80 protein-coding genes and 2 pseudogenes (1 of these 82 only partly in view) are annotated in these 91214 nt (G+C 63.9%); 51 read left to right on the top strand and 31 right to left on the bottom strand.

Going from position 1 to position 91214, the window contains the following annotated elements; all coding sequences use genetic code 11:
* From NCS00_RS23115 to NCS00_RS23105, 3 genes are all read left to right on the top strand, one after another.
* On the top strand, window positions 1-206 hold a 206-nt coding region (locus NCS00_RS23115), incomplete at its 5' end, for a glycine zipper family protein (protein WP_250441071.1).
* Window positions 207-244: 38 nt separating this feature from the next.
* Window positions 245-844: a hypothetical protein gene (locus tag NCS00_RS23110; protein ID WP_008348505.1), complete on the top strand. Its 600-nt coding sequence runs from the start codon at window positions 245-247 to the stop codon at window positions 842-844.
* A gap of 35 nt (window positions 845-879) precedes the next feature.
* Window positions 880-1392, top strand: a complete 513-nt coding sequence (locus tag NCS00_RS23105) for a hypothetical protein (RefSeq protein ID WP_008348503.1) — start codon at window positions 880-882, stop codon at window positions 1390-1392.
* A gap of 10 nt (window positions 1393-1402) precedes the next feature.
* Here the strand turns inward: NCS00_RS23105 and NCS00_RS23100 are convergent, their stop codons facing one another.
* Window positions 1403-2329 carry a hypothetical protein gene (locus NCS00_RS23100; protein WP_008348502.1) on the bottom strand — a complete coding sequence of 309 codons (927 nt, stop codon included), beginning with the start codon at window positions 2327-2329 and terminating at the stop codon, window positions 1403-1405.
* 232 nt (window positions 2330-2561) lie between these two features.
* Between NCS00_RS23100 and NCS00_RS23095 the strand changes: the two genes are divergently transcribed.
* The 9 genes from NCS00_RS23095 to NCS00_RS23055 all read left to right on the top strand — a co-directional run bounded on the left by NCS00_RS23095 (window position 2562) and on the right by NCS00_RS23055 (window position 12152).
* Window positions 2562-2774 (top strand): DUF2964 family protein, encoded by a 213-nt coding sequence (locus NCS00_RS23095; protein ID WP_033536232.1) that lies wholly within the window; start codon window positions 2562-2564, stop codon window positions 2772-2774.
* 58 nt (window positions 2775-2832) lie between these two features.
* Window positions 2833-3090: an RNA recognition motif domain-containing protein gene (locus tag NCS00_RS23090; protein ID WP_008348497.1), complete on the top strand. Its 258-nt coding sequence runs from the start codon at window positions 2833-2835 to the stop codon at window positions 3088-3090.
* 101 nt (window positions 3091-3191) lie between these two features.
* Window positions 3192-4025, top strand: coding sequence for a polyphosphate kinase 2 (ppk2, locus tag NCS00_RS23085; RefSeq protein ID WP_008348496.1), 834 nt, complete (start codon window positions 3192-3194; stop codon window positions 4023-4025).
* A gap of 25 nt (window positions 4026-4050) precedes the next feature.
* On the top strand, window positions 4051-5745 hold the full coding sequence (locus tag NCS00_RS23080) for a SulP family inorganic anion transporter (RefSeq protein WP_250441070.1): 1695 nt from the start codon (window positions 4051-4053) through the stop codon (window positions 5743-5745).
* Window positions 5746-5892: 147 nt separating this feature from the next.
* Entirely contained in the window at window positions 5893-8184 is a 2292-nt protein-coding gene (locus NCS00_RS23075; protein ID WP_250436782.1) for a DUF3141 domain-containing protein, read from the top strand.
* Between the two features lie 39 nt (window positions 8185-8223).
* Window positions 8224-9162 (top strand): phosphate acetyltransferase, encoded by a 939-nt coding sequence (locus tag NCS00_RS23070; protein WP_008348487.1) that lies wholly within the window; start codon window positions 8224-8226, stop codon window positions 9160-9162.
* Between the two features lie 4 nt (window positions 9163-9166).
* Window positions 9167-10369, top strand: a complete 1203-nt coding sequence (locus NCS00_RS23065; protein WP_008348486.1) for an acetate/propionate family kinase — start codon at window positions 9167-9169, stop codon at window positions 10367-10369.
* Window positions 10366-11148 (top strand): enoyl-ACP reductase FabI, encoded by a 783-nt coding sequence (gene fabI / locus NCS00_RS23060; protein WP_175981176.1) that lies wholly within the window; start codon window positions 10366-10368, stop codon window positions 11146-11148. The genes NCS00_RS23065 and fabI overlap by 4 nt, the downstream gene beginning before the upstream one ends.
* A gap of 2 nt (window positions 11149-11150) precedes the next feature.
* Window positions 11151-12152, top strand: a complete 1002-nt coding sequence (locus NCS00_RS23055; RefSeq protein ID WP_250441069.1) for a hypothetical protein — start codon at window positions 11151-11153, stop codon at window positions 12150-12152.
* Window positions 12153-12161: 9 nt separating this feature from the next.
* On the opposite strand, the gene NCS00_RS23050 is transcribed toward NCS00_RS23055, so the two are convergent.
* The 7 genes from NCS00_RS23050 to NCS00_RS23020 form a co-directional block, all read right to left on the bottom strand.
* Window positions 12162-12746 carry a PqiC family protein gene (locus NCS00_RS23050; protein WP_250441081.1) on the bottom strand — a complete coding sequence of 195 codons (585 nt, stop codon included), beginning with the start codon at window positions 12744-12746 and terminating at the stop codon, window positions 12162-12164.
* The gene (locus tag NCS00_RS23045; protein ID WP_175981172.1) at window positions 12746-14335 is read right to left on the bottom strand and encodes a PqiB family protein; all 1590 of its coding nucleotides are present in this window, start codon (window positions 14333-14335) and stop codon (window positions 12746-12748) included. Before NCS00_RS23045 ends, NCS00_RS23050 begins: the two co-directional genes overlap by 1 nt.
* The gene (locus tag NCS00_RS23040) at window positions 14332-15618 is read right to left on the bottom strand and encodes a paraquat-inducible protein A (protein WP_008348479.1); all 1287 of its coding nucleotides are present in this window, start codon (window positions 15616-15618) and stop codon (window positions 14332-14334) included. The genes NCS00_RS23045 and NCS00_RS23040 overlap by 4 nt, the downstream gene beginning before the upstream one ends.
* Window positions 15615-17105 carry an efflux transporter outer membrane subunit gene (locus NCS00_RS23035; RefSeq protein ID WP_008348477.1) on the bottom strand — a complete coding sequence of 497 codons (1491 nt, stop codon included), beginning with the start codon at window positions 17103-17105 and terminating at the stop codon, window positions 15615-15617. Before NCS00_RS23035 ends, NCS00_RS23040 begins: the two co-directional genes overlap by 4 nt.
* A 1-nt stretch (window position 17106) precedes the next feature.
* Window positions 17107-20319, bottom strand: coding sequence for an efflux RND transporter permease subunit (locus NCS00_RS23030; RefSeq protein ID WP_175981170.1), 3213 nt, complete (start codon window positions 20317-20319; stop codon window positions 17107-17109).
* Window positions 20320-20362: 43 nt separating this feature from the next.
* Window positions 20363-21625: an efflux RND transporter periplasmic adaptor subunit gene (locus NCS00_RS23025; RefSeq protein WP_008348475.1), complete on the bottom strand. Its 1263-nt coding sequence runs from the start codon at window positions 21623-21625 to the stop codon at window positions 20363-20365.
* Window positions 21626-22161: 536 nt separating this feature from the next.
* Window positions 22162-23571 (bottom strand): aminotransferase-like domain-containing protein, encoded by a 1410-nt coding sequence (locus NCS00_RS23020; protein ID WP_250441068.1) that lies wholly within the window; start codon window positions 23569-23571, stop codon window positions 22162-22164.
* 280 nt (window positions 23572-23851) lie between these two features.
* Between NCS00_RS23020 and NCS00_RS23015 the strand changes: the two genes are divergently transcribed.
* From NCS00_RS23015 to NCS00_RS22980, 8 genes are all read left to right on the top strand, one after another.
* Window positions 23852-25279 carry an amino acid permease gene (locus tag NCS00_RS23015; protein WP_008348471.1) on the top strand — a complete coding sequence of 476 codons (1428 nt, stop codon included), beginning with the start codon at window positions 23852-23854 and terminating at the stop codon, window positions 25277-25279.
* Window positions 25279-26511 carry an NAD(P)/FAD-dependent oxidoreductase gene (locus NCS00_RS23010; protein WP_250441080.1) on the top strand — a complete coding sequence of 411 codons (1233 nt, stop codon included), beginning with the start codon at window positions 25279-25281 and terminating at the stop codon, window positions 26509-26511. The genes NCS00_RS23015 and NCS00_RS23010 overlap by 1 nt, the downstream gene beginning before the upstream one ends.
* An 11-nt stretch (window positions 26512-26522) precedes the next feature.
* Window positions 26523-27674 carry a branched-chain amino acid ABC transporter substrate-binding protein gene (locus NCS00_RS23005; protein ID WP_250441067.1) on the top strand — a complete coding sequence of 384 codons (1152 nt, stop codon included), beginning with the start codon at window positions 26523-26525 and terminating at the stop codon, window positions 27672-27674.
* Complete coding sequence (locus NCS00_RS23000; protein WP_250441066.1) at window positions 27671-29050, top strand: ethanolamine ammonia-lyase subunit EutB; 1380 nt, start codon at window positions 27671-27673, stop codon at window positions 29048-29050. The genes NCS00_RS23005 and NCS00_RS23000 overlap by 4 nt, the downstream gene beginning before the upstream one ends.
* Window positions 29050-29817 (top strand): ethanolamine ammonia-lyase subunit EutC, encoded by a 768-nt coding sequence (gene eutC / locus NCS00_RS22995; protein WP_250441065.1) that lies wholly within the window; start codon window positions 29050-29052, stop codon window positions 29815-29817. The genes NCS00_RS23000 and eutC overlap by 1 nt, the downstream gene beginning before the upstream one ends.
* Window positions 29818-29944: 127 nt before the next feature.
* Window positions 29945-30250 carry a DUF485 domain-containing protein gene (locus tag NCS00_RS22990; protein ID WP_008348462.1) on the top strand — a complete coding sequence of 102 codons (306 nt, stop codon included), beginning with the start codon at window positions 29945-29947 and terminating at the stop codon, window positions 30248-30250.
* A complete protein-coding gene (locus NCS00_RS22985) occupies window positions 30247-31908 on the top strand; it encodes a cation acetate symporter (RefSeq protein WP_250441064.1) in 1662 nt (553 codons plus the stop codon). The genes NCS00_RS22990 and NCS00_RS22985 overlap by 4 nt, the downstream gene beginning before the upstream one ends.
* A gap of 131 nt (window positions 31909-32039) precedes the next feature.
* A complete protein-coding gene (locus tag NCS00_RS22980; protein WP_250441063.1) occupies window positions 32040-33497 on the top strand; it encodes an NAD-dependent succinate-semialdehyde dehydrogenase in 1458 nt (485 codons plus the stop codon).
* Window positions 33498-33510: 13 nt separating this feature from the next.
* Here NCS00_RS22980 and NCS00_RS22975 read toward each other — a convergent pair whose 3' ends face one another.
* From NCS00_RS22975 to NCS00_RS22965, 3 genes and pseudogenes are all read right to left on the bottom strand, one after another.
* Window positions 33511-33957: a universal stress protein gene (locus tag NCS00_RS22975; protein WP_008348456.1), complete on the bottom strand. Its 447-nt coding sequence runs from the start codon at window positions 33955-33957 to the stop codon at window positions 33511-33513.
* Between the two features lie 245 nt (window positions 33958-34202).
* Complete coding sequence (locus tag NCS00_RS22970) at window positions 34203-36944, bottom strand: MGH1-like glycoside hydrolase domain-containing protein (RefSeq protein ID WP_250441062.1); 2742 nt, start codon at window positions 36942-36944, stop codon at window positions 34203-34205.
* Between the two features lie 99 nt (window positions 36945-37043).
* Window positions 37044-37880 (bottom strand): annotated as a pseudogene (locus NCS00_RS22965) (cation:dicarboxylate symporter family transporter); the annotation flags it as partial.
* 4 nt (window positions 37881-37884) lie between these two features.
* On the opposite strand from NCS00_RS22965, the gene NCS00_RS22960 reads away from it, so the two are divergent.
* Window positions 37885-38325, top strand: a complete 441-nt coding sequence (locus NCS00_RS22960; protein ID WP_250441061.1) for a GntR family transcriptional regulator — start codon at window positions 37885-37887, stop codon at window positions 38323-38325.
* A gap of 305 nt (window positions 38326-38630) precedes the next feature.
* A complete protein-coding gene (locus NCS00_RS22955; RefSeq protein ID WP_250441060.1) occupies window positions 38631-39566 on the top strand; it encodes a LysR substrate-binding domain-containing protein in 936 nt (311 codons plus the stop codon).
* Here NCS00_RS22955 and NCS00_RS22950 read toward each other — a convergent pair.
* From NCS00_RS22950 to NCS00_RS22940, 3 genes are read right to left on the bottom strand one after another with little or no spacing between them, the layout of a single operon-like run.
* The gene (locus NCS00_RS22950; RefSeq protein WP_250441059.1) at window positions 39563-40741 is read right to left on the bottom strand and encodes a CaiB/BaiF CoA transferase family protein; all 1179 of its coding nucleotides are present in this window, start codon (window positions 40739-40741) and stop codon (window positions 39563-39565) included. The two genes, NCS00_RS22955 and NCS00_RS22950, sit on opposite strands and share 4 nt — an antisense overlap.
* A gap of 12 nt (window positions 40742-40753) precedes the next feature.
* Entirely contained in the window at window positions 40754-41917 is a 1164-nt protein-coding gene (locus NCS00_RS22945; protein WP_250441058.1) for an acyl-CoA dehydrogenase family protein, read from the bottom strand.
* Window positions 41918-41944: 27 nt separating this feature from the next.
* Entirely contained in the window at window positions 41945-42760 is an 816-nt protein-coding gene (locus NCS00_RS22940; RefSeq protein ID WP_175981154.1) for an HTD2 family dehydratase, read from the bottom strand.
* A 213-nt stretch (window positions 42761-42973) separates the two neighbouring features.
* Here NCS00_RS22940 and NCS00_RS22935 point away from each other — a divergent pair, with 213 nt between their 5' ends.
* Window positions 42974-43840, top strand: coding sequence for an NmrA family NAD(P)-binding protein (locus NCS00_RS22935; protein ID WP_250441057.1), 867 nt, complete (start codon window positions 42974-42976; stop codon window positions 43838-43840).
* On the opposite strand, the gene NCS00_RS22930 is transcribed toward NCS00_RS22935, so the two are convergent.
* The gene (locus tag NCS00_RS22930; RefSeq protein WP_250441056.1) at window positions 43831-44952 is read right to left on the bottom strand and encodes an MBL fold metallo-hydrolase; all 1122 of its coding nucleotides are present in this window, start codon (window positions 44950-44952) and stop codon (window positions 43831-43833) included. The two genes, NCS00_RS22935 and NCS00_RS22930, sit on opposite strands and share 10 nt — an antisense overlap.
* A 95-nt stretch (window positions 44953-45047) precedes the next feature.
* On the opposite strand from NCS00_RS22930, the gene NCS00_RS22925 reads away from it, so the two are divergent.
* The 3 genes from NCS00_RS22925 (at window position 45048) to NCS00_RS22915 (ending at window position 46795) form a co-directional block, all read left to right on the top strand.
* On the top strand, window positions 45048-45692 hold the full coding sequence (locus tag NCS00_RS22925) for a TetR/AcrR family transcriptional regulator (protein ID WP_008348435.1): 645 nt from the start codon (window positions 45048-45050) through the stop codon (window positions 45690-45692).
* A gap of 164 nt (window positions 45693-45856) precedes the next feature.
* The gene (locus NCS00_RS22920; protein ID WP_250436735.1) at window positions 45857-46123 is read left to right on the top strand and encodes a hypothetical protein; all 267 of its coding nucleotides are present in this window, start codon (window positions 45857-45859) and stop codon (window positions 46121-46123) included.
* Window positions 46124-46240: 117 nt separating this feature from the next.
* Window positions 46241-46795: a ProQ/FinO family protein gene (locus tag NCS00_RS22915; protein ID WP_250441055.1), complete on the top strand. Its 555-nt coding sequence runs from the start codon at window positions 46241-46243 to the stop codon at window positions 46793-46795.
* 171 nt (window positions 46796-46966) lie between these two features.
* Here the strand turns inward: NCS00_RS22915 and NCS00_RS22910 are convergent, their stop codons facing one another.
* A complete protein-coding gene (locus NCS00_RS22910; protein ID WP_250441079.1) occupies window positions 46967-48121 on the bottom strand; it encodes a porin in 1155 nt (384 codons plus the stop codon).
* Between the two features lie 484 nt (window positions 48122-48605).
* Between NCS00_RS22910 and NCS00_RS22905 the strand changes: the two genes are divergently transcribed.
* The 4 genes and pseudogenes from NCS00_RS22905 (at window position 48606) to NCS00_RS22890 (ending at window position 51056) form a co-directional block, all read left to right on the top strand.
* Window positions 48606-49223, top strand: coding sequence for a hypothetical protein (locus NCS00_RS22905; RefSeq protein ID WP_250441054.1), 618 nt, complete (start codon window positions 48606-48608; stop codon window positions 49221-49223).
* Between the two features lie 38 nt (window positions 49224-49261).
* Complete coding sequence (locus NCS00_RS22900; protein ID WP_250441053.1) at window positions 49262-49543, top strand: hypothetical protein; 282 nt, start codon at window positions 49262-49264, stop codon at window positions 49541-49543.
* Between the two features lie 87 nt (window positions 49544-49630).
* A pseudogene (locus NCS00_RS22895) lies at window positions 49631-50490 on the top strand (oxidoreductase).
* A 95-nt stretch (window positions 50491-50585) separates the two neighbouring features.
* Entirely contained in the window at window positions 50586-51056 is a 471-nt protein-coding gene (locus tag NCS00_RS22890; RefSeq protein WP_250441078.1) for a M48 family metalloprotease, read from the top strand.
* 255 nt (window positions 51057-51311) lie between these two features.
* On the opposite strand, the gene NCS00_RS22885 is transcribed toward NCS00_RS22890, so the two are convergent.
* Window positions 51312-51491: a hypothetical protein gene (locus NCS00_RS22885; RefSeq protein ID WP_033536228.1), complete on the bottom strand. Its 180-nt coding sequence runs from the start codon at window positions 51489-51491 to the stop codon at window positions 51312-51314.
* A gap of 281 nt (window positions 51492-51772) precedes the next feature.
* Here NCS00_RS22885 and NCS00_RS22880 point away from each other — a divergent pair, with 281 nt between their 5' ends.
* Genes NCS00_RS22880 through NCS00_RS22865 form a run of 4 tightly spaced genes read left to right on the top strand, consistent with a single transcriptional unit; the run spans window position 51773 to window position 55068 of the window.
* Window positions 51773-52552, top strand: coding sequence for an acetoacetate decarboxylase (locus tag NCS00_RS22880; protein ID WP_034473154.1), 780 nt, complete (start codon window positions 51773-51775; stop codon window positions 52550-52552).
* Between the two features lie 21 nt (window positions 52553-52573).
* The gene (locus NCS00_RS22875; RefSeq protein WP_175981140.1) at window positions 52574-53356 is read left to right on the top strand and encodes a 3-hydroxybutyrate dehydrogenase; all 783 of its coding nucleotides are present in this window, start codon (window positions 52574-52576) and stop codon (window positions 53354-53356) included.
* A 15-nt stretch (window positions 53357-53371) separates the two neighbouring features.
* Complete coding sequence (locus tag NCS00_RS22870; RefSeq protein WP_008348413.1) at window positions 53372-54628, top strand: DUF3734 domain-containing protein; 1257 nt, start codon at window positions 53372-53374, stop codon at window positions 54626-54628.
* Window positions 54629-54687: 59 nt separating this feature from the next.
* Entirely contained in the window at window positions 54688-55068 is a 381-nt protein-coding gene (locus NCS00_RS22865; protein WP_008348411.1) for a VOC family protein, read from the top strand.
* Window positions 55069-55072: 4 nt separating this feature from the next.
* Here the strand turns inward: NCS00_RS22865 and NCS00_RS22860 are convergent, their stop codons facing one another.
* Window positions 55073-56008: a LysR family transcriptional regulator gene (locus NCS00_RS22860; RefSeq protein ID WP_034473156.1), complete on the bottom strand. Its 936-nt coding sequence runs from the start codon at window positions 56006-56008 to the stop codon at window positions 55073-55075.
* 169 nt (window positions 56009-56177) lie between these two features.
* Between NCS00_RS22860 and NCS00_RS22855 the strand changes: the two genes are divergently transcribed.
* From NCS00_RS22855 to NCS00_RS22830, 6 genes are all read left to right on the top strand, one after another.
* Entirely contained in the window at window positions 56178-57545 is a 1368-nt protein-coding gene (locus NCS00_RS22855; protein WP_284508166.1) for a M20 family metallopeptidase, read from the top strand.
* Between the two features lie 26 nt (window positions 57546-57571).
* Window positions 57572-58849, top strand: coding sequence for an MFS transporter (locus tag NCS00_RS22850; protein WP_250441077.1), 1278 nt, complete (start codon window positions 57572-57574; stop codon window positions 58847-58849).
* Between the two features lie 234 nt (window positions 58850-59083).
* The gene (locus NCS00_RS22845; protein ID WP_008348405.1) at window positions 59084-59392 is read left to right on the top strand and encodes a DUF4148 domain-containing protein; all 309 of its coding nucleotides are present in this window, start codon (window positions 59084-59086) and stop codon (window positions 59390-59392) included.
* Between the two features lie 270 nt (window positions 59393-59662).
* Window positions 59663-61447 (top strand): DNA-binding protein, encoded by a 1785-nt coding sequence (locus tag NCS00_RS22840; protein ID WP_250441051.1) that lies wholly within the window; start codon window positions 59663-59665, stop codon window positions 61445-61447.
* Between the two features lie 13 nt (window positions 61448-61460).
* Window positions 61461-61856, top strand: a complete 396-nt coding sequence (locus tag NCS00_RS22835) for an SRPBCC family protein (protein ID WP_250441050.1) — start codon at window positions 61461-61463, stop codon at window positions 61854-61856.
* 80 nt (window positions 61857-61936) lie between these two features.
* Window positions 61937-63172, top strand: coding sequence for an NYN domain-containing protein (locus NCS00_RS22830; protein WP_035473587.1), 1236 nt, complete (start codon window positions 61937-61939; stop codon window positions 63170-63172).
* A gap of 12 nt (window positions 63173-63184) precedes the next feature.
* Here NCS00_RS22830 and NCS00_RS22825 read toward each other — a convergent pair whose 3' ends face one another.
* The 3 genes from NCS00_RS22825 to NCS00_RS22815 form a co-directional block, all read right to left on the bottom strand.
* A complete protein-coding gene (locus NCS00_RS22825; protein ID WP_033536287.1) occupies window positions 63185-64597 on the bottom strand; it encodes an HdeD family acid-resistance protein in 1413 nt (470 codons plus the stop codon).
* A 151-nt stretch (window positions 64598-64748) separates the two neighbouring features.
* Window positions 64749-65531 carry an alpha/beta hydrolase gene (locus NCS00_RS22820; RefSeq protein WP_175981129.1) on the bottom strand — a complete coding sequence of 261 codons (783 nt, stop codon included), beginning with the start codon at window positions 65529-65531 and terminating at the stop codon, window positions 64749-64751.
* 28 nt (window positions 65532-65559) lie between these two features.
* Window positions 65560-65907 (bottom strand): DUF4148 domain-containing protein, encoded by a 348-nt coding sequence (locus tag NCS00_RS22815; protein ID WP_008348393.1) that lies wholly within the window; start codon window positions 65905-65907, stop codon window positions 65560-65562.
* 398 nt (window positions 65908-66305) lie between these two features.
* Between NCS00_RS22815 and NCS00_RS22810 the strand changes: the two genes are divergently transcribed.
* The gene (locus NCS00_RS22810) at window positions 66306-66683 is read left to right on the top strand and encodes a DUF3331 domain-containing protein (RefSeq protein WP_008348391.1); all 378 of its coding nucleotides are present in this window, start codon (window positions 66306-66308) and stop codon (window positions 66681-66683) included.
* Between the two features lie 15 nt (window positions 66684-66698).
* Here the strand turns inward: NCS00_RS22810 and NCS00_RS22805 are convergent, their stop codons facing one another.
* On the bottom strand, window positions 66699-68324 hold the full coding sequence (locus NCS00_RS22805) for an ABC transporter substrate-binding protein (RefSeq protein WP_250441049.1): 1626 nt from the start codon (window positions 68322-68324) through the stop codon (window positions 66699-66701).
* A gap of 144 nt (window positions 68325-68468) precedes the next feature.
* Here NCS00_RS22805 and NCS00_RS22800 point away from each other — a divergent pair, with 144 nt between their 5' ends.
* The 4 genes from NCS00_RS22800 to NCS00_RS22785 all read left to right on the top strand — a co-directional run bounded on the left by NCS00_RS22800 (window position 68469) and on the right by NCS00_RS22785 (window position 74976).
* Window positions 68469-69479: a LuxR C-terminal-related transcriptional regulator gene (locus NCS00_RS22800; RefSeq protein ID WP_250441048.1), complete on the top strand. Its 1011-nt coding sequence runs from the start codon at window positions 68469-68471 to the stop codon at window positions 69477-69479.
* Between the two features lie 256 nt (window positions 69480-69735).
* Entirely contained in the window at window positions 69736-71535 is a 1800-nt protein-coding gene (locus tag NCS00_RS22795) for an adenylate/guanylate cyclase domain-containing protein (protein WP_250436710.1), read from the top strand.
* 37 nt (window positions 71536-71572) lie between these two features.
* Window positions 71573-72886, top strand: coding sequence for a phosphatase PAP2 family protein (locus NCS00_RS22790; protein ID WP_250441047.1), 1314 nt, complete (start codon window positions 71573-71575; stop codon window positions 72884-72886).
* Entirely contained in the window at window positions 72883-74976 is a 2094-nt protein-coding gene (locus tag NCS00_RS22785) for a S8/S53 family peptidase (protein ID WP_250441046.1), read from the top strand. Before NCS00_RS22790 ends, NCS00_RS22785 begins: the two co-directional genes overlap by 4 nt.
* A 7-nt stretch (window positions 74977-74983) precedes the next feature.
* Here the strand turns inward: NCS00_RS22785 and NCS00_RS22780 are convergent, their stop codons facing one another.
* Window positions 74984-75754 carry a hypothetical protein gene (locus NCS00_RS22780; RefSeq protein ID WP_250441045.1) on the bottom strand — a complete coding sequence of 257 codons (771 nt, stop codon included), beginning with the start codon at window positions 75752-75754 and terminating at the stop codon, window positions 74984-74986.
* A gap of 332 nt (window positions 75755-76086) precedes the next feature.
* Here NCS00_RS22780 and NCS00_RS22775 point away from each other — a divergent pair, with 332 nt between their 5' ends.
* Window positions 76087-78186, top strand: coding sequence for a putative bifunctional diguanylate cyclase/phosphodiesterase (locus tag NCS00_RS22775; protein WP_175981115.1), 2100 nt, complete (start codon window positions 76087-76089; stop codon window positions 78184-78186).
* On the opposite strand, the gene NCS00_RS22770 is transcribed toward NCS00_RS22775, so the two are convergent.
* The 7 genes from NCS00_RS22770 to NCS00_RS22740 all read right to left on the bottom strand — a co-directional run bounded on the left by NCS00_RS22770 (window position 78176) and on the right by NCS00_RS22740 (window position 84925).
* The gene (locus NCS00_RS22770) at window positions 78176-78898 is read right to left on the bottom strand and encodes a PP2C family protein-serine/threonine phosphatase (protein ID WP_008348376.1); all 723 of its coding nucleotides are present in this window, start codon (window positions 78896-78898) and stop codon (window positions 78176-78178) included. The genes NCS00_RS22775 and NCS00_RS22770 overlap by 11 nt on opposite strands.
* Window positions 78899-79006: 108 nt before the next feature.
* A complete protein-coding gene (locus NCS00_RS22765; RefSeq protein WP_175981113.1) occupies window positions 79007-79609 on the bottom strand; it encodes a phosphatase PAP2 family protein in 603 nt (200 codons plus the stop codon).
* 81 nt (window positions 79610-79690) lie between these two features.
* Complete coding sequence (locus tag NCS00_RS22760; RefSeq protein ID WP_502801596.1) at window positions 79691-81136, bottom strand: efflux transporter outer membrane subunit; 1446 nt, start codon at window positions 81134-81136, stop codon at window positions 79691-79693.
* Between the two features lie 14 nt (window positions 81137-81150).
* A complete protein-coding gene (locus tag NCS00_RS22755) occupies window positions 81151-82104 on the bottom strand; it encodes an efflux RND transporter periplasmic adaptor subunit (protein ID WP_008348371.1) in 954 nt (317 codons plus the stop codon).
* Window positions 82101-82310, bottom strand: a complete 210-nt coding sequence (locus NCS00_RS22750) for a DUF1656 domain-containing protein (RefSeq protein WP_008348368.1) — start codon at window positions 82308-82310, stop codon at window positions 82101-82103. The genes NCS00_RS22755 and NCS00_RS22750 overlap by 4 nt, the downstream gene beginning before the upstream one ends.
* A 34-nt stretch (window positions 82311-82344) precedes the next feature.
* Window positions 82345-84411, bottom strand: a complete 2067-nt coding sequence (locus tag NCS00_RS22745; protein WP_250441043.1) for an FUSC family protein — start codon at window positions 84409-84411, stop codon at window positions 82345-82347.
* A 4-nt stretch (window positions 84412-84415) separates the two neighbouring features.
* Window positions 84416-84925: a MarR family winged helix-turn-helix transcriptional regulator gene (locus NCS00_RS22740; protein WP_175981107.1), complete on the bottom strand. Its 510-nt coding sequence runs from the start codon at window positions 84923-84925 to the stop codon at window positions 84416-84418.
* A 140-nt stretch (window positions 84926-85065) separates the two neighbouring features.
* Here NCS00_RS22740 and NCS00_RS22735 point away from each other — a divergent pair, with 140 nt between their 5' ends.
* Complete coding sequence (locus NCS00_RS22735) at window positions 85066-85827, top strand: YoaK family protein (RefSeq protein ID WP_008348363.1); 762 nt, start codon at window positions 85066-85068, stop codon at window positions 85825-85827.
* Here NCS00_RS22735 and NCS00_RS22730 read toward each other — a convergent pair.
* Window positions 85824-86705: a LysR family transcriptional regulator gene (locus NCS00_RS22730; RefSeq protein ID WP_284508159.1), complete on the bottom strand. Its 882-nt coding sequence runs from the start codon at window positions 86703-86705 to the stop codon at window positions 85824-85826. The two genes, NCS00_RS22735 and NCS00_RS22730, sit on opposite strands and share 4 nt — an antisense overlap.
* A gap of 108 nt (window positions 86706-86813) precedes the next feature.
* On the opposite strand from NCS00_RS22730, the gene ampC reads away from it, so the two are divergent.
* The 4 genes from ampC to NCS00_RS22710 form a co-directional block, all read left to right on the top strand.
* The gene (gene ampC / locus NCS00_RS22725; protein ID WP_250441041.1) at window positions 86814-87977 is read left to right on the top strand and encodes a class C beta-lactamase; all 1164 of its coding nucleotides are present in this window, start codon (window positions 86814-86816) and stop codon (window positions 87975-87977) included.
* Between the two features lie 11 nt (window positions 87978-87988).
* Window positions 87989-88879 (top strand): LysR family transcriptional regulator, encoded by an 891-nt coding sequence (locus NCS00_RS22720; protein ID WP_250436694.1) that lies wholly within the window; start codon window positions 87989-87991, stop codon window positions 88877-88879.
* Between the two features lie 92 nt (window positions 88880-88971).
* Window positions 88972-90933, top strand: coding sequence for an aconitase family protein (locus NCS00_RS22715; protein ID WP_250441040.1), 1962 nt, complete (start codon window positions 88972-88974; stop codon window positions 90931-90933).
* Between the two features lie 60 nt (window positions 90934-90993).
* Window positions 90994-91214, top strand: partial view of an MFS transporter gene (locus NCS00_RS22710; RefSeq protein WP_250441039.1) — the beginning only. It continues 1222 nt past the right edge of the window; the window shows 221 of its 1443 coding nt (coding positions 1-221); the start codon lies at window positions 90994-90996; its stop codon lies beyond the right edge, outside the window.

The following is a 91214-nucleotide window of genomic DNA, read 5'->3' as shown; positions in this document are numbered from 1 at the left end:
GCGCGGTGATCGGTGCGATCGCGGGCGATGCGGGCAAGGGCGCGGCCATCGGCGCGGCGACGGGCACGATGGCCGGCGGCATGCGCGCACGGCAGAACAAGCGGGCGCAGGAATCCAACGCGCAGGCGCAGAGCCAGGGCGCGATGCAGACGTACTATCGCGCGTGGTCGGCGTGCATGCAGGGACGCGGTTACACGATCCAGTAACGTCATCGCGGTATCGATAGAACAAAAGGAGCGCGAACATGAAACGCGTCAGCCTCGTTGTCTTGTCATGCCTTGCGCTATCCGCAAGCGCCTTTGCAGCCGATCCCACCGCCGATCCTCAGGCCGACGTCAGCGTCGTGCGAAACCCGGACGGCGCGACGGTGCAGGGCGTCGCGAAGGTGACGGCGACGATCGTCGGCATCGATCCGGCGACGCGCACCGTCACGCTGAAAACGAACGCCGGCAAGGTAATGGAACTGGAAGTCACGAACGAAGCGCGCAACTTCGATCAGCTCGCAGTCGGCGATGTCGTCACCGCGCAGTACCGCGAGTCGTTGACGCTGAGCCTGCTCGACAAGAAGACGCAGCCGTCGCGTTCCGAGAGCGACTCGGCCGAGCGCGCGGCGCCGGGCGCGAAGCCGGGCGGCGAGGTCGGGCGCGAAGTGACGATCATCGCCGATGTGATCGCCGTCGATCGTCATGCGAAAACCGTGACGCTGCGCGGGCCGCGCGGCGAGACGGTCGATCTGCACGTTCAGGATCCCGAGCGCCTGAAGCGCGTCAAGAAGGGCGATCAGGTGAAGGCCGTTTATACGGAAGCGTTCGCCATATCCGTGGAACCCGCCATGACAAAATAAGGCGCCACCAACCGTGGCGGACGCGGGAGAGACCCATGAAAAAACGCTTTGCATTCGCGCTGACGCACGGCGCGTGCGCCGTCGCGCTCGCGCTCGCCGGTTGCGCGCAGCCGGAACAGCGCGTGCAGCCCGGCATGGATCAGCAGGCGATCGTCGCCAGGCTCGGGCCGCCGAAGGAAACCTACGACCTGCCGAACGGCGGCAAGCGTCTGATGTGGCCCACGCAGCCGATGGGATCGACGACCACGGCCGTCGATCTCGATGCGTCGGGCAATACGGTCAGTGTTCGGCAAGTGCTTCAGGAAAACGAGTTCTACCGCGCCGAGGTCAACAAGTGGACGCGCAACGACGTGATGATCGCGTTCGGACGCCCGTTCGAGACGGCCTATTTCAAGCGGATGGATCGCGAGGTGTGGACGTATCGATACCTGGAGAACAACATCGACCACATGCTGTTCCATTTCTATTTCGACGCTCAGGGCGTGCTCCGGCAGACGCAGAAGCAGCCCGATCCGAAATACGATCCGAGCCAGCGCAACGTGCTTTGAACGGCGCGCGCTAGAAGCTGACGGCGAGACCGAACGACACGCCGTGCACGTTGTGGCCGAACACGTAGCGCACCATCGCGCGCGTGCGCGTGATGACGACAGGATATTTGCTGCTGTCCAGTTCGAGCCCGACGCCGAGCGATGTCAGATCGTTGAAGCCGAGCACGCCCGCGCTGTCGCCGAAGTAATGCGAGTACGCGGTTTCGAGCACGTAGCGCACCGGCCTGTCGAGCGCGGCGAAGCCTGTGGGCGCACGCCAGCGCGCCCACAGGCTGAACTGCTGCGCGGTCGCGGAGCCTTGCACCGCTTCCGAGGAACTGCCGAAGCTGCGTAGATAAATATCGGTTGCGCGCAGTTCGACATCGACCTCGTAGTGCTCGCGATAATGCTCCAGATCGAGCATCAGCGAGCCGCCGACGCCGTACGCATTGAGCGCGCCGTCCTCGAGGAACTGCAGATTGGTGTTGGCGACGTGATTGAACACCGTCTGCGCGATGCGCGCATCGCTCGCGACGCGGCCGATCATGCCGTTGATGATCGGGCGAAATTTCAGCTCGCTCGTGATCGGGAAGTCCCAGCCGACGCCAACCGTCGTGCTGAACGTGTTCCATTTCGCAGGCACCGCGCGCTGCTGGTCGCCGTCGGTCGCGATGAAGGTCGGATCGTAGCGGCTGTACGCGAGCGTGCCTTCGAGGTAGAGCGGAAACGAATTGCTGAGGGTAAAGCCGCCGCCGAGTTGCGTCTGACCGAAGCCCGGATTGCCGGTCGTGCCGCTATTGATCGACAGTGAACTTGTCGTGACATCCGGCACCGCGGTGTACGACATGATCGCGAGCACGGAATTCGCATACTGCTTGACGTTTGCGCCGACGACCGCGCGGTCCGGCGCGCCCTGCGCCAGCGCGGCGCAGGGCGCGGCAGCGAGGACGAAGAGCATCACGAAATTTCGCAACCTGGTCGGGAAAGGGGTTGGCTTTTGCATCTGCGGGGCGCGTCAGAACGTTGATTGGTTTAGTTGGTCATGCGTTGCATTTGCTGCTCCGCCATACGCGGGAAATGTAGCCTAACGATCGCGGCGCGCCAAGGTCATTGCACACGAGTGTGTTCACAGGACGACGGAAGTTTTCCTAAACTGAAGCTATCTCGCGCACCGCTTCCAGGAGACATCGATGAGACTGAACGAGCCGCGCATGGTGGTTGCCTCGATTGGCGTGTTCATCTGGCTCGCCGGGCTGTATTTCACGATCCACGGCCTTCTGTACGACATGAAACTCGAATTCCGTTACGGCATGTGGGCGCTCGGCATCGGGATCGTGACTTTCGTCGTCGCGCTGAATCCGCTCGCGCAGCGCAAATCGGCCAAGCGAGATGGGTCGACCTGAGCCGTCCGTTGGTGTATTAGTCGAAGAAACGTCGCACAACTCAACGGAGAATCTTGCAATGGGCGATCTCTGGATAGGCAACGTGGAAGAGTCCACGACCGACGACGAAATCAGGGAATTTCTCTGCCGCTACGGCTTTCCACCCTACGATTCGATTCAGCGCGTGACGGGTACCGGCGAGCATCCGGCCGCGGTCGTCACCTTCGATTCGATCGAGCCGCACGTGCTGCGCACCTTTCAGCCGCGCATCCACAACATGTTCTGGAAGAACCGCACGCTCGTGGTGCAGGTCGTGCCCGAGCGCAACGAAACCTGACGGCGTCATGACGGGTCCGCGACCATGTGCCGCGCGCATCGTCGCGACGGCGGACTCGGTTCGTCCGCGCGGATGGCATCCAAAAATATCGGGAGACAGCAATGAACGAAGAGAGGGCTGTCGGCGAATCGAGAGGCGTGCGTGAAGGCGCGGGCGTGCATGAGCGCCTGAACAGGAAACAGTACGAAAAAGAGCTTGCGCGCCTGCATGTGGAACTCGTGAAGCTGCAGGAATGGGCCGTCTACACGGGCGCGAAAGTCTGCGTCGTGTTCGAGGGACGCGACGGCGCGGGCAAGGGCGGCACGATCAAGGCGATTACCGAGCGGGTGAGCCCGCGCATCTTCCGCGTGGTTGCGCTGCCCGCGCCCACCGAGCGCGAAAAGACGCAGATGTACGTGCAGCGCTATCTGCCGCATCTGCCCGCCGCGGGCGAGATCACGCTTTTCGACCGAAGCTGGTACAACCGCGCGGGCGTCGAACGCGTGATGGGCTTCTGTACCGAGGACCAGGCGAAAACCTTTCTGAAAGGCGTGCCGCTCGTGGAGCGCGCGATCATCGATTCGGGCGTGATTCTGCTCAAGTACTGGCTCGAGGTCGGTCAGGAAGAGCAGACGCGGCGTCTCGAGGAACGCATCCACGACGAACGCAAGATCTGGAAGCTCTCGCCGATGGACCTGCGTTCCTACAGCCGCTGGTACGACTACTCGCGCGCTCGCGACGACATGTTCGAGGCCACCGACACGGAACAGGCGCCGTGGTACGTCGTGCGTTCCGACGACAAGCGCCGCGCGCGCCTGAATCTCATCAGCCATCTGCTCGCGAATATCCCGTACAAGGCCGTGCCGCGCGAAAAGGTGAAGTTGCCGAAGCGCCAGAAGGCGGAGGGTTATCGCGAAAGCGATCGGCCGCTGCGCTACGTGCCCGAGCGTTTTTAGCGCGACTTCGGAACGCGGGATCGTCATGCCGCATCGCGCGTCCATCGCGCCCGAATGGCTGTTTCGTTACGAGAAGCCGTGGGCGCGCGCCGATATCGTCGCGGGCCTGACGGCGGGGGCGGTCGTCATACCGAAGGCGCTCGCGTACGCGACCATCGCGGGCCTGCCGGTTCAGGTCGGCCTCTACACGGCCTGCGTGCCGATGATCGTGTACGCGTTCGTCGGCACGTCGCGCGCGCTGTCCGTCAGCACGACGACCACGCTCGCGATTCTCGCGGCGAACGCGCTCGGCGCGACCGTCGCGAATGGCGATCCGCACGCGCTCGCCGTCGCCAACGCGACGCTGACGATGCTCGTCGGCATCATGCTCGTCGCGGGGGCGTGCCTGCGTCTCGGGTTCGTCGCGAACTTCATTTCCGAGCCGGTGCTCGTCGGTTTCAAGGCGGGCGTGGCGATCGTCATCGTCGTGGATCAGTTGCCGAAGCTCTTCGGCATTCACTATCCGAAGGGATCGTTCTTTCACAACGTCGGCGCGTTCGTCGCGGGCTTGCCGCATCTGTCGGCGAGCACGCTCGCGCTCGCGTTGGCGACGCTCGCCGCGCTCATCGCGCTCGAACGCTTCGCACCGCGCGCGCCCGCGCCGTTGTTCGTCGTCGCGGCGGCGATCGTCGCGGTGGCCGCGTTCGGTCTGCGCGCGCACGGCGTCGAAACGGTCGGCGCGGTGCCGGCGGGATTGCCGTCGTGGACACGGCCGGATCTGTCGCTTGCATTGAAGCTGTGGCCGGACGCGCTCGGCATCGCGTTGATGAGCTTCACCGAAAGCATCGCGGCGGCGCGGGCGTTCGCACGCAACGACGAACCCGCGCCCGATGCGAACCGCGAACTGCTCGCGACCGGCCTCGCGAACGCGGCCGGCGCGCTTTTCGGCGCGATGGTCTCAGGCGGCGGAACGAGCCAGACGGCCGTCAACCGGCAGGCGGGCGCGCGCACGCAACTCGCGGGACTCGTGACCGCGGCGCTCGCGCTCGCCGTCATGCTGCTGTTCGCGCCGCTCATGGCGCTGATGCCGCACGCGACGCTCGCGGCCGTCGTCGTGTTCTATTCGATCGGGCTTTTCAGCCCCGCCGAATTCCGCGCGATCCTGAAGATTCGCCGCACCGAATTCCTGTGGGCGCTCACGGCATGCGCGGGCGTCGTGTTGTTCGGAACGCTGGAAGGCATCGTGGTGGCGATCGTCGTGTCGCTCTTCGCGCTCGCGCATCAGGTGTCCAATCCGCCTGTGTACGCATTGAAGCGGATACCGGGAACCAACGTGTTCCGGCGCGCTTCGTCGCGGCATCCGGACGACGAAGCGTTTCCCGGCTTATTGCTGCTGCGTCCCGAAGGGCGCATATTCTTCGCGAATGCGCAACGTGTCGCCGAAAAGATCCGCCCGCTCGTGCGCGATTCCGACGCGAAGATCGTCGTGCTGGATCTGAGCCGCGTCTTCGATGTCGAATACACCGCGCTCAAGATGATGATCGAAGCCGAAGCGCGCCTCGCCGCGAACGGCACCACGCTCTGGCTCGCGGGCCTGAATCCGGGCGTGCTCGCGGCGGTGCGGCGCTCGCCGCTCGGCGCGCGGCTCGGCGAAGCGCGCATGTTCTATAACCTCGAACATGTCGTCGCGAAGTATCAGGAGATTGTTTCGCGCAATGGCGATGAAGTCGCGCGTCGTTGAGTCGCGAATTTTTGCCACCTGCTTGTCGCACATTGCGCATATATTTTGATGATGGTATCCAAGTCATCGGACCATGCGTTCATCATGGCCGCCGATGCATCTGCTTCCTGCGTTGTCCCTTGCACGTTCCCTCGCGGAGATCACGTCATGACGTATGCAGATCAACTGGCGCGCAGCCAGAAAATCGCGGAAAAGGTCACACGCGTTTATCAGAAGCGCGCGGAGCTTGCGCAGCATCAATTCAGCGAGCGCGCGCGCGAAGCAGGCGTGCGTGTCCTCGGCAACGGCGAGGCTGATCGTTTCAACGGCTTCGACTATGCGGTCGATGTCATGCAGCGCACGGTGCTCTTCTGGGACACGCTGCGTCAGCGCGGCAACAACTTCATCGAGCAGGCGAAGCGCGGTCTCGAACCGGTGCTGCATTTCGCGCATGAAATGCTGCTCGACGGACGCACGTTCGCGCGGCCGGTGAACTATGCGCTGTTGCGTATCGTGCCGCCCGAAGGCGTAGTCATCGATCCGCTGAAGCGGCCGTATCTCATCATCGATCCGCGTGCGGGGCATGGTCCGGGCATCGGCGGATTCAAGGACGATTCGCAAGTCGGCGTCGCGTTGCGCGCGGGTCATCCGGTGTACTTCGTCACGTTCTTTCGCGACCCGCAGCCCGGCCAGACGCTGCTCGACGTATGCGCGGCCGAGCAGCAGTTCGTGAAGCATGTGCGCGAGATGCATCCGGACAGCCCGAAGCCCGCTATCGTCGGCAATTGCCAGGGCGGCTGGGCCGCGATGATGCTCGCGAGCTCGCAGCCCGACGATACCGGTCCGCTCGTCATCAACGGCGCGCCGATGTCGTACTGGAGCGGCGCGTGGAGCGAAGGCGAGGGCGACAACCCGATGCGCTACTCGGGCGGCATGCTCGGCGGGACGTGGCTCGCTTCGCTGACGGCCGATCTCGGCAACGGCAAGTTCGACGGCGCGTATCTCGTCGAGAACTTCGAGAACCTGAATCCGGCGAACAGTTTCTGGGACAAGTACTACACGCTGTTCGACAAGATCGACACCGAACCGCCGCGCTTTCTCGACTTCGAGCGCTGGTGGGGCGGCTATTACCTGATGAACCGCGAAGAGATCGAATGGATCACGCGCAATCTTTTCGTCGGCAACAAGCTGTGGTCGGGCGAAGTGCGCGGCGCGTCGGGCGCATCGTTCGATCTGCGCGCGATCAAATCGCCGATCATTCTCTTCGCTTCGATGGGCGACAACATCACGCCGCCGCAACAGGCCTTCAACTGGGTCGCGGATATCTACGGCAGCACCGACGAGATCAAGGCACGCGGGCAGGTGATCGTCGGACTGATGCACAAGAGCATCGGGCATCTCGGCATCTTCGTGAGCGGCAAGGTCGCGAAGAAGGAATACACGCAGATCGCATCGGTGCTGGAAGCGATCGAATCGTTTCCGCCGGGGCTGTACGGCATGGAGATCGCCGAACGCAAGAACGCGAACGGCAAGACCGAATACGACGTGAGCTTTCACGAGCGACGTCTCGAAGACGTGACCGCGCGCTTCAACCGTTTCGAGCGTATCGACGAACTGCCGTTCGAAGCGGTGAAACAGGTATCGGATTTCAATCAGCGTGCGTACGAACTGTTCGCGCAACCCTTCGTTCAGGCAATGGCCAACGACGCGACCGCGACGATGCTGCGCGCGTTCCATCCGTTGCGCGCGCAGCGCTGGATGTTCTCCGATCTGAACCCGTGGCTTGCATGGCTCGGCCCGGCGGCGGAAGCGGTGAAGGCCACGCGCAAGCCCGACACCGAACGCGACGCGTTGCGCCGTGCGGAGCATTGCGGCTCCGACATGATCAGCGCGAGCCTCGACTTCTATCGTGCGATGCGCGACGCCACGACCGAAGCGATGTTCTTCTCCGTGTACGGCAACCTGCTGCCGGCACAGCGCGTGCAGGAACGCGAGACGCAAGAAAATCGGACCGATCCGCGCGATCTGCCGTTCGTTCAGGAAGCGCTCGCGTCGGTTGCGCACGGCGGATACGCGGAAGCCGTCGCGCGCGTCGCGTGCCTGCTCATGCGTCACGACGAGCCGTTGCCGCTCACGCGCATGGTGCTGCGTCAGGAACTCGCGGCCGACTATGCGGAGTATTTGCCGCAGATGCCGCGCGACGAATGGCGGCGCATTCGCGGCGAACAGGAAATCATCGTGCGCTACGAGCCCGAGCAGGCGCTCGCGTCGTTGCCCGGTCTGCTCGACGACAGCGACGACCGCAAGAAGCTCCTCACGCTCTTCGACAAGCTGCACGACGACAGCCGCATGCAGGGCTTCGAGCCGACGGCCGCGCAGCACGACATGCTCGCGCGCATCCGCGCGGCGCTGCCGGTCAAGGCTGCACGCGCGCCAAGACGTTCCGCGCCCGCGCACTGATGTTCGGGCGTTGCATCACACGTAACTACGGAGGGTGAAATGAATCAGCCGCGCGAAAAATATGTACGGCTCATCGAGGTTTGCCAGGCGTTGCCGCCGCTCGCGGTGGCGGTCGTGCATCCCTGCGACCGGACATCGCTCGAAAGCGCGGTGAAGGCGCACGAGATGGGTCTGATCGCGCCGCAACTCGTCGGGCCACGCGATCGCATTCGCGAGGTGGCGGAAGAATGCGGCCTCAACATCGCGGGCTTTCCGATCGTCGATGCGCCGCACAGCCACGCCGCTGCCGAAAAGGCGGTGGAACTCGTGCGCGAGGCGAAGGCCGAAGCGCTCATGAAAGGCAGCCTGCACACCGACGAAGTCATGGCCGCGGTCGTGAAGCGCGAAGGCGGACTGCGCACGTCGCGGCGCGTGTCGCATTGCTTCATCATGGATGTGCCGGGGCACGACGACGTGCTCATCATCAGCGACGCGGCCATCAACATCGCGCCGACGCTCGCCGATAAAGTCGACATCCTGCAAAACGCGATCGATCTCGGCCACGCGCTGCGTTTCGCGGAAGTGCGCGTCGCGATTCTCTCGGCGATGGAAACGGTGAACCCGAAGGTGCCGTCGACGCTGGAGGCCGCCGCGCTCTGCAAGATGGTCGATCGTCATCAGATCACGGGCGCGCTCGTCGACGGGCCGCTCGCGCTCGACAATGCCATCGACCTCGAAGCGGCGCATACGAAGAAGATCGATTCGCCCGTCGCGGGGCGCGCGAACGTGCTGATCGTGCCGGACCTCGAAGCGGGCAACATGCTCGCGAAGAGTCTGTCTTTTCTCGCGAATGCGGATGCGGCCGGCATCGTGCTCGGCGCGCGCGTGCCGATCATTCTGACGAGCCGCGCCGATTCGCTGCAATCGCGGCTCGCATCGTGCGCGATCGCATCGCTCGTGGCGTCGAAGCGCCGCGAAGAAGCGCAAGTAGTGGGGTGATTTCATGGCCGATGTGATTCTGGTTCTCAATGCGGGCTCGTCGAGCATCAAGTTCAGCGCGTTCGATGTCGAAGGCGACGCGCTCGAACTCGTCACGCACGGACAGGTTGAAGCGCTGTTCAGCGCGCCGCATTTCGTCGCTTACGACAGGCGAGGCGAGAAGTCCGCGGAGCATTCATGGGGCGAGGGCGCGAAGCTGCAACATGCCGAAGCGATCGCGCATCTGGGCGCGTATCTGCGCGGGCATGGCGCGGGGCATCGTCTGGTCGGCGTGGGGCATCGCGTGGTGCACGGCGGCGCGCGTTTCACGAAGCCCGTACTGACGAGCCCCGAAGTGCTCGACGAACTCGACAAGCTCACGCCGCTCGCGCCGCTGCATCAGCCGCATAACTTGAGGCCGATACGCATCGTCGCCGAGCGCAATCCGGGCCTGCCGCAGGTCGCGTGCTTCGACACGGCCTTTCATTCGACGCAGGCGCCGCTCGCGCAGGCGTTCGCGCTGCCCGAATCGATCACGAAGAACGGCGTGCGGCGCTACGGCTTTCATGGTCTCTCGTACGAATACATCGCGAGTGCCCTGCCGGATGTTGCACCCGATGCCGCGCGCGGGCGCACGGTCGTCGCGCATCTGGGCAACGGCGCGAGCCTGTGCGCGATGCACGCGGGCAAGAGCGTCGCCAGCACGATGGGCTTCACCGCCGTCGACGGTCTCATGATGGGCACGCGCTGCGGCAATCTCGATCCGGGCGTGGTTCTTTACATGCTCGACGAGCTCGGCATGAACGCGCGCGAGATCGAAGACATGCTGTATCGCCAGTCGGGATTGCTCGGCGTGTCGGGCGTGTCGGGCGACATGCGCGCGCTGCTCGCGAGCAGCGACGAACGCGCGCGCTTCGCGATCGATCTTTACGTGCATCGCATCGGCCGGGAGCTCGGCTCGATGAGCGCGGCGCTGCACGGGCTCGACGCGATCGTGTTCACGGCGGGCATCGGCGAGCATTCGAAGGAGATACGACAACGCGTGTGCGAAGAAGCGGCGTGGTGGGGCATCGAACTCGATACAGAAGCCAATGCGAGCGGCGGCCCGCGCATCAGCACGGCGTCGAGCAAGGTGAGCGCATGGGTGATTCCGACCAACGAAGAACTCATGATCGCGCGCCACACGCTCGCGCTGATCGATGACAAACGCGAAGGAGCATCCGCATGACATTGAATGTCCCGCAGCCCGTGCTGAAGGGCGCGAAGGCGCTCGTCACCGGCATCGCCAACGAGCATTCGATCGCCTATGGTTGCGCGAAAGCGTTCCGCGAACTGGGCGCCGATCTCGCCATCACGTATGCCGACGAGAAAGCGCGGCCTTACGTCGAGCCGCACGCGCAAGCCCTCGAAGCGCCGATCTTCATGCCGCTGAACGCGTCGAGCCAGGAGGAACTGGAAGCGGTGTTCGAGCGTATCGCGAGCGAGTGGGGCAAGCTCGATATTCTCGTGCACTCGATCGCGTGGGCGCCGAAGGACGATCTGCAGGGCGGCCTGCTGAACTGTTCCGCCGAAGGCTTCGCGAAGGCGATGGACATTTCCTGCCATTCGTTCGTCCGCATGGCGCGGCTCGCGGCGCCGCTGATGAAAGACGGCGGCGCGATGTTCACGATGAGCTATCACGGCGCGAACAAGGTCGTCGCGAACTACAACGTAATGGGCCCGGTGAAGGCCGCGCTCGAAGCGTGCGCGCGCTATCTCGCCTACGAGCTCGGTCCGCAGGGCATTCGCGTGCATGCTATTTCGCCGGGGCCGCTCAAGACGCGCGCGGCATCGGGACTCAAGGACTTCGACCTGCTCCTGACCGAAGCCGCACAGCGTGCGCCGCTCGGCGAGCTGGTCGACATCATGGACGTCGGCTTTACCTGCGCATTCCTCGCGACGCCTTTCGCCCGGCGCATGTCCGGCGAGACGCTGTACGTGGACGGCGGCGTGCATATCATGGGATAAGCATGTTCAACTGGCTGTTCCGGCGCGATAACGCGAGCTCGCGCGAGGATGTCAAGGAAGCGCTCGGCCGCATCGTCGCGGTCGCGCCTCAGGTGCGCCTCGCGAGCCGTTACGAGTCGCGGCTCGCGCCGGCCGTCGGCAAGACGCTGGATCACGCGCGGGAACTCGTCGCGGCGCTGCCCGCGCCGCGCGACGCGACACCGGCGGCATGGGCGGACGACCCGTATCTGCGCGCGAAGTTCGCGACGCCGGACGACGTCGCGCGCGTGATCGGCGAATCGCACGATGTGCGCGGCTGGTTCGACGGCAACATCGCCGCCGATCATGGGTTCGCGGTGCTGGGCGCGACGCTCGTCGAGCGGAAGGTGCTCGTCGCGGCGGTGGAGGGCGGCGCGTTGCGTTCGGACGTCGCGCGCACGGCGGTCAGCTTCGACGACAAGCGCATGCGCTTTTGCAACGGAACGGACGAAGCGCTCAGACGCGATCTCGTGCAGCGGATCGTCGAGCAGTTCGTGCTGGAAGCGATGTCGCGCGTCGCGCAAAACGACGCGCGGCGCGACGCGCTGCAGGAACATCGCGCGTTGCTGACCGCGCGCATGCAGATGCTCGGCCGGCGCGGCGCGGGCATGAGCGGCCTGATTGCATCGACGGATCTGGCCGGCGACGCCACGCGGCTGCAGCGCGATTTCGAGGAGAACGAAGCCGCGCTCTCGGCACTCGGCTCGCTCGCCGATTCCATCGAGATGCAGCTTCAGACCATCGTCGAATTGCTCGCCGAGCCGGCGGCGCTGATTTCCGTCACGCACCGCGAGCTGTGTCTGAATCAGATGAACCTGCTGATGGAAACGCGCTGCGACGAGCCGCACGCCGACATCGCGATTGAGCTTGCGCACTTGCCGACGCAGCCGCCGCAGACGCGCGCGGTGGAGATCGTGCGGATCGCGCGGCGCGATGTGCCGCCCGCGGGCGCGGCGTTCGATGAGGCGGCGAAGCTGGTGCTGTGAGGGGCGCTTCTACTTGAGCCCACTACCCCCGATCGCCCCCGCGATATCCCTGCTCACGCTCGCGAGCGCGCGGCTGTGCGCGGCCACGAGCGCATCCCAGCCGCTTCCGCTGACCGGCTCGCGCACGAGCGAACGGCCGGTCAGCGCGTTGTCGTCGCCGAAGCGGCGCACGGACCAGTGCGCGTCGATCGCGACGGCATCGCCGGGAACGGATTCGAACTGCTGGATATCGACGCGCACGCGCCACGCGTTCGCATCCGCGATGGCGCGCGATGCAGGCGCGACCTGATCCGATGCGAGCAGCAGCGCGAGATCGCCCGCGATGGCATCCGCGATGCTGCTCTTGAGCGGCTCGCCCCAGCGCGCGTATTCGTTCAACGTGACTTCGTTGTCGGTGCTGCGCGTGACGATCTGCGGCCGGTCGACGAGATCGGGCACCGTCACCGGTCCGACGATCACCGGACTCGATGCGGCGCGCGCGGTCGCCGCGGTCAGCGACGGATCGGCGCTCAAGCGATAAAAGCTCGCGCTGGGCGAGGCGCATCCGGCGAGCATCGCCATCGAAAGAACGAGAGAGACGAGTACGGGCCGCATCACTTCTTGTCCTCCGGCTTGCCGCGCAGCAACGCTTCCGGATGCTGCTGCAGATAATCCGCGAGACTGCGGAACGAGACTGCCGTGCGCGTCAGTTCGCGGATCGCTTCGGCCGTGTCCTGCTGCAGCCCGGAATCCGGCATCAGCGTGGAATGCGCGGCATCGAGCGCGGCGCGCGCCGCGGCGAGCGTCGTCGCGGCCTGCGGCACGACTTCCGTGTTGAGGCCCTGCATCAGCCGCGTAGTGCTGTCGAGCGTCTGCCGCGCGCTCGCGGTCAGCTCCTCGATCGGCAGCTTGTCGATGCGCGTCATGATGCGGTTGACCGAATCCTGCAACGAGTCGAGGCCGCTTGGCGTCGTCGGCATTTCGGGCGGCGTGCGGCTCCAGTCGATGCTCGCTTTCTTCGCAGCCGGGAAGAAGTCGATCGACACATATAACTGGCCCGTCAGCAGGCTCCCGGTGCGCAACTGCCCGCGCATGCCGCGCGCGACGAGCAGGTCCGCGAGTTCCTTGCGGTCGTTCGTGAGGCGGCCGCCCTTCGGCACGTTGGCGAAGCGCGACGTGAAACGCTCCGGATACAGATTCACCTCGACCGGTATGCTGATGCGCTTCGTCACCGGATCGAAGCGCGTATAAATCGCCGACACCTCGCCGATCTGAATGCCGCGGAATTCGACCGGCGCGCCGACCGCGAGGCCGCGCACGGAACCATCGAACGCGAAGACATATTTATCGACGATGCTTTCGCGCACGCGCAGCGCATCGGCGCGTGTCGGATGCAGCGTGAACACGGTGTCGCGCGGCGCTTCCGCCCAACTGAGCGACACGGCGGGCGTCTCGAACGCGAGTCCGCCGATGAGGATCGACACGAGCGACTGCGTGTTGACCTTGAGCCCGTCGGTGCCGAGCGTCACGTCGATGCCGCCCGCCTGCCAGAAGCGCGAATCGGCGTTCACGTAACGGTCATAGGGCGCGTTGACGAATACGTGCAGCGTGACGCCGCTGCCGTCCTTGTCGAGTTCGAACGCCGTCACCTGGCCCACTTGCAGACGGCGAAAATAAATCGGCGTGCCGACATCGACCGAGCCGAGATCGGTCGCCTTCAGGATGAACTGCCGCCCCGGCACGTCGCTCGCGAAGATCGGCGGCGTTTCGAGGCCGGTGTAATCGCGCCGGTCCTGCTTCGAGCGGCCGATGTCCATGCCGATATACGCGCCCGACAGCAGCGTACTGATGCCCGACACCGAGCCGCCCGCCACGCGCGGCCGCACGACCCAGAAGCGCGTGTCGTCGACGAGCATGTTGGTCGCGTCGCGCGTCAGCTCGGCCGTCGCGATCACGCGCGTGTAATCCTTCGACAGCGCGACCGTCTTGACGAGGCCGATGTCGACGTTCTTGAACTTGATCTTCGTCTTGCCGGCTTCGAGGCCTTCGCCGGTCTTGAAGCTGATGGTGACGGTCGGCCCTTTCTCCAGCACGGCCTGCGCCGCGAGCCAGATGCCGATCGCCACCGCGACCAGCGGCACGATCCAGACCCACGGAATGCGCCAGCGCCTCTTCGGCACGACTTCGGCATCGGGCGTGTTCATCGCGTACCTTCCCGAGTCGGCGAGAAATCCCAGATCAGGCGCGGATCGAACGACATCGCCGCGAACATCGTCAGCACGACGACCGCGCCGAACGCGATCGCCGCCGGCCCGGCCTCGATCGTCGCCATCGCGCTGAACTGCACGAGCGCGACGAGCACGGCGATCACGTAGATATCGAGCATCGACCAGCGTCCCACGAATTCGACGATACGGTAGACGCGCGCGCGAAACGCGCTCTGCTGCGTCATGCGCAGATTCGCGCTCGTGGCGAGATAACCGATGGCGAGAATCTTCAGCATCGGCACGGCGATGCTCGCGATGAACACGAGCACCGCGAGCGGCGGCGAGCCGGACGTCCACAGATACGCGACGCCGCTCATGATCGTGTCTTTCTGCGCGCCGAAGAGCGAGCTCGTGTTCATCACCGGCAGGATGTTCGCCGGGATATACAGGATCGCCGCCGAAATCAGATACGCCCAGGTTCGCGAAAGGCTCGCGGGCTTGCGCAGATGCAAATGCGCGCCGCAGCGCGGACAGCACAGATGGCCGCGGTGCTGCATGCCGCGCGTGGAAAGGCCGCAATCGTGACATACGCAGATGCCGCTTTCCGCCGCCGTGCGCCCTTTGAGCGGCGTGTCGGCGGGCATGCCGGGCGGCGCGCCTTCGACGCGCTGCCACATGGCGCGTTCATCGAACGACGATGACGCCGCGACGAGCAGCAGCATCAGCGCGGCGAGCGACCACAGCGCCGGCCCCGTCACCACCGATGCGATATGCGCGAGCTTCACGACCGCGACGAGCAAGCCGAGCATCAGCACTTCGGTCATGCCCCAGTTGCGCGCGACGCGCAGCAGGCGATACACGGTGTCGGCGCGCCACGGCCGGCGCTCCAGATAAAGCGGCAGCAGCAGCCACACCATGCCGAGCGCCTGCACGGCGGGCATCAGGATCGTCGTGAAGAAGATGAGGGCGGCGAGCGGCCACATGCCGTCGCGATAGAGCACGCGCACGGCGCCGAAGAGCGTCGTCTCGACGAGATCGCCGTTCACCGCGAGACCGACGATCGGAAACGCGTTCGAGATCAGCCACAGCACGCAGGCGGCGAGCGCGTACGCGAGCGCGCGATCGAAGCCGCGCCCGCGGCGCCGGTACAGCACGGCGCGGCAGCGGCAGCAGCGCAGCGTGCCGCCGGGCGGCACGTCGCACTCGCGCTGCATCAGATCGCATTCGTGACACGCGATCAGCGGCCGCGCGTCGCGATCCTCCGATGTGACCGTGTTCATTGCACCGTCTGCGAAGCGGGCTGGCCCGGTTTGGGCGAATCGGCGGAAGGCGTGGCCGACTGCTGTTGCGTCGTCATCTTGTCGGCTGCGACGACCCAGCCGCCGCCCATCACCTTGTAGAGCGTGACGAACGACACGAGCGCGGCGGCCTGCGTCTGCGTCGCCGACAACTGCGCGTTGAAGAGGCTGCGCTCGGCGTCGAGCACTTCGATGTAACTCGTATAACCGCCTTCGTAGCGCGCCCGCGCAAGGCGCGAGTAGGTCGCGAGCGCCGTGACCTGGCGGCCCTGCACTTCGAGCTGTTCGTGCAGTTTCTGCGAGGCGATGAGCGCGTCGTCGACTTCCTGGAACGCGACCTGGATCGCCTTCTGATACGTGAGCAGCGCCGCCTGCTGCTGCGCTTCGGCGGACTGCACCTGACCCGAGATGTTGCCCGCCGTGAAGATCGGCTGCGTGACCTGTCCCGCGAACGACCAGATGCGCGACGGCCCCGTGAACAGCGACGAGAACTGGCCGCTCGCGGTGCCGAGCAGGCCCGTCAGCGAAATCTGCGGGAAATAGAGCGCGCGCGCCGCGCCGATCAGCGCGTTCGCCGCGATCAAATCCTGTTCCGCCTGCAGCAGATCGGGCCGGCGCTCCAGCAAGTCCGAAGGCAGGCCGGCGGGGATGACGGGCGTCGCCATCTCGCCGAGCGTTCGGCCGCGCACGATCGGCCCGGGATTCGCGCCGAGCAGGATAGACAGCGCGTCTTCCTGCTGCGCGATCTGCGTTTCGAGCTGCGGAATCGTCGCGAGCGAGGCTTCGTATTCGGACTGGCTTTGCGCGAGTTCCATCTGCGAGACTTCGCCGCCTTCGAAGCGCAGCGTGAACACATGCACCGATTCGGCGCGGCTTTGCGTCGTCGCCTTCGCGATTTCGAGCTGCTTGTCGAGACTGCGCAAATTCAGATACGACGACGCCACCGACGCCACCAGCGACAGGATCGTCGCGCGCCGTCCTTCTTCGCTCGACAGCAGATTCGCACGCGCGGCTTCGGTCAGACGCCGGGTGCGGCCGAAGAGATCGAGTTCCCACGACGCGGCGATCGACGCCTGGAAGTCGTTGTAGACCGGCCCGAAGCCGTTGAGCGGTTGCGGTCCCGCCGCCGACGCGCGCTGCCGCGAGGCCGTCGCGCCCGCCGATATCTGCGGGAACAGCAAGGAACGCGTCGTGACGAACTGGCCCATGAACTGATCGACGCGCGCCGCCGCGATCTTGACGTCCTTGTTGTTCGCGAGCGCCGTCGAGATCAGCTCGTCGAGAACCGGATCCTGAAACTGACGCCACCATTCCGAGTTCGCGGCGTCGGCGACTTCGGGCGCGGCGAAGCGGTACGTCGCCGGGGTTTCGACCGGCTGACGCGAGTAGTTCGGGCCGAGCAGGCAGCCGGACAGCGACAGCGCCGCGGCGATGCCCGAAAACGAGTGAACGAGGCTGGCGCGCCGCATGTCAGTCTCCCTTGTCCGGAGCGGACGGCGACGCGTTCTGGCCGCTTCCGCCGTGCGTCTGCTTGGCATCCGGCGCGCTCGCTTCGGCGCCTTTCTTCTTCTTCGAGCGGGAGGACATCGTTTCGAGTCCCCAGAAGAACATCGGGATGAAGAACACGGCGATGACCGTCGCGCCGAGCATCCCGCCGATCACGCCCGTGCCGATCGAGTGCCGGCTGTTCGCCGATGCGCCCGTCGCGATCGCGAGCGGCACGCAGCCGAGAATGAACGCGAGCGAAGTCATCACGATCGGGCGCAGGCGCTCTTCGGCGGCGGTCATCGCGGCGTCGTAGACCGACGCGCCCGCCTCGCGATTCAGCACGGCGAACTCGAAGATGAGAATCGCGTTTTTCGCGGCGAGTGCGACGAGCATCGTCAAACCGATCTGGAAGTACACGTCGTTGTTCAGGCCGCGCAAGAGGATCGCGAGCAGCGCGCCGAAGATCGCGAACGGCACCGCCATCAGCACGCCGAACGGCAGGCTCCACTTTTCGTACTGCGCGGCGAGAATCAGGAAGACCATGATGAGGCCGAATATGAACACGAGCGCCGACGAACTGCCCGACTGTTTCGCCTCGTAAGCCTCGCCGCTCCAGCCGATGCCGTAATCGCTCGGCAAGTCCTTCGCGATGTCTTCCAGCGCCGCGATCACTTGCCCCGACGCGTAGCCCGGCGCGGCGTTCGCCGTGATCTTCACCGCGGGGAAGTTGTTGAAGCGCGTGATGAGATCGGGACCGGTCACGTACTTCGTATTGACCACGGACTTGAGCGGCACCATCTCGCCGCTCTTGCTCTTCACGAAAATCTGCGTGAGATCGTCGGGCTTCAGCCGATACTGCGGCTCCGCTTGCAGAATCACCTGCCACAGGCGGCTCGATCGATTGAACTGCGACACGTACAGCGAGCCGAACATCGTCTGCATCGCGCTGTAGACGTCCTCGACGGGCACGCCGAGCGTTTCGGCCTTGTCGCGGTCGACGTTGGCGAGCAGTTGCTGCGACGACGCGTTGAACGTGCTCGTCACGCCCGTCAGCTCCGGCCGCGCTTTCGCCTTCGCGACGAAATCGTCGACGATTCCGGCGAACTGCGCGATGGTCGCGTCGCCCTTGCTCTGAATCCACATTTCGGTGCCGCCCGTCGTGCCGAGGCCCGGAATCGACGGCGGATTCAGCGGCACGACGATGCCCTCCCGAATCTGCGAGAGATGCTTGTAAGCATCGACGAGCACGGCGCGCGCGTTCTGCGTGCGGATATTCGCCGACGTATAGCGATCCTCGAAACTCTTGAAGCCGACGAAGAACGTCGACGAATTGTTCTTGTTCTGGCTGTCGAGAATGGAGAAGCCATCGACCGTCGTGATGCTGCCGACCGCCGGCTGTTTCATGAAGTATTCGGTCACGCGGTCGGACACGGCGCCGGTGCGGTCGAGCGACGCGGCATCGGGCATGATGACGGCGCCGAGCAGATAGCCCTGATCCTCGGGCGGCAGGAACGCCGTCGGAATGTCGCGCATCATCATGACGGCGAGCGCGATCATGCCGACAAAGAGCAGCAGCGCGATCGCGAAACGCTTGATGACGAGCCGCACGAGGTGCGTGTAGCCCCGCGTCATGCGCGCGAATTGATTGTCGAACCAGCGGAAAAAGCCCTTTTTCTCGTGATGTCCCGGCTTGAGCAGCAAGGAGGCGAGGGCGGGCGACAAGGTCAGCGCGACGAGGCCCGATATCACCACCGATATCGCGATCGTGATGGCGAACTGCTTGTACATCTGCCCCGTGATGCCGGAGAGGAACGCCACCGGCACGAACACCGCGCACAGCACGAGCACGATGGCGACGACCGGCCCGGCCACTTCGTCCATCGCCTTCTTCGCGGCGGTCTTCGGATCGAGCTTGTGCACCGTCATGTTGCGCTCGACGTTCTCGATCACGACGATCGCATCGTCCACGACAATGCCGATGGCAAGCACCATGCCGAACAGCGTCAACATGTTGATGGAGAAGCCGAGCGCTTCCATGCCCATGAACGTGCCGACAATCGACACCGGCACCGCGAGCACCGGAATGAGCGTCGCGCGCAGGCTTTGCAGGAACACGAACACGACGATCACGACCAGCACGACCGCTTCGAAGAACGTATGCACCACATCGGAGATGGACGCGCGCGTGAACTCCGTCGTGTCCATCGCGATTTCGTAGTCGATGCCCTGCGGGAACGTCTTCTTCATTTCCGCGAGCGACGCGCGCACCTGCTTGGACACATCGAGCGCGTTCGCGCCAGGCTGCTGATACACCGCGAGCACCGTCGCCGATTTGCCCTGAAAGCGGCTGCGGATCGAATAGTCTTTTTGTCCGAGCTCCGCGCGTCCCACGTCTTTCAGACGCACGATCGCCGCGCCGCCCGATTGCGCGCGGATGATGATGTTCTCGAACTCGGCAGGCTCGGTGAGGCGGCCCGTCGTCGTCACCGCGAAGGACTGTTCGACGGGCGCGCCAGTCGGCGATTGCCCGAGACGGCCGACCGCGAACTGCTGGTTCTGATTGGCGACGGCGCGTTGCACGTCGGCGGCGGTGATGCCGAGCTGCGCCATGCGGTCGGGCTTGAGCCAGATGCGCATCGCGTAATCGGGCGTGCCGAAGATCGCGCTCTGGTTCGCGCCCGGAATGCGCTTCAACGCGTCGAGGACGTACACGTTCGCGTAGTTCGCGATATACGTCGCGTCATAGCGCTCGTCGGGCGAATAGATGGCGATGACCATCATGAACGCCTGCGACTTCTTCTGCACCTGCACGCCCTGCGCCGTCACCGACTGCGGCAGCTGCGGCAGCGCGAGGTTCACGCGGTTCTGCACGTCGACCTGTGCGAGTTCCGGATTCGTGCCGATCTGGAAGTACGCGTTGATCGTGAGATTGCCCGTCGACGAGCTGGACGAGCTCATGTAGATCATGTTGTCCGCGCCGTTGACCTGCTGCTCGATCGGCGCGGCGACGTTGTTCGCGACCACATCCGCGCTCGCGCCCGGATAAGTCGCGGAGATCGTGATCTGCGGCGGCGTGATGTCTGGATACTGCGCGGTGGGCAGCGCGAGCATGGTCAGCGCGCCGCCCAGCGTGATGATGATCGAAATGACCGACGCGAAAATCGGACGGTCAATGCAGAAATGTGAAATGTTCATTGGCCTCTTCCGCGCGACGTGCTTGTCGTCAGATCAAATCACTTCACTTTTCGGTCCCGCCGCTTGCGTTCTTCGCGTCTCCGAGCGACGCCTCCTGCGCGCCCGATGCCGCCGCGCCGCCCGCGGCCGGTGCGGCGACGACGCGAACCTGCGTATCCGCGCCGACGCGTATCGCGCCATCGACGATGACGCGTTCGCCCGCCTTCAGGCCGTTCGTGATGAACCAGTCGTCGCCGTGCCATTCGCCGACTTCGACGACGCGCTGATGCGGCTTCGACTGTTCGTCGAGCACCCACACGAAGTGACTCTTCGCGCCCTGCAGCACGGCGCGTTGCGGCACGAGAATCGCGTTGGGTCGCACCGCGCCCGCCACGCGCGCCTTGACGAACTGTCCCGGTCGCAACGTGCCTTGCGGATTCGCGAACACCGCGCGCACGAGGAACGTGCCCGTCTCCGTGCTGAACGCCGGATTCGTGAAGTCGATGCGACCGGTTTGCGGAAAGACGGAGCCGTCGGCCTGGATGACGGTCACATCGAACTTGTTGTCGGGCGGAAAGCGCAGTTCGCCTTTCTTGATCTGCTCGCGATAGCCCAGCAGTTCGTTCTCCGAGATGCTGAAGTTCACCCACATCGGATCGAGCTGGTAGACGTAGGTGAGCAGGCCGCCCTGCGTCGGCGTCACGTAACTGCCTTCCTGGATGCGCGCGAAACTGGACAGGCCCTTGAGCGGCGAGCGGATCGTCGTGTAGCTGAGATTCAGTTCGGCGGTCTGCACTTCGCCTTTCGCGGCGATGACGGCGGCCTCGGCGCTCTTTTCGTTGCCGATGGCGTCATCGAGATCCTTCTTGCTCAATGCGTTCATCGCGGCGAGCGGCTTCACGCGCGCGAGATTCTGCTGCGTGACGAGCAGCCGCGCCTGCTGTTGCGCGAGCGAGCCTTTGGCCGTCTGCAGCGCGGCCTCGAACGGCCGTTTGTCCATGAGGAACATGACCTGATTGGCCGAGACGAGCGCGCCTTCGGTGTACATGCGCTTTTCGAGGAAGCCGTCGACGCGCGCGCGGATTTCGACCTCGCGCGAGCTTTGCGTCTGCGCGGTGAATTCGAAGTCGACGGGCGTCGATTGCGCCGTGACAGTCACGGCGGTGACATCGACGGCGGGCTTCTGCGCTGGCGGCGCCGGCTTCTTGCACGCCGCGAGCGAGAGCGACGCGAGCGCGGCGATCGCGCCCACGCGCAGCGCGCGCATGGAGCGCGAAGGTGGAGCGAACGAGCAGCAGTCCAGTACGTGTTCCGACACGAACGCCATGGGCGCCTCCCCCGTTGGGATGGCCGATCGTTGATGAGCGAACGCGCCAACAGAGCGCCTCGCCACGACAATGCTCGCGGTGTGCGTTTAGGCGGATGCGCCCGGAAAGCGTGCGCATTTCCGGTGCGCCTGCGCCATGCGATGAAATCGCGCGGGACAGGACTTAGGGCGACGTCAGCGAGCGCGAGCCTGATGCTTGTAATGTGGCGTAGCTGCCTCCGGTTTTGACGGTCGAGTTATAGCCAGAGAGATGCTCTTGGTTCGCCACCGAGTGGCGTGACGTGCGTGACGAGTCTACTAATAGCTGAACTCGGATGAAAACGCCATAGCGTTTATCGGCATTTTGACTGAATGGTGTGGATCGGGATGCGCAGCAATTACTGAACTGGCGTGCTGAATCGGCGGGGAAGGTATGGATGGCTTAGCGAGCCGTCGGATTCATCGTGACGATAAATGCAACGCCGAACCGAAATGTCGATGTCCTGACTTGGGCGCCGTGACGTCGCCGCCGTGCGCTTTCCGGCGGCGAGTCGGAATCACAAATGCCCGAACAGCGCCCGCGGCCGGTCCCTCAACGTTCCCGCCAGCATCCGCAATCCGCTGACGAGCTGATCGCGGCTTTCCGCGCACGCGAGATTCACGCGCACCCCATGCTCGATTTCCGACCGGTCGACCGCGAACGCCGACGAGGGCATCACCACGACGCCGCGCGCCTTCGCATTCGCGGCGAAATCGTCCGCGCGCCACGGCAGCGGCAGCTTCAACCACACGAACATGCACGCCGGATCCGATTGCAGGAATTCCTGCGGCAGCAACTCGCGCGCGAGATCATGCCGCGCGCGGATTTCCGCGAGCTGCGCATTCATGATGTGCTGCGCGGTGCCGTCCTCGATCCAGACGGTCGCGATCAGCATCGACAGCGGCGCGGGCATCCACGCCGTCGTACGCACCGCCTCCGCGCATAGCGCGGCGTTGTCCTGCGGGCTCAGCAGATAACCGAGCCGCAAGCCGGGCGCGAGGATCTTCGACGTCGCCGAGATGTGATACGTCAGTTCGGGGCACAGACTCGCGAGCGTCGGCAGACGCTGCGCGACGAGCGGCCCGTACACGTCGTCCTCGATGATCGCGACGCCATGCCGCCGCGCGACATCGACGAGCGCCATGCGCCGTTCCAGGCTCATCGTCGTGACCGTGGGATTCTGCAGATTCGGCACCGTGAAAATCGCCTTCGCCGGCACGCGCCTGCACACGCGCTCGACCTCGTCGATCAGCAAGCCGTCGCGGTCGCTCGGAATGCCCACGATCTCGAACTGGAAGACGGGCGCGAGCGCCTTCAGCCCGTAATACGTGAGTTGATCCGCGAGAATCACGCCGTCCGTGCCGATCAGACTGTTGAGGACCGCATACAGCCCGTGCTGCGCGCCGCTCGTCACGACGACCTGATCCGCCGTCGGCGCGAAACCCGGCGCGCTCATCCAGCGCGCACCGGCCGCGCGCGCCCATGACGGCCCCTGCGGCGGCTGATATTCCTGCAATTGCGCAAAGCGCGGATCGCGCGGCAGTTCGCCCATCGTGCGCGCGAGGCACGCGAGGAATTCCCCGGTCGCGGGCCGGTTCACCGTCAGATCGATGACCGAGCTGCCCGTGCTCGCGGGCGGCATCTCGACGCTCGGCATCGCGCCTCCCGTGACGAGCGAGCCGCGCCGCTTGCTGCCGATCACAAGGCCGCGCAGCTGCAACTCCTTGTACGCGCGCGACACCGTCGACACGTTGATGCCCAGTTCGCTCGCCAGTTGCCGTTGCGGCGGCAGACGGCTGCCCGGCGGATACATGCCGCTGCGGATTTCCTTCTCGATGGAGCTCGACACCTCGATATAGGTCGATCGCCTCGTCGTGCCGTCGGCTTCGCCGTTTGCGCTCAGCGTCTGATCCTTGTCGGAAGCCATGAATCTGTGTCTCCATACAAACATTGCTTTGTCCGCGATTTGTGCGGAAGTCTGCCGATTCTAACCCAGCGCATGGCCGACGCAGTGGCCGTATAAGGACTGAAACGCCTCTGCAAGAGCCGCTCCATCCTCCCCTCAGGGAAAATACCGGCACCACACAACCGCGCTTTTAATTGCACACAAAAAAATATTGTGTGATTCTAGGATCAGAGTTTGTCTGGTGCGTGTCTCATCCCGCGCTTCCCGATTCATCCGATCTTTGTCCGCAGGAGATTCCCCGATGTCCTTGCCTGAAACCTCGCAACCCAAGCTAGGCTCCGCGCTGCGTCAGCGGCACGTCACGATGATCGCGCTCGGCGGCATCATCGGCGCGGGGCTGTTCGTCGGCAGCAGCGCGACGCTCGCGACCGTCGGTCCGGCGGCGTGCGTGTCGTATCTCGTCGCCGGCATCGTGGTGCTGATGGTCATGCGCATGCTCGGCGAAATGGCGCTCGCCGTGCCCGGCGTCGGCTCGTTCACCGAATATGCGCGCATCGGCCTCGGCAACTGGGCCGGCTTCACGAGCGGCTGGCTGTACTGGTATTTCTGGGTGATCGTCGTCGCGGTCGAAGCGGTCGCCGGCGCGGCGATATTGCAGCGCTGGATACCCGCGCCGGTTTGGGTCATCGGCCTCGTGCTGCTGTCCGTGATGACCGTCATCAATCTGCTTTCGGTCAAGTCGTACGGCGAATTCGAGTTCTGGTTCGCGTCGATCAAGGTCGCGGCGATCATCGTGTTCCTCGCCATCGGCGCGGGCTATCTGCTCGGCTTCGGGCACGCGGGCAGCGCCGTGGCGCATCTCACCGGCAATCGCGGCTTCCTGCCGTTCGGCGCGATGTCCGTGTTCGCCGCCGTGCCGACCGTCATCTTCGCGGTCGGCGGCGCGGAAATCGCGACCATCGCAGCGGCCGAATCCGACGATCCCGCGAAAAGCGTCGCCGCGATGACGCGCTCGGTCATCCTGCGCGTCATCACGTTCTATGTCGGCTCGCTGTTCCTGATCGCGTGCATCGTGCCGTGGGGCAGCATCGTGACGGGCCACTCGCCGTTCGTCGCCGCGCTGGAGACGATGCGCATTCCCTACGCCGCCGACATCATGAACGCGATCGTGCTCGTCGCCGTGCTGTCCGCGCTGAACTCGGGCCTGTACGTGTCGTCGCGCATTCTGTTCCGTCTCGCCGAACGCGGCGATGCGCCGAAGTCGCTGCTCGAGCTCACGCCGAACAAGGTGCCGCGTCTCGCGGTGGTGCTGTCGAGCGTCGTCGGTTATGTGGCGATCGTCGCCGCGATCGTGTCGCCGCAGGGCGTGTTCCTGTTTCTCGTGAACGCATCGGGCGCGGTGATGCTGTTCGTCTATCTCGCGACGGCGCTGGCGCAAATCCGCATTCGCCGACGCATTCAACGCGAAGCGCCCGAGCGTCTCACGCTGAAGATGTGGCTCTTCCCGTGGCTGTCGTATGCCGTCGTGATCGCGATCGTCGGTGTGCTTGCGGCCATGGGCGCGGACCACGAACTGCGTCCGCAACTGATGGCGAGTCTCGCGAGCCTCGCGGCCGCATCGGCGGCGTACTTCTTCGCCGCGAAGCATCATCATCGTCATGAAGAGAGCGAATCGGCGACGGGCTTCCTGTCGCAAGACAATCGGCTCGCATGGAAGGGGCAGGACTGATGTCGAACGTGGCGATCATCGGCGCGGGGTTCATCGGCATGGCGAGCGCGGCCTGGCTTACGCGCGACGGTCACAGCGTGACGCTGTTCGATCCGTCGGGCGTGGCGCAGGGCGCGTCGTTCGGCAACGCGGGCACGTTCGCGCCATACGGATTCGTGCCGGTGAACAATCCGTCCGTATTCCGCGATATTCCGCGCTTTCTCTTCTCGAACGATAGTCCGTTCAGATTGCGCTGGCGTTATCTGCCGCAACTCGCGCCGTGGCTCGCGCGCTTTCTGATGAGCTCGCGACAAAAGAATTTCGAAGCGAGCGCACAGGCGCTGGCCGCGTTGTTGTCGCGTGCGCAGGAAGGCTATGCACCCTTGCTCGACGACGATGCCTTGAAGCGCTTCGTCAAGCCGCGCGAATGCCTTTATCTGTATTCGAGCGCGGCTTCGTTCGACGCGTCGCGCGATTCGCTGGCATTGCGCGAGAGGCTTGGCGTTGGCTTCGATGTGCTCGACAGCGGCGCGATCCGCGAACTCGAACCGCACCTCGCGCCGATTTTCGCGCGCGGCGTGCTGTTTCGCGATAGCTGGCATTTCAGCGATCCGGCGGGCTTTCTTCAGGCCTTGCACGAGCGGCTCGCCGCCCGTGGCGCGCAACTCGAACGCAAGAAGGTCGACGCGGTCGAGCCGGGCGTGCAGGACGTCGCGTTGCGCGTCGAGGGCGATGCGCGCCGCTTCGATCATGTCGTCGTCGCGACGGGCGCGCGTTCGCGCGAATTCGCGCAGCAATGTGGCGATCGCGTGCCGCTCGATACCGAGCGCGGCTACCACATCCGTTATGCGTCGGCATCGAACCTCATATCGCGGCCGTGCGGCTGGGCGGAGCGCGGCTTCTACATGACGCCGATGAGCGATGGCATTCGCGTCGCGGGCACCGTCGAACTCGCCGGTTTCATCGAGGAGCGCAATCGCGCGCTGCTCGATCTCGTCACCGTATCGTCGAAGCGCGCGTTGCCCGCGCTCGGCACGCCCGATCGCGAATGGCTGGGCTTTCGTCCGACGCTGCCGGACGGCGTGCCGGTCATCGGCGCATCGAAGGCGAGCGAGCGCGTCGTGTATGCGTTCGGGCATCAGCATCTTGGCTTGACGCTCGCGGGCGTGAGCGGACGCATCGTCGCCGATCTCATCGCGCGACGTTCGCCGCCACTCGATCTCGCGAGTTATCGCGCGTCGCGTTTTCACTGAGGAGCATGAACATGAATCGCCGTATCTTTCTTTCGGGCGTGACCGCGGGCGTGCTTGCCGCGTACATGCCGATGTCGTGGGCCGCCGATCCCGAGGTCGTGAAGATCGCGTTCGTCGGACCGTTGACCGGGCCGGTTGCGCGCGTCGGCAAGGACTTGCAGTACGGCGCGCAACTCGCGATCGACGAAGAGAACGCGAAGCATCCCATCGTCGGCGGCAAGCCCGTCAAGTTCGAACTGGAGGTGTACGACGATCAGGCCGATCCGCGCGTCGCGATTCAGGTCGCGCAGAAAGCGGTGGATAGCGGCATCGTCGGCGTGATCGGGCATTACAACTCGGGATGCAGCATTCCGGCATCGACCGTCTATCACCAGGCGAATGTCGCGATGATCACGCCCGGCTCGACGAATCCGCAACTCACGAAACAGGGCTTCAAGAACGTGTTCCGCACGATGGGCCACGATGGCGTGGGCGGCGTGGTGGCGGGGCGCTTCGTCGTCGAGCAGATGAAGCCGAAGCGCATCGGCATCATCGACGATCGCACGGCGTTCGGGCAAGGTCTCGCCGATGCCTTCGAGAAGGGCGTGAAGGAAGCCAACGGCAAGGTCGTCGCGCGCGAATACACGAACGACAAGGCCGTCGATTTCCGCGCGATTCTCACGACGATGAAGAGCCAGAACGTCGATCTGATCTTCTTCGGCGGACTCGATGAACAAGGCGCGATGCTCGTCAAGCAGATGCGCTCGCTCGGCATGACGACGCAGCTCTTCGGCGCGGGCGCACTGAAGAGCAACGCGTTCCTGCAGATCGCGGGCACATCGGGCAACGGCACGCAGGACCTCGAGCCCGGTCCCGCGCTCGACAAGCTGCCTTCCGCGCAGGAGTTCGGCAAGCGCTACAAGGCACGCTTCAATCAGGATGTCGAACTATATGCGCCATTCGCCTACGATGCCGCGCTCGCGATGATCAAGGCCATTCACGATGCGAACTCGCTCGATCGCGGCAAGATCGTGGAAGCGCTCGCGAAGGTCAACGTCACCGGCGTGACCGGCAAGATTTCGTTCGATCCATATGGCGATCTCATCAAGCCTCCATACACGCTTTTTCAGGTCGAGCAAGGGCAATGGAAGAGTTTGAAGACGGTCGGCGGAAGCGGCGTATGAGCTTCAGCGAAACCGTAGGCGTTCGGACGTATCGTTTCGACGATCTCAAGACGCTATTGGCGAAAGCGAGTTCGCGACGTTCCGGCGACGAACTCGCGGGCATCGCCGCCGCGACGGAAGAAGAACGCGCGGCGGCGAAGTTGGCATTGGCGAGGGTGCCGTTGCGGGCGTTCATCGAAGAAGCGTTGATTCCGTATGAGGACGATGAAGTGACGCGCCTCATCATCGATGAACATTCGCGGGAGGCGTTCGCCGTCGTGTCGCATCTGACGGTCGGCGAGTTCCGCGAATGGCTGCTCGCCGATACGACCGATACCGCCGCGCTCGTCGCCGTATCGCAAGGATTGACGCCCGAGATGGTCGCGGCCGTATCGAAGCTGATGCGCAATCAGGATCTCATTCTCGCGGCGAAGAAACGTCCGGTCGTCACGCGTTTCAGGAATACCGTGGGATTGCCGGGGCACATGTCGGTGCGCCTGCAGCCGAATCATCCGACCGACGATGTGCAAGGCATCGCCGCTTCGATGATCGATGGCCTCATGTACGGCTGCGGCGACGCGATGATCGGCATCAATCCCGCATCCGACTCGCCGCAGGCCATCGGCAAATTGCTCGCGATGATGGATGCGTTCCGCGAACGCTACGACGTGCCGACGCAAACCTGCGTGCTGACACACGTGACCAACACGCTTGCGGCGATCGAACACGGCGCACCGGTCGATCTCGTGTTCCAGTCGATCGCGGGCACCCAAAAGGCGAATGCGTCGTTCGGCATCTCGCTCGCGTTGTTGCAGGAAGCGTATGAAGCGGGTTTGTCGCTGAAGCGCGGGACGGTCGGCGAGAACCTGATGTACTTCGAGACGGGACAGGGCAGCGCGTTGTCGGCGAACGCGCATCATGGCGTCGATCAGCAGACTTGCGAAGCGCGTGCCTATGCGGTCGCGCGCAAGTTCGATCCGTTTCTCGTGAATACCGTGGTCGGCTTCATCGGTCCGGAATACCTGTACGACGGCAAGCAGATCACTCGCGCCGGACTCGAAGATCATTTCTGCGCGAAGCTGCTCGGCGTGCCGATGGGTTGCGACATCTGCTACACGAATCACGCCGAAGCCGATCAGGACGACATGGACAATCTGCTCACGCTGCTCGGCGCGGCCAACGTGAACTTCATCATGGGCGTGCCCGGCGCAGACGATGTCATGCTGAACTATCAGAGCACGTCGTTTCATGACGCGCTGTATGTGCGCGACGTGCTCGGTCTGAAACGCGCGCCAGAGTTCGAAGCGTGGCTGCGCGCGATTCAGATCACGAATGCGCGCGGCGTGCTTCAGACGCGCGCCGAGTGGCCCGCGCTGAACGACTGGATGAGGGCGTGATGAGCGTCAGCCAGAATCCGTGGAAAGCGCTGCGCCGTTTCACCGATGCGCGCATCGCGCTGGGACGCGCGGGCAACAGCGTGCCGACCGCGCCGCTGCTCGCGTTCAATCTCGCGCATGCGCAGGCGCGCGATGCGGTGCATCGGCCGCTCGATGTCTCGTCGTTGCTGGAAGAACTGGCTTCGAAGCGATTCGCATGTGCTTCGGTATGCAGCGCCGCTTCGGCACGCGATGTTTATCTCCGTCGTCCGGATCTTGGCCGCATGCTGAGCGACGACAGCGCCGCGAGTCTCGCGACCCACGCGACGGACGCGGATGTCGTGTTCGTCATCGCCGATGGACTGTCGTCGAAAGCAGCGGCGACGCACGCGATACCGCTCATCGAAAGAACGATCGCGCGGCTCGACGGATGGCGCATCGGTCCGGTCGTCGTCGCGACTCAGGCGCGCGTCGCGCTCGGCGATTGCATCGGCGCGATATTGAGGGCGCGCATCGTCGCGGTGCTGATCGGTGAGAGGCCGGGGCTCAGTTCGCCCGCGAGCCTCGGCGTGTATGTGACTTACGATCCCGTGCAGGGCCGCAGCGATGCGGAGCGCAACTGCATATCGAACGTGCGTCCTGAAGGACTTGCTTACGACGCGGCCGCGTTCAAGCTCGCGTGGCTGCTGAACGAAGCGCGCACGCGCAAGCTGACGGGCGTGAGCCTCAAAGACGACAGCGCGACGACGCTGCCCGGGCGAACGATGGATCGCCTATCGGGTGCATAGCAATGGACGATGCTTCGCGTAAACCCCGTCGAAAGAAAACGCTTCACGTAAGAAACGGGTAAGCGGACGCTTTTACCTTAGTCTCCAGCGCATCGTAAACGAGGCATTCATGCAGGAGACGACGGAAATGGATCTGAAGATCGTAGAGAAAATAAAGTCGAGCGCCGCTTACGGCGAACTGGTGCGAAAGCGCTCGAAGCTCGGCTGGACGCTGACGGCACTCGTGCTGGTCGTCTATTACGGCTATGTGCTGCTCATCGCATTCAACAAGGATCTGCTCGCCGCGAAGATGGGCGCGGGCGTCATGACATGGGGCATGCCGATCGGCCTGTTCGTGATCGTGTTCACGGTCGTCATCACGGGGCTGTATGTGCGCCACGCCAACAGCACGTACGACGAACTCACCGACAAGATCAAGCGGGAGGCCGCATGAAACCGCAACGCATCGTCACGGCGGTCGCGCTTTTCGCGGCGTCCGCGAGTTCATTTGCAGCAGGCGGCGATCTCGGTCAGGCAGTCAAGCAGGCGACCAACTGGACCGCGATCTGCATGTTCATCGCGTTCGTGATCGCGACGCTCTTCATCACCAAATGGGCCGCGAAGAAGACGCGTTCCGCGGCCGAGTTCTACACGGCGGGCGGCGGCATCACGGGCTTTCAAAACGGTCTTGCGATCGCGGGCGACTTCATGTCGGCGGCGTCGTTTCTCGGCATTTCGGCGGCGGTTTATAGCAATGGCTATGACGGGCTGATCTATTCGATCGGCTTTCTCGTCGGCTGGCCGATCATCACGTTCCTGATGGCGGAGCGTCTGCGCAATCTCGGCCGCTTCACATTCGCCGATGTCGCCGCGTACCGCTTCAAGCAGACGCCGATTCGCGCGTTCGCTGCATCGGGCACGCTCGTCGTCGTCGCGTTCTATCTGATCGCGCAGATGGTCGGCGCGGGACAGCTCATCAAGCTGCTGTTCGGGCTCGAATACTGGATCGCGGTCGTGATCGTCGGCGCGCTGATGATGGTGTACGTGCTCTTCGGCGGCATGACCGCGACGACGTGGGTGCAGATCATCAAGGCGTGTTTGCTGCTTGCGGGTGCATCGTTCATGGCGTTCATGGTGCTGTGGCAATTCCACTTCAGCCCCGAGGCGCTCTTCGCGAAGGCCGTCGACGTGCACGAGAAGAAGGCGTCGATCATGGGTCCGGGCAACTTCATCAAGGATCCGATTTCGGCGATCTCGTTCGGCATCGCGCTCATGTTCGGTACGGCCGGTCTGCCGCATATCTTGATGCGTTTCTTCACCGTGCCCAACGCGAAGGAAGCGCGCAAGTCGGTGTTCTGGGCGACGACGTGGATCGGCTACTTCTACATACTCACGTTCATCATCGGCTTCGGCGCGATCGTGCTGGTGAGCACCAATCCGATGTTCAAGGATGCGGGCGGCAAGCTGCTCGGCGGCACGAATATGGCGGCGGTGCATCTCGCGAGCGCGGTCGGCGGCAACGTGTTTCTCGGCTTCATCTCGGCAGTTGCGTTTGCAACTATCCTCGCAGTGGTGGCGGGCCTGACGCTCGCGGGTGCATCGGCGGTGTCGCACGATCTCTATGCGACCGTGTTCAAGAAGGGCAAGGCGTCCAGCAAGAGCGAACTGAAGGTGTCGCGCATCACGACGATCGTGCTCGGCATCGTCGCGGTCGTGCTCGGCATCGTGTTCGAGAAGCAGAACATCGCGTTCATGGTGTCGCTCGCGTTCGCGGTCGCGGCGTCCGCCAACTTTCCGGTGCTCTTCATGTCGGTCCTGTGGCGCGGCTGCACGACGCGCGGCGCGGCAATCGGCGGCTTTCTCGGCCTGCTTTCGGCGGTCGTGATGACGGTCCTGTCCAAAGCCGTATGGGTCGATGTGTTCCACTACGCGGATGCGCCGTTCCCGTATGCATCGCCTGCGCTGTTCTCGATGGCGATCGGTTTCATCGGCATCTGGCTCTTCTCCGTAACCGATCAATCGGCGCGTGCGCGTGTCGATAAAGCAGGCTTCGAAGCGCAGACCGTGCGCTCCGAAACGGGCATCGGCGCGGTGGAGGGCGCGAGCCATTGATGTGATGTTGAGTGAGCGGCGCGCGCAGTATTCGTATACCCGGGATGCCGCGCGCGTCCGAATGGCGAGTGGAAAATGCGTTAAGCTCGATGCACCTGATTGCACGAAGCGCCAACGCATTGGAGCGAGCCATGGAACTGCAGTGCCCCAGTCTTTTCGAACAATCGGCGTATATCGGCGGCGCGTGGATCGACAATACTTCGCTGCCGCGCGTGTCTGTCATCAATCCATCCACTAAAGAAATTATCGGCTCGGTGCCGCAGGTCACGGACGAGCAGGTGACGGAGGCCATCCAGTGCGCGCACGCGGCGCTGCAGGACTGGCGCAGCTGGAGCAGTCGCGAGCGCGCGTCGGTGCTGAGAGAGTGGGCGCGCCTCGTCGAACATCATCGCGACGATCTCGCCATCATCCTCTGCCGCGAACAAGGCAAGCCGCTGCACGAAGCGCGCTCCGAAATCACGCAGGCCGCGAATTATCTCGACTGGTTCGCCGAGGAAGCGCGCCGCATTTACGGCGACAACATTCCCGCGCCGCGACGCAATCAACGCATACGTGTGCTGCATCAGCCGATTGGCGTGTGCGGCGCGATCACGTCATGGACCTTTCCTTCGTCGATGGTTGCGCGACGCGTCGGCGCTGCGCTCGCGGCGGGCTGCACGGTCATCCATCACCCCGATCCGCAGACGCCATTCTCCGCGCTCGCGCTGTGCGTGCTCGGCGAGAACGCGGGCTTGCCGCGCGGCGTGCTCTCCGTGTTGACGGGCGAGGGCGAACCGGTTCGCAGCACGCTGCTTGCGAGCCCCGACGTGAGGAAAGTATCGTTCACCGGTTCCATCGAGGAAGGCAAGCGGCTGATGACTTTATGCGCGCCTACCGTGAAGAAGATGTCGCTCGAACTGGGGGCGAACTGTCCTTTCATCGTGTTCGACGACGCGGACATCGACCTCGCCGTGAAGGGCGCGCTCGATGCGCGGTTTCGTCATTCGGGGCAGGCGGCGATGTGCGCGAACCGCTTCTTCGTGCATGAGGACGTGTACGAGACTTTCGTCGCCAAGCTCGTGTCCAAGGTCGCGTTGCTGAAAGTGAGCGACGGGCTGGACGAGGGCGCGCACATCGGCCCGCTTATCGGCGATGCGGCGGTGACGCGCATCGAAAGTCTCGTCGACGAAGCGGTCAGGCTCGGCGCGAAGATCGCAGCGGGCGGCTCGCGCGTCGCGCCGGGATCGAACTTCTTCAGGCCGACGGTGCTGACGAACGTCGATCCGTCGATGAGCGTATGCGGCGACGAAGTGCTCGGCCCGATTGCGAGCGTGCTGCCGTTCAGGGACGAGGACGACGTCGTCACGCTCGCGAACGATACGCGCACGGGGCTCGCGGCGTACTTCTATACCGCCGATATCAGCCGCGCATTCCGCGTCATGGAAGCGCTCGAATGCGGCGTCGTCGGCGTGAATGACAGCCTCGTGTTCAACGAAGTTGCGCCCTTCGGCGGGATCAAGGAATCAGGCATGGGGCGCGAAGGGGCATCGTCGGGAGTCGAGGAGTATCTCGAAGCGAAGTATGTCTGTTTCGGGAATCTGGAGCGGTAGGACGGCGGACGCATCACTCCGGCGGCCTCACCACCAGAATCGGCAAATGACTATGTGTAAGCACTTTCTGCGTTTCACTCCCGAGCAATAGCCCGCGAATTCCGCCGTGCCCATGCGACGCCATCACGATGAGATCGCAGTGCCGCGCTTTCGCCGTATCGAGAATCGCCTCATACGGATGCGCTCCCGTCGGCGCTTCCGTATCGCAAGCGACGCCGGCCTGGGCGGCGATACTTCGCAGATTCTCGAGATATTGCCGCGCGCGGGCCTGATCTGCGGCGTGCGCCTCATCCTGACTCGCGCCGACCATCTCGGCGCTATAAACGGTCATATGAAATGGCCGCACCATATAAAGACCGGTGATGCGCGCACTGTTCTCTTTGGCGAGCGAGACCGCCATGCGGACAGCCGCTTCGGAGAGCGCGGACCCGTCAGTGGGAACCAGCAGATGGTTGAACATGATGACGTCCTCCGGTTCTCTGGGGACATGAAAGAAGCACGCGAACCGACGATTCAAGTATAGGCGAGCGCCAGGTTTTCCAGCGCGAAAATCAGATCCACGAGAATGTTTTCATCGTCCGCATCCGCATGGTACAAACGTTCCGGCGGTACCCCGCGCATCAGAAAAATGTGTCGTCGAAAGCGACGGACAGGCGGCTTCTGTTTCGGCAGCTACGCATTCGAAGTCGATTGCGTCATGACGCGCTAGCGTCCCATCTCGGCGCTCGCTTCTTCATGCAGACGCACGGCCATGACGGGCGCTTCCGGCCCCACGTGCGATAACTTCATCAGACGCGGTTGCAGCAGCAGCGCAACGAGCCCGCTCCATCCAGTCTGATGCGACGCACCGACACCGCGCCCGTTGTCGCCATGAAAGTACTCGTGAAAGAGAATGAGATCCTGCGAGCGCGGATCGGCTTGCAGCATCGGATACGCGGCCATCACAGGACGCTTGCCTTCTTCGTCTTTCAAAAAGAGCATGCTGATGCGCCGTGAGAGATCGTCGGCGATTTCGCTCAGCGAATGAAACTTGCCCGATCCCGTCGGATGCTCGACGCGAAAATCATCGCCGTAGTAGCGATGAAACTCGTGCAGCGATTCGATCAACAAGTAATTGACCGGCATCCAGATCGGCCCGCGCCAGTTCGAATTGCCGCCGAATACGCGCGAATCCGATTCCGCGGGCAAGTACCGGATGCAGACGTTCACGCCATCATGATCGAACACATAAGGCTTGTCGCAATGCACGCGGGATAACGCGCGTACGCCATAGTCCGACAGGAACTCCGCTTGATCGAGCGTGCGGCGCAACAGCGCTTTCATGCGATGTCCGCGCAAGAGCGAAAGCAAAGTCGTGTTGCCTTTGCCAGGCTCGGTCCAGCGCGATACGAGCTTCGCAAGGTTCGGCCGATGATCGAGAAACCATACGAGGCGTTCACGCAGTCGGGGCAAGTCGCCGTACACGCTTTCCTCGAGCACATGAACGGCGAAGAGCGGAATCAGTCCGACGATCGATCGAATGCGCATGGGCACGCGCGCGCCGTTCGGCAGATGCAGTACGTCGTAGAAGAATTCGTCGCTGCCGTCCCATAGGCCGGTATTGCAGACTTCGCCGCAGCTCACGGCTTCCGCGATATACAGGAAGTGCTCGAAGAACTTCACCGCGATCTCGACATATGATTCGTTCGTCATCGCGAGTTCGAGGCCGATCTGCATGAGGTCGAGCGCGTAGGATGCCATCCATGCGGTGCCGTCGGCCTGATCGATACGTCCGCCGGTCGGCAGCGGCTGCGAGCGATCGAAGATGCCGATGTTGTCGAGGCCGAGAAATCCGCCCTGAAAGATATTGCGGTCGTCGGCGTCCTTGCGGTTGACCCACCACGCGAAGTTGAGCAGCAGCTTGTGGAACATGACCTCGAGGAACGCGTGATCGCCGATGCCGGTCATCTCGCGATCGAGCTCGAACACGCGCCATGTCGCCCATGCGTGAACGGGTGGGTTCGCATCGCCGAATGCCCATTCATAAGCGGGCAATTGCCCGTTCGGATGCATGTAGCGTTCTTTCACGAGCAACAGCAATTGCTTCTTCGCGAAGTCGGGATCGATCGTCGCGAACGCGACCGCATGGAACGCAAGGTCCCACGATGCGTACCACGGATACTCCCACTTGTCCGGCATCGATACGATGTCGCCGTTGCACATGTGCCGCCAGTCAGCATTGCGGCCATGCCGCCGTTCTTTCGGCGGCGTGGGCTGGCCCGGATCGCCGTCGTGCCAGCGCGTGACGTCGAACTGATAATACTGCTTCGTCCATAGCATGCCGGCGAGCGCCTGGCGTTGCACGAGACGCGCGTCGGCATCGTCGATATCGTGTTGCAGCGTCGCATAGAACTCGTCGGCTTCCGCTTCGCGACGCGCGAAAAGCTGGGCCAGGTCGAGCGGCGGATCGTTCGAAACCGATGCCGGACGCCAGCGCAAGTACATCACGGAACTTTCATGCGGTGAGAGTTGCAGATGCACATGCGCGGCGCAACGCGTGCCGCGATCGCGGCGTATCGCCTGTTCGTCGCCTTCGACGAGATAGTCGTTGAAGCCATCCTTGAACGGCCCCGCGCCTTCGATGCCGTATATGCGACGAACGTTCGTCTCGTTCTCGCAGAAAATCCATTCGACCGGCGCCTGCGCAGAAGCCGTGACATCCATCTCGCCATGCGACGGATTGTGCGCGATGACGCGGGCACCTTCGCGCGCATCGTGTTCGAGCTTCAGCGACGGCTTGCCCCATTTGCTCGACCACGCCCACCGGTTGCGCGCCCAGAATTGCGGCAAGAGATGAAGCGTCGCGGCTTCGTCCGCGCGATTCTCGACGGTCACGCGCATCACGATGTCATCGGGCGCGTGCTTCGCGTATTCGACATAGACATCGAAGTAACGGTCGCAATCGAATACGCCCGTGTCGGGCAGTTCGTATTCGGGCTGATCGGGACCGCGCCGTTTGTTCTCGTCGATGAGTTGCTGATACGGATACGCATCGTGCGGATACTTGTACAGCATCTTCATGTACGAATGCGTCGGCGTGCCGTCGAGATAGAAGTACAGTTCCTTTACGTCTTCGCCGTGATTGCCTTGCTCGTTCGTGAGACCGAAAAGCCGCTCCTTGATGATCGGATCGCGGTCGTTCCACAACGCGAGCGACACGCACCAGTCGAGCGGGTCGTTGCCGAATCCCGCGATACCGTCCTCGCCCCATCGATACATGCGGCTGCGCGCATGGTCGTGCGGAAAGTAGTCCCACGCCGTGCCGTATTCGCTGTAATCCTCGCGAACGGTGCCCCATTGACGCTCGCTCAGATACGGGCCCCAGCGGCGCCACCGGTCGAGCCCGGCGCCATGCAGACGGGAGCCTTCCTTCGTTTGCAGCAGATGGATTGCGCGTAGCGGTGGCATGCGACCTCCGTTGCGGTTGCTCATCCAGCACGTTCGATGCGCGGTTTTCCGATGATAAGCGAAGTGAAAAAAAGCGCGGCGATTGCCGCGCTGCGAGAATCATCGCGCCGTTTTTAGCGGGATACCGTCCGGATGAGGATTCGCGTCGTTCATGTCTTCGGGGAGAAGATTGCCGTCCGCGAGCCGCCGGTCTGCTTCGGCGATCTCCGGATAGCGCTCCGGATAAAGATGCCGTTCGCTGACGGCCGCATCGAACGTGCGCGACCACTTCGCGATGACGACCGTCGCAAGGCTGTTGCCGATGGTGTTGCACGTCGCGATTGCCATCGACATGAAGCGGTACACGCCAAAGATCAACGCGAGTCCTTCGACGGGAAGGATGCCCGTCGACGTGACGGTCGCTGCGAACACGACGAACGATCCGCCGGAAACCGTGGCTGCGCCTTTGGACGTCAGCAGCATCAGCAGCAGAATGCCGATCTGATGTTCCAGCGTGATCTGCACGCCATAAGCATGCGCGATGAACATGACGCCCATCGACATGAAGATCGACGTGCCATCGAGATTGAACGCATAGCCTGCGGGCAGCACGAGTCCGACCGTCTGCTTCGCGCAGCCGAGCCGTTCGAGCTTGATCAGAAGACGCGGCAGTGCGCTTTCCGACGACGCAGTACCGAGCACGATGAAGATCTCGTCCTTGATGTAGCGCAGAAAGCGCCACAGGCTGAAGCCCGCGAGCTTCGCGATGACGCTCATGACCACGACGATGAAGAGAACGACCACCGCATAGAAACTCACCACGAGCTGCGCCAGCGCGATCAGCACTGCCGTGCCGTTGCTGCCCACCGAATACGCGACCGCGCCGAACGTGCCGAGCGGCGCGAGCTTCATCACGAGGTTGATGAACGAGAACAGCACTTCCGAAACGAGATCGAGCGTCGTGCAGTCGACGCAGCACATCGAAACCTCCGCGAAGCTCGCGAAGACGCTGCGCTGCGCACAGGGCACACCGTGGCTGCGCATATCGAGCGTGCGTATCGACGGCGACAAGGACAGTCCGCCCGTTGGCTGGATCGATGTGTATATCGATCCGGAATACAAGGACGTCGCGCAAGCCGCGAAGGAGAACCCGGATACGCTCATCAGCGCGCTGATCGAAGCGCGTTACGGACGCTGCATCGACGAGATTCAGCAGGACGTGCGTGCCATTGCCGTATCGGCGGAGATGGCGAGACGCCTGCGCGTCGAGGCGGGAACGGCGGCGCTGGAAATCGTGCGCCGCTATCTCGACGCGAGCGGCGCGACGTTCGAGATATCGGTGACGGTGCATCCCGCAGAGCGCTTTTCGGTGTCGATGCGTCTCAAGCGATCGCCGGGCTAAAATCGTCGCGGGCGTGCTATCGAAGTTATCCGGCGTGCGTTTTCGAATAACGCAGAAGGAGGACGCCATGGGCAAGAACAGGGCGGCTACGCAAGCCATGAGATTTAATCGGCTTGCGCGATAGCGGGCATCGGAAGCCGGCACAAACAGCACGCTCGTGTCGAGCTGCATCGAACCGAGCGGATTGGGGCATTGATGCGCCCTGAGCGAAGCGAATCGATTCGTATGACGATGCGAGCTATAGAATAGGCGACCGGCGCCAGACGCTCACGAGCGCGCCCTGACTTCGATCCTCGCACCCTCATATGGATGTTCGCCAGCTTCGCTACTTCGTCAGCATCGTCGATTACGGCAGTCTCGGCAAAGCAGCGGAAAAGCTCTACGTGGCACAGCCTTCGCTCAGCCAACAAATGGCGCGGCTCGAAGAGGAACTCGGCGTCACGCTCCTTCTGCGCAGCAATCATGGCGTCACCCCCACGGCCGAGGGCGACGCGCTCTATCGGCATGCACGCGTCGTGCTGCGGCAAATGGAGCAGCTCAAGCAGGAAGTGACGAAGGGCGCGGGCGCGGAATCCGGCACCGTGGCGGTCGGCCTGCCGACGACGATGGCATCCGTTCTCGCCGTGCCCCTGTTCGAGCGCATTCAGGACCGGTATCCCGGCATACGCCTGCAGTTCTTCGAAAGCATGAGCGGCTATCTGAACGAGTTGCTTGCCAATGGCCGGCTCGATCTCGCGATTCTGTTTCGTGAATCGGATACACCTGGCATCACCGCGTTGCCCGTGCTCGACGAAACGCTTTATCTTGCGGGCGAGCCGGGCGGCGGCATCTCGCCGCGCGCATCGACATGTCCGCTTGTGAAGCTCGCGGGCGTGAAACTCGTCGCGCCCGGCGTATCGAATGGCTTGCGCTTGCTGATCGAGCGCACGTTCGCGAGCGAGAAAGTCGAGCTGAACATCGTTGCGGATATCGACTCGTTGCCATCGCTTTTGCTTATCGCGCATTCGGGCAGAGCCTGCACGATTCTGCCTTCGTCCGCGATCGTGCAATGGAACGAGGCGTTGCTGCCGAAAATGCGCAGAATCGTCGATCCGATCATCAGGCGCCCGGCCAGCATTTGCTGGCCCAACGATGCGCCGATGAACTCAGCGACCGTCGCCGTGCGCGAGACGTTGATCGAGTTGATCGCCGAGCACATTGACCGCGATCGCTGGCAAGGCGTGACGATGCGACGAACCTAGATCGCCTTCGCCGCGCGCAAGCGTTCGATGGCTTCGCTGTTCAGCCCCAGTTCGCGCAACACGGATTCCGTGTGCTCGCCGAGCGCGGGCACGGCGTCCATGCGCGGTTCATCGGCGCTGAAGCGTCCCGGCGGATAGAGCGCGGGAATCTTGCCGGCGGGCGTATCGACCTGTGTCCAACGATTGCGCGCTTCGAGCTGTTCATGCTTCCAGACATCGTGCATGTCGTTCATCCGCGCATTCGCGATGCCCGCTTCTTCAAGCCGTTCGATGACCTGTGCGGCCGTCAATGAGGCGAATGCATCGACGATGAGGCGCATCAACTCGTCGCGATGCTGCGCGCGAAGGCTGTTTGCACAGAAGCGCTCGTCGCGCTGAAGCTCGGGCATACGAAGAACGATTTCGCAAAACTTCTTCCACTCGCGCTCGTTTTGCAGGCCAAGCATGACGGTCTTGCCATCGCCTGCGGGGAAAGGGCCGTAAGGGAAGATCGTCGCGTGCGATGCGCCCGCCTTGCGCGGCGGCGTCTGACCGTCGATCGCGTAATAGAGCGGATAGCCCATCCATTCGACCATGCTTTCGAGCATCGAAATGTCGATGCGTTTGCCGCGCCCGGTGCGTCCGCGTTCGATGAGCGCCGCGAGTATGTTCGTGTAGCCATACATGCCGGCGGCGATATCTGCGATCGAGCAGCCTGCTTTCGCCGGTGCGCCTTCCGAACCCGTGATGCTCAGAAAACCCGCTTCGCTTTGAATCAGCAAGTCATACGCTTTCTTGTCGCGCATCGGGCCATCGGAACCATAGCCGGAGATATCGCACACGATGAGCCGCGAATAGCGCTCCTTCAACGCGTCGTAATCGAGGCCGAGCCGTTGCGTCGCGCCGGGCGCGAGATTCTGCACGAATACATCGGCATCGGCGAGCAGCTTGTGCACGACATCGAGTGCTTCAGGATGCTTGACGTCGAGCGTCACGCTTTCTTTCGAGCGGTTCGTCCACACGAAATGCGATGCGAGTCCCGACACACGTTCGTCATAGTTGCGAGCGAAATCACCTGTGCCTGGACGCTCGATCTTGATGACGCGCGCGCCGAGATCGGCGAGCTGACGCGTGCAGAAGGGCGCTGCAATTGCATGCTCGAACGTGACGACCTTGATGCCTTGCAGCGGGCGCATGACCGGCCTCCTTCAGAACGAACGCGGCAGGCCGAGGATATGCTCGGCGACGTAAGAGAGAATCAGGTTGGTCGAAATCGGCGCGACCTGATACAGACGCGTCTCGCGGAATTTGCGTTCGACATCGTATTCCGCCGCGAAGCCAAAGCCGCCGTGAAATTGCAGACAGGCGTTGGCCGCTTCCCATGATGCATCGGCGGCGAGCAGCTTCGCCATGTTCGCCTGCGCGCCGCAAGGCTTGTGCGCGTCGAAGCGTTCGCATGCCTTGAAGCGCATCAGGTTCGCGGCTTCGACATTGACGTACGCGCGCGCAATCGGAAACTGCACGCCCTGATTCTGCCCGATGGGACGCCCGAACACGATTCGATCGTTCACATACTGCGTGACCTTGTCGATGAACCAGTAGCCATCGCCGATGCATTCCGCCGCGATCAGCGTGCGTTCGGCGTTGAGGCCATCGAGTATGTACTTGAAACCCATGCCTTCTTCGCCGATGAGATTCTCGGCAGGAATCTCCAGATTGTCGAAGAAGAGCTCGTTGGTTTCGTGATTCACCATGTTGAGGATCGGCTGCACCGTGAGGCCATTGCCGATTGCTTCACGCAAATCGACGATGAAGATCGACATGCCTTCGCTCTTCTTCTTCACGTCTGCGATCGGCGTCGTGCGCGCGAGCAGAATCATCAGATCCGAATGCTGCACGCGCGAGATCCACACCTTCTGGCCGTTTATCGCATAACGATCGCCCTTTCTTTCCGCGGTCGTTTTGATCTTTGTCGTGTCGGTGCCGGTGGTCGGTTCGGTCACGCCCATCGATTGCAGACGTAACTCGCCCGATGCGATCTTCGGCAAGTAGCGCTTCTTCTGTTCCGTCGAGCCGTGACGCAACAACGTGCCCATGTTGTACATCTGCCCATGACACGCGCCCGAATTGCCGCCCGAGCGATTGATCTCTTCCATGATGACGGACGCTTCGGTAAGCCCCAGACCCGAGCCGCCGTATTCCTGCGGAATCAATGCGGCGAGCCAGCCCGCTTTCGTGAGGGCATCGACGAATGCTTCGGGATAACCGCGTGCTTCGTCGATTTTGCGAAAGTATTCGCCGGTGAACTGGCCGCAGAGATCGCGCACGGCCTCACGAATGTCCTGATAAGCGTCGGATGTCGATTCGATCATGATGTGCCTGCGGATGTGTGGAGATCGTCAGCCGAGCGTGGCGCGCGCCGTCATGCCGAGCCAGCCTTCGTGATCCTTCGACCAGAGTTCGACAGTCCTGCCATCCGCCGATGGCTGCCCGCACAGATGCAGCGTATTGCCCGCGAAACACGGGCGCTGCGCCTTGAATGCGAAGTCGATGACGGTCGCGTCGGGCAACTCGCGGCGCAGCAGGTCCATCAATAAGGTGGCAATGAGCGGCCCATGCACGACAAGTCCCGGATAACCTTCGACTTGCGTCACATAAGGCTTGTCGTAGTGAATGCGATGCGCGTTGAAGGTGAGCGCCGAATAGCGCAGCAGCAATGTCTCGTCGGGAACGAGGTCGCGTTGCCATTGCGCATCGCGAGGCGCGGCGACCGGAGCGGGCGCGGGCGCACCGGGCGCTGCCGGCTCGCGATACACGATGTCGTGCTCTTCCTCGATCGCGGTCGCATCGCCGCGGTAAATGCGATGCCTGACTGTCACGAAGCCGAGCTTGCCGGTGCGTCCTTGCTTCTCGCTGACATTGAGAATCGTCGATTCGCGCGTAATGCGTTCACCGACGATCACCGGCGCGGGGAAGCGCAGGCGTCCGCCGGCCCACATGCGGCGCGGCAAACCGAGATCGGGCAGAAAGCCGCCTTTCTTCGGATGACCGTCTTCCGCGATGAGCGACTGTTTTGCAATGGGCCGGAAGAAGATCCAGTGCCACAACGGCGGAAGGGCATCGCCTTCATGCGGGGCGGCATCATGATCGAGTGTGGCCGCGAGGGCCGCGACGGATGTGGGCGCAACGATATCGACGGCGCGCTCTGTTTTCATTGTGTCGTCTCCATTGCCGGGCGGGGCCGGTGAATTACGACTTTAGAGAAATATCGCGCGGGGCGGAAATATCGCTTTCATGTGCCGGGCATAGGTTCAACCTATGACGTGGTGTCATCAATCTCATGACGCGCGGGCCATTTTTCTTCGCGACGCAGCGCCATAACATTCGATCCGTCGAAGTCAAACGCATCACGAGAAAGGAGCCGGATCATGTATGTCGTCACGGGAATCACAGGACAAGTCGGCGGTGCGCTCGCAAACGCGCTGCTGAAAGCGGGCAAGCCCGTACGCGCCGTCGTGCGCGATGAGAGGAAGGGCGCGCTTTGGTCGGCGCGCGGCTGCGAACTCGCACACGCCACGATGACCGATGCCGATGCGCTCGCTCGCGCCTTCGAAGGCGCGCAAGCCGTGTTCATTCTGCCGCCGCCGGAATTCGATCCCGCGCCGGGTTTTCCGGAAGCGCGCGAAGTCATCGATGCGATCGTCGCGGCCATCGCGCGTGCCAGGCCGCGCCGGATCGTGTGCCTGTCGACGATCGGCGCGCAGGCCGCTCAAATCAATCTTCTTACGCAGCGCACGCTGCTCGAAGAAGCGCTTCGCAAGCAGCCTGTTCCCGTCACGTTTCTGCGGCCGGGCTGGTTCATGGAGAACTGCGCATGGGATGTCGATTCGGCGCGCAACGAAGGCATCGTGCATTCGTTTCTGCATCCGCTCGATCGCGCGATTCCGATGACCGCCACCGACGACATCGGCGAACTCGCCGCGAAGCTCATGCAGGAAACATGGACGGGCATGCGCGTCGTCGAACTGGAAGGACCGCAACGCACGAGCCCGAACGATATCGCGGCTGCGTTTTCATCCGTGCTCGGCAAGCCGGTGCGCGCGCAGGCAGTGCGACGCGAGACGTGGGAAGGACTGTTCGCGAGTCAAGGCATGAAGCATCCGATGCCGCGCATTCAGATGCTCGATGGCTTCAACGACGGATGGATCGACTTCGAAGGGCGTAGCGAAGATATCGTCAAAGGCAAGACGCCCATCGTCGATGTGATCCGCAAGCTCGCCGGACGTCAATCGTGAACGCCCTCGGCCCGCGACGCGCACATCCGCCACGATGACGCCGGCTTCGGCGCATCGACGGTATCACTCCACCAGCGCTCGCCGCGATGCGGCGCTTCGAGATCGAGCCGCTCGCCCATGCGCGGTGTCGCCACGGCGACGCCTCGCGCGAGCGCCAGGCCCGTCACGCGCTCGAAAGGTTCTTGCCACGGATGCATCGCGAGATCGAACGTGCCGTTGTGAATCGGCACGAGCCAGCGTCCGCGCAAGTCGATGTGCGCCTGCACCGTCTCCTCGGGCTGCATGTGCACGTACGGCCATTGCGGATCGTATGCGCCGGTCTCGATCAGCGTGACGTCGAACGGGCCGAGGCGCTCGCCGATGGTCCCGAAGCCGTCGAAATAGCCGGTGTCGCCGCTGAAGAACACGCGCACGTCATCGTCGACGATGACCCACGACGCCCACAGCGTGCTGTTGCCATCGAAGAGACTGCGGCCGGAGAAGTGCTGCGCGGGCGTGGCGGTGAACGTCAGGCCGTCGATCTGCGCGCTTTGCCACCAGTCGATCTGACGCACTTTTGCGGCATCGATGCCCCATTCGATCAAACGATCGCCGACGCCCAGCGGCGTGAGAAAGATCGCTGTCGTCGAGGCAAGCGCAAGCACAGTTTCGCGATCGAGATGATCGTAGTGATCGTGCGACAGGACCACGCCGCGCAACGGCGGCAGATCGCCAAGCGCGATGGGCGGCGCGTGAAAGCGCTTCGGCCCGACGTTCTTGAACGGCGACGCGCGCTCGCCGAACACCGGGTCCGTCAGCCAATATTCGCCGCGCAGCTTGAAGAGCATCGTCGAATGGCCGAGGCGGAAAAGGCTGCGGTCGGGCGCGGCATCCAGATCGGCGCGGGTGAGGGTATCGACGGTCGGCGCTTGCGTCGGCACCGTGTTGCGCGGTTTGTGAAGAAGCATGTTCCACATGATGCGCAGCGTCTTGCCGAAGCCTTCGACAGGACGCGGCTTCACATTGCGAAAGCGCTCGCCGTCATGTTGCGGCGATGCGCTCGACAACGCGCGTCCGCGCTTTGCTGCGGCGAAACCCAGGGCACGGCTGATGCGATCGGCGAACGAAGTCATGAACGTGAAGGGACGTGAGCCCGAAGCGGAAAGTAGACTGCACAGTGTAGTTTAATTTTGAGAGAAAAGTAAACCGATCGGTGTAAAATGTGGGGATGGATTCAAGCGACATCAACGACATTCCCCAGCGTCTGACTGACCGGAAGCGCGCCGCGATCGTGAACGCGGCCGTTGCGGAGTTCATCGCCGCGGGCTACGACGCCACCAGCATGGACCGCATCGCCGCGCGCGCGGGCGTTTCCAAACGCACGGTCTATAACCACTTCGAGAGCAAGGAGGCGCTGTTCGCCGCGATCCTGCATCGGCTATGGGATACGAGCGAGACCGGCGATGCGGTGGCTTATAGCGCGAGCGAACCGTTGCGCGCGCAATTGCTCGCGATGCTCACGCGCAAGCTGCGCCTCATGAACGATGAGGCGTTTCTGTCGCTCGCACGCGTGGCGATCGCGGCGGGCATTCACTCGCCCGAGCGCGCGCGGGATATGGTGGCGCGCATCGGCGAACGCGAGGAAGACGTGACGGCCTGGATTCGCAAAGCCGCCGCCGATGGCCGGCTCGCAGTCACCGACCCTGTTTTCGCAGGGCAGCAACTGCATGGCATCGTCAAGGGTTTCGCGTTCTGGCCGCAAGTGACGATGGGCCAGCCGCCGTTATCGAAGAGCGAGCAAAAGAAAGTGGCCGAAGCCGCCGCCGACATGTTTCTCGCACGCTACGAACGCGCTGCGCCCAAACACGGGTGACGCAGCATCCGCGAAGAAGCCGAACGTTCATGCGCGAACCCGAATAAGCAGATTTCGCCGCGATTAAGGTATAGGGTCTAAGACTGCGCGGATTCTTGCGCACGGCGTTCACCTGGCGGTTTTTATCGTCGGGCAGCGGTAAGCCTTCGTCGAAGGAGAAAGTCATGAAGACCGTCCTCGTTACGACCACGCTCGTGGCCGCGTTTTCCCTCGTCACCCTCACTCAGGCGCAAGAGCCGAGCGATACCCTGCAGTCCATCCCCGCACCCGTTCAGCAGAACGCGCAGGGCGCCGCGTCGTCCGGCGACACGGCCTATGGCGGCGTGGCACCGGGGCAGAGCAGGAGCGGGAGAACAGCGAACTGGACCGGCGGCACGCAGAGCAATTGCAGTCCGCGACCGTTCTGCAACGTCTATTCGGGCGGACAGTAAGCGCGACGCTGAGATGGCGGTTTTTTCGGACCGATGCTCGCCCGAAAAAGCCGCCCGCAACGAGGCCGTCACCGGAGGCTGTTAAAATCGCGATACGTTTTCTACGGGCACGATGTGATGGGCTTCGAACAACTCGCCGGACTGAAAGAGCAACTCGCAAAACAGGCTGCTGCCAGCAACGCAGCGAAGAAGAAGGCGCCGCGCGTGCGGCGTCCCGCGCCGGCGGGCGCGAAGGCGGCGGCTCCGTCCAAACCCGCGGCGGCCGCGTCCAGGCCTGCCGCGGCGCCATCGAAGCCGGTTGATCCTGTCGTGCATACCATCGGTAAGCTGCAGAAGCGTTTTCCGCTCGCATTTCCGAAGAATCCCGCGCCTAAGGTTCCGCTGAAGGTCGGCATTTTCGAAGATCTGACGAAACACGCGGAAGAACTCGGACTCAACGAGAAAGAACTGCGTGCGGCGATCAAGGTCTGGTGCCGCGGCAACCGTTACTGGACCGCGCTCGTGCAAGGTGCGCCGCGAGTCGATCTGACTGGCGCGCAAGCGGGCGAAGTATCGTCGGCGGATGCGGAACGCGCCGTTTATCTGGAAACGAATCGACTGGCGCGCTCGGCGTCGGCTTCGGCCACCGCTTCCGCTCCGAAAGCCGCAGAGTCCGCGGAATCCGCCAAGTAACGCGAGACGCGACACCGCGCGCAGTTCGCATCGCGCGCGGGTTTCCCTTTTCCTTTCGCGCTAGTCCAAAAGTTCGTTATAGCGTGGCCCGAATGCTTCGCTATCCGAATCTTAAAGGGCGCAAAAAACGCGACGCCTTTCAGCGTCGCGTTTCTTCGAATCAACCTTCGATCAGAACCGGTGACGCAGACCGACGCGCGTCACGAACTGCGTGTTCGCGCCCGCACTGCCGATGAACGACGCCGACGAGCCGATCTCCGCTTGCACCGGCGTGCCGTTGTTGCTGCCCGACGCCTTCTGATACGCGCCGCTCGCATAAACATCGGTGCGCTTCGACAGCGCGTAGTCGACCACGGCGTTGATCTGATGCCACTTGCCTTCGAGGTTGCCGCCGAGATCGGAGAACGTGTAGCCGAGGCCCGCGTTCAGCGCCGGCGTGAACGCGTACTTGCCGCCGATTTCATAGTTGTTCAGGTTCGACGATGCAGCCGTGATCGGCTCGAAGCGCGTATGCGTCCAATTCGCCCAGATCGTCGCGGCGGCGATCGTGTAACGCGCGCCGATACCGTACGTTTCCAGATCGCGCAGCCCTTGCGTGTTCACGTTCGCGATGCTCACGCTGAACGCCGGCGTCGCCCCATTCGGATAGCGGATGTTCGTGTACGCCGCGCCGATGCCGAACGGGCCTTGCGCATAGTTCAAACCGAAGCTGTACGCGCTGGAGGCGCCTTGCACGGCAGACGTGCCCGTTCCCGTCGTGGGCGAACCCGCGAAGTTCGTCGAGTTCGAGAAGCCATACATCGCGCCGAACGTCACGCCGTGGAAACTGGCGCTGCTGAACTTGACCGCGTTGTTGATGCGGCTCGACGTCAGCTGATCCAGATCGTTGATGTGATACGCGTAATTTCCGGCGGCCGTCTGGCTGCCCATCGTGTAGTTGCTGCCGAGATAGTCGGTCGAGAACGAGTATTGACGGCCGAAGGTCAGCGAGCCGAAATCGGTCTTCGCCAGACCGACATACGCCTGACGGCCGAACAACGCGCCGCCCTGGCCGAGTGTGCCGTCGCCGCTGTTGAAGCCGCTTTCGAGCACGAAGATCGCCTTGAGGCCGCCGCCCAGATCTTCCGTGCCGCGCAGGCCCCAGCGGCTACCCGACGCGACGCCGTCGCCGTACTTCACGAGGCTGTCGTGGCCGCTCGCGGTCGCGACCTTATTCGCATAGGTGATGCCCGCATCGATGATCCCGTATAGCGTGACGCTGCTTTGCGCGTGTGCCGCGATGCCGAACATGCCGAGAACGGCCGCCGCTACGATGTGCTTCTTCATTCTTCTTTCTTCCTTGGTGTTGTCCGCGTGAAGCGGATGCCGCTCGACGCGGCCCGGTTCAGGAATCGCCGCCACGCATTCGTTGAGCGCGAGCGCGGCCATCCCGGCTTCGCGAAGGAATTTCGCAAAGGTCGAGTGCTTCGTGATGGGTAGGGCACTTCGTCAGACGAAACGAGCGATGTCCCGTTGCAAGAACGCAGGCAAGTCGCGTTGCCTCGGCACCTTCGGCCGGCGACTTACGCTATAGCCGATGGAATATAACGCGTCGTCAGGTATCGGTAAATTCCGCGAAGCGCCTTGTAGCGTTTCTTCCACAGCAGCGTCACGAGCGGCACCCGATTCTCCATGCACCGTCTGCAACTAACGGTCCATCCCGCCGCACCACGGCCTGCGAACAGGCGCGCGCATTGCAACGCAGGGCAGGCGATCATGCAAGCAACGCGGGTGTGTCTTTAGATCGAACTCAAAAAACAAGGGAGACGGTATGACCGAGCAAAAACACCATGACGCCTGCCGAGCGGGCGTCGCGTTCATCGACGCGCAATTGACCGCGCTCCATGCCTACGCAAGCCTGCTGGCCGACTGGATCGAGCGCGGCGCGCCGCCGCCGGACTTCGCGAAGGCGCAGCCCCTACTTGCGCGCAAGCGCTCGCATCCGGAAGCGCACGCGCACAGCGAGGACGGCACGCCCACCAAAAGCCCGCCGCCGGAAGACGCGCGGTCGTGGCCATCGTTCGATACGGCCGATGCGCGCATCGCGTTCGCGCTGACCGTGCCTTGCTCGAATGCGATCCTCGCGGTCGCCGAATACTTCGATATCCATCGCTTATCGGCGTCGCGCGCGCCCGAAGTGCAGTTCCTGATGCGTCTGCGCGATGCGGCCGTGAACGGCAATACGTTCAGCCTCGCCGGCGACGACTACATGCCGCACGCTGCTTACGCCGGCTTGATCGTCGATCACTCGCTCGACGGAACGTTGCTCTTCAGCGATGGTGTGAAGCCGGGTTTCATCGAATTCGGCGATACGGTCGGCCTATTGCGCTATCTGACGAAGCTGTTGAGGAGCATGCAAACCGCGATCAGCGCGGGCGATGCGGGATGAAGCATCCACGAACATGATCGGGCGCGAAGTTTGCGCGTATGACGGCGACATCAACCGGTCATACGAACATGGACGAATCGCTGAAACGCCTGCGGGAAAGAATCGCGAAGCAGATCGCCGAGCGCGAGGCCACGCTCGTCTCGATGCGTGAAAGCGCGACGCTCGCGCGCACGAATCACGATCGTGAACGCATTCTTCTGACGCTTGCCGTGCTCGACGAAGAGCTCGCCGGATGGAAAAAGATCGCGGCGCGTGTCGAGCAGGCGGTTCTGTTCGAGCCGCGGAATCATCGCGCCATTCGCATGCCGGCAATGCGATAAGTCACTGCCGTTCGACGAGGAGCCCGCAAGCACGCGCGTTGAAATTGCTTCAACATGTAGCGAGATCCGCTTACATGGAGAACCGCAATGACAGCTTCGAAAGGCAGCCACGATACGCCCGTCTGGTTCATCACCGGATGTTCGACCGGCTTCGGCCGCGAACTCGCTTCCGCCGTGATCGACAAGGGCTGGCGCGCTGTCGTGGCCGCGCGTAATCCGGATAGCGTCGGCGATCTCGTCGAGCGTGGCGAAGGACGAGCGATCGCCGTGCGTCTCGACGTCACGCGTGCCGATGAAATCAAGTCCGCAATCGCCGATGCCTACGCCGCCTTCGATCATATCGACGTGCTCGTGAACAACGCGGGCTTCGGCTATCTCTCGGCTGTCGAAGAGGGCGAGGAAGACGAAGTGCGCGCGATGTTCGAAGCGAACTTCTTCGGCGCGGCCGCGATGATCCGAGCCGTATTGCCGCGTATGCGCGAGCGCCGCTCGGGACATGTCGTCAATATCACATCCGTGGGCGGGCTGGTCGGCAATCCGGGCAGCGGGTATTACGCCGCGACGAAGTTCGCGCTCGAAGGTCTCGGCGAAGCGCTCGCACGCGAAACGGAAGGGCTCGGCATCAAGGTGACGGCGGTCGAGCCCGGCCCGTTTCGCACGGACTGGGCGGGCCGCTCGCTGAAGCAGACGCGCAATCCGATCGACGATTACGCGCAGACTTCGGGCACGCGGCGCGCGGCGATCGCGGAGCGAAGCGGCAAGCAGCCGGGCGATCCGGCGCGCGCGGCGCAGGTCATCATCGAAGCGGTCACGTCGCCGGAGCCGCCGGGACATCTCGTGCTCGGCGGCCCGGACTCGAACTCGTGCGCAACAAGCTCGCGAAGCTCAACGCCGATATCGACGCATGGCAGGCGCGCAGCCAGTGGGCCGATAACCCGGTGCAGTGATCATGAAGCGGCTCGCCGCGCAGGAACAGCGCATCCTCTCGCTCGTCGCCGACGATGCCGCTCTTCTGCACGTTGCAACGCCGCGCGTGCGCTTCGTGAATACGTCGAACGGACCGTGCTACGAAGCCTTGTTCAATCGCATCGAACTTGATCGCGCCACGCTCGCGTTGCCGGAGCCGTTGCTTCGTATCGTCGTGGCGCACGAAGTCGGGCACGCGACGCAACGCAAGACGATGCTGCTCGATTTCGCATGGACCGTGCTTTCAGTGATGATGCTGTTATCGGTACCGTGCATCGTCTTCGCGATTTCATCGGAAGATGATCTCTGGCGCATCACCTTTCCCGGTATCGGCTTCGCGTTCACTTTGTTCGTCTGTCTGAAGATTTGGAGCGTGCGTGCCGCAAAACGCGCCGCCGCCTTCGAACTCGATGCGGATGCGAAAGCCGCCGCGCTTTGCGGCCCTGAATCGGCCCTGGCTGCGCTCGAAGCAATGGCGGCGCGCGGACATGTCGATGCAGCGCGCCTCGATGCGATGCGTGCGCGCCTCGTATCGACGTCGCAATAGTTGCCGCGCGTAATGCCTCGATGGCTAGCGTCGGGCTGGCGCTCGCGAAGCATCTCGTCGAATTGCATGGCGGCGCGATTTCCGTCGAAAGCGAAGGTCCGGGATCATCTCGTGAAGCCGGTCGATGGCGATGTGCTGGAACGCGTGCTGAATCTCGTGGCGCAACGAATCGAAGCGGCCTGACAAGACGCGTCATCCAATGAAAAGGCACGGGCGTCCTTAACGGACGCCCGTGCCTTTATGAGCCGTGCCGTCTTATTGCGTCTGCGAAGCGGGCGGTGTCGCCGACTTCTTGTGATGATGCTTCTGGCCTTTCTTTTTATAGGCGGGCCGCGGCTTGTTGTCGGGATACTCCGCGGCCGCGAACGACAGCGTCGGCGCGGCAAACGCCGCCAGCACCAGAAGCACGAGAGATTTCTTCAAGGACGTTTTCATCGGGGACTCGCTTGGAGGAGATGGCCTTAGAAAGATGAATCGACATGCGCTTGAGAGACGCGCGGCATCGCCCGGTTCCTCGTCGTGTCGACGCCGCTGAGGCAACAGTATATTGCACAAAAAAAGGCAATTCATCAGTGGGCGGGCATAAGGCGTTGAAGCAGCGGGATTTTTGTCGATTCGCACTGCTTTCATAAACGCCGATCCGCTGCCTGCCGTCCGCGACAAATGTCATCAACTGCATCTACTATCGTGCCTGTTCTCAACTCAGGGACGATCCAGTGAAAGAAGACGACATCCGCAGGAATGCGTTCGCCATGCCTGTGCTCAATCCCGCTTATCCGCGTCCGCCGTTCCGCTTTCTCAATCGCGAGTACTTCATCATTTCCTACGAGACCGATCCCGACGCGCTGCGCGCCGTGGTTCCGGAGCCGCTCGAAGTGGATAACGGTCTCGTACATTACGAATTCATTCGCATGCCGGATTCATCCGGTTTCGGCGATTACACCGAAAGCGGCCAGGTGATTTCCGTCATCGATCCGGATGGCAAGAAGGGCAGCTATACGCATGCGATGTATCTCGACGACGAAGGTCCGATCGCGGGCGGCCGCGAAATCTGGGGCTTTCCGAAGAAGCTCGCGTCGCCGCGTCTTGGCGTCGATGGCAAGGACACGCTGCTCGGCACGCTCGACTACGGCACGCAACGCATCGCGACGGGCACGATGGGCTACAAGTATCGTCCGCTCGATCTCGAAGCCGAACGCAGGAAGCTCGCGGATACGCCGAACTATCTGCTGAAAGTGCTGCCGCATGTCGACGGCACTGCGCGCGTGTGCGAACTCGTGCGCTTCTTTCTGCGCGACGTGAGCGTGATCGGTGCATGGGAAGGTCCGGCCGCGCTCGAACTGCACGCTCATGCGCTCGCGCCGGTCGCTGATTTGCCGGTGCGCAAGGTCGTCGGCGCGCGGCATGTCATCGCGAATCTCACGCTCGATATCGGCGAAGTCGCATACGACTATCTCGCGCCGCCCGATGAACTCAAGCTCGCGGTCAACCAATAACAACGGCAAAGGAGTATTCACATGGCACTGCAAGGAAAAGTCGCGCTCGTGACGGGCGCTGCGAGCGGCATCGGCGAACAGACGGCGCGCAAGCTCGCGACCGATGGCGCGGCGGTCGTCATCGCCGATCTGAATCTCGCGAATGCGCAGAAGGTTGCGGACAGCATCGTCGAAGCGGGCGGCAAGGCGATCGCCGTGTCGATGGACGTGACGAGCGAAGATGCCGTGAACGCGGGCATCGAAGAAACGGTGGCGAAGCTCGGCGGTATCGACGTGCTGGTATCGAACGCGGGCATTCAGATCGTCGCGCCGATCGAAGAGTATGCATACGCCGACTGGAAGAAGATGCTCGCGATCCATCTCGACGGCGCGTTTCTCACGACGAAGGCCGCGATCAAACATATGTACGCGTCGGGCAAGGGCGGCTCGATCATCTACATGGGATCGGTGCATTCGCATGAAGCGTCCAAGCTGAAGTCGGCCTATGTGACGGCCAAGCATGGTTTGCTCGGGCTCGCGCGCGTCGTCGCGAAGGAAGGCGGTCCGCGCGGCGTGCGCGCGAATGTCGTGTGTCCCGGTTTCGTGCGCACGCCGCTCGTCGAAAAGCAGATTCCCGAGCAGGCGAAGGCGCTCGGCATTTCGGAAGAAGAAGTCGTGAAGAACGTGATGCTGAAGGAAACGGTCGATGGCGAATTCACCACGGTCGCCGATGTCGCGAACACCGTCGCGTTCCTCGCGGGCTTCGAATCGAATGCGCTGACCGGGCAATCGGTCGTCGTGAGTCACGGCTGGTTCATGCAATAACGACAAGGAGAATCCATGCGCCGCAGTCAACGCAACACACTCACGCAGGCGAATCACGTCGCGCTGCCCGACTACGATGACGTTTGCCTCGTGCTGCAAGGCGGCGGCGCGCTGGGTTCGTATCAGGCCGGCGTGTTCGAAGGGCTCGCCGAAGTGGGCGTGGATCCGACATGGACTTCGGGCATTTCGATCGGCGCGTTGAATACCGCGATCATCGCGGGCAACGCGCCCGAGAATCGCGTGGCCGCGCTGCGTGGGTTCTGGAACACGATCTGCCAGCCCGCGGATCTCGTCGGGCATGTGGGCGCGTTCATGCCCGCTGCGTTCGGCTTCGCGAATATCGGCCGCAAGTTTTCGAGCATGTGGGCCGCGGCGCGCGCGCTCACCGAAGGGCAGAAGGGCTTCTTCTCGCCGCGCGTGCATTTGCCTTTGACGCATGCGAAGAGCAGGCGCCCAAGCGACGTGAGCTTTTACGATACGTCCGCGTTGCGCGCGACGCTGCTGCAGTTCGCCGATTTCGACCGCATCAACGATGGCGCGATGCGTGTATCGGTGGGCGCGGTGAACGTACGCACGGGCAATCTCGTCTACTTCGACAACACGAAGATGCGGCTCGAGCCCGAGCACTTCATGGCATCGGGTGCGTTGCCGCCGGGCTTTCCGGCTGTGGAGATCGACGGCGAGTTCTACTGGGACGGCGGGCTCGTATCGAATACGCCGTTGACGGAGATCATCCGCGAAAGTCAGCACAAGGACACGCTCGTGTTTCAGGTGGACCTGTGGAGCGCGCGCGGCACGTTGCCCGGCGATTTTCTCGATGTCAGCGAGCGCACGAAAGACATTCAGTATTCGAGCAGAACGCGCGCCATCACCGATTTCGTTTCGCATAACCAGAAGCATGCGCGGCTCATCAAGGAGCTGCTGGAGCATGTTCCGGAAAAGACGCGCCGCTCGCATCCGCTGCTGCGCGAGGCGCAGAAGGTCGCGGATGGCGGCGCGGTGAACGTCGTGCATCTCATCTACAAGAACAAGTTTTTCGAAGGGCACTACAAGGATTACGAGTTCAGCAACGATACGATGGACGAGCACTGGGCGAGCGGTCTGGAAGACATTCGCCGTTCGTTCGGACATCCGGAGTGGTTCGAGGTGCCGAGTCACGATCTCGGCTTCGTGACGCATGACGTGCATCGTTACGAACCCGCGCCGCAGGCGACCGCTGACATGCCGAAGGCGGCGGCGAACAAACTGGATGACGTGGTCGAAGGCGTTTGAAGCGTTGCGGCGTTTGAATTACTCTGGTTAGCCTCGTCACAACGCCTGCGAGGCAAGCCATGCCCGACTGGAAACCCGCGACTTACGCGTCCGTCAGTCCCTATCTCGTCTGCGCAAACGCGCCGGCGATCATCGCATTCCTCGAACGTGTCTTCGATGCACAACTGCTGCGCCGCTTCGATCGTCCCGATGGCTCGCTGATGCACGCCGAATTGCGTATCGACGATAGCGTCGTGATGATCGGCGGCGGCGCGACCGATCAGCAATCGCAGGGTCCGCACATCCACGTCTACGTGCGCGATGCGCAAGCCGTCTACGATCGCGCGCTCCGGCACGGCGCGCAAAGCGTGCAGGCGCCCGCGCGCAAACGCGACGACGACGACTTTCGCGGCGGCTTTCGCGATGCCGCCGGAACGACGTGGTGGGTCGCGACGCAATGACGGGTCAGCGCTTTTTTCGCTTCGCGCGCGCGGCCGGCGCACCGAGACTTTCGCGCAACGCATCGGTCAGCGTCTTGAGAAACTGATCGACGGCAGGCGGCAGACGCCGCTCGCGCATCACCGTGACCTGCAGCAGGCGCTCGTTGAGCAAAGGCTCGTCGATGGGCGTCGCGACGAGCGTCGGCGGGCCCGGATCGCCTTCGAGCGCGACCGCGCTGCCGAGCGTGATCGCGCCGGTGAGCGCGGCGAAATGATGCATCGCGCTCGAGTTGTTGCTCGTCAGAACCGGCTCGAGATGCACGCCGCGCGCCGAGCAGCACCAGTCGATCAGCTGGCGCACCGTCGTGCCGCGATCGAGCACGGCGGTCGGGTACTGAAGCACGTCATCGAGCGTGATGCTCGCCTTGCCCGCCAGCGGATGCGTCGGTGGCAGCAGCGCGCAGACCGGCGCCTTCACGCTGTATTCGACGCTCAGCGCGGTAGATGTCGATGTCGAGAACGCAAGGCCTACATCGACTTCGCCGCTCGCCACCCAATGCTCGACCTGTCCCGGCGTACCCGAACGCATCACGAAACGCGTGCCCGGATGCGCGCGATAGTGCGACGCCATCACGCTCGGCAAAAAGCAGCGCGTGAAACCCTCCGTGCAGCCGATACGCACGATCCCGAGCCCGAGCGCATGCATCTCCGATATCTCCGCGAGCACCGCGTCGCCGTCCATGAGCGCGCGGCGCGCGTGCTGCACGAGCAATTCGCCCGCTTCCGTCAGGATCATGCCGCGCGGCATGCGCTCGAATAGCGGCGTGCCCGCCTGTTCCTCCAGCTTCGCGATCTGCCGGCTGATCGCCGACACCGCGACGTGAAGCTGTTCCGATGCCGCCGCCAGCGAACCCGAGCGCGCGACTTCTACGAAGTATTTGAGAGCGATGCCATGCAGCACGATGCCTTCCCCGAGCGTTGCCTTTTTGGCAATGCTAGTCGCAAAATTTGAAATTGTCGCGAATTTTTGGCGTTTCTAGACTGGCCGGAATGAGTAGCCACAATTGCCCGGAGACGTCGTGAAAGAACATCAAGAAAGTCGTGAAGCCGCCATCGCCATCGCTTGCAAGATGTTCGATTCGGGCGCGTTCTTCGCGGATCTGCAGCGCCGCGTCGCGTTTCGCACCGAGAGCCAGAACGGGCGGAATCCCGCGCTGAACGCCTATCTCACCGATGAGATCAGCGACACGCTCGCGCGCGTCGGTTTTACGGCGCGCGTCGTCGACAATCCGGTCGCGGGCGGCCCGCCGTTTTTGATCGCCGAACGCCACGAATCCGACGACTTGCCGACGGTGCTGACCTACGGTCATGGCGACGTCGTGCGCGGCTACGACGAGCAATGGCGCGCGGGCCTGAAGCCGTGGGAGATCGTCGTCGACGAAGACCGCTGGTACGGCCGCGGCACCGCCGACAACAAAGGCCAGCATTCGGTCAATTTCGCGGCGCTCGCCGCGGTGTTGCAGGCGCGCGCAGGCAGGCTCGGCTACAACGTCAAGGTGATCTTCGAAACGGGCGAGGAGGTCGGCTCGCCGGGTCTCGATGAAGTCTGCGCCGCGCACAAGAATGCGCTCGCGGCGGATGTATTCATCGCGTCGGACGGGCCGCGCGTATCCGCCGAACGTCCGACGCTCTTTCTCGGCTCGCGCGGCGGCGTGCCGTTTGAACTGACGGTGAACCTCCGCGAAGGCGGACATCACTCCGGCAACTGGGGCGGCGTGCTGCGCAATCCGGCCGTCGTGCTGTCGCATGCGATCGCGAGTCTCGTCGACCGCAACGGCAGCATCGTCGTCGAAGGATTGCGGCCGCCGCCGATTTCCGATGCGGTGCGCGAAGCCCTCGCCGATATCGAACTGGGCCGCGACGAAAGCTCACCCGAGATCGATCCGACGTGGGGCGAGCCGGGCCTGACGCCGACCGAACGCGTGATCGGCTGGAACGCGCTCGAAGTGCTCGCGATGAAATCCGGCAACGCCGATGCACCCGTCAACGCGATTCCGCCGTTCGCGAAAGCGGTGTGCCAGTTGCGCTTCGTCGTCGGAACGGATTGGGAGAACCTGCAGACGCATCTCGAACGTCACTTCGCGCAGCACGGCTTCACCGAAGTGACCGTCAAGGCGACGCGCGGCACGCCCGCGACGCGCCTCGATCTCGACGATCCGTGGGTTCACTGGGCACTCGATTCGATGCGCGCGACGACCGGCAAGAAGCCCGCGCTGTTGCCGAACCTGGGCGGCACGGTGCCCAACGATGTCTTCGCGAAGACACTCGGCCTGCCGACGCTCTGGGTGCCGCATTCGTATCCCGCGTGCAACCAGCACGCGCCGAACGAACACGTGCTCGGCTCCGTCATGCGCGAATCGCTCGGCGTGATGGCGGGCCTCTGGTGGGACCTCGGCGAGATGGGCGCGGCGATCGTCGCCACGCGCGACGCGCATTGATCGAACGCCACTCATGACACGCTGACATCATGAACAAAAAGCCCCTGAGCCTGACGCAAATCGTGCTCGCGACTTCGGTCGGCAACGCGCTCGAATGGTTCGATATCGCGATCTATGCGTTTTTCGCGGTGTATATCGCGAAGAACTTCTTCCCGGCCGCGAACGAGACGGCGTCGATGCTGCTCACGTTCGGCTCGTTCGGCGCGTCGTATCTGGTGCGGCCGATAGGCGGCATGGTGCTCGGCGCATACGCCGACAAGCGCGGGCGCAAGGCTGCGTTGATGATGTCGGTGGGGCTGATGATGATCGGCACGGCGATCATCGCGGTGATTCCGCCGTATGCGTCGATCGGATTGATCGCGCCCGCGGGCGTGTTCATCGCGCGCCTGATCCAGGGCTTTTCGGCGGGCGGCGAGTTCGGGCCGTCGACGGCCATGCTGATCGAGCACGCGCCGGATCGCCGTGGCCTGCTCGCGAGCTGGCAATTCGCGACGCAGGGGCTCGCGACCTTGCTCGCGTCGATTTTCGGCTTCGCGCTCGCCAAGCTGATGCCCGCCGCCGAGCTTGCCGCATGGGGCTGGCGCATTCCGTTCTTCTTCGGCTTGCTGATCGGACCGGCGGGTCTTTTCCTGCGCCGCTATCTCGAAGACGCGGCCGATTACACCGAAGCCGAGCACACGTCGACGCCCGTGCGCGATGTATGCACGCAGCAAAAGGCGCTCCTGCTCATCTCGATCGGCGCGCTGACGGTATCGACGGCGGTGAACTATCTGCTGCAATACGTGCCGACGTTCGCGATCCGCGAACTGCATCTCGATGCATCGACGGGTTTCGCCGCGAGCACCGTCGCGGGCCTGATGCTGACGCTGGTGACGCCTTTCGCGGGGCATCTCTCGGACAGGATCGGCCGCGTGAAGCAGATGTCGACGGCGGCGCTCCTGCTCTTCGTGACGGGCTATCCGGCGTTCGCGTATGTCGTTTCGCATGTGTCGGTGGCGTCGCTGTTCGCGCTCGTCGCGTGGCTCGCGCTGCTCAAGGCGATCTATTTCGGCGCGCTGCCGGCGTTGATGTCGGAGATCTTTCCCGTGTCGACGCGCGCGACGGGCATGTCGATCGGCTACAACATCGGCGTGACGGTGTTCGGCGGCTTCACGCCCGCGATCATCATCTGGCTCCTGAGCGCGACGGGCAGTAAGGCCGCGCCGAGCTTCTACATGATGTTCACGGCGGTGATCAGTCTCGCGGCGCTCGCGGCGGTGAGCCGCGGCAAGGTGCAGATGCGAGCGGCGAGCGCGGCCGCCTGAGTCCGCTTCTCTTTTTGATACGAGCGCGCCGATTGCCGATGACATCGACAATCGGCGTTTCGCTTTGTATCGCACTGTATCCGCACCGAATCCCGACACACGGCGTTTCATAATCCGCTTTTCGCGAAACAAGCCAGATACGTCCGCGAGTTCAAATACCTCCAAGCCGAACGATTCGCAACACACGGCGAATCGCCAAGACGGCCTTCCATCAAAATTCACTGGAGGTAAATCATGAAAGTCATCCAATCGCTGATCGTCGCCGCTGCCGTCGCGCTTCCGGTTCTTTCGTTCGCTCAGTCGAATCAGCCGATCACCCGCGCCGAAGTGCGTGCGCAACTCGTCGAGCTGGAAAAGGCGGGCTACGACCCGGCAAGCGATCAGACGCAATATCCGCAAAACATCCAGGCCGCGCAAGCGCGCGTGGACGCCGCGAAGGGCCTGACGGCATACGGCGCGCCGGCGAACGGCAACGTCGCGTCGGGCACGCGTTCGGCGGATACGGATGTCATCGGACTCGGCCCGGTTTTCGCGAAGCCGTAATCGCACCGATTTAACGAATTAGAAAGCCCGGACGAAATTGCTCGTCCGGGCTCGACGCGTTTCTGTCAATAACGTATTACGCCACGGTTTCAAGGTCCCGCAGGCGATACACTCTCGCTACAAAATCCTATTTTCGACGGCATGCGACGTGCTTCGATCGGTCGAGCGCGGAAAATGGGTATCATCCATCTCCGCCCCGCGCGGATTTAGCCGAACGTAACAATGTATCGCAGTGTTTTGAGTGCGACGCCACTGATTTTCGAGGCGCTTATGCCCACAGACGTAGACAACATCACCGACGAGCAAATCGCGTCGATCGCCGATCGACTGACCGAAGAAGGTCGCAAGGTTTCTCCCTTGACGGTTTGGGCGGAGGCCGGAAACGGCTCCGTCGTCGCCATCGCGGCCGGCCTGCAGCGCTGGCGCGAGGCGCGGTCCCCGGACATGCCGCAGCAGCAGGCGCCGACCGGACTGCCCGACGACCTTGCCGAGACGCTCGTGAATGTCGCGCGGCGGCTTTGGACCGTCTCGCGCGACGAAACCGAGCGGATGTCCGGACAGCGGCTGTCCGCCGTGAGCCAGCGGCTCACGACCGCGCTTGCGGAGCGCGACGAGGCGCTCGCCGAATTCCAGAAGACCGGCGACGAGGCCGCGAAGAACCGCCAGCAAATGATGGAAATGCTGAGCGCATTGCGGGCGTCCGAGGAATCGGTCGTGCGACTGCGCGAAGAGGCCGATGCAGCCACGATGCGCGCGCAGACCGCAGAGACGCGCATCGAGGAAGCGGCGCAGCGCGCGTCGGCGGAGCGGGCCCAATTGGAAACCGTGAACGCATCGCTCGAAGAAGAGCGGCGGGCGAAAGAAGCGCTGAACGCGGCGCTGGCGGCCAAGGACGAGGACATCGCACGCATCGCGCAAGAGCGCGATCAGGCACGCGAGCAGCAGGCGAATCTGCATGCGTCGCTTGCGGGCAAGGACGAGGAGCTTGCGCGCATCGTTGACGAGCGCAATCAGGCACGGCAGCAGCACGAGCAATTGCGCGCGTCGCTTGCGAGCAAGGATGAAGAACTCGCGCGTATCGCGGAAGAGCGCGATCAGGCGCGGCAGCAGCACGAGCAGTTGAGCGCGTCGCTCGCAGGCAAGGATGAAGAACTCGCGCGTATCGCGGAAGAGCGCGATCAGGCGCGTCAGCAGCACGAGCAGTTGAGCGCGTCGCTTGCGGCCAAGGATGAAGAACTCGCGCGCATCGCCGAGGAGCGCGATCAGGCGCGTCAGCAGCATGAAGCGCTTGGCCTCGTATCGCAGGAAAAATCGGCGGAAGCCGAGCGCCTGTTGCAGGACCTCAACGCGGCGCATACGCGTGCGCAGGCCGCCGAAGCGCAGGCGAGCGAAAACCTCGCGCGCATCGCCGCGCTGGAAGCGGAACTGAACGACGCGCGCAGCGCACTGGCAGCGGAGCGCGAAAGCGCGGCTGCGCGCGGCGCGGAAGTTTCGGCGCAGCGGGAACATGCCGAGCGCATCGGCGCCGAGCTGGACGAAGCCCGCAAGCAGGTCAGCGCGCTGATGGAAGAAAAGGCCGAGCAGGGCGCGGAACTCGCGCGCGTATCGAACGATGTCAACGCGTTGCGCGAACGCGCCGAAGCCGCCGAGAGAAACGCGACCGATCTCGCGAAGCGTCTCGTCGAAAAGGAGCAGGGCGACGAGTCCGAGCTGGCATCGCTGCAGCGTCAGGTGGCGGCGCAGGCGAAGGCGCATTCGAAGGCCTACGACGACCTTCGCGCCAATGCCGAGCAGTGGGTCACGTACGCGAAGGACCTGCGCCAGCGCCTCGACGTGGCGAACGAGAAGATCCTTTTCATCGATGCCCGCAGCACCGGCGAGGTCGCGCTGATGCGGCGGCTCGCGGTCGAACTGGAGCGCCTGAAGCCCGATCACGAGCTCGTGTTCCGCGAGGCGCAGCAGAAGCTGATCGGCGACAAGATGGCGCAACAGCTCGCGCAGAAGGGCTATCGCTACGATCCGGCCACGGCGGTGATGTCGAAGATCGAAACGTGACATCCGCGTGACGATGCATACGCGGACCCTCACCGTCACCGTCGATCGCGACTGGCGCGAGCTTTACGACGCGATCTGGCGTCCGGAAGTCTTCCCGACGTGGGCGTCCGGACTGGCGCAGTCGACGCTCGAAGACATGGGCGATCACTGGCGCGCACGCGGTCCGGCAGGCGAAGTGACGATCCGCTTCACCGAGCACAACGCGTTCGGAATCATGGATCATCGCGTCGGTCTGCCGGATGGCGGCGAGGTCTACGTTCCGTTGCGCGTGTATCAGAACGGCGCGGGCGCCGAGATCGCGCTCACGCTGTTCCGCCAGCCCGGCATGTCCGATGACACATTCGCCGCCGACGCCGACTGGGTCCGCCGCGATCTCGCCGCGCTTGCGGCCCGTTACGGCAAGCGCTGATTTTCGCGTATCCCTTCCAGTCAACGCCGGCAAGCTATCATGTGGTCATTCCAAACATGCCGCACGGGCTGGAGAACCATATGGCTGGACCTCAGGAAAGCGTCAGCATGGCGTTGTTCTGTGACTTCGAGAACGTCGCGCTCGGCGTTCGCGATGCGAAGTACGAGAAATTCGATATCAGACCCGTGCTCGAACGCCTGCTGCTGAAGGGAAGCATCGTCGTCAAAAAGGCTTATTGCGACTGGGACCGCTACAAGGGCTTCAAATCGGCGATGCACGAGGCCAGCTTCGAGATGATCGAGATTCCGCACGTGCGTCAGTCCGGCAAGAATTCCGCCGATATCCGTCTCGTCGTCGATGCACTCGATCTCTGCTACACGAAAGCGCACGTCGATACGTTCGTCATCATCAGCGGCGATTCGGATTTCTCGCCGCTCGTGTCGAAACTGCGTGAGAACGCGAAGAAAGTCATCGGCGTGGGCGTGAAGCAATCGACGTCGGATCTGCTCGTCGCGAACTGCGACGAGTTCATCTTCTACGACGACCTCGTGCGCGAGCAGCAACGCGCCATCGCCAAGCGCGAACAGCGCGATGCGAAGCGCGCGTCCGACGAAGAGCGGCAACCGAAGCAGGAGATGGAATCGCGCAAGTCGCACGCGATCGCGATTACCGTCGAGACCTTCGAGGCGCTCGCATCGGAACGCGGCGAGAGCGGCAAGATCTGGGCATCGGTGCTGAAGAGCGCCATCAAGCGCCGCAAGCCGGGTTTCAGCGAGACGCAATACGGCTTTCGCGCGTTCGGCAATCTGCTCGACGAAGCGCAATCTCGCGGTCTGCTTGAAGTCGGCCGCGACGATAAATCCGGCGCGTTCGTGTTTCGTTCTGCTCACACGGCTCAGGTCGCGCCGATGGACGTGAGACCGAGCGAACCGCCAGCGGTCGCGCCCGCTAAAGAACACGAGGGAGCGGCGAACGGCCGGCGCAAGGAGAAACGCGGCGGGAGAAAGTCTGCACGCGTGGCGGCGCCCGAACCTGTGTTCGTCGTCGAAGAAGCGCCGGCGCCCGTCGAGGTCGAAACGCCCGAGCCGTCGCAGGAACACGCGTCCGCTCCCGAGCCTGCACCGAAAAAGCCCGCCGCGCCGCGCCGGTCGCGCAAGACCGCGGCGAAACGAAGCGCCGCCGCCGACGTGCCGCATGAAAGCGCCGCGCCCGTCGCCGAGCCCGATGCCGAAGCGAAGGCGGAGAAGCCATCGCGCAAGCCGTCATCGCGGGGCAACCGCTCGCGCAAGACTGCCGACAAGCCGGTCGAATCGTGATGCCACGGCGCGTCAGCCGGTACGCTGCTCCGCCGTCGCCGACGCATCTTGCTCTTGAACGCGCACGGCGGCGTGCTCTTCGGCGCGCCAGCGCTGCCGCGAGCGATACATCGTCGCGACCGCGATGCGCGCCATCTTCACCCAGCCCGAGTGACGCGGGTCCGCGAGCATGCTGAGCGCGCGCGCATAGTCGAGCGTGAGGCCGGGCGTCCAGGCCATCGTCGCAGCGCGTTTGCGAACTTGCGCGGCGACCCACAACTCGGGCGTCGTCATGATACGCACGAGCGGCTTCCATCCGCCGCCTTTGCCCCACACGCGCGCCGACGCGCCTTCGATCGCCGCTTCCAGCGCCCGCGCCACGGAACTCGAACAGTTGCGGTACGTGAGGTTGTACGTCGTGTCGCGCCGATACTCCTGCCAGAAGCGCGCGAGCCGCGCCGGATCGTAATTGCGGATACGCACCTGCTGCGTCGACGGACACCACGCCTTCGATTCCGTTTCGTAGTCCGGCTGAAAGAGGCCGGGCACGTCGTTCTCGCGCGTCGCGCGCAACGTGCGTGAGAATTCGTCCGGCGACCGGTCGATTTCGACCGCCGGATAGAGGCTGATGTACACGCCCTCGGGCGTCTCCAGCGCCGCATGGCCGGTCGAGATCGTGCCGTTCCTGTCGACGGCGGCGATATAGCGATCGATGATCAATTGCCTGCGCGGTTGCGACTTCGCCGTGCCGACGGGCGTCCACACATGCACCGTCAGCGCGGCTTCGCCGGGCGCGGGCGGGCCGTCCCAGACCGCGCCTGCGAACGATGGCGCGGCGGGCTTCGCGTCGTCGTGAGCGGAGTGGGTTGCACCGTCATCGACGGCGGGATTCGCCGCCATGCGCCGCACGCGCGCTGCGAGCAGGATCATGTTCCAGCCGCCGAAGAAAAGCCCGAACGCGACGCAATACGCGACCGTGCCCGCATAGTGATCCGGATACGGCTGATAGAAGAAGATCGCGATGGCGATCTCGAGCACGCCGCCCGCCATCGCGATACGCCATTTGCGAAAGCGGACCACGCGCGCGGAAATGATCTGGAGCGCGCCATCGACGAGAAAAAGCGTGCCGAAAATGAGCGACAGCACGAAATTGCCGTGCTCGCCGCCGAACAGCACGAGCAGCGCCGAGAGGCAGAAAGTCGCGCCCTTCACGTAGCGCAGCTTGCGCTGGCCGCCCATGCCGGTCCACGCGACGGCCAGCGTGGCGAGGCCTTCGAGCAGCATCAGCAGCACGAAGGGGACGATGGGAAAGTACAGGGAACCGTCGAGCGCGTCGATGAAGATGACGCCGCCGAGCGCGATGCTGAGCAGGCCGAGCGTCATCACCGAGCGCCAGCGCGTGCGCAGATAGTCGACGCCGAGAAGAATCATCACGAGCCGAACCATCGCTTCCTCCGTCTGGTCATTCGACGCCTCGTGCGCGACACGCGCGGCCACACACTATATAAGCCATGGACGGCGGATACGGCAAGAAGCGCAAACCCCAGACGAATGCGCGCGGCGTCATGCGTGCTGCACGACGCCGCGCGATTTTCACCTACTGCACCGCATGCTTCGCGGCATCTTCGATCACGGCCGCGACCTGCTGCGGCTTCGATTCGTACACGGAATGGCTCGCGCCCGGAATGACCGTGATGTGACTGTGCGCGCGTTCGTAGTACCAGCGTTCGAGATCCGGATTGATGATCTTGTCGCCGCCCGCCACGATGCCCCAGCTCGGTTTCGTCGTCCACGCCGCGGCGGAGAGCGGCGTCGTGAAGACTTGCGCCGCAGTCAGGATCTGCGAGCGCGATTCGAACGTCGCTTGCCTGAGCGGAAGATCGGCGGCGAAGTCTTTCGGGAAGACGGCGGGATTCAGATACGTGTAGCCGTCCGCGGTCTTTTCGACGGCGTTCGTCTGCTTCGCGAGGAAGCTCGGCGTCTTCTTGCCGAGCGCGCCTTCGTCCTCGCCGACGTTCGGCGCATGCGCCGCGACATAGACGAGCCCGGCGACGTTCGGATGCACGCCCGCTTCCGTGATGACCGACCCGCCGTAACTATGACCGACGAGAATCGTCGGACCGTTCTGCAGGTCGAGGACGCGCTTGGTCGCGGCGACGTCCGCGTCGAGCGAGGTGAGTGGCTCCTGCACCATCGTGACGTGATAGCCGTCGCGCGTCAGGATGTCGTAGACCGGCTTCCATCCCGAGCCGTCGACCCATGCGCCATGCACGAGGACGATGTTCTTGATCGGCGCATGCGTTTGCGCGGATACATTCGCCGATGCCAACACGCCAGCCGATAACGCCAGTGCCGACGCGACTTGCAAAATTCGCTTCATGAAAGACTCCGCTAGTGCGAACGATGGATCAGCTGCCGAAGAACGGCTGGCAGAAGTCGGCCGGACCGACGCACGCGTTGTTCATCGCGGCATGCTTCGACGCGCTCGCTGCCGATGCGCTCGTGCCGGTCCGTACGCCGCCATAGGCTTGCGATGCGTCGGTGTGTTGCGCGGCGATTTTGCCTTCCGCTGCCTGAATGTCCGCGGGGTAATACGGATCGCTCGCAATCGCGGGGTTATAGCCGGCTTGCTCGACGGCGACGAGATCGGCACGGACTTGAGCGCGCGTAACGGGGCCGTTCGATTGCGCGAATGCGATCGCGGGCGCGGCGAGCGTGGCGACAACGAGAGAGAGGCTGACGAGGTATTTGTTCATGATCGACTCCAAGGTGGATTGAGTGATGCGATTGATAGGGTATCCGAAATAATTGATGTTCTTCGGTTTCCCTCGATAAGGCCGTTGGTCTGCGTTCGCGTTTCGACCTTGACGACACTGTATCGGGCACGGAACGGCTCGACTACACCTACGAAGGAGCGTGCGTGCACCAACCTTCGATGCATCGATTAAACGTTCGCGTGGCGTGCGCGCCGTGAATCCAGCCGTCTGTCTGATGCACTCATACGAAGGTGTTAGTTTTCGCGGGCGCAGCCGCCGCGCGCATTAAACCTTGATATAGGCCGGCGCAACCATCGGGCAGTTGGCGCGCGATTTCGGTTTCATTACCTTGGAGTGGCGATGCCGATTCCACGCATTTCTTCGACAAGGAGCCGAACATGGCTGAAGCTGCACTCGCCCTCGATCCGTGGGCGCGAACGATCTTCCTGCTGACATCGTTGAGTGATGGCGCGAGCTTCGAAGCGCCTTCGCCGAGGCGTCCTTTCGCGCAAGGCGGCGATCAACGCGTCGCGGTAAAGCTGATCGAGCGGCCATCGAGCACGACGGCGACGATCGAATGGCGCGACTCGACGCGCTGCTGTTATGGCGATCAGGTGTGGCGTGCGATGCGCGCGCGCACCGTCGGCGTATGCGCGATGAGCGGCGTCGAGATTCGTCGCGGCGATCGTGTTTATGCGCCGAATCCGCGTCCGGTTCCGGGCAATGCGGGCGCGATGATTCTCGCGTCGGTGCTCGATGAGCTGACACCGTCCTGAACTCGTCAGACGAAATCAGTCGATGCCGACGCCCCAGAAACGCGTCATGCCGAATCGATCGATCCTGAAGCCCGTCACATTGCGCGCGACCGGCTGATAAACGGTCGCGTGCGCAATCGGCGTGAACGGAACCTGTTCCTTGAAGATTCTCTGCGCTTGCTGATAGCGCGCGGTGCGTGCATCGATATCGAGCGTGGCCCGCGCTTCCTTGATGAGATCGTCGTAGGGCTTGTAGCACCACTTCGCGAAGTTGCCGCCCTTCACGGCGTCGCAGCCGAGGAGCACGCCGAGCCAGTCGTCCGGATCGCCATAATTGCCGCTCCATCCGATGAGTAGCGCGTCATGCTCGCCGGCGCGCGCACGGCGTACGTACTCGCCCATTTCGTACGTGACGATCTCCGCCTGCACGCCGATCTTCGCCCAGTCCGCCTGAATCATCTCCGCCATGAGCCGCGCGTTCGGGTTGTACGCGCGTTGCACCGGCATCGCCCATAGCCTGAGTTTGAGTCCGTTCGCGTGACCCGCTTGCGCGAGCAACGCTTTCGCGCGTGCCGGATCGTACGGCGCGTCGCGAATGCCGAAGTCGTAGCCCCATTGCATCGGCGGCATCGGATTGGTTGCGGCGCGCGCGGTGCCTTGATAGACGGCGTCGAGTATCGCGTGCTTGTCGATCGACATGTCGAGCGCGCGGCGCACGGTCACGTCGTCGAGCGGCGCTCTGGACGTGTTGTAGGCGAGATAGCCCAGATTGAAGCCCGGCTGATTCACGTCTTGCAGGCGCGCGTCTTTCCTGATCGACGCGATGTCGGCGGGACGCGGATAGCTCATCACCTGACATTCGCCCTGCCTGAGCTTTTGCAGGCGCACCATCGGATCGGTGGTGATCGCGAACGTCAGCGATTTCAGCCGGACGACGTTCGCCTTCCAGTATTGCGTGTTGCCCGCGAAGCGGATCGTCGCGTCTTTCGCGTAGTCGATAAACACGAAAGGACCGGTGCCGACCGGATGCCAGTTGATGTCGCTCGCGCGGCCCGCGGCGAGCAGCTTGTCGGCGTATTCGCGCGAGAGTATCGACGCGAAGGGCATCGCCATTTTCTGCAGGAAAGGCGCATCGATTCGTGCGAGCGTGAAGCGCACCGTATAGGGATCGGGCGCGTCGATGCGCTCGATGTTCGTCGCGAGACCGAGGTCGCGGAAATACGGAAACGACACGGGATAAGCGCGGCGAAACGGATGCTGTGCATCGCGCATGCGTTCGAACGTGAACACGACGTCGTCGGCGTTGAATTCGCGCGTCGGCGTGAAGTAGCCAGTCGTATGAAACTTGACGCCGTGGCGCAGATAAAACGTGTATTGAAGGCCATCCGGTGAGCGTTCCCACGACTGCGCGAGCCCCGGCTCGATATCGCCGTTTTCCCGATCGAACTCCACGAGCCGGTTGTAGACGGTATAGCCCGCCGCGCTCGCTTCGATCGACGACGTGAATTGCGCATCGTCGAATCCGGCGGGGCTGGCTTCGGAGCAGTACACGAGGCTTTTGTCGGGCACGCGCTGCTGCGCGGCGGCGAAATCGGCGATGCAGGCTTGCGCGACCAGCAGCGCATGAATCGCCCGCCATGCGTGCTTGCTTTTGCCTGTCATATGCGTGGCCTCGCAGTGTGCCGATGGCGAATGCAGTATAGGCAGCGCAGCACGCTCTTACAATTTGCGCACGGCATGCGCGCTTCGCATGACGAACGTTCGACCATCGCGCATGAGCGCGCGAGTCGGTATAGCATGCATCGCATGAAGATACTGTTGACCGGACCGGTGGGGCTGTTTCGCGAGGGCGTCGCGGCGCTCCTGCGGGGATTCGCGCAGGATGCCGAAGTGCACGCGGCCGACCGTCTTCCCGATCGATGGCCGGACGAACGCAAGCCCGATTGCATCGTCATGGACGGCGATCGTCTGAACGATGTCCGCGCGCAACTCGACGCCGCGCGCGAACGTGTCGGAACGACGCCCGTGATCGTGCTGTTGAGCATGGCCACGCGCGAGCAAGTCGATGAACTGATCGCGACGGGCGTCGCCGGATGTGTCGAGAAATCCGCTTCGGCAGAGCTTCTTTTTGGTGCGATCGGTCTCGTGCTGGCAGGCGGCGTTTCGCTGCCGCGCTCGCTGCTTTCGTCGGAGAGAAGCGAATTGCGCATGCGGTCCGGAAACGTCGCGCCGGACCCGAACCTGCATCTGACGCCGCGTCAGCTCGAAGTGCTCGCGCTGCTCGCGCGCGGACGCTCCAACAAGACGATCGCGCGCGAACTCGATGTCGCCGAGGCCACGGTCAAGACGCATCTCACGACGATATTCAAGGCGCTGAACGTATCGAGCCGTGGCGAAGCCAGCGCGGTTGCGGCGCGCATGGCGAAGATCCGCGAGACGCAGGTCGATCACGCCATCAGCGGTCAGCTTCCGGTCGCGCGCCTGCTCGCCAGAATGGAAAGCCAGCGTTTCCGGCCCGGCGAAGTGCTGTTTCGCAAAGGCGATCCGAGCGGCCAGATGTTCTACGTCGAGAAGGGCACGGTGCGGCTTTCGGAGCTCGGCATCGAACTGGGCGCGGGCACGGTCCTCGGCGAAATCGGGCTCTTTTCGCCGGAGCATCGGCGCACGTCGACGGTGATCTGCAAGACGGACTGCGAGATGCGAACCGTTTCCGCCGCCGATGCCATTCGGCTCTACTATCAGGAGCCCGAATTCGCGCTTTATCTGGTGCAGCTCATCGCGAGCCGGCTGCAGGCCGACAAGGATCGAGGCGCTTAGGAACGCTTCCGTACATAGTGCGGAAAAGGCGCCTTGCTATTCACCGATGCAATGACTACGTTATGGTGTGCGGCAGACATTTCGTGACCCGAAACATCGGACGCGAGTAAAAGATGCCGGGCGTCGCGGCCATTCAAATCATCATCAAACACCGCGCGAGACCCGCGTCTGCCGTCCTGCTGCGCTTGATGCGATCTCGGTGAGAGCATGGGCCATCCGTTATCGAACGGACGCGCCGTCGATCGGTCTTGAAAGTATGAACGCGGAACTTGCCGGTACGGCCAATGTGTTGCAACGCGTCGTGCGTACGATCCTGTTCGCCGATCTCGTCGAGTCGTGCCGGCTCGCCGAAGCGGACGAAGCGGGAACGGCCGCGCGCTGGCGCAATCTGCGCGCGGTCATTGAAAACCGCATCGTGCCGGAGCATCAGGGGCGGCTGATCCGCACCGAAGGTGACGGCCTCATGATGCTGTTCGAGCACGCGTTGCCGGCGGCGCGTTGCGCGCTCGACATTCAGGCGGCGTGCAGGGCGAGCGCGGCCGATCGCGGCGACGGCAACGCCGCGGCCGAGCCGCTCATGTTGCGCGAGAGTCTGCACGAGACCGAGCTTTTCGCGGACGAGCGCGACGTCTACGGACGCGGCGTGAATCTGGCCGCGCGTCTCTACAACCTCGCCGGACCCGGCGAAATCGTGATGTCGGATTGCGTGCAGGCGCGGCTCGCGGGCGTTTTCGACGCGTGCATCGAGGATCTCGGCGAGTGTCATCTGCGGCATCTGGCGCATCCGGTGCACGCGTTCCGTCTCGGCGGACCGGGGCCGCGTCCGGTGATCGCGCCGAACGCCATCGGCGCGGCGGTGCTGCGGCCTTCGATCGCGGTGATTCCGTTCGCGTCGCGCTGCCTCGACGCGAGCCATGACGTGCTCGGGGAGATTCTTGCCGACGACATCATCATCGGTCTCTCGGGCAGCGACGAACTGCGCGTGATCTCTCGGCTATCCACGAGCGCGTTGCGTGACCGGAGCGCGAACGCGTCGCAGGCGGGCGCGCTGCTCGATGCGCGCTACGTGCTGTCGGGCGCGTATCGCACGCATGGCGGCAAGATCGTGCTCGCCGTCGAACTCGCCGATACCAAACTCGCTTGCGTCGTCTGGGGCGAAACGCTCACCGACAGCATCGACGCCGTCATCGCGGGCGAAAGCACGCTCGTCGCGCACATTCATACGTCGGTTGGCACGCGGATCGTGGCGCACGAGCTCGAACGCACGCGCAGCCAGTCGCTGCCGACGCTCGAAAGCTCGACCTTGCTGCTCGGCTCGATTGCGCTGATGCATCGCGGCGTGCGCGACGAATTCGAGCGCGCCGGCCAGATGCTCGACGTGCTCGCGGAACGCGCGCGCGGCCAGGCGACGCCTTACGCATGGCTCGCGAAATGGCACGTGCTGCGCTTCAATCGCGGCTGGACGACGGACCGCGTCGGCGAGGCGCATTCCGCGCTCGCCTGCTCGCGGCGCGCGCTCGACGCCGATTCGCGCTCGTCGATGGCGCTCGCGGTCGAAGGTTTCGTCCGCACGAATCTGCTCAAGCAGCTCGATGCCGGCGAGGATTGCTACGAGCGCGCGCTGGAGGCGAATCCCAACGATTCGCTCGCGTGGCTGCTCAAGGGAACGCTTCATGCATTCAAGGGCGAGGGCGACGAAGCCGTCGCGGCGACGGGACATGCGCTCGCGCTCTCGCCGCTCGATCCGCTGAAGAGTTTCTACGAGTCGCTCTGCGCGACGGCGGCGCTTTCCGCGCGCCAGTACGAGCGCGTGATCGAACTCGCGGAGCATTCGCTGCGCAACGGGCCGAATAACACGTCGACCTTGCGCGCGCTCGCGATCGCGCAGGCGGAACTCGGTCTCGTCGACGATGCGCGGCTCACGATCCGCAAGGTGCTCGCGATCGAGCCGCATCTCACCGTGCGCGGCTTTCTGGAGCGTTCGCCGAGCGCGGCGTTCGAGACGGGCCGCATCTGGTCGGACGCGCTGCGGCGCGCGGGTTTGCCGTTGCAGTAGCCCGCAGGCATTCCTGACGAAGCAAAGAGGTGAACAAATGGCGACTCTCGGCGGAGTGGGCGGCGTAGGCGGCGTAGGTGGCGTGGGCGGAGTGGGCGGCGTGGGCGGCGTGGGCGGCGTCGGAGGAGTGGGAGGCGTCGGCGGAGTCGGCAGCGCCGACATGCTCGGCGGCGCCGAATCGCAGACGATGGGTCTCATCGGCCATCGCGACGGCATCTGCGGGCCGTGGCAGCCGGGTCAGCCGTTTGCGATCAATCCCGAAGAGGACGAATTCCGGACGGACGCGAACGGCAATCCCGTTCGCAATCTCGACGACAACGGCCAGCTCTGGCGCTGGGACGACTGGGTGCGGGCGAGCGTGTTCGACTTCGAACTGGTGTCGAATCTCGCCTTCACGCTCTCGCCAAAGGATGCGGAAGAGGAGGCTGGCGGGACCGGCGTGACGCTGTGGGATCGCGGTTTCAGGATCGACCCGAACGACACCGCGCCCAAGTTCGATCCGCCCAAGCTGATCGTTCAGATGCATCGGCCGGGCAAGGACGTGTTCGTCAAGCAGCTCACGTTCATGGATCGCTACTCCGACCTGCGCGCCGAACGGGCCAACGAAACGCTGCTGCAGATGGGACCGCAAGCAGCCTTCTGGAGCTCGATTCTTTTCCTGAGTCCGCAGCGCACGCCGAAGACGCTCGAACTGCTCGCGACGGCGGTGCGTTTCGCGATCGCCGTGGAAATGCGTTTCAAGCACGCGCTCGCGTGCAGCCGCGCGATCGACTATTCGCCGCAAGTTCAGCCGATGATCCCGACGCCCGGCCACGGCTCGCTGCCGAGCGGACATTCGACGCAGGCGTACATCGTCGCGGGCGTGATGAACGATTTCTTCCGAGATTTACGCAACGCGCCGATGGCGACCGGCGCGCAGCCGTCGACGGCGCTGCACACGCAGCTTTACGCGCAGGCGCGGCGCGTCGCGCTCAACCGCACGATCGCGGGCGTGCACTTCCCGGTGGACACGGCGGCGGGGCATCTGCTCGGGACGACGCTCGCGGAGTATTTCGTGCATCGCTGCAAGATCGACGGCGATCGGGGCACCTTCACGCCGCGCACGTTCCGGGGCGACCAGTTCGACGGCGAAGAGGACTTCAACGATCAGGAGCCGCTCCTCTGGCCCGCCAACGCCACCGCCGCGCAGCAGACCGATCCGCCGACGATGGTGTCGCCCGATTACCCGCATATCTGGCTCGGCAAGCCGAAGCCGACGGGCGCAGGTTCGCCGATTCTCGCCTGGCTATGGAACGAGGCGAAGAACGAGTGGAACGGCAAGGGCTTGAGCGGAAATCGCGTGCCGACATGAACGCGATCTGGCAGGTCCATTCGGATGCCACGCCGCTGCTGGACGAAACCGAAGCCGGCGTGCTGGGCGTAACGCGCGCCGATCCATACCTCGTGTGGGCCGTTCTCACGCGATTCGCAGACCTGGGCGGCCCGCCGCCGGGCTTCGTTCCGATCGCCATCGAGACGGCGCAGGGCACGACGGCGCGCAAGCTCGCCGAGACGGTGCAGGGCAAGAGCGGGATATGGATGTCGGCGCTCTATCGTCATCCGGCCGCGGGTCTCGAAAACACGCGCTTTTGCACCGCATTCGTGACGGCGGCGTTTCTCGATCATCTGAAGACCGATCTCGCCGGCATGATCGAGCGCTTCACGCTCGCGATGCCGGTGCTGGCCGGCGAGCCGCCGCGCAGCGATCCCGTGCCGGTCACGAATCAGGACAAGCTCGCTCACGCGCCGCATCGCCATGGCGCGCCCAAGGTCGTCGTGGTCGGCGCATGCGACGACGCCATCGCGTTCGCGCACGCGCATTTTTACGCCGATGCGGCCGGCACGGACTCGCGCGTGCGCTGTTTCTGGAATCAGGACGATCCGGCCAACGACGCGCAAGGGCTCGGATACGGGCGCGAGTTCCTCTCGGCGGACATTCACAAGCGGATGAACGACGTGCGGCGCGACGGCGTAATCGACGAAGAGGCGCTCTATCGCGATGCGGGCGCGACGGCGCTCGCCCGCGGATGGACGCACGGCACCGCGACGCTGGACCTCGCCGCGGGCGTCGATTTGCGGCGGCCCGATCTTTCGGCGCCGAATCCGAATCGAGCGCCGGATCCGCCGCCCGAACTGGTCGCCGTGCAATTCCGTCAGCCGGGCCGGACCGTGCGCGACACGTCCGGCCTCTGGCTCGACGCGCAGGCGCTCGATGCGTTGCGCTACATCATCGCGCGCACGCGGGACATCGCCGGCGATGTGAGCCGCGCGTTCATCAATATGAGCTATGGCTATTTCGCCGGTCCGCACGACGGCACGTCGATGCTCGAATGCGCGATGGACGAGCTCTCGCAAACGCAAGCCTGCTCGATCACGCTCCCGGCGGGCAACAGCAATCTCGACCGCTGTCACGGCACGCTGTCCATCGCAAAGGACGCGACAAAAGAACTGCGCTGGCGCGTGTTGCCCGAGTGTCTGACGCCGAGTTTCGTCGAAATCTGGCTGCCCGATATAGGAGATTCGAACATCGAAGTCGCGGTGCGGCCGCCCGGCGGCGGCGCGAGCGCGGGAATCCAGCCCGGCAGCGTCGCCGCCTGGACGCTCGGCAGCGAGCGCCTGTGCACGGTCGTGCATCTCGGCCGCGGCGCGCGCGGCAAACCGCCGATGATTCTCGTCGCGCTCGCGCCGACGATGACGCGCGACCCGAACCGGCGTCCCGCGCCGAGCGGCGACTGGATGATCGAGCTGAAGAATGCCAACCAGAACAGTGACATCGAAGTCCAAGCCTGGGTGCAGCGCAACGAGACGCCCTTCGGCTTCCCCGTACGCGGACGCCAGTCCCGCTTCGACGACGATGCTTACGTGCGCTTCGACAAATACACCGCGCCGCAGGACTACGACGGCCCCAATCCGCCGAGCTGGATCCGTCGCGAGGGCACGCTCAGTTCGATCGCGACGGGCTTTCAGACGTGCGTCGTCGGCGGCTATCGCAAGCAGGACCTGGCCACCGCGCCGTACTCCTCGTCGGGCTTCGACCGCGCGGGCAAGCCGCCCGATCGCGCCGGGCCCGACGTGGCCGCCGTATCGGATCGCTCGATCATCCGCAAAGGCGTGATGGCGGCGGGCACGCGCAGCGGCTCGGCGCTTGCGTTCGAGGGCACGAGCGCCGCCGCGCCGCAAATCCTGCGCAAGATCGCCGTGTCGCCGCCCCAGGGCGCCACCTTTTCGACGACGCCCCGTCAAGACACGCGCAACAAGGCGACGTTGCAGACGATCACGTCCGCCGGCGTCACCGAGCAAGGCCGCAAGCTCGACGCGGACGAGCGGGGCCGGCGCGTGTCGCAGGGCAACGTCGGCGCGGGCATCGTGAAAACGCCGCCGACGGACATCGAAGACCGCTGACGCCCGCTCATTCGTGCGCTTCTAGCGCGAGCAGATTCAGCACGATCAGGATCGCGTCGCGGTTCTCCGGCGCGATCGCGATGCCGAGCGTGTCCTCCATCCAGCGGCCGATTTTCGTCGCGGCGAAGGATCTCGGCGTCGCTTTCTTCTTCATCGTCACGCCGAGCTTGCGGGCGCGATAGTGATACGACGGCACCTCGTACCGGTCCGCGACGGCCTTGAGCCCGCCCTTGCGTTCGCCGCACGCGCCGAGACTCCCCGCGAGGACGATCCGGTCCGGCGCATCGAGCGCCGCGACGAACGCGCGCGCGAGACCGCGCACGTCCGCCTCGCTCAGACCGAATTCGGCGAGCGCGGCTGCCACCGGATCGTCGGGAGCGTGCGCGCGCGAATCGACTTCGGCCTGCACGCCGTCGATCTCGATCGACAGATTGCGCTGCAGGCTCGCGCTGCGCAGACAGTCGATCAGGAAGCGGCGAAAGTACGCGCACAGCGCATGCGCCGTGGACGGCGCGCTCTCCGGCGACGCGTGCGACGGACGCTGCTCGAAGTCGAGCCGCAACACGCGCGAGAAGAAGAATTGCGAGATCAGCTCCTCCTTGTCCTCGGGCAGTCCGCGCAACTCCGACGGGTAATAGCCGCGCAGCGCCGCCAACACCAGCTTGTAGATCTGGCCGATTTCGCTGTCGGAGAGACTCGTCCGGCGATGCCACAGTTCGGCGAGCGTCGACGTTTCGAGCGCGAAGGCGCTTGCGTCGCGATGAGTCAGCGCGTCCATGATGACGCTCCCGTTCCCCTGAATCCTCTGTGCGTGAACATGGCCCCTCCTGCGTTTGCTGCGCCGCCCGGCGCGTGGCCCGAGGCGTGTCGGCTTTTTCAGCCGTTCCTGCGAGCCGGCGCTTTCAAATTAGTCACGGCGGGGCGCGCGCAAAATCGGCTGGATGGCCTACATCGAAAGTCGTAGAAAGGGGATGGCCATAAAGTTTTCGGCTGACCGGCCGATAGCGCATGAGGAATCGAGCGCCGGGCGTCATCTCGGCGTGGGCCTGAGGCGGTCGAACCGCAAGAAAAAGCAGTCGCAAAAGACTGACAAGAAACGAGAGAGGGCCGATGACTGGTGTCTACAATCCGCTGCTGGTCTGCCTGTCGCTGGTGGTCGCGTTCCTCGCGTCCTACACGGCGATGGAGCTGTCCGGCGGCCTGAATGCGCTTGCGAGCGCGAAACGCCGCCCCGCCTGGCTTGCCGGCGGCGCGGTGTCGATGGGCGTCGGCATCTGGTCGATGCACTTCATCGGCATGCTCGCGTTCTCGCTGCCGATTCCCGTCGGCTACGACGTGTCCATCACGGCGGCGTCGCTCGTGCTCGCGATCGGCGTGTCGTTCATCGCGCTCGCCACCGCGAGCCGGGGCGCGCTATCGTGGCCGCGCCTCGTCGTCGGCGGCACGATCATGGGCGTCGGCGTCGCGGCGATGCACTTCACCGGCATGCGCGCGATGGAGATGTCGCCGGGAATCGACTACACGGTCTGGAAAGTGGCGCTGTCGGTCGCGGTCGCGATCTTCGCGTCGATGGCCGCGCTCTGGCTCGCGTTCACGCTGCGCGCGTCGAACGTGGAGAACCGCGTCGTCAAGCGGCTCGGCGCGGCGATCATCATGGCGGTCGCCATCACCGGCATGCACTATCTGGGCATGGACGCGGCCAACTTCGCGCCGGGCAGCCTCTGCCTCGCCGATGCCAAACTCGACGCGAACTGGCTCGCGCTCGTCGTCACGGCGATGTCGTTCACCGTGCTCGTCGGCACGCTCGCGCTGTTCGCGCTCCACACGAGCAGCCTGTCGATCTCGCTGAAGCGCGCGAACCGGCAACTGCGCTATCTCGGCACGCACGACGCGCTCACGAGGTTGCCGAACCGCCAGCAACTCACGCTGCGCATCGCGCAGGCGATCGAAGACGGCGCGCGCCGCGCGTCGCCGTTCGCGGTGCTCTTCATCGATCTCGACGGCTTCAAGTCGATCAACGATTCGCTCGGTCATGGCGTCGGCGACGATCTGCTGCAGGTATGCGCCGAGCGTCTGCGCGAGGATTTGCGCCATACCGACATGGTCGCGCGGCTCGGCGGCGACGAATTCGTGATCGTGGTCGGGAACGCGGCGGACACCTCGGCGGCAATGACGGTCGCCAATGGCGTGCTGGGGCGTCTCTCGCAGGAGATCGTCGTCAACGGCTTGCCGCTGCGCGTGAGCGCGAGCATCGGCATTGCGTTTCATCCGCGCGACGGCGCGAACGCCGACGAACTGCTCCACAGCGCCGACGCCGCCATGTACGCCGCGAAGCAGAGCGGGCGCAATACGGTCCGCGTGTTCGAGCCGCAGATGAATCACACGGCGCTCAGGTCGCTGATCCTGCAACGTGACCTGCATCGCGCGTTGAGCGACGACCAGTTGAGCCTGTCGTTTCAGCCGAAGTTCAGCGTCGCGTCGCAATCGGTGACGGGCGTCGAGGCGCTGATTCGCTGGCGTCATCCGGAACTCGGCGAAATCGCGCCGCTCGAATTCATTCCGATCGCCGAGCGCTCCGGCCTCATCGTCGAAATCGGCGACTGGGTGTTGCGCGAAGTGTGCCGCAACATCGCGCGATGGGACGCGGACGGCCTGCCGGCGATCTCGGTCTCGGTGAATCTGTCGCCGATCCAGTTCAACGTGCCCGATCTCGTCGCGCGCGTCGATGCGCTGATCGCCGCGTCCGGCGTCGATCCGTCGCGCCTCATGTTCGAGATCACCGAATCGACGGCGATGCAGAACATCGAACGGACGAGCCGCACGATCGAGGCGCTGCAAGCGCGCGGCTACGCCGTGGCCATCGACGATTTCGGCACCGGGTATTCGAGCCTCTGTTATCTGCAGCGCTTTCGTTTCGATCAGATCAAGATCGACGGCTCCTTCGTGCGCGATCTCGATTCGTCCGGGCAGCGCGGCAGCGCGTTGCTGTCGGCGGTCGTGACGCTCGCGCGCGCGTTGCAGATCGAGGTCGTCGCGGAAGGCGTCGAAACGCAGTCGCAATTCCGCACGCTCGGCGAACTCGAATGCGATCAGATGCAGGGTTTTCTGCTGAGCCGGCCGATGCCCGCGGCGGAACTTCCGGGCTTCTTGAGCAGCATGGCGGGACGGATCGTCGCGTCCGGCCGCGCCTGCGCCGCGCCTATCGGCTGACGCGCGGCGCGCCCGCCCACAACGCGATCGCGCTCAGATTGTCCGCGCCGGCGGGCGCGTTGCGGCGCGCACGAGCCGCGAGCGCGGCGAGCCAGCTTGCGGCGTCGCCGGCATCGTCGATCGAATCGATCATCGACGCTTCGTCGAGATGTTCCCAGAAGCCGTCGCTGCAGACGAGAAACGCGTCGCCATCCTCGATCGGAAAGGGCACGCGCGCGGCTTCGATCTTCAGTTCGTCGTCGGTGCCGAGCGCCGTGTGCATCACGCTGCGCAGCCGGTATGGCTGCGCGCTGCCCTGATCGAGCGTCTGCAGGACGATGCGTCCGTTCCTGAAACAGTAGATGTGCGTGTCGCCGCAATGCGCCCAGTTCGCGTGTGCGCCTTGCGGGTCGATCGTGAGGATCGCGGCGGTCGAGCGCATGCGTTCGCGCGTGCCGCCGGCCGATTGCGCATCGACGATCGCGCGGTTCGCGGCGAGCATCGCATCGGCGAGCTGTCCCGTTTCGACGCTCTCGCCGCGCGTCGCGCAATCGCGCAGCACGTCGCGCATGGTGTCGACGACGAGTTGCGCCGCGACGTCGCCGCCGCCGAGACCGCCCGCGCCATCGGCGACGATGCCCGCGATCAGCCGGCGATGCGCGACCAGCACGAGCCGGTCTTCGTTGCTGTTGCGACCGCCCGGATCGGTGAAGCTGGCGAGATCGAATCGCATGGGGCTACCTTGAAGGCTTGTCATGGTTGGCGAACGTCGATGAGCGATGCGCGGGCCTTCCGCGCGGGCTACGCGATCAAGACGAACGCGCGTCCGCGCTTTTGAAACTCAAGGCGCGAGCCAGCCACGGCGAATCGGCCACGACGCGGCCTTGCGATAGAGCGCAATCAGCAAGCGCATCAGCGCTTCTCCGGCACGCGCCCAGAGCGGCGCGACGAGCGCATACGCGATGCACGCGACTCCGATTGCGCCCGCCATATCGAGCGGAAAATGCACGCCGATGCGGACCCGCGCCCACGCGACCGCGACGCCCGCGAGCGCGGCAAGCAGGCCGTCATGCCAGAGACGCGCAAGCAGCAATGTCAGCGCGACGCTGGCGAAGAGCGTCCCGTGATCGCTCGGAAACGACGAATCGGGCACATGCTCGATGAACGTATGGCCGAGGCCGATCATGAACGGCCGCGGATGCATCCACAGCATGCCGATCAGCTGATTGAGCCCGAGCGCGAGGAACGTGACGCAGCACGCGCGCACGGCCGCGCCGCGTTGAAGGCGGCCGCCGAAGAGCCACATGAACGCGAGCAGCGCGGGAATGAGATAAACGAGATCTTCGGCGATGGCGATGGCAACGTCGATTTGCCATAGCGGCGTGGCGGCTCGCGCGTTGATCGCAAGGAACCACGCGCGGTTGAGCGCTTCGAGTGCATTCATGCGGCAGTTTCGCTGGTTACGATGATCCGGCCGATCGTATCCGGCGAAACTTATGCGACCCTTAGCCGTGGCTCGCGCGCGCTATTTGCCCTTTGAATTCTGCGCGATGGCTTCGTCGGTTTCCCAGCCGCCGCCGAGCGCGCGAAAGAGGTTGACCTGATCGATCGCGACCTGACCTTCGGCGGCCGCGACCTGCGCCGCGACGCCGGTGAGCGTGCGCGTCGCATCGAGATCGTTGAGGAAGGACTCGCGTCCCGCGCGATACAGGCGATTCGTCTCATCGGCGGATTCGATCGCCGATTTATACGCGGTGCGCAATGCATCGGCGCGCGTGGTGTCGGATGCGTAGGTCGCGAGGCTGCTTTGCGTTTCCTGCAGCGCCTTCAGCACGACGCCGTCGAAATGCGCGAGCGCGCCGCGCGCCGATGCTTCCGCCTGCGTCACGCGCGCGCGCTGACCGTTGATCGGAAAGCTCCAACTGATGAGCGGCCCGAACGCCCAGCGGTTCGTGTTCGCGCCGAACAAGTCTTCCGCGATGCCGACGGAACCCACCGATGCGCCGAGACTCACCGACGGATACAGCGCCGCCGTCGCGACGCCGATGCGCGCCGTCGACGACGCGAGCTGCCGTTCGGCCTGACGCACATCGGGACGGCGCTTCAGCAGCGCAGCGCCATCGCCGACCGGAATCGGCGCGCGCAGCTTCGGCAGCTTCTTGCAGGCGAGCGCGGCTTTGGGCAAATCGGACGGCGCGCGCGCGAGCAGCATCGCGAGCCGATACTGCGCGACGCGGCGGCGCGCGACGAAGCGCGGAATGTCGGCGGCGAGCGTATCGGCCTGAGTCTGTCCGCGCGTGACTTCCGACTGATTGCCGCGGCCCGCGTCGCGCAAACGCTGCGTGAGCTTCACGCGCTCTTTCTGCAGGTTGAACGACTTCTGCGCGATCTCCAGCTCTTCGCCCGCCGAGCACGATTCGACATACGCGCGCACGACATCCGCGACCACCGTGATGCGCGCGAGATTCTGCGCGGCCTCGACGGCTTCATCGTCCGCGTTCGCTGCTTCGACACCGCGCTTCAGCTTGCCGAAGAGATCGATCTCGTAGGAAATGGACAGATCGAGCGCGCCTTCGTTGACGACCGGAAGCTTCTCCGACAACAGATATTGCTCGGCCGATTCCTGCGCGCGCTGAAACGCGGCCGAGGTCTTGCCGGAGAATCCGCCTTGCTTGTTCGCGAACTCGACTTCGGCGCGCGAACGCGCGAGATTCGCGGCGGCGACGCGCAAATCCGTATTCGATGCGAGCGCCTGCGTGACGAGCTGATCGACGACGGGATCGTCATAGAGACGCCACCATTTCGCGGGCACTTCGCCTTGCGTGACGGGCGCGCGATCCGCGCCGTCGATGGCCGCGTTCGCGTAGGGCGCCTTGATCGCGGCGTTATCGGGCAGCGTGTAGTTCGGTCCGAGGGTCGTGCAGCCGAAGAGCGCGAAGGCCGACGAAGCCGCGATGGCGATCGCTTTCATGATGCGCGTGCCGTTCATCGCGATGTGCCCGACGTGCTCGAAGTCGGCGCGGGCGCCGATGCGGGCGACGTCTCCGACGCCGCGCGCTTGCCGATCTTCGGCCCGATGCCCCGCACCGAAACCGTCGCCGTGCGTCCCGCGATCATGCGGAAGTCGGCGGGGATCTCATCGAGCGTGACGCGTACCGGAATGCGCTGCGCGAGACGTACCCAACTGAACGCGGGGTTCACGTTCGGCAGGAGACTCGGGCTTTGCTGACGGTCGCGGTCTTCGATCGCCGCGACGATGCTCTGCACATGACCGCGCAAAATGTTGGCTTCGCCCATGACCTTGATATCGACGGGCTGGCCGATATCGATGCCGCCGAGCTTCGTTTCTTCGAAGTAACCCTCGACGCGGAACGATTGCATGTCCACCACCGACAGCACCGCGCGTCCCGCCGACACGAATTCGCCGGTGCGCGGCGCGCGATCGTTGAGATAACCGTCGACGGGACTCACGATCTCCGTGCGCTGCAGATTCAGGCGCGCGGTATCGATGGCGACTTCGGCATCGGCGAGGGCGGCTGTCGCCTGCTCGACGCGCGAATGCGTTTCCTCGACGACTTCGCGCGCGACGAGATTGCCGAGCGCGCGATTGCGCGCATCTTCGCGACGCGCCTGATCGAGCGTGGCGCGGCGTTGCTGCGCGGTCGCCTGCGCATTGCGCAGCGCGAGCGTGTAGCGCGCCTGATCGATCACGAAGAGCACGTCGCCTTTCTTCACCTGCTGATTGTCGGCGACCTTCACGTCGGTGATAAGGCCGGACACGTCGGGCGCGACTTGAATGACATCGGCGCGCACGTGGCCGTCGCGCGTCCACGGCGCGAACATGTAGTAATCGACGAGCTTCCACAACACGACGCACGCAATCGCGACGACGATGAGCGTAAGCAGAATCTGTCCGAGAGAGAACCAGGTTTTTTTCACGAGATGAGCCGCTGCGAAACGATGACGACAACGCCCAGCACCAGAACATAGATGCCGAGATCGAAGATGGAACGGTGCCACACGAAACGATAAAAGCCGACGCGCGCGAGCACGTTGCGAATCGCCAGATTCAACAGATAGGCGATGAACATCAGCACGAGCACGGCCGGCACGAAGACGCCGAGAATGTCGATTTCGCCGATCATGTATGGCGTTCCGATGAAGAATGAGTGACGAAGATCATGCCGGCTCTTCCTGCGTCGCGGGCGGATGCAATGAGAGCCGCATGCCGACGAGCGCGTGCAGCGTGTCGCGCAGCCATCTTTCCGCGGCCGCATTCTGCGACTGCTCGAGCGCGCGCGACGTGACCTGAGCGCTCGTCACATCGATGCTGCGAATCAGCTCGGGCGGCACCGGCTGTCGTGCGCGCCGCGCGATGCAGGATTCGAAGTAACGGCGCAGTGCGTCGAGCGTATCGTCGACGGATGTCTGTATGTCCAGCGGCAGCTTGCGGCGCGTGCGGCGCAGATCGAGTGCATTGAGCGCGACACGAAAATCGCGAAAGCTTTCGATCGACGGATGACGATGCGAGTCCGTCGCGGCATGACGCGGCAAGAGCTGCATCAGACGGTCGAGCATGCGTGCGTAGAGATTGCGCTGATCCGCGATCAGCACCGAAGGCGACGCGCTCAGCACGATATCGGCCCACGCCGAGCGCGTGAGACGCGCGGCCGCGAGTTCGGCGCCGAACGGACGCGTCATGCGCGTCCAGATGAATGCGAAGAGCAGGCCCGCGACGCCCGCGAGATTGCTGTTGGCGAACACGAAGAAGTCCGCTTCGTAGGCGCTCTGGATGCTGATGAAGGTTGCGGTGTTCACGGCCGTGAGCATCGTGACGAGCGTGAAGCGCGGGCGCGGAATCAGCGTGCCGATAATAAGGAACGGCACCGCGAAAATCACGACGAGCATCGGGAAATCGTGTACGTGCGGCAAGACGGCGAACACGTAGAGTCCGGCGAGCACGACGCTCAGACACGTCGCGAGAAAGAACGTGAACACTTGCGGTGCGGGCTCGTCGAGCGCGGCGAAGAAGCAGCACGCGACGGCGGCGAGCGTCACGGCGGCCGCGCCGTCGTTCCATCCCGATTCGATCCACAACCCGCATGCAACGATGATCGCGCTCACCGCGACGCCGGTCGAAAAGAGCATCATGCCGCGATCGAAAAAGCGCGCGGTGCCGCCCAAACGCCAGTGACGGAAGTGCGGACGCCATTCGCTCGTCTCGTTGAGAATGGCCGCACGCAACGCGCGAATGTCCTGCCATACGTCGATGACCTGACCGAGACGCCACAGCGCATTCGAGAGCAGCGCGCCGTCCGCGCTCGCGAGCGCTTCGACGGGCGGACGCATCGCATTGATGCGCTCGCGGAAGGCATCGGGCGCGCGGTCGTTTGCGACATCCTCTTTGGCGCGCGGCGTGGGCGAGCCGACCCACGCGGCGACGTCCTTCAACAGCGCTTCGAGCCCTTCAGGATGCTCGCCGTGCTTCCCGATCAGTTCGATGAGCGGATCGGCCATCGATGAAATGAGCGGCAGAAAGATCTGCATGCGTCCCTGCAACGCGCGCGCACGCCGGATGATGTCGGGCCGCGTGTGATCGTAGGTCAATTGACTCAGCAGGAATTCGAGTCCGTTGACGGTCGCCGCGAGCCGCTGCCGCGCCGCCGATATGGAGGCGCCCGCGATATGCCCCGAGAGCGTTTCGCTCGCGTAGAAGGCGGCGTCGCGGAACCATGCGTCCGTTCGTTCGATGAGCGTCGGCGCGAGGCGGCTCGGAAACACCACGCTGCCGACGACGCTCGCCACCACGATGCCGAGCAGGATCTCTTCGGTGCGCGTGATCGCGAGATCGAAGACGGCCGTCGGATTCGTGACGGCGGGCAGCGCGATCAGCGGCAGCGTGTAGCCCGCGAGCAGAAACACATAGCTGCGCGCGCTGCGGTCGAACATCGAGAGAAAGAGCAGCGTGCCCGTCCACAACGCGACGATCACGCTGAAGAGATACGGCGATTCGACGAACGGCGGCACGATCAACACCGCGCCCGCCGCGCCGATCATCGTGCCGAGCGCGCGATACAGCGCCTTCGAGCGCGTCGCGCCGACGAACGGATTCGACACGATATAGACGGTCGCCATCGCCCAATAAGGACGCGGCAATTCGAGTCTGAGGCCGATGTAGAGCGCGATCATCGCGGCGGCGAAGGTCTTGGCGGAAAAGAGCCACTCGCGCGCGGATGGAAAGGACATGGCGCTATGCTCCGCGCTTTGCGGCGGACCGCGCCGGCTTTGCGGTTTGATCGCCGGCTTCGAGTGCCGCGAGCAGCTTCGCATCCGGCGACGCGCTGAATACGTTCAGCACGCGCAATGTCGTTTCCAGGTCTTCGCGGCTCACGCCCTTCAATAACCGCGCGCGCAGCGTGACGAGACGCTCTTCCATGCGCGCGGTGACGGCGCGGCCTTCGTCGGTAAGCGTGATGGTCTTGGCGCGCTTGTCTTCGGGATCTTCGTCACGGCGCACGAGTCCGGCCGCGCAAAGCTGATCGAGCAGCCGCACGAGCGATGGCCCTTCGATGCCGACATGCTCCGCGAGCGTCACCTGACGCACCGCCTCGCCGAGCCGGTTGGCCGTGAGCAGCGGCACGGCACATGCTTCCGACACGCCGTACGAGGCGAGCACGCCGTGGCTCGTGCGGCGCCAGCGTCGCGCGGCAAGCACGAGCGTGCTGCTCACGGAGCGGCGCAGAAAGTCGAGATGAGTCATGCGGCGGGATTATAGCGAGAACTCTATTCGTTAGCATGCTATCGACTTATGTTTTTTCTTTCAGATTGCGTACGGTAGGCATGCCGGAGAGGCAAATTGGCGTGCTATCTTTTCGGCTCGATCATCCTGCCCGAGCCGCCATGCCGATTGCCTATATCCGTGGCTTGACTTCGCCCAGCCGCACCGATTCCGCCAACCGGCGTCTGGGCTGCGCGCTCGCCTTCGTCGCGGGCGCCGCGAACGCGGGCGGCTTTCTCGCGGTCGGACAATACACGTCCCATATGTCGGGGCTCGTTTCATCGATCGCCGATAACCTCGTGCTCGGCCAGATCGCCTTGGTCTTTTCCGCGATCGGCGCGGTCGGCGCGTTCCTCGGCGGCGCGGCGACTTCCGCGGTGCTCATCAACTGGGGACGGCAGCGGCGCGCGCATAGCGTGTTCGCAACGCCGCTTTTGCTCGAAGCGGCGCTTCTGCTCGTGTTCGGCATGCTCGGCGCCAATCTGGAGACGCATCGCGTGTGGGATGTGCCGTTGACCGTCGCGCTGCTTTGCTTCGTGATGGGCCTGCAAAACGCGATGATCACGAAGATATCGAAGGCGGAGATCCGCACGACGCATGTGACGGGTCTCGTGACGGACATCGGCATCGAGATCGGCAAGAGCCTTTACTGGAACCGCGGCGTCGCGCGCGACGATGCCTCTTATGTGCGCGCGAATCACGCGCGTCTCGCGCTGCTGAGTTCGCTCTTCGCGATGTTCATGCTCGGCGGTTTCGCGGGCGCGATCGGCTTCGCGCATCTCGGCTTCGCGACGACCGTGCCGCTCGCCGCGTTGCTGCTGCTGTTCTCGTCCGTGCCGCTCGCGGACGATCTCGCGGCAGGCAGACGCCGCCTGCGCCGCTAAACGGCCTCGGCCGCCTCCCTGACGATCCAGTCGCGAAAGAGCTTCATGCCGTGCGAAAGACGCCGTGACTTGAGCCACGTGAGCCAGTAGCTGCCGGTTCTCACTTCGACATCGAACGGACGCACGAGCAGCCCGGCCTGCAACTCGCGCACGAACATGCGCGGCGGCGCGAGCGCGACGCCCGCGCCTTGCACGGCGGCTTCCACCATCAGGCGCGACGAATCGAAGACGGGACCGTTCATCGTCCATGCGTCGAGGCCCGCGGCGTCGAACCAGTCGCTCCAGTCGTCCGCGCGATAGGAGCGCAGCAGCACTTCATTGACGAGATCGGATGGCGTGTAAAGACGCCGCGCGATGTCGGGCGCGCACAGCGCGGCGAGCGGCGCATCGAGCAGCAGCGCGTTATGCGTCCCCGGCCAGACGCCCGCGCCGAAGCGGATGGCGAAGTCGAGCCCTTCGGACGCGGGATCGACGAGATTGTTATGCGTGAAGAGCCGCAACTCGACGAACGGATGCGTCTTGCGAAACGCCTTCATGCGCGGCATCAGCCAGCCGACCGCGAACGTGCCGACCACGCCCACCGTCAGCACTTCGTGAAAGTGTCCCCCTTCGAACTGCTTGAGCACGGCTTCGATGCGGCCGAACGCATCGCTCAACACGGGCAGTAACGCGCGCCCTTCGTCGGTGACGCTGAGGCCGCGCGGGACGCGTCTGAAAAGCGGCGTGCCGAGCCGTTCCTCCAGCGCGCGCACTTGCTGGCTGACGGCCGCCTGCGTGACGTTCAATTCCTGCGCGGCGCGCGTGAAACTCAGATGCCGCGCCGACGCTTCGAACGCGCGCAACGCATTCAGGGGAAGATGAGGTCGCATGGCTCGCATAAGTTTTTCTATTGCCAGCGGCAAATTATCCTCGATTGTCGAAGCGCGAAAAAGAGCGGATATTTCGCTTCGTTCCAATCATGCAAACCAGAACGAAGGATCAAGACAATGAAGGTTCGCGCGCTGAGTCTTTTGGCAGCAGCCATTTTTTCTTTTGGCGCGATGTCCGGCGCCGCCTATGCCGACGATGCAGCGAGCATCAAGTCGACCGTCGATCAGACCATCGAGCCGTTGATGGCGCTGCACGGCATTCACGGCATGGCCGTGGGCGTCGTCGTCGACGGCAAGCCTTATGTGTTCGAGTACGGCGTGGCGTCTAAGGCGACGAAGCAGCCCGTCACGCGCGATACGCTCTTCGAACTCGGCTCGATCAGCAAGACGTTCACCGCGACGCTCGCATCCTATGCGCAGATCGAAGGCGATCTTTCCTTGAACGATCCGGTGAGCAAGTATCTTCCATCGCTCGATGGGACGGAGTTCGGCAAGGTGACGTTGCTGAATCTCGGCACGCACACGCCGGGCGGCTTGCCGCTGCAAGTGCCCGACGAGATTCACGACAACGAGCAACTGATGCAGTACTTCAAAACATGGCGTCCGGCCCGGCCGCCCGGCACGATCCGCACGTATGCGAATCCCGGCATCGGCACGCTCGGCCTCATCACGGCGAAGAGCATGAAGCAGGACTTCGCAGCGCTGATGGAGACGCGTCTCTTTCCCGCGCTGGGACTGAAGCAGAGTTACATCAACGTGCCCGCTTCGAAGCAGCGCGATTACGCGCAAGGCTATACGAAAGACGACGCGCCGATACGCATGAAAGGTGGCGTGCTTTCGCCGGAGGCTTATGGCGTGAGATCGACGGCTGCGGACATGACGCGCTTCCTGCAGATCAACATGAACCTGGTGCGTATCGATCCGGCGTTTCAGCGCGCCGTCGATGCCACGCACACGGGCTATTTCCAGGCCGGCCCGATGACGCAGGATCTCATCTGGGAACAGTATCCGTATCCGGTCGCGTTACAGCCTTTGCTCGATGGAAACTCGTCGTCGATGATCCTGAACGCGACGCCCGTCACGCGCATCGATCCGCCGCAAGCGCCGCGCGACGACGTGTGGATCAACAAGACCGGCTCGACCAACGGCTTCGGCGCCTATATCGCGTTCGTGCCGAAAGCGCGCGTGGGCATCGTGATGCTCGCGAACAGGAACATTCCGAACGAAGAGCGTGTGAAGGCGGCGTATGCAATCATCACGTCGTTATCCGGCGGACGATAAACACGAGAGCCATGCGAATCGATCCCTACAGTCTCGAACTCTTCATCGCGGTCGTCGAGGAGGGATCGATTGCGCGCGCCGCGAGCCGCAGTCACATCGCGCCGTCGGCGTTGAGCAGGCGCATCGCCGATCTCGAAGCGGCCATCGGCGTCGCGCTGCTCATTCGCTCGTCCTCGGGCGTGCAACTGACCGAAGCGGGGCAGCATGCTTATGCGAGCGCGCGTTCCATTCATGGACAGCTCGAGAGCATGGCGCGCGAAGTTCAGTCGATGAGCGGCCAGATCGCGGGCGTCGTGCGTCTCTATGCCAATGCGTCGGCGATCGTCGGCTTTCTGCCTGAACGTCTCACGTCGTTCAAGGCGCGCTATCCGCTCGTCGAGATCGCGTTGACGGAACAGATCAGCGATGAAGTGATTCGCGCGTGTCTCGACGATCGCGCGGATGTCGGGATATCGGCGAGCACGAAGGCGCATGCGGGTCTCGATACATGGCGCTTCGTCGACGATCCGCTGATGGTCGTCCTGCCGCCCGGTCACGAACTCGCGCAAGCAGACGCGCTGAGCTTCGCCGAAGTGACGCGCTTTCCGCTCGTCGCGTTGCAGGCAGGCGGCTCGCTCGATCAGACCTTGAAGGAACACGCCGACGCCGCGCGCGTGCCGCTCAACGTGACCGTCACCGTCAACAGCTTCGATGCGCAATGCCGCATGGTTGAAGCGGGACTCGGCATCGGCATCGTGCCGACGAGCGCGGCGTCGGCGTTCGCGGGTTCGCGCAATTTCGTGCGCGTGCCGTTGCGCGAAACGTGGGGCAGCGGCCGATGCCTGCGCGTTCATGCGCCGCGCAAGTCTTCGCGGCTGAAGGCGGTGCAGGCGCTGATCGATACGCTCATCGGCGAGGGTTAACACGGACATCGCGTCTCGCGATGGCCCCAGTGCCGAACGAACACTTCATGCACGCGCGCGGGTGCGTCTAGATTGGCGTCGAGGAGAATGCGATGGCCAATCTGAATGTAAGCGGACGAATCCTGTTTCTGAGCGCGGACGCCGCGAAGGTCGAGCAGCAACTCGCCGGCGAGGATCTCACGCTCGATGAAGCGGGCGCACTGCGCGACGATGTGTCCACCGACGAAATCACGCCGATCAGCGTGCTCACGCGTTTCGACGAGCGGCTCGGTCAATGCCCGTATGTCGCATTTCATGCGGGCGGGCGCAATCCGATCGGCCACGATGCCGTGCGCGCGGGCCGCTTTCAGGTGACGGTCGCGGGCAATCGCTATGGCAAAGGCTCGTCGCGCGAACATAGCCCGCTCGCCGAATATCACGCGGGCATACGGCTCGTGATCGCGCGGAGCTTCGAACGCATCTACCGGCAGAACGCGGACAATCTCGGGCTTTTCACGTCGACGGATTTCGGCCTGATCGAACGCATCCGGCGCGGCGAGGCTATCGATATCGATGAACTCGTTGCGGATCGCGATCCGTTGGCGGCGGCGATCCTTACGAGCGGCGGACTGTTGCGCTATGGAAAGTTGCATATGCAACGAGTCAGCATCGGCGAAGCATCGCACGATGAAGCGCCGCGCACGCTCGTAGAGAAAATTCTCGCGCGTCACACATTGACGACCGATGTGACCAACGCATCGCTCGAAGCGGGCAACGGCATCTTCGTGCGCGCGGACTGGCGCTTCATCCACGAGTACTACACGGGCATGGCCGCGCATATGCTGCACGCGGCATTCGGCCGCCCGCTGACGCTGCACGAACCGCGCAGCATGCTCGCGTTCGAGGATCATCTGTCGTATTCGCATCGCAGCGAACTGCATATCGGGAACGGGCTGCTGCCGAACGTGCGCGAGTTATCGGACGCGCATCGCACGTTCGCGCATGACTACGATGTGCGCAATCACGGCTATCTGAGCGAAGCGAACAGCGAGCTCGACGAAGGCTCCGAAGGCATCTCGCACGCGATGATGGCCGAGCGCTACGCGTTGCCCGGCCACGTGATCGTCGGAACCGATTCGCATACGCCGCATAGCGGCGCGCTCGGATGTGTCGCGTTCGGCGTCGGCACGACGGACATGGCGAACGCATTCGTCACCGGCGCGGTTCGCATGACGGTGCCGCAATCGTTGCGCATCGAACTATCGGGACCGATTCCCGCGGGCGTCACCGCGAAGGACATCGTGCTTCACTTGCTTGCCGATTCGCGCATACGCGCGGGCGCGGGCGTCGGCAAGGTGTTCGAGTTCGCGGGCACGGCCATCGCGAGCCTCTCGACCGATGAGCGCACGACGCTCACCAACATGACGGCCGAGTTGGGCGGCTTCACGGGCATCGTCGCTCCCGACGATGAAACCGTGCGCTTTCTGAAGGCGCGGCGCGGCATCGACTTCAAGATCGAGCCATGGATGCGAAGCGATGAAGGCGCGCGCTACGCCGATGTCATCGCGATCGATTGCTCGCGTCTCACGCCGATGCTCGCCGCGCCCGGCGATCCGGGCAACGGCATCGCGCTTGAAGCGCTCGATGAAAGGCCGGTCATCGATATCGCGTATGGCGGTTCGTGCACGGCAGGCAAGCGCGAGGACTTCGATCACTATCACGAAGTGCTTTCGTGGGCGGCGAAGCGCGGCTTGCGCGTGCCCGGCAATGTGACGCTCTATTTGCAATTCGGCACGCAGGACGTGCGCGACTATTGCATCGCGCAAGGCTATGTCAATGCGTTCAAGCGCGTCGGCGCGATTCTGCTGCAACCGTCGTGCGGTGCGTGCGCGAACTGCGGACCAGGTTCGTCGACACAGGCCGAACAAGTCACCATCAGCGCGATCAATCGCAATTTTCCGGGCCGCTCGGGTCCGGGGAAAGTATGGCTCGCAAGCCCGCCGACGGTAGTTGCAAGCGCAATTATCGGCCGCATCACATCGTTCGCGGAGTTGCAAGAACGCTTCACGCAGTAAGCACGCAGCATGACAGAGCCGCCATCGATGCGGCTTCAGAATACATTCAGGAGACAAGCAATGGCCATCATGCAGGGCACTTCGCGTCTGCACGACGCCGCCGACAGCGCGTTCACGGACGCGCCCGCCATCGCGGACACGGCGGGCATCTCGGCACGCCTCGACCGGCTTCCCGCCACGCGCGCGGTGTGGAAACTCGTCTTTCTGCTGAGCCTCGGCTTCTTCTTCGAACTATATGATCTGCTCTTCACCGGCTATATCGCGCCGGGTCTCGTGAAGAG

This window comes from Caballeronia sp. AZ1_KS37, from assembly GCF_023631165.1.
GTDB classification, from domain to species: Bacteria; Pseudomonadota; Gammaproteobacteria; order Burkholderiales; family Burkholderiaceae; genus Caballeronia; species Caballeronia zhejiangensis.
This window is presented reverse-complemented; position numbering and strand designations above follow the sequence as displayed.

Excerpts from the sequence above, each read along its gene's own strand:
- NCS00_RS22935 (WP_250441057.1), top strand. The coding sequence starts at position 42,974 with ATGTATGTCGTCACGGGAATCACAGGACAAGTCGGCGGTGCGCTCGCA.
- NCS00_RS23105 (WP_008348503.1), top strand. The coding sequence starts at position 880 with ATGAAAAAACGCTTTGCATTCGCGCTGACGCACGGCGCGTGCGCCGTC.
- NCS00_RS22885 (WP_033536228.1), bottom strand. The coding sequence starts at position 51,491 with ATGAAAACGTCCTTGAAGAAATCTCTCGTGCTTCTGGTGCTGGCGGCG.
- NCS00_RS23040 (WP_008348479.1), bottom strand. The coding sequence starts at position 15,618 with ATGAACACGGTCACATCGGAGGATCGCGACGCGCGGCCGCTGATCGCG.
- NCS00_RS22800 (WP_250441048.1), top strand. The coding sequence starts at position 68,469 with ATGAAGATACTGTTGACCGGACCGGTGGGGCTGTTTCGCGAGGGCGTC.
- NCS00_RS23055 (WP_250441069.1), top strand. The coding sequence starts at position 11,151 with ATGTTCAACTGGCTGTTCCGGCGCGATAACGCGAGCTCGCGCGAGGAT.
- NCS00_RS22810 (WP_008348391.1), top strand. The coding sequence starts at position 66,306 with ATGGCTGAAGCTGCACTCGCCCTCGATCCGTGGGCGCGAACGATCTTC.
- NCS00_RS23100 (WP_008348502.1), bottom strand. The coding sequence starts at position 2,329 with ATGCTCTTCGTCCTCGCTGCCGCGCCCTGCGCCGCGCTGGCGCAGGGC.
- NCS00_RS22920 (WP_250436735.1), top strand. The coding sequence starts at position 45,857 with ATGAAGACCGTCCTCGTTACGACCACGCTCGTGGCCGCGTTTTCCCTC.
- NCS00_RS22780 (WP_250441045.1), bottom strand. The coding sequence starts at position 75,754 with ATGGACGCGCTGACTCATCGCGACGCAAGCGCCTTCGCGCTCGAAACG.
- NCS00_RS23090 (WP_008348497.1), top strand. The coding sequence starts at position 2,833 with ATGGGCGATCTCTGGATAGGCAACGTGGAAGAGTCCACGACCGACGAC.
- NCS00_RS22975 (WP_008348456.1), bottom strand. The coding sequence starts at position 33,957 with ATGTTCAACCATCTGCTGGTTCCCACTGACGGGTCCGCGCTCTCCGAA.
- NCS00_RS23025 (WP_008348475.1), bottom strand. The coding sequence starts at position 21,625 with ATGGCGTTCGTGTCGGAACACGTACTGGACTGCTGCTCGTTCGCTCCA.
- NCS00_RS23030 (WP_175981170.1), bottom strand. The coding sequence starts at position 20,319 with ATGAACATTTCACATTTCTGCATTGACCGTCCGATTTTCGCGTCGGTC.
- NCS00_RS22925 (WP_008348435.1), top strand. The coding sequence starts at position 45,048 with ATGGATTCAAGCGACATCAACGACATTCCCCAGCGTCTGACTGACCGG.
- NCS00_RS23095 (WP_033536232.1), top strand. The coding sequence starts at position 2,562 with ATGAGACTGAACGAGCCGCGCATGGTGGTTGCCTCGATTGGCGTGTTC.
- NCS00_RS22735 (WP_008348363.1), top strand. The coding sequence starts at position 85,066 with ATGCCGATTGCCTATATCCGTGGCTTGACTTCGCCCAGCCGCACCGAT.
- NCS00_RS23050 (WP_250441081.1), bottom strand. The coding sequence starts at position 12,746 with ATGCGGCCCGTACTCGTCTCTCTCGTTCTTTCGATGGCGATGCTCGCC.
- NCS00_RS22835 (WP_250441050.1), top strand. The coding sequence starts at position 61,461 with ATGCATACGCGGACCCTCACCGTCACCGTCGATCGCGACTGGCGCGAG.
- NCS00_RS23065 (WP_008348486.1), top strand. The coding sequence starts at position 9,167 with ATGGCCGATGTGATTCTGGTTCTCAATGCGGGCTCGTCGAGCATCAAG.
- NCS00_RS22785 (WP_250441046.1), top strand. The coding sequence starts at position 72,883 with ATGAACGCGATCTGGCAGGTCCATTCGGATGCCACGCCGCTGCTGGAC.
- NCS00_RS22985 (WP_250441064.1), top strand. The coding sequence starts at position 30,247 with ATGAAACCGCAACGCATCGTCACGGCGGTCGCGCTTTTCGCGGCGTCC.
- NCS00_RS22815 (WP_008348393.1), bottom strand. The coding sequence starts at position 65,907 with ATGAACAAATACCTCGTCAGCCTCTCTCTCGTTGTCGCCACGCTCGCC.
- NCS00_RS22930 (WP_250441056.1), bottom strand. The coding sequence starts at position 44,952 with ATGACTTCGTTCGCCGATCGCATCAGCCGTGCCCTGGGTTTCGCCGCA.
- NCS00_RS22865 (WP_008348411.1), top strand. The coding sequence starts at position 54,688 with ATGCCCGACTGGAAACCCGCGACTTACGCGTCCGTCAGTCCCTATCTC.
- NCS00_RS22825 (WP_033536287.1), bottom strand. The coding sequence starts at position 64,597 with ATGGTTCGGCTCGTGATGATTCTTCTCGGCGTCGACTATCTGCGCACG.
- NCS00_RS22945 (WP_250441058.1), bottom strand. The coding sequence starts at position 41,917 with ATGATCGAATCGACATCCGACGCTTATCAGGACATTCGTGAGGCCGTG.
- NCS00_RS22790 (WP_250441047.1), top strand. The coding sequence starts at position 71,573 with ATGGCGACTCTCGGCGGAGTGGGCGGCGTAGGCGGCGTAGGTGGCGTG.
- NCS00_RS22795 (WP_250436710.1), top strand. The coding sequence starts at position 69,736 with ATGAACGCGGAACTTGCCGGTACGGCCAATGTGTTGCAACGCGTCGTG.
- NCS00_RS22840 (WP_250441051.1), top strand. The coding sequence starts at position 59,663 with ATGCCCACAGACGTAGACAACATCACCGACGAGCAAATCGCGTCGATC.
- NCS00_RS22870 (WP_008348413.1), top strand. The coding sequence starts at position 53,372 with ATGCGCCGCAGTCAACGCAACACACTCACGCAGGCGAATCACGTCGCG.
- NCS00_RS22955 (WP_250441060.1), top strand. The coding sequence starts at position 38,631 with ATGGATGTTCGCCAGCTTCGCTACTTCGTCAGCATCGTCGATTACGGC.
- NCS00_RS22770 (WP_008348376.1), bottom strand. The coding sequence starts at position 78,898 with ATGCGATTCGATCTCGCCAGCTTCACCGATCCGGGCGGTCGCAACAGC.
- NCS00_RS22805 (WP_250441049.1), bottom strand. The coding sequence starts at position 68,324 with ATGACAGGCAAAAGCAAGCACGCATGGCGGGCGATTCATGCGCTGCTG.
- NCS00_RS23110 (WP_008348505.1), top strand. The coding sequence starts at position 245 with ATGAAACGCGTCAGCCTCGTTGTCTTGTCATGCCTTGCGCTATCCGCA.
- fabI (WP_175981176.1), top strand. The coding sequence starts at position 10,366 with ATGACATTGAATGTCCCGCAGCCCGTGCTGAAGGGCGCGAAGGCGCTC.
- NCS00_RS22730 (WP_284508159.1), bottom strand. The coding sequence starts at position 86,705 with ATGCGAGCCATGCGACCTCATCTTCCCCTGAATGCGTTGCGCGCGTTC.
- NCS00_RS22940 (WP_175981154.1), bottom strand. The coding sequence starts at position 42,760 with ATGAAAACAGAGCGCGCCGTCGATATCGTTGCGCCCACATCCGTCGCG.
- NCS00_RS22910 (WP_250441079.1), bottom strand. The coding sequence starts at position 48,121 with ATGAAGAAGCACATCGTAGCGGCGGCCGTTCTCGGCATGTTCGGCATC.
- NCS00_RS23005 (WP_250441067.1), top strand. The coding sequence starts at position 26,523 with ATGAATCGCCGTATCTTTCTTTCGGGCGTGACCGCGGGCGTGCTTGCC.
- NCS00_RS22970 (WP_250441062.1), bottom strand. The coding sequence starts at position 36,944 with ATGCCACCGCTACGCGCAATCCATCTGCTGCAAACGAAGGAAGGCTCC.
- NCS00_RS22720 (WP_250436694.1), top strand. The coding sequence starts at position 87,989 with ATGCGAATCGATCCCTACAGTCTCGAACTCTTCATCGCGGTCGTCGAG.
- NCS00_RS22980 (WP_250441063.1), top strand. The coding sequence starts at position 32,040 with ATGGAACTGCAGTGCCCCAGTCTTTTCGAACAATCGGCGTATATCGGC.
- NCS00_RS22900 (WP_250441053.1), top strand. The coding sequence starts at position 49,262 with ATGACGGCGACATCAACCGGTCATACGAACATGGACGAATCGCTGAAA.
- ppk2 (WP_008348496.1), top strand. The coding sequence starts at position 3,192 with ATGAACGAAGAGAGGGCTGTCGGCGAATCGAGAGGCGTGCGTGAAGGC.
- NCS00_RS22950 (WP_250441059.1), bottom strand. The coding sequence starts at position 40,741 with ATGCGCCCGCTGCAAGGCATCAAGGTCGTCACGTTCGAGCATGCAATT.
- ampC (WP_250441041.1), top strand. The coding sequence starts at position 86,814 with ATGAAGGTTCGCGCGCTGAGTCTTTTGGCAGCAGCCATTTTTTCTTTT.
- NCS00_RS23075 (WP_250436782.1), top strand. The coding sequence starts at position 5,893 with ATGACGTATGCAGATCAACTGGCGCGCAGCCAGAAAATCGCGGAAAAG.
- NCS00_RS22905 (WP_250441054.1), top strand. The coding sequence starts at position 48,606 with ATGACCGAGCAAAAACACCATGACGCCTGCCGAGCGGGCGTCGCGTTC.
- NCS00_RS22745 (WP_250441043.1), bottom strand. The coding sequence starts at position 84,411 with ATGTCCTTTCCATCCGCGCGCGAGTGGCTCTTTTCCGCCAAGACCTTC.
- NCS00_RS22715 (WP_250441040.1), top strand. The coding sequence starts at position 88,972 with ATGGCCAATCTGAATGTAAGCGGACGAATCCTGTTTCTGAGCGCGGAC.
- NCS00_RS22845 (WP_008348405.1), top strand. The coding sequence starts at position 59,084 with ATGAAAGTCATCCAATCGCTGATCGTCGCCGCTGCCGTCGCGCTTCCG.
- NCS00_RS22760 (WP_502801596.1), bottom strand. The coding sequence starts at position 81,136 with ATGAAAGCGATCGCCATCGCGGCTTCGTCGGCCTTCGCGCTCTTCGGC.
- NCS00_RS22775 (WP_175981115.1), top strand. The coding sequence starts at position 76,087 with ATGACTGGTGTCTACAATCCGCTGCTGGTCTGCCTGTCGCTGGTGGTC.
- NCS00_RS23035 (WP_008348477.1), bottom strand. The coding sequence starts at position 17,105 with ATGCGGCGCGCCAGCCTCGTTCACTCGTTTTCGGGCATCGCCGCGGCG.
- NCS00_RS23010 (WP_250441080.1), top strand. The coding sequence starts at position 25,279 with ATGTCGAACGTGGCGATCATCGGCGCGGGGTTCATCGGCATGGCGAGC.
- NCS00_RS22750 (WP_008348368.1), bottom strand. The coding sequence starts at position 82,310 with ATGATCGGCGAAATCGACATTCTCGGCGTCTTCGTGCCGGCCGTGCTC.
- NCS00_RS22915 (WP_250441055.1), top strand. The coding sequence starts at position 46,241 with ATGGGCTTCGAACAACTCGCCGGACTGAAAGAGCAACTCGCAAAACAG.
- NCS00_RS23015 (WP_008348471.1), top strand. The coding sequence starts at position 23,852 with ATGTCCTTGCCTGAAACCTCGCAACCCAAGCTAGGCTCCGCGCTGCGT.
- NCS00_RS22875 (WP_175981140.1), top strand. The coding sequence starts at position 52,574 with ATGGCACTGCAAGGAAAAGTCGCGCTCGTGACGGGCGCTGCGAGCGGC.
- NCS00_RS23070 (WP_008348487.1), top strand. The coding sequence starts at position 8,224 with ATGAATCAGCCGCGCGAAAAATATGTACGGCTCATCGAGGTTTGCCAG.
- NCS00_RS22740 (WP_175981107.1), bottom strand. The coding sequence starts at position 84,925 with ATGACTCATCTCGACTTTCTGCGCCGCTCCGTGAGCAGCACGCTCGTG.
- NCS00_RS22830 (WP_035473587.1), top strand. The coding sequence starts at position 61,937 with ATGGCTGGACCTCAGGAAAGCGTCAGCATGGCGTTGTTCTGTGACTTC.
- NCS00_RS23080 (WP_250441070.1), top strand. The coding sequence starts at position 4,051 with ATGCCGCATCGCGCGTCCATCGCGCCCGAATGGCTGTTTCGTTACGAG.
- NCS00_RS22820 (WP_175981129.1), bottom strand. The coding sequence starts at position 65,531 with ATGAAGCGAATTTTGCAAGTCGCGTCGGCACTGGCGTTATCGGCTGGC.
- NCS00_RS22855 (WP_284508166.1), top strand. The coding sequence starts at position 56,178 with ATGTTCGATTCGGGCGCGTTCTTCGCGGATCTGCAGCGCCGCGTCGCG.
- NCS00_RS23045 (WP_175981172.1), bottom strand. The coding sequence starts at position 14,335 with ATGAACACGCCCGATGCCGAAGTCGTGCCGAAGAGGCGCTGGCGCATT.
- NCS00_RS23000 (WP_250441066.1), top strand. The coding sequence starts at position 27,671 with ATGAGCTTCAGCGAAACCGTAGGCGTTCGGACGTATCGTTTCGACGAT.
- eutC (WP_250441065.1), top strand. The coding sequence starts at position 29,050 with ATGAGCGTCAGCCAGAATCCGTGGAAAGCGCTGCGCCGTTTCACCGAT.
- NCS00_RS22765 (WP_175981113.1), bottom strand. The coding sequence starts at position 79,609 with ATGAATGCACTCGAAGCGCTCAACCGCGCGTGGTTCCTTGCGATCAAC.
- NCS00_RS23020 (WP_250441068.1), bottom strand. The coding sequence starts at position 23,571 with ATGGCTTCCGACAAGGATCAGACGCTGAGCGCAAACGGCGAAGCCGAC.
- NCS00_RS22990 (WP_008348462.1), top strand. The coding sequence starts at position 29,945 with ATGGATCTGAAGATCGTAGAGAAAATAAAGTCGAGCGCCGCTTACGGC.